The following is a 100,455-nucleotide window of genomic DNA, read 5'->3' on the forward strand; positions in this document are numbered from 1 at the left end:
GCTGGCGGAAGTGCCGGAGGTGGAGGTTCAGGCGGCGGAGCCGGCCTGCTCGGCGGCTTGACCGGCATGCTCAGCTTCATGCAGAAGGCGCTGCCGGTCATTCGCATGGGGATGGGCATGGTCAAAACGATTATGCCCTTGCTGGGAGGACTTAAAGGTTAAAGCAATTGGGAACGCAAGCAATGCGCCTGCCGCAATCCGGGCAGGCGCGTTGCTTGCGTTCGGTTAGCGGCGCGAATTCGCCGGCAACCGGCAGCGGACGAAGCTTCCGATGTTCTCGATCGCCCGCCGCGCTTCCGGGAGCCGGAAGGCCATCGTCTGGAACACGCTCCACATCCCTTCCCAGATCTCCAGCTTCGCCCGGAATCCGGATGCTTCGGCCTTGGCGGCCAGCCTGGCGGCGTCGTCGAGAAGCACCTCCCGGTCCCCGGCTTGTACGAGAAGCTCGGGCAAGCCGGACAGATCCATCCTCAGCGGTGACAGGATCGCGGGATAGTCGCCGGCGTTGTCGCCCCAATAGGCATCCAGCGCGGCTTGATTCCGGGCCCGGCTGCCCGTCGGATCGACGGCGGCCCGGGTGTCGTAGGATTCCCCGTCCAGATGGACCAGATCGGCGTGGGGAGACAGCAGGAAGGCTCCCGCCGGAAGTTCTTCGCCGTTATCCCGCAGGCTCAGAAGGGTCATCAGCGCCAGGGTGCCGCCGACCGAATCTCCGCCGAGTACGATGTTGTCGGCGGAATAGCCGTTGCCGAGCAGCCATCGATAAGCGCCCAGGCAATCCTCGTTCGCGGCCGGGTAACGGTGTTCGGGCGCGAGCCGGTAGTTCACGGCCAACACGGGTACATGGGCGGCCAGGGCGATTCGCCCGGTCAAGTCGCGGTAAACGTCGCTAGAGCCGGCGACGAAGCCGCCGCCGTGGAAGTACAGGATGGCGCAGCGACCGCGGGCCCCTTCCCGGATTTTCCGGACATTTCGAACATTCCGGACATTTCGGTCTTCTCGGTCTACTCGATTTTCCCGGTCTTCCCGGTCTCCCTTCCCTTCCGGCCCCTCCGGTTCGGCCCCGTCAACGCGAGACCATTCGCCCGTCAAAGAGCCGATCGCCGCCTTCTCCGTCCGGATTCCCTTCAGCTGGGGCAAGCCCGAGGCCGCCTTGGCCAGCCCGCTCCGGAGCCGTTCCGGCGTCTCGTCATCGCGAGGGGCCGTCTGCCTCAAATAATCGCGAATGGCCGCAAGCTCCCGTTCGTTCGTCTGGACCATCTCTTCCCACTCCTGTTCGTTGGAATGCTTCCAACTTACAGCCTGTAGCGGCTACAGAGTCAAGTTAACGATCCATCCGAAGAATCCGCAGCGTGGAATCGACGTCCGGATGACGGTCGGCGGATTCCAAATTCGCCTTTAAGCCGATCAGCATCGCCTTCGTCTTCTCCCGCTCGGCGATCTCCGCATCCAGAGCCGCGAGCTTGCCGTCGATGGCGCCCAGGAAGGCGGCCACGCCCCAAGACGGTTCGGCCGTCCCGGCCCCTTCCTCCGACTTGGCGAGCGCCTTCCGGATCTCCTTGGCCGTGAAGCCGCACGCCTTCGCGTTCCGGATGAACGCCAACCTCTCGAGCGTATCTTCCGAGTAAAGACGATATCCGGACTCCGAACGCTCCGGCCGGGGGATCAGCCCTTCATTCTCGTAATATCTCAGAGTCTCCGGATTCACGTTCGCCAGTCTGGCGATTTGTCCCCGCAAGTAAGCGGCCATGCGCATCCTCTTCTCTGCGATTGATACCCCGATTCTAGCCGATCTTGCGGATACCGGACAAGCCGTCGGCATCTCCTTTCTTCCGTTACACAGTCCAAGTCTCACGCGCCGCTCCTTCTAACTTACGTTTCTTCCGTTGCACAGACCAAGTCTCGCGCGCAGCTCACTCTTACTTATGTTTCTTCCGTTGCATGGCCCAAGCCTCCGCATGCCGCACCTACTACCGGCCAAGGCTTCAACCGCCATATTGGAGGTTTGAAAGGCGTGCGAACTAGAGTCGGTTATTGCAATCACCATTTTGGAGGTTAGAGGAGCACATGAACGAGAAGGGGGCACTGCAACCTCCCTTTTGGATGTTACAGCGCCCGAGGCGCCCTTTGCCTTCGCTGCAAAAACCTTTTTGGATGTTACAGCACCTGAGACGTCCTTTGCCTTCTCTGTAACCACTATTTTGGATGTTACAGCACCCAAGACGCCCTTTGCCTTCGCTGTAACCTCCATTTTGGCTGTTACGGCGACGCCTCCAAACCCTCCTAATCGAAAAGCATCGACTCCAGCTCCCGGCCCAGCCGCTCGGAGACCGGCGTCATCGGCAGCCGAAGCGCGTCCGACGCGATCGCGCCTTGCAGCGCGAGCAGGCGCTTCAGCGGAGCCGGGTTCGGCTCGCGGAACAGCAGCCGGATCGCGCCGAGCAGCCGGTCGAACGCTTCCTCCGCTTCCCGCCTCTCGCCGGCGAGGAACAGCCGCCAGACGGCGGCGAACTCGGCGGTCCGGACGTTCGCCGAGGCGAGAATGCCTCCGGCCGCGCCCGCTTCCAGCATGGAGAAGAAGGAAGCGTCGTCGCCGGCCAGGACGGGCTTGGAGCCGGGGCCGGCCAGCTCCCGGACGAGCTCCGTCCCGCCGGTGCTGTCCTTCATGCCGATGACGCCGTCCAGATCGAGTATCGCCTTGGCCGTCTCGACGCTTAAGCGAACCCCCGTGCGGGCGGGAATCTCGTACGCGATAACAGGCACGCCGACCTCGGCCGCCTTCCGGAAATGCTCGAGGATGCCTTCCTGCGAAGGCCGGCTGTAGTAAGGCACCACGACGAGCGCCGCGTCCGCCCCGAGCTCCCCGGCCCGCTCGGTCCGCTTCACGGTCGAACGGGTATCGTTCGTGCCCGTCCCCATCGCGATCGGCAGCCGCCTGCCCGCGAGCCGTTCCTTCGTGATCTCCATTAACCGCGCGGCTTCGTCCTGCTCTACCGTCGGGGCTTCCCCCGTCGTCCCGTTGACGACGACGCCTTGAATGTCTTCCCCGAGCAGCCGGTCCGCGTAACGCCTATAGCTGTCCGTATCCAATTCTCCGTCCGGCCGGAACGGAGCTACGACCGGCACGAAGATCCCTCTCAGCTCTCCCGCTTCCATCCTCGTTCATCCCCTCCGATAATCGTTGCTTCTAATCTACTGTAACAGCCCGCGAAGCCGGACCGTTATCGAACGTCTTCGATCGAGGCCATCGGAGATTTCGATAAGACCGATTGTCGGACCGGACGCGATGGTTTATTCTTGTAACAGCATACCGGTCTCGCCGCGGCGGGCCGTGAACGGGAGGCCATTATCTGTGAAAATCAAAGTGCTGATCGCGGACGACAATTCGTTCATCCGGGAAGGGATGAAGATCATCCTGTCCAGCTTCGACGAATTCGAAGTGGTCGCGACGGTCGGCGACGGCGCCGAAGCGGTCGACTATTGCCGCGCCAACGACGTCGACGTCGCGCTGCTCGACGTGCGGATGCCCAACATGAACGGCGTCGAGGCGACCCGCCTGCTGACGGAGCAGACGAAGGCCAAGCCGCTCATCCTGACCACGTTCGACGACGACGAGTACATCCTGGAGGCCGTCCGCTCGGGAGCGCGTGGCTACCTGCTCAAGAACAACGATCCCGAACGGATTCGCGACGCGATCAAAAGCGTATACAACAATCACCATGTCCTGCAGGACGTCGTGCTCGACAAGATTAGATCCAACCTGCTGCCGCCGGAAGGAACCGGACGTCCCGGAGAGTCTCCGCCGGCCGCCGCGCCCGCTCCGGCCCCCTCGGCCGTCCCTTCCGGTCCGGACCGGATCGACCGCAGCCTGTTCACCGAGAGAGAGCTCGACGTCATGGCGCACATCGCCAAGGGGCTGTCCAACAAGGAGATCTCGAAGAAGCTGTTCATCTCCGAGGGCACGACCGCCAACTACATCACGTCCATCCTGAACAAGACCGGCCTCGAGCACCGGACGCAGATCGCGATCTATTACCTGACCGGCCAAGCGAAGCAAGCGGAAGAATAGGAGTGCCCGATATGGATTTCTGGTTGATCGGCAACAAGGCCGTCCTGCTTTTCTACGCGATCGCGGCGATCTACTTCCAGGGCGACTCGGCGACCTCCTGGGACTTGTTCGCTTACATTCTGTATGTGTGCTTGAACGTCGCGATCCCGATCTTCAAGAAGAGCCGGCCGAAGCGGGCGCTCGCGATCGCCTCCGCCGCCTTCGTCGTCCTGCTCGCTTACCGGCTGGACCCGCTCTACTTCCTGCTGCTGCCCGTCAATCTATACGAGCTCACCCTGCTCGTTCCGGACAAGAGCCGCGCCTCTCTGGCGCCCGCGGCGCTCGCCCTGCTCCCCATGTTCGCGCTGCCCCGCTCCCTCCTCCCGCTGTATTTGACCGCGGCGCTTCTCAGCTACCTGCTGCACGCGAGCCTGCGCCGCCATTCGGACAAGCTGAAGCGTCTGGAGGACGAGCGGGAGAACCTGCGCGCCGATCTCGAGAGGCTGACCCGGTCGCTCAGCGAGAACAGGGAGTTCATCCGCCAGTCGGAATACACGTTCAAGCTGGAGGAGCGCAACCGGCTGTCCCAGCGAATCCACGACGAGATCGGCCATTCGATGGCCGGGGCGCTCATCCAGATGGAAGCCGCCCGGCGGCTTCTCGACGCGAACCGCGACAAGGCGGGCGAGCTGCTCGGCAACGCGATCGCGATCTCGAAGGAAGGGCTGGAGCGAATCCGGCTCACCTTGAAGGACATGAAGCCGAGGTCGGAGGAGCTCGGCCTTCATCGGCTGCGCCTGTTCGCCGACGAGCTGTCCGCCAAGCACGCCGTCGCCGCGACCGTCACCTACTCCGGCGACGTCGACGTCATCACGCCGATCCAGTGGAAGATCATCCAGGAGAACGCGACCGAGGCGGTCACCAATTCGCTCAAGTACGGCGGAGCGACCGCCATCGAGATCGAAGTGAGCGTGCTCAACCGCTTCATCAAAGCCGTCGTCGCGGACAACGGCAAGGGCGCGGAGAAGGTCGTCAAAGGCCTCGGCATCGTCGGGATGGAGGAGAGGGCCGCCTCCGCGGGCGGGACCGTCATCGTCGACGGGACGAGAGGCTTCAGCGTGACGACGCTTCTTCCGTATCGGCGCGACGACGCTCCCGCCCCGCCGGGTGAATGATTTCATAGCCTTGCCGGTCTCGTTCGCGCGAGACCGGCTTTTTTCATGCGGGAATGAGGTTCCTCACGGAGCGGAAGGTGAATTTTCTCAGGGGCAAGGAATGAACTTCTGCACTGACGGAGGAGCGCCTCCGCCGGTTAGAATGGAACCATAATCCACAACGACAAGCGGGAGTGATCCGGATGAACGTATTAGAGATCCGCAACCTGACGAAGAAATTCGACGATTTCATCGCCGTGGACAATATGAACCTGAGCGTGCGGGAAGGAGAGATCTTCGGCTTCCTCGGCGCGAACGGCGCGGGCAAGAGCACGACGATCAACATGGTGTCGTCCCTGCTTCGGACTACGAAGGGCGAGATCGAACTGCTGGGCAGGAACATCGCGAAGCATCCGAAGTTCGCCAAGTCGAACATCGGCATCGTGCCGCAGGACCTCGCGATCTACGAAGAGATGACCGCTTACGAGAACGTCAGCTTCTTCGCCGGCCTGTACGGCCTGCGGGGCTCCGAGCTGAAGGAACGGACGATCGAGGCGCTCGACTTCGTCGGGCTCGGCGACAAGCACAAGAGCCTGCCGAAGAACTTCTCCGGCGGCATGAAGCGCCGCCTCAACATCGCCTGCGCCATCGCCCACCGCCCGAAGCTGATCATCATGGACGAACCGACGGTCGGCATCGATCCGCAGTCGCGCAACTACATTCTGAATTCGGTCCGGAAGCTGAACCGGATGGGCTGCACGATCATCTACACGAGCCACTACATGGAGGAAGTCGAAGAGCTCTGCACGCGGATCGCGATCGTCGACCACGGCAAGATCATCGCGGAAGGATCGAAGGAGCAGCTCAAGTCGATCATCACCGACACGAAGGAGATCTGGATCGCGGTCAAGTCGGAAGGGGCCGTCGATCTCGAGTCCCTCAAGCGGCTGCAGGGAGTGACCGCGGTCCGCCTGGAGGACCAGACGATCAAGATCAACTCCAAGGCCGAGATCAACAACCTGAACTGGATTATCCAGCAGCTCATCAAGGACCAGGTGGAGATTCGCTCGGTCGAAGAGCAGGCGCCCAATCTGGAGACGGTGTTCCTGACCTTGACGGGCCGGAACCTGCGCGACTAAGGAGGACCCCGAAGTGAACGTGCTGCATATCGCGCTTCATGAGATCAAGCTTAGCCTGAGGGATAAACGCACTTTTATATTCATGATGGCCTTCCCCGTCGTCCTGATGCTCATTCTCGGCACGGCGCTGACGAACGCGTTCACGAGCGGCGCGACCGTGGAAGGGCTGAATCTGCTCGTCCGGAATACGGCGAGCGACGCCCGGTTGACCGCCGCCTGGAGCGGCTTCGAGCAAGCGATCGCCAAGGAAGGCGTCGTAGCGAAGCCGATCGAAGAAGGAATGGACGGGCGCGAGGCCGTGCAGGAAGATCTGTACACCGCCTACGCCGAGATCGGCGACGACGGCATCCGCTTCTACGGCAGCAGCAAGCATACGATCGAGAGCAACATTCTCCAAGGGATGCTGACGACGTTCGCGGACCGGTACAATCTGGCCGCGGCGGCGATCAAGGCGGCTCCTTCCGATGCCGAAGCCATTCTCGGGAGCGCCGGAGCGGCGGGGGGTATCGTCCGTGAGACGACGCTCGATCCCGACCGGAAGCCGAACTCCGTCGATTATTACGCCGTCGTCATGACGACGATGATCGGCCTCTACGCCTGCATGTCGGCCAGCTATCTGATCCGAGGCGAGAGGAAGCGCAATACGATGACGAGGCTGTCGGCCTCGCCGGTCTCCAAGGGCGAGATTTTCATGGGCAAGGTAATCGGCAGCTCGTTCATCAACTCCATGTGCGTCATCGTCGTCTTCCTGTTCAGCAAGCTGGCCTTCCAAGCCGATTGGGGCGATCATTACGGCATCGTCCTTCTCATCCTCGTCACCGAGGTTCTGCTCGCCGTCAGCCTCGGACTCGGCGTCAGCTACCTGTTCAAGGAGAATTCGGCCGGCGCCGTCATGAACGTCTTCGTCCAGATCGCTTCCTTCATCGGCGGCGCCTACTTCCCGCTCGAAGTGATGGGGACGTCGATGAGAGTCGTCTCGGAGCTGTCGCCTCTAAGGTGGGCGAACCGCGGGCTTATGAACGTGATTTATTTCGACGATTGGGGAGCCGCCTGGGGGGCGGTCGGGCTGAACCTGGCGTTCGCGGCCGCGTTCCTGGCCGTCTCGGTCATCTCCATGCGCAGACGGGAGGCGCTCTAACATGAAAAATATGCTGTGGCTCATACGCAACACGCTGCGGAGCACGTTCCGCAAGAAGTCGAGCTGGATCATCTACTTCGCCTTGCCGCTGGCGGGCGTCATTCTCTCCATGCTGATCTACGGCAACACGAACGGCGCGGACCTGCGGGTCGGCATCGTCAATCAGGACGGCGATCGCCCGGTTACGGCGGACGCGATCCGATTCGTCGAGGAGCTGGGCCACGTGAAGGTGACGATGACCGACGAAGCCTCCCTGAACAAGGAGATCGCGGCCGGGAATCTCGACAGCGGCATCGTCTTCGGGGCGGGCTACGAGGCTGCCGTCCGGGAAGGCCGGCAGCCCGACATCCGCATCGTCTCCGCGAAGGGGGCGCAAGTGACCGCCTACGCGAAGGCGATGCTCGACGGCTACGTCGGCAACGTAGCCGCCATCGGCCAGGCGGCGAAGGGGGACGCCGCGAAGTTCGACGCCGTGTACGCGGAATACAAGAAGAACGGCTTCAAGATGGATTCGGATTCGCTGAAGGATACGTCCAACGTGAAAAGCATGACCTACCAGTCGATCGGATTCCTCCTCATGTTCATGATGTTCTCGGCCTCCAACATGACCGAGCTCATCCTTAAGGAGAAGGAGAACCGCACGTTCCTGCGCCTGCTGGCCTCGCCGGTGTCGGCCCGGACGTACGTGCTGTCGAACGTGCTCTTCACCGCCTTCATCCTGCTTCTGCAGATCGTCTTCACGCTCGTCGTCATGCGATACGTACTCAAGATCGATTCGGGCGTTCCGTTCGCCGTGCTGCTGGCCTCGCTGTTCCTGTTCTCTCTGGCGGCCATCGGCCTCTCGCTTCTGCTCGTCGCCTTCTCCAAGAACAGCCGGAGCGCCGGCGCCCTGCAGACGCTGGTCGTCACGCCGACCTGCCTGCTGTCGGGCTGCACGTTCCCGCCGGAGATCATGCCCGACACCATCCAGAAGATCGCGAGCTTCCTGCCCCAGAGCTGGCTGCTCGACACCGTGACGGAGCTCCAGTCGGGCCGAACGTTCGGCAGCCTGTACCTGAACCTGGCGATCCTGGTCGGCTTCGCCGCCGCCTTCTCGCTGATCGCGGTGTACCGCTTCAGCCGCAACAACGACGTTCGGCAATTCATCTGACGCGAATCGGCGCCTTCTCTCGGGAAGGCGCCGATTTTGTCGCGACAGCGGAACGGCCTGATCGCCAAGGAGAGGGACGAGCGAGAAAACGTTACGGACACCGCGGACGTTGAACACGCCGAATTCGCCAGTTTGGAATTGGAACGGACAGGGCTGCGCCTATTTCGCAGAAGCCGCCTTTTTTAACCGTCTGTCGGGCCATTAAGAGCCGCGGTGTCCGTTGCCTTTCGGTAAAGGCTCAGTTTCGCGAAATAACGGCTGCAGCGTCCCCGTCCCTTGGAATGGCGGATTAGCGCCGAGCGAGGTTGAGGGGTTGCGGGGATTAGCGTGAATGGCGCAGTCGAGATTGGCCGAATGGTCCTATGAATCTGCATGAGGATCGGTTGGTACAAGTTTTGGAACCGACTTCCGGGAGCGCGGTGATTCGGAAGTTTAGTGATAGGCCCCGAACTCTAACGAATTCAGGAGTCGCTATTTAAGGGGGAAATCGGGCTTCCGGCACGAAATAGCGTCTCTACGATTCGTTAGAAACGAAAATCCTTCATTTTTGGGCGAAATAGAGTCTCCTCGATTCGTTAGCCGCCGCCCCCAATCGAAATTGGAATCAGGCACCAATAATGAAGCTCTACGCGACGCGATCTCCACCCCTAGCCCTCTTGATCGCCGGAATCGCCGGCGTCGAACGTCTGCGTCCAATGCAGATCCTGTTCTTGTCCGCCAGCCTGGCCGTATGGCTCTCTTATCGCCGCCGGTCCGTTCGCGGCAGCGCCGAGCCTGCCGTTATCGACGCCCGGAACTGACGATCCTTCGCCCTTAAGCTTTGCTCGTCCATACCGATCGAAGGCACGGACGCTTCGGCCAGCCCCGGCGGCGCTTCGGCCGAACAAGATGCCGCGCCCGCCCTCCGCACATACCCTGTAACAAAAAAAACGATGGGTGTGTGAAGCTTGATCCTGTATCCGAGACAGCTGCCTTCCGCCGCGAACGACGCGGACATCGCCGATATCGCGGCCGACCGGCCTTCGTCGAACCTGGAGTGGTGGTACGGCTACGCCTTCCTCACCGGAAGCTCCGGGCGCCGGTACGCGCTCGTCGCTTCGTTCTTCCGCGTCGGGGAGCTCCCGGTCGTCAAGGGGCACTACCTGATCCATTCCTTCGTCCGGCTGGACGAGGGGAGCTGCGAGCCGCGATCGTATCTGGACCGGACGCTCGTCTACCAGATGGTCGGCTTCTACCTTCCGGCCTACTTCGTGCTGAGGCCCGGCGACCGCAGGACCTGGAACCAATATATCCGCCTGCTGAGAGGGGAGCTGCCTCCTCCCCACCGAGCCATGCCAGGCGGGGCGACCGTAAGGTCCGATCCGGCTCGGCTGCGGTACGGCGACTGTTCCCTGTCGTTCGCGGGCGCGGATGCGGGCGGCGGCGGGGGCGGCGGAGGCGCGGGAGGCGCGGGGGCCCCCGGCTTCGACCTCAGGATCGCGGACGAGACGAAGGCGGCCGACCTGCGGTTCGTTCCGGCCAAGCCGCTCTCCGCGGTCGATGAGTCCGGCGACCTGAACGGCCTCAAATATTATTCCTTCCCCCGCTGCCGCGTATCGGGCTGGCTGCGCGCCGCCTCCGGCGAGACGGAGACGCTGGAAGGAGAAGGCTGGTTCGACCGCCAATGGGGGCAAAATTACGACCTGCTCCGAGGCCGCGGCTGGGACTGGTTCGGCCTGCAGCTGGAGGACGGCCGGGAGCTGCTCGTCAGCCGGCTGCGGAAGGCGGATTCCGCGGCGCAGGGCCTCGGGACCGCCAAGCTGATCGGCCGCGACGGGCGCATAGCCGCGTCCGCGAACGCCGTCCTGACGCCGCTGAGCCACTGGCGAAGCCCGGCGTCCGGTGCCCGCTATCCGGCGGAATGGCGCCTCTGGCTGCCGGAGCTCGGCATGGACCTGCGCGTCATGCCGCTGCTGAGAGAGCAGGAGATCCCGATCGCCGGGCCGATCCAGGCGATCTGGGAGGGGGCCTGCCTCGTCGTCGGCGAGGGGCGTTCGCCGGACGGAGCTCTGTCGCCGATAAGGAGCAAAGGCTTCGCCGAGCTCGTCGGGTACGCTTCGGGGTGAACCGAACGCGTATGGCGGGCCGCTTTTCCCACGTTCACCGTCCCTTCTCCCTCATCTCCCCCGTCTCGCCTTGCGGGCGCGCTGGCCGGCTTCCGGTTCACCGGACGTAACCGCCGGATTCCGGCTGCTCCGCCGCACTCGCCCCTCCGGCAGGCAGCTCGATCCGGAAGTCGTAGTGTCCGTCCGCATGCCGCAGACGAATATCGCCGCCGTGAAGACGCGCGATGCTTCTCGCGATGGACAGTCCCAATCCGGCTCCCCCGCGGGCCGAAGAGCTCTCCCGCGAATCGTCCGCCTTGTAGAACCGCTCGAAGAGCCGCTCCTCCTGCTCCCGCGTGATCGGCCGGCCGTCGTTCTCGATGCGGATCTCCGCCGTCCGCCGTCCCCCGCCGTCCCTCGCCGCCAGCGAGATCCGGACGACTCCCGGCTTGAGGGAGAACTTCAGGGCGTTCATGAGCAGATTGTCGATCGCCCGGCGGATCTTGTCCGGATCCAGCTTCATCGGCAGCGGCGTCCGCGGCAAGGAAGTCTCGACCGAGATTCCCCTCTCCCGGGCGAGCGGTTGGAATTCCGCTTCGATCTGCCCGAGCAGCTCGTTCAGGTCGACGGTCATCAGGCGAAGCTTCGCGTCATGGCTCGTCAACCGGGTATATTCGAACAGGTCGTCGATAAGCTCCTTCAATTGAAGAGCCTTGTTGTACGCGTTGCCGACGAACCGGTCGTATTCGCTCTCGTCCCGGTACCCCTTCGCCGTAAGCAGCTCGAGATAGCCGATCATGCTGGTCAGAGGGGTGCGAAGGTCGTGGGACACTCCCGTAATGAGCTCCATCTTCGACTGCTCCGAGCGGCGTTCCTTCTCGATCTGAAGCTCGAGCTTCTCCGCCATGGCGTTGATATTGCCCGCGATCCTGCCCAGCTCGTCCTCCCGGACGGCCGGGAAGCGGTAGCCGAGATCGCCGCCCGCGATCGCTTCCAGCCCCTCCGACAGGCGCAGCAGGTAGCCTATCGTCCGGCGCGTCAGGAAGAAGAAGGTCAGGATGAAGACGAGCGAGAAGGTGCCGAACGACATGAAAATGTTGTAGACGATGCGCCCGGGAATCTCCGGAACGTTCGGAACGGCGACGGACGCCCCGAATCCGACGAAGAAGCTGGCGACGAACGACCACAGCATGTGAGCCCGGATGCTCTTCCTCGCGGAGAGCCGGGCCAGCGGATTATTTCTCAATTTTGTATCCCACTCCCCACACCGTCTTGATATAGCGGGGCTCGCGCGGATTCGCCTCCAGCTTCTCCCGGAGGTTGCGGATATGGACCATCACGGTGTTGTCCGAATAGCCGGCCCGCTCCTTCCACACCTTCTCGTAGATTTGGTCGGCGTGCATCACCTGGCCGCGGTGGGTCGCCAGCAATTGCAAAATAGCGAACTCCCGCGGCGTAAGAGAGACCGGCTTCCCTCCGACGGTCACCTCGTGCTGCGCGATGTCGAGCGTCAGATCGTGGATGCAGATGACGGATTCGCCCGCCTGGCTCTCCTCCGCGTAGCTCTGCCTTCGCAGTTGCGCCTTGACCCTCGCCAGCAGCTCCAGCGGGCTGAACGGCTTCGTCACGTAATCGTCGGCGCCCGTGGACAAGCCGGTGATCTTGTCGATATCCTCTTCCTTGGCCGAGAGCATGATGATCGGAATCTTCGACGTCTCCCGGATCTTGAGGCACGTCCGGATTCCGTCCAGGTTCGGCATCATCACGTCCAGAATGACGAGCCGAACCGGCTCGCTGGAGACGAGGGCGAGCGCCTGGGCGCCGTCCTCCGCCTCCAGGACGCGGTAGCCTTCGTTGCGCAGATAGACGTGGATCACGTCGCGGATCTCGGAATCGTCGTCCACGACGAGAATGGTCGCAGGGTTCATCGGCAGCCCTTCCGTTTCATGGTCCTGGAATACAGTCGACTCCATTATAGCAAAAACTAGCAAAGCTCAGCCGCCGCTTCTCCCCTTCTCCCGGCGCGAGTAAAGAATCCAGGCCGCGCCCCCGATCGCGACGGCGAGCCAGAGGACGCGGAGCCCGCCCGAATAGACGGCATAGCCGAAGTCGCCGATCCATCCGATCCATTGGTCGATCAGCATGAGGACCCGCCCCTTTTGCGGCAGACGTACACGAAGGCCGGCGGAACGTTCAGCGGCGTGAACCCGATCCGCTCGATCTCGAACCTGCGCGACAGCTGCCCCCGCATCTGCAGGGAATATTGGAACGCGACGAACAGGCCTCCGGGCTTCAGCGCTTGCTCGACCTGCCCGAGAATCCGGTCGCGGAGCTCCTGGGGAAAGTTGAAGAACGGAAGCCCGCTCAGCACGCAGTCGAGACGGCCTTCTCCTCCGCTTACGCCTCCGCCGACGACGTCCAGGAGACACGCCGCGTTGGCCGCGCAGGTGAACCCGGGATAACGTTCGGCCAGTCTCCTTCTCATGTCGGCATCCTTCTCGAATAGATAAACGTCCGTTCCCGGACGAATCCGCTCCGCGAGAACGCGGGTAATCGCCCCGGTCCCCGCCCCGAGCTCCGCCGCCGCCCGGACTTCGTTCCACGGTACGGCCCCTGCCATCTTCTTCGCGAGATACCGCGAACTCGGCACCGCGCTTCCGACCTGCTTCGGATAACGGACGAACTTCCGGAGGAAGATTCGGCCGTCCGGACTTAACATCGACATTCCGCCGGCCCCCTTAAGGTGGATGGCTTCATCTTAAGCCGCAATTCTAAGGAGCGCCGTGGGGAAAATCTGAAGAAAAAATAAAGATTCCGCCGGGAGTCGCAGGCGGAATAAAATAACCCATCTAAAGAACACATGAAAAAACCGCCGTCCGGATTGTCCGAACGGCGGGATCAGCGCGTGTTATTGGTATATGGGGAACCGAATCGATCACGAATCGAGCTCCGCCGCCTTCGAAGCGGCCGGAAGCTTGGACCTGGTCGAGAAGCGAAGAACGGCGCTGATCGCGACGCCGGCCAGCACTCCGATCGCCAGGTTGTGCGTCGCCACGACGATCGCGACCGTGAGCGCCATCGTCGCGAAGTCGGCGGGCGGCACGCGGCGGAAGTTCCGCAAGGACTTCCAATCGAAGATCTCCACGCACACGTACACCATGACGCCGACGAGCGCGGCGATCGGAATGGCCGACACGACGTCCCCGAGCGCGAAGATAAGGACGAGAAGCGCGACGCCGGCGACCAGCGTGGAGAGGCGGGTCGTCCCCCCGTTTTTCACATTGATGACGGATTCGGCGACGAGCGCGCAGCCGGCCATGCCGCCCATGAGCCCGGTCGCGGCGTTGGCGATTCCCTGCCCGCGCAGCTCGCGGTCCTTGTCCGTCTTCGTGCCGGTCAGATCGTCGATCATCGTCTGGGTGAGCAGCGTCTCCGAATACCCGACGATGGCCAAGGAGATCGCCGTCGGGAGGATCTTCCACAGCGTGTCCAGGTTCAGCGGAATATCGGGCCAATGCGGGATCGGCAGCGTCGCCTGGATCGTCGCCAGATCTCCTACCGTCTGGAACGGATCGCCCGGCACCAGCACATAAGCGGCGGACATTAGCACGATCGCCACGAGCGGCGAAGGCACGGCTTTGAACCAGCGCGGCAGCGCGTAGATGATGGCGACGGTGACCGCCACCATCGCGTACATGAGCCAGGGCTGGCCTTCGAAATACCTAAGCTGGGAGAGGAAGATCAGAATCGCCAGCGAGTTCACGAACCCGGTGACGACCGAATGGGGCACGAATCGCATCAGCCTTCCCATTTTGAACACGCCCATCAGAAACTGAATGACGCCGGTCAGCAGAGTAGCCGCGAACAGATACTCGAGCCCCTGCTCGGCGACGAGCGCGGTCATGAGCACCGCCATCGAGCCGGCCGAAGACGACACCATGCCCGGCCTGCCTCCGAAGAACGAGATCAGCAGAAGAATGCAGATCGTGGAATAGATGCTCACCATCGGGTTCACGCCGGCGATGAAGGCGAACGCGAGGGAATCCGGGATAAGCGCCAGAACGGTCGTGATGCCGGCCAAGATGTCCAGACGGGGGTTCGACAGCCATTGTTGCTTCAGTCGCAGCCGCATGCAGGTAGGTTCTCTCCTTCGTTCTCTGTCTGAAAATGAAAATTAAAAAAAGCAACCCGCGAAGGTTGCTTGTCCAATTCGATATTGGTAGGCCCGGTGGGATTCGAACCCACGACCAATTGATTAAGAGTCAACTGCTCTGCCAGCTGAGCTACAGGCCTTCGAGGAACGATAATTAATATATCACATCCTCTGATCGCCTGCAACCCTTTTTCTCAAAAAAAATGAATTGCCTATTCATTTCGCCTTTACTTCGTGCCCGCGACGGAATTCGCTCCGATCCATCCGCCCGCTCCGAGCTGTCCCGCCCGGTTCGGCATCACGTTCTCTCCCGTTCCGCGCGCCCAGATTACGATCACCGCCGCCGCGACCAGGATCGCCAGCGTGCCGCGCGCCGCGCGGACAGCGAAGGCGGGAAGCGTCCAACTGAACTTGCCCAACGTGCGGCGGCGGGTGCGCTGGCGGCGCCACAGCAATACCGTCGCCAGAATCAGCAGCGGGACCGGCGCCGCCATATCGGCCCAGCCGATTCCGATCGGCCCGCTCCCCGCATAGCCTAAGTAACAAGCCAGCGCGGCCCCGACCGCCGATGCCTGGAACGGCACGATCGCGGTCGGATCGGCGACCTTCCTTCTGGCGGCGCCGTCCGGCGCGGCCTCTTCGTCCGGAGCCGGCATCTTCGCCGCTCTCCAGAGGCGCGGAACCGACAGGGCCAGGGCGGCCGCGAACGGCGCGGCGAGCAGAACCGCCTGAAGCGGCAGGTTGTCGGCTCCGAGGCTCCACACGTTAGGCGAGACAATCGCGGAATAGGCCAGCTTCGCGATCGAGAGCGCCCCCGCGGCCAGGGCGAAGCCGAGCGCTCCCTCGATCCGGCGCCTCATGAGCCGATAGCTAGGCGCGTAGCCGATGCGGCCGAGCCGATAGAGAGCGATCCCCCACGCGACGATCAAGAGCAGGGCGAGTCCGTCGTTCGTCCATTCGTACGCTCCCGTCATGTCGATTCCCCTTCCGTTCGTGATCTCGATTTAACTTCATTGTATAAGAGAGGCCTCCGAGCCGGAACGGTCCGAAGGCAGAGCCGGGACTGGACCGCGGTCCAGCTTGACGACGAGCCCGAGGTTCCTTGCCGGCGGATCGTCCGCCGGATGTCCGCTCCCGGCCGGCTCGTCCGATGTCCGGTCAGAAATATGATATGATAAGGGAGATCAACTATTCTAATCTTTAGCAAAGTAGGTCGGATTATGCATCTTCTATCCGTTGAACATATTACGAAAAGCCACGGAGACAAGCTTCTGTTCGAAGACGTTACCTTCGGGGTCGCGGAAGGCGACCGGATCGGGATTATCGGGGTGAACGGAACGGGGAAGTCGACGTTCCTGAAGGTGATCGCCGGTCTCGAGCCGGCCGATTCGGGCACGGTCAGCGTCGGCAGCCGGGTTCGCATCCGGATGCTGGCGCAGGATCCGGTGTTCGCGCCCGGCGAGACCGCGCTCGAGCACGTGCTCGGCGGCGAATCGCCGCAGCTGCAGGCGGTGCGCGCCTATTCGGCGGCGCTGGCCGAGCTGGAGCGGCGTCCGGACGACGTTAAGCTGCAGGAGCGCTTGATCGCCGCCAACCAGAAGATGGACGAGCTGGACGCCTGGAGAATGGAGAGCGAAGCGAAGACGGCGCTCTCCAAGCTCGGCATCGACGATTACGGCGCGAAGGTCGAGACGCTGTCCGGCGGGCAGCGCAAGCGGGTCGCCATGGCCGCCGCCCTGCTGCAGCCGTCCGACATTCTCATCCTGGACGAGCCGACGAACCATATCGACAACGAATCCGTCGCGTGGCTCGAAGGCATGCTTCAGAAGCGCCGCGGCGCCCTGCTCATGATTACGCACGACCGCTACTTCCTGGATCGCGTCAGCAACCGGGTCATCGAGCTGGACCGGGGGCGCGCCTACTTCTATGAAGCGAATTACAGCCGCTTCCTCGAGCTGAAGCTGGAGCGCGAGGAACGCGAAGCCGCTTCGGAGGCGAAGCGGCAGAACCTGCTGCGGAACGAGCTGGCCTGGATCCGCCGCGGCGCCCAGGCGCGCTCGACGAAGCAGAAGGCGCGCATCGACCGGTACGAGGCGCTGAAGGCGCAAGGCCCGAAGGCGTCCGCCGGCAAGCTGGACGTATCGGTCGCTTCGGCGCGGCTGGGCAAGAAGATCGTCGAGCTCGAAGGCGTCGGGAAGAGCTACGGGGACCGCGTCCTGATCCGCGGCTTCAGCTACATCGCCGTGCCGGAGGACCGCGTCGGCATCGTCGGGCGCAACGGCAGCGGCAAGTCGACGCTGCTTAAGCTGATCGCCGGCAAGCTCCAGCCGGACGAGGGAAGCGTGGAATTGGGGCCGACGGTCAAGATCGGCTGGTTCTCCCAAGAGCACGAAGAGATGGACGGCAATCTGCGCGTCATCGAGTACATCCGCGAGGGCGCGGAGCAAGTGCGCACGGCCGAAGGAGAGACGATCTCGGCCGGCCAGATGCTCGAGCGGTTCCTGTTCCCTCCCGCGATGCAGTGGACCCCGATCGCCAAGCTGTCCGGCGGGGAGAAGCGGCGGCTGCAGCTGCTGCGCGTGCTCATGGACGCTCCCAACGTGCTGCTGCTCGACGAGCCGACCAACGACCTCGACATCGCGACGCTGACGGTGCTCGAGGATTACCTCGACGATTTTCCCGGCGTCGTGTTCGTCGTCAGCCATGACCGGTACTTCCTCGACCGGACGGCGGAGCGGATCTTCGCGTTCGAAGGCGGAGGCGTCGTGACGAAGTATACGGGCAATTATTCCGAGTATGAGGAGCAGGCGGCCCGGAACGCGGCCGCGAGCTCCGCGCCGGACGCTTCCGCCAAGCCGAAGAGCGCCTCGCCGGCGGAGACGAGAACCTCCGAGCGGGAACGCCCGCTCAAGATGTCGTACAAGGACCAGAAAGACTTCGAGCAGATCGACGGCTGGATCGCCGAGGCGGAGATGAGCCTCAAGTCGGTCGCCGCCCGGATGGAAGCCGCGGGAAGCGACTCCGCCCTGCTCCAGGAGCTGATGGAAGAGCAGAGGAAGCTCGAGGAGAAGCTCGACGGGCTGCTGGAGCGGTGGACGGAGCTGAACGAGCTGGCGGAGAAGATCGCCACGCAGAAGAAGAACGGCTAGGCTTGAAGGGATCCCGCCGGGCGGCGGGTACGGGGCTTCGACGGCGAATCGGCGGAGCAGGCGGTGTAGGCGGTGTAGGCGGTGTGGACGGTGTAGGCGGTGTAGGCGGGGGGCCAACGGATCGTTCCGCTTCTCCTCCGCTTCACCTCCCTTTATGGCCTTTTGGTCGATAACACCCCCTCTACCGCGCCTTTCCTTCTGGAGACATGGAAGTCTCGTTTATGGTTGCAATCGGAATCCCATGCTTCCGGTTCATAGACCCTTGTTTTCTCTTACGAACCCAGGAGACGCTAGATAGCGTTTAGAAGCCCATTTTGACAATCTAACGAACTCCAGCGATCTTATTTAGGGTATTTGAGGGGAAAAAGGGACTTCCAGCACGAAATAGAGTCTATACGATTCGTTAGAATGGAAAATCCGTTGTTTTTGGCGAAATAGCGTCTCCTCGATTCGTTAGCCGCCTCCCTGCCGCCTCTCCGCCATCCGTTATGGCCTTTTGTACGATCACTCCAATGACCGTATTCGCAATGGGTCTTACTTGCAGGACAAGGCTATCCCCTAAGCCGCTCGGGCCTCTGGGATAGCCTTGTTCCGTTATAGCTTGTACTCGGGATAGATTCCGTTCAGGTGCCAGTTGCCCACGCGATGCAGCTTCAGCCTGGCGGGGTCGTGCAGCGTATGGATCCGGGCGTTGCGCCAATGCCGGTCGTAATTGTACTTGCGGTCCATCGAGGACGTTCCCGACACTTCGAACAACGCGTTCGTAATCTCGATCGAAGTCTCGGCGGCGAAATATTTGGCCGCATCGACGGCCAGCGTCGCTTGGCCCGCCGTCGTCTCGTCTAGCCGGGACTCCGCTTCGTCGATGGCCGCGGCCGCTCGGTCCAGCAGCGCCTCGGCCGCCTGCAGCCGGATGCCGAGCTCCCCGAACCTGCGGATCAGGTCGGGATCCTCGGACGCCCGCGCGTAGCCGCTCTTGAAGGGCGGCCGCGTCTTCTCCCGGACGAACCCGGCCGCATCCTCCAAGGCGGCCTTGGCGATGCCGACGTCGATGGCCGCGTGCAGAATCTGGCCGAACGCCCCGAACGTCTGCGGCTTCTCGAAGATGCGCCAATGCGCCACGACGCGATCGGCCGGCACGGCCACGTCGCGGAACACCGCGCTTCCGCTGGCCGTCGTCCGCTGGCCGATTCCGCTCCAGTCGTCGATGACGGCGACCCCCTCCGCGTCGCGGGGGACGAAGACGGTGACTCTTCTCTCTTCCTCGTCCAGGGCGGTCACCGGAATCCAGTGGGAATAGAGCGCGCCGGTCGTATAATATTTGCTTCCCGACAGCCGGTAGCTGCCGTCCCCCGCCTTCGTCAGCCGGGTCGTCATGTCCTTGAACCCCTTGATCCCCCTCTCCGCCAGCGCGTTGCCGAACTGGGCGCCGCGGAGCGCTTCGCCGAAGAAGAACCGCTTCTGCTCCTCGGTGCCCGCCAGCTCGAGCGAGCGGACGAAGAAGTGATGGTTCTGCGGAATTTGGCCGATCGCTCCGTCCGCCGCGGAGACGATCTTGAAGATCTCCGTCAGCGTCCGCACGGACACGCCCGGGCCTCCGTACGCCTTCGGCACGCACAGGCCGAGCAGCCCGCTCTCCCCGAGCCGCTTCAGCTCCTCGAACGGATGCCTCCGCTCGCGATCCCTCTCGGACGCCCCCTCCCGAATCCGTTCGGCGAATTCGCGGGCGGCCTCGATCGCCTCCTCGTCCGAACCGATCCGGCGGGCTTGCCGGCGCTCGGTGAAAAAGCGATCGGGCACCGGCGCCAGCGCGTAGGGCGATACCCTATCGGCGGACGGACGCTCGACGTTCCCGGACGCGAGCAGCTCCCGGGCCGCTTCCAGAGAATCCGGCGCCAGCCGCTCGGCGAGCGGACGAACTTCGCCAAGGAAGCCATACGCCGCCCACCGTTCGATCTCCCGGTCTACCATCTCAACAAGATCCGGGGAGAGCGTCGGTTCGAGCTCCTCGAGAAGACGGTCTCCATAGGCGGATTCCAGCGCCGATTCGGTCAGGCCGGCGTCCTTGGCGAGAAGCCTCCATGCCGCTTCCCGGTTGCTCTTCGCCCAGTCCGCGGCCGCGAGAACGTGCGCCAGTATGCGCTCTACCGTCGCCGGGTGCCGGCGGACGAGCCGTTCGGACGCCGTGACGACCAAAGGCGACGAAGCGACCCAGCTTCCGATCGGCCGCGCTCCGATCACCTCCCGCAAGCCGACGGCGAGCGCGCCGCCGGCGTGGACGGCATCCGCTTCCCCGGAGAGGAGCGCTTGGGACAGCGCTCTCGACAGTTCCCGGAACCCGTCGGTATCGGCGGCCGACGCCGGCTCCAAGCGGAGAGCGACCCGGCGAACGTCCGCTTCCTTCAAGCCCGCGAGGCGAAGGGCTTCCTCGAAGCCTCTCGTCGCTTCCGCCTCGGCCTCCGGGACCGCCGGCGAGCGCTCGGTCGGAATGCCGATGCGCGCCCCTGCCAGCTCTTCGATCGTTCGCAAGCTCGAATCCGACCGGACGAGAACGAACTCCCGTCGGCTCCGCGGGATCAGCGCGATCGCCTTGCGGCCCTGCTCCGGAGCGAGCGACGGCCACTCGCGAAGCGAAGACCCCCAGCGGATCGAATAGATCTCGCCCTCGATCCGAACCGTCCATTCGTTGTTCTCCGGCACGAACCCGAGCTCGATCCCTCTTCTGCGGAAGTCGACCGGCAGCTCTCCGAGCCGGTAAGCCAAGGAGGCCGCGGAAGGAATCCGCGAACGGATCCCCGCGGCGGCGGCACCGAGTCGAACGGACATGCCATCCCCTCCTACGCTTCTTCGCTCCGGTCGGTCGCGACCGGCGGCGCGGCCGAGAGAGCCGAGATCTCTCGGCGCCATTCCTCCGGAAGCTCGAAGTCGAGCGCGGCCAGCGACGGCTCCAATTGCTCCGGGCTTCGGGCTCCGATGATCGGAGCGGTAATAGCCGGATGGCCGAGCGCCCAGGCGACCGCGAGCGTAGCCGGATGGATGCCGCGCCGTTCGGCGTACGCCGCGAATCGCTCGGCCGTCTCGTAGTTCGCTTCTCCTTCGTAGCGCTTCGCGTAGCTGTCCACCTCGACGAGCCTTCCGCTCTCCGGACGCTTGCCGACCCCGTACTTGCCCGTCAGCAAGCCTCCACCGAGCGGGCTGTAGCTGATCGCTCCGAGCTGCTCCGATTGGACGAGCGGCAATATCTCGACTTCCGCCTGGCGCTTGACGAGGTTGTACATCGGCTGCACGAGCTCGAACCGCGCGAGCCCTTCCTTGGCGGAGAGGCCGAGCGCCTTCGCGATCTGCCAAGCCGCCCAGTTGCTGACGGCGGGATACAGAATTTTGCCCTGCCGCCGCAGATCGTCCAGCGCCCGCAGCGTCTCTTCCATCGGAGTGAGCGGATCGAAGCGGTGGATGAAGTAGAACTCGACGCGGTCGGTCCGAAGCCGCTTCAGGCTGCTCTCGACCGAGAGGAACAAGTGGCGGCGCGAAGCTCCCCTCGCGTTCGGGTCCTGTCCGGAAGGGAAGCCCGCCTTGGTCGTCAGGATCAGCCGGTCCCGTTCTCCCTGGATGAGCTCGCCGAGAATCTCCTCGGCGCGGCCCTCGTTGTAAATATCCGCCGTGTCGAAGAAGTTGATGCCCTTCTCCCGGGCGCGAAGGTACATCGCCTTCGAAGCCGCCTTGTCCGCGATGCCCCCGAACGACATCGTGCCGAAGCACAGCTTCGAGACTTGAATGCCCGTTCGGCCTACCGTACGATAAATCGCCATTGGAAATCCCTCCTCCTTTGCCATGATTGTACTCCCGCACGCGCGATTCCGATACCCGGACGATTCCAATCCATAGGCGGGAACCCGGCCCCGCCCGGGTACGCGTCCTCAGACCAGGACCCCGGCCCCCGACCGGGTACGCGTCCTCAGACCGGAAACCTGGCCTTGGGCCGGGAACCCGCCCTCAGACCGGGAACGTCCGAACCTTCGCTCCGGGATGATGATCGGGAAGATAGCGCTTGCCCGGCCCGAACAGCTTCTCCCGGAACGTCCCTTCCTCGTAGTCCGTCTTGTAGATTCCCCGCCTCTGAAGCTCGGGAACGACCAGCTCGACGAAGTCGACCAGGCTTCCCGGCGTGACGAAGTGGGCGAGGTTGAAGCCGTCCACGCCCGTCGCCTCGAAGTAGCTCTGAATGCCGTCCGCGACCTGGCGGGGATCCCCGACGATCGCGAACTTGCGGCTCAGACGGTCGAAGCTGCCCAGCACCTCGCGCACCGTCAGCTTCTTCGGGGCATCCTTCGTCAAGGAAGCGGCCCGCGATTGGCCGTGTTCCGTATGCTTGTACTCGAAGATCGCGTCGAGATCGGTATACCGCGAGAGGTCGTAGCCGCTCGATCCGCCGTATTGCGCTTTGGCCGCTTCCCCGCTCCATAAGCGCGAATATTCGGCGAATTTGAGCTCGGCCTCCTCCTCCGTCTCCGCGACGACGACGTTCAGGAACGTGAACGCCTTGATCTCCTCCGGGTCGCGCCCGTAGCGCTCCGCGCGGTTCTTGATGTCCTGGATCGACGACCGGGTCGCTTCCGGGGTCGGCCCGCCGACGAACAGGCACTCGGCGTGCTTGGCGGCGAAGTCGCGGCCCTTCGGGGACGAGCCCGCTTGGTAGATGACCGGCGTCCGCTGCGGCGACGGCTCGCTGAGGTGGGGGCCGGGCACTCTGAAAAACTTGCCGACATGGTTGATCTCGTGAACCTTGGACGGATCGGCGAACAGGTTCCTCCGAACGTCGTTGACGATCGCCCCGTCTTCCCAGCTGGCTTCCCAGAGCTTGTAGGCGACCTCGAGGAATTCGTCGGCCAGCTCGTAGCGGTCGTCGTGCTTCATCATCTCGTCATGGCCGAAGTTGCGGGCGGCGCTCGGCAAGTAGGAGGTGACGACGTTCCAGGCCAATCTCCCCTTGGTCAGATGATCCAGCGTCGACATTCTTCGGGCATGGGCGTACGGATGGTCATAGGTCGTGCTCACCGTCAAGGCGAACGACAGATGCTTCGTCGCTTGCGCCATGATCGGGATCGCGAAGGCCGGGTCGTTGAGCGGAACCTGCACCCCTTCGCGGATGGCAGGGTCCCGGCTTGCCTTGTAAACGTCGTAAATGCCGATGACGTCCGCGAAGAAGACCGCGTCGAACTTCCCCCTCTCGAGCAGCTGGGCCAACTCGGTATAGTAATCCAGATCCTTGTATCGCCTCGTTCGGACGTTGTCCGGATGCTTCCAGAGCCCATGGGAATTCAGCATCGCGCTGGTCATCTCGAACGCGTTCAGGCGAATTTGCTTGGCCATGCCTCTCACCGTTCCTTTCCCGACCCAAAACTCTATTTTTCTCATAGACAAACTCGGTTTAACGAATTGAGGCTATGCTAACACTGCCCAATTCCGGGTGTCAAGAGAAGGAAATTCCGGAAACTTTTTTTGCCGTGACCTATTGACATGTTCGATAACCGCGGTTTAAAGTAAGGCCAATCGCAAATCTCGGTGACTGATCCGTCAGAACTGTGACCAATTCCGGAGTCTTCCCCCGGCCCATAAGCGGCGGGAGGACGGGAGGGGCCGCTTTCGTATCGGATCGCGAAGCCTCTTCCGCGCCATGCCGGAAGAGGCTTTTCCGCGTTCGGGAATCCGCGAGGATGTTCTCTCGCCATTAATCCGAGTATTAAACTTAATTTTCTTGGTTATCAAGGTCCGCATTCGCGAAAGGAGCAGCCGGGTTGATCCAATTTCAAGGAGTCAGCAAAATTTTCAGATCGAAGAACAAGGAAGTCCGCGCGGTGGAGAACGTCACGCTGAACGTGAACAAAGGCGAGATCTACGGAGTCATCGGCTTCAGCGGAGCGGGCAAGAGCACCCTTCTTCGGCTGGTCAACCTGCTGGAGAAGCCCACCGAAGGCAAGGTCGTCGTGGGCGACCGGGATCTCACGGCGTTATCCGCCCGGGAGCTGCGCCAGCTGAGAAGGCGAATCGGCATGATCTTCCAGACGTTCAACCTGTTCAATTCGAGAACCGTCTACGGGAACGTCGCCTATCCGCTAAGACTCGCCCGAACGCCGAGAGCGCGGATCCGGGAACGGGTGACCGAGCTGCTTCGCTTCGTCGGGCTGGAGGACAAGGCGGACCAATACCCCGAGCAGCTGTCCGGAGGGCAGAAGCAGCGGGTCGGCATCGCCCGCGCGCTCGCCACCTCGCCCGACATCCTGATCTGCGACGAAGCGACTTCGGCGCTGGACCCGGAGACGACGGGAGAGATTCTGAAGCTGCTGAAGAAGGTCAACGAAGAATACGGCATCACCATTCTCCTGATCACCCACGAGATGCACGTCATCCGCAGCATCTGCGACCGCGTGGCGGTCATGGAGAACGGAGCCGTCATCGAGGAGGGGCCCGTATTCGATATTTTCGCCCACCCCAAGAAGCAGACGACCCGGAGCTTCATCAGCTCCGTCCAGAACGACAAGCTGTCGCCCAAGCTGCTCGCCCTTCTCAAGCAGCATCACTCCGGGCGCTTGTACCGCGTCGTCTTCAAGGGCGGGACGACCGGCGAACCGGTGCTGTCGCGCGCGGCCAAGAAATACGACATCGACTTCAGCATCATCTACGGCAGCATCAACGAGCTTCAGGGCCAACTGTTCGGCAGCTTGATCGTGGAGTTCGCGGGCGAGGACTCGGAGATCGCCCGGGTCGTGGAGGAGCTGGAGCGGACCGTCGAAATATGGGAGGTGATCGATCATGAAAGTTGACTGGAGCACGTTCTGGGTTCGGCTCGTCGAAGCGACCGGCCAGACGCTGACGATGGTGTTCTTCACCTTGATCTTCTCGAGCGTCCTCGGCCTGATCATCGGCTTGCTCCTCTTCGTCACCCGGCGGGGGAACATTCTCGAGAACCGGTTCGTCTTCTTCGTCCTCAATCTGGCGATCAACATCATCCGGCCGATTCCTTTCATCATTTTCCTCGTCACCATCAGTCCCTTCACCCGCCTCGTCATCGGGACGACGATCGGAACGTGGGCGGCCATCTTCCCCATGACGATCGTCGCGTCGTTCGTCGTCGCGCGGGTCGTGGAGAACAATCTCGTCTCCATCGATCCCGGCATCATCGAAGCCGCCAAGGCGATGGGCGCGGGCCCGTTCCAGATTATCTTCGGCGTGCTCATTCCCGAAGCGCTCGGCCCTCTCATCCTCGGGCTCACGTTCATGACGGTCGGCCTGATCGACTTCTCCGCGATGGCGGGAACGGTCGGCGGCGGCGGACTCGGAGACCTGTCGATGACGTACGGCTACCAACGGTTCGACGGCTCCGTCATGCTCGTCACCATCGTCATTCTCGTCCTTCTCGTGCAGATCGCCCAATTTATCGGCAACGCCGCTTCCCGCAAGTTCCTGCGCCGTTAATGAAGGGATCTCATATAGACCAAACCCAAAGGAGATGCGTAGAGTTGAAAAAGAAATGGATGCCCGGTATCGCCCTGATCCTCGCGTTCGGCGTTCTCGCCGCTTGCGGAGCCCGCAACGATAATTCAGAAGGAGGAGCGGCCGCCAGTCCGAGCCCGTCCAAGGCCGCATCCGAATCCGTCTCTGCATCCGCCTCCGCTTCGGCTCCCGCTTCCGAGTCGCCCAGCCCTTCCCCGTCGGACGAACCCAAGGAACCGGTCAAGGTCAAGATCGGCGTCACCGGCTCCGACGGCGAGACGTGGCCGCTCCTGAAGAAGAAGGCGAAGGAGCGAAACATCGAGATCGAGCTCATCGAATTCTCCGATTACACGCTGCCGAACCTGGCGCTGGCGAACAAGGAGGTCGACATCAACTCCTTCCAGCACCTGGCGTTCCTGAGCCAATTCAACGTCGAGCACAACCTCGACATCGTTCCGATCGGTTCCACGGTCGTCGCTCCGCTCGGCTTGTATTCCAAGAAGTACAAATCCGTCGACGAGATTCCGGACGGCGCCAAAATCGCCATTCCGAACGATCCGGCCAACCAGGGCCGCGGCCTGCTCGTGCTCCAGCAGGCGGGGCTGCTGAAGCTGAAGGACGACGTCGGCCTGTACGGCACGACGGACGATATCGTAGACAACCCCCGGAAGCTGAACATCGTCCCCGTCGTCGCCCAGCAGACGCCGCGCGTGCTTCCGGACGTCGCCGCCTCCATCATCAACGGCGGCATCGCCGGCCAAGCCGGACTGAAGCTGGAGGACGCTATTTTCCACGACGACCCGCAAGCCGAGTCCACCCGCCCGTACATTAACGTCTTCGCCGTCCGCGCCGAGGACAAGGACAACGAGACGTACCGGACCATCGCCAAGCTGTACCAGGAGCCGGACGTCGTCGAGACGGTCAAGAAGGATACGAACGGCGCCAGCTTCGTGACGGACATCCCGGTCGATCAGCTGCAGGCGACGCTGGATAAGCTGATCGCGGATATCAAGGCAGCCAAGAAGTAATAGAAAAGAATCGCGCACGGTACGGACGATAGGGCTGCCCGCCGTCATCCTGGATGACGAACGGGCAGCCCTTTGTCGGTCGGCGCCGATCCGGCTTACTTCGCTTTGCTCCTCGGAAGCTCGTTGTTCGCGATCATCTCGCCGAAGGGGCTGATGTAAGACCGCTGCTCCTTCTCCTTACTCCTATTGAGCGGCAGCAGCGGGAAGACGGACTCCGCGAACTGATACGCTTCCTCCAAGTGCGGGTAGCCGGACAAAATGAAGGTGTCGATGCCGAGCTCGGCGTATTCCAGCATCCGATCGGCGACCGTCCGCGGGTCGCCGACGAGCGCCGTCCCCGCCCCGCCGCGCACGAGGCCGACTCCGGCCCACAGGTTCGGGCCGATCTCGAGCTTGTCCCGGCTGCCGCCGTGCAGCTCCATCATCCGGCGCTGCCCGACCGAATCGAAGCGGCCGAGAATGCTCTGCGCTTCGGCGATCGTCTCGTCGTCCAGATAGCGGATGAGATCGTTCGCCGCCTCCCACGCCTTCTCTTCCGTCTCCCGGACGATGACGTGCAGCCGAATGCCGAACCGCACCGTCCGCCCTTGCTCGGCCGCCAGCTTACGGACGGTAGCCATCTTCTCGGCGACCTGCGCCGGAGGCTCGCCCCAGCTCAGATAGACGTCGATATGGTTCGCCGCCACCCGGTGCCCGGCGTCGGAGGAGCCTCCGAAGAACAGTGGCGGATACGGCTTCTGCACGGGAGGATACAGCACCTTGCCTCCGGTCACGCGCACGTAATCGCCTTCGAAGTCGACCTGTTCGCCTTGCAAGGTCCGGCGCCACACCGTCAGGAATTCGTCCGTCAGATCGTACCTGGCGTCATGGTCCAGATGCAGCCCTTCTCCCGCCAATTCCACCGCGTCGCCGCCGGTCACCACGTTGACCAGCAGCCGGCCCCCGGAGATCCGATCGAACGAGGAGGCCATGCGCGCGGCCGTCGTCGGCGACATCAAGCCGGGCCGGACCGCGACGAGGAACTTCAGGTGTTTCGTGGCGGGGATGAGGGCGGACGCCGCGATCCACGGGTCCTCGCACGATTTGCCCGTCGGCAGAAGAACGCCCCCGTAGCCGAGCGTGTCCGCCGCCTTGGCGATCTGCGTCATGTAATCGAAGTCGACCGCGCGGGCCCCGTGCGTCGTCCCCAAGTATTTGCCGTCCCCGTGCGTCGGGATAAACCAGAACACTTCCATGGCCGTTCGGCTCCTCTCCTTCTATTCTTCTTGCTTCTTTCTTCTACTAGTTTCGCCTTTTCGCCCATCTTCCGGACTCGAAGAGAACCGCAGGGAACCGGAAAGCGGCTAACGAATGTAAAAGCGTTATTTCGTTCAGCGCGACTTCTGCAGCAGCTGCCACACCCGGTTCGTCCACTGCGACTTGTCCGCGTTCAAATACTGGCTCGCCAGCCCGCGCACCGGATCGCCCGCGTAGAACCGCTCGTACAGCTCGTGGCGGGAGCCGAGCGGGCTGCCGATCAGGTCCCACGCCAGCTTGAACAGCCGCACCTTGTTCTCCGCGTCCAGGGACACTCCCTCGAAGTAGCGGCGGAGCAAGTCGCCGATCGGCCCGTCGAACGCTCCCACGCTCGAAGGCGTCTGGATGAAGCCGCCTCCTCCGACCTGCTGCAGGATCTCGATCGCCCTCGGGTACAGCTTCGTCCCGAGGCTTCTCGCCGTGTCGATGAACGACGGTTCCGGAACCCACACTCCCGTCGCCGGATCGGCCTTCGCCCGCGCCTCCGAAGCGATCAGCAGCGCCTTCATCGTATCGATCTGCGTGATCAGCTCCCCGAGCTTCTCCTGAACGTGGAGGAACCCGTTCACGCCGATCGAGTCGGCGATCGCGAAGGCGACGCCCGCGACGAACTCGAGCTTGGCGACGAAGCGGACGACCGTCTGGTGGAACGCCAGCGCGTTGGAGCTCTGGTGGGAACGCAGCTGCCAGACCGCGTCCGCGTCCCCGTACAGGAGGACCCGCTCCCAGGGGATAAGCACTTCGTCGAACAGAAGCACCGCGTCCATCTCGTCGTACCGGGCGCTGAGCGGATGATCCGCCCCGAGGTCGCTCGCGAACGATTCCCGGCACACGATATGAAGCCCCTTCGAGCCGGCCGGGACGATGAGCGCGTGGGCGTGCTTGCTGTGGCGGGAGTCGAGCCGGTAGAACGAGAAGATGAGAAAATCGTGCGTATAAGGAGCCCCCGTGGCGATCATCTTCGCCCCGCTGACGACGATCCCTTCCTCGGTCTCGCGCACGACGTGCAAATACCGCTCCGCGATCCGCTTGTCGTCCAGCCCCTTGGAGCGGTCGATCTGCGGATCGAGAATCGAGGTCGTGAGGAACCGGTCGTTGTCCCGCGCCAGCTCGTAATAAGCCGAGACCTTCGCCTCGAGTCCGGAATCCAGCTTGCCGAGATGCTTCCGCGCGCCGTACCAGCCCGCGACGAGCGAACGGGCGTAATCCGACAGCCGGCTCATGACCCCGTTCGTCTCCTGCGCCCAATAGTCGAACGCCCGGCTTCTCTTGGCGAGGTCTTCCGGCGTATACGGAACGAGGAACGAGCTGTGGGCGTACGCCTCGCGGCCCGGCACCGCGAACCCGACGTTCTCCCTTCTCTTCGGATCGTCCAGCAGATCGAACAGGCCGCGGATCGTGTCCAGCGTCCCCGAGAACGCCGGATGCCCGGACAGATTGTCCACCCGCCCGCCGTCGATCCACACGTTCCGGCCGTCCCGCAAGCTATCGATAAATCGTTGTCCTCTGGAAGCCATTCGCCGCTACCTCTCCCCCGCGCCAAGCCGGCTTCCGCGGAAGGCCGCCCCCGGGTGGCGGTCCGGCAGCCGGCTCCGTTCCCCGAACAGCTTCTCGCGCATCGTCCCTTTGGCGTATTCCGTCTTGTACAAGCCCCGTTCCTGCAAGATCGGCACGACAAGCTCGATCATGTCCTTCAAGGTGCCCGGCGTCATCAGATGCGCCAGGTTGAAGCCGTCGATGCCGGTATTCTCCATCCAGCCCTGCATCTGGTCCGCCACCTCCTCCGCCGATCCGAACAGAAGCGGACTGCGGCCGCCGATGCGGGCGTTCTCCTCCATGATCTCGCCGACGTTCATCCGCTTCTCCGACATCGTCGTATAGCGGGCGACGGAGGCTTGTCCCGCGTCGGAAGCGTAATACTCCAGGTAATCGGAGCGATCGTAGGCGGCCAGGTCGATGCCGCTGAAGCCGCCGTACAACGCTTGCGGCCCGTCGTAGCTCCGAAGCGCCGTGTATTCCCGCAGCTTCTCCTCCGCTTCGGCCCTCGTGCGTCCGACGATGGCGTTCGCCGCCATGAACACCTTGACGTCCTCCGGCCTGCGGCCGTAAGCGGCTGCCTTCGCCCGGATATCGTCGACGTAAAACCTCATGCTCTCGTAATTGTGGGCGTCGATGAACACGCATTCCGCGTGCTTCGCCGCGAACTCGCGCCCCCGCTTCGACGTCCCGGCCTGGTACAGAACCGGCGTCCGCTGCGGCGACGGCTCGCTGAGATGGGGCCCCGGCACCCGGTAATATTTGCCGACGTGATCGATCGGGCGGACCTTCGCCGGGTCCGTGTAGATGCCCCGCTCCGCGTCGCGGATAACCGCGTCGTCCTCCCAGCTCGCTTCCCACAGCTTGTAGACGACTTCCATGTATTCGTCGGCGACCTCGTAGCGGTCGTCGTGCTTCACGACGCCGTCGAGCCCGAAGTTCAGAGCCGCGCTGGGCAGAAAAGAAGTGACGATGTTCCAGCCGATCCGACCGTTCGTCAGGTGGTCGAGCGTGGACATCCGCCTCGCGTGGGCGTACGGCGGCTCGTACGTCGTCGGCACCGTGACCGCGAAGCTTAGGTGCTCGGTCGCGTAAGCCATCGTCGGAATGATGAGCGACGGGTCGTTGACCGGCGCCTGGATGCCGTCGCGGAGCGCCGCGTCCCGGCTCCCGCGGTAGATGTCGTAAAATCCGAGCACGTCGGCCAGGAACAGCGCCTCGAACTTGCCCCGCTCCAGAAGCTTCGCGAGGTCGACCCAATATTGCAGCTCCTTGTAGCGGTAACGCTCGTTCTCGGGATGCTTCCACAAGCCGTGAGCGCTGTGCATCGCGCAGTTCATGTCGAACGCGTTGAGTAAAATTTGCTTGGCCATGCTCCTGATCCCTCCTTGCTTATCGGCGATAGCCGGCCCCCGGATGACGCTCCGGCAGCCGGCTCCGTCCCGCTCCGAACAGCTTCTCGCGCATCGTGCCCGGGGCGTATTCCGTCTTGTAGACGCCTCGCTCCTGAAGAATCGGAACGACGAGGTCGACGAAGTCCTTCAGGCTCGACGGCGTCACCAGGTGCCCCAGGTTGAAGCCGTCGATGCCCGTCTTCTCCGCCCATTCCTGCATCCGGTCCGCCACCTCCTCGGCCGAACCGGTCAGCACGACGGCCCGGCCGCCGATCTTCTTCACCTTCTCGACGACTTCGCCGTAGGTGAGCGGCTTCTCCGCCATCGTCGTGAAGCGCGCCATCACGGTCTGGCCGTGATCGGTGTTCCGGTACGCGAGAACGTCGTCCGGCGCTCCCCGCGAGAGGTCGATTCCCGTGTAGCCGCCGTAGAGCGCCTGCGGCCCTTCCTCGCTGGCGAGCCGGGTCAGCTCGCGGAACTTCTCCTCCGCCTCCGCGGACGTCCGGCCCACGACCGTGCTCAGCGCCATGTATACTTGAACGTCGTCCGGCTGCCGGCCGTGCCGGACCGCCTGGGCGCGGATGTCGTCCACGTAGAACTTCATGCTCTCGAACGAGTGGCCGTCGATGAACACGCATTCCGCGTGCTTCGCCGCGAACGCCCGCCCCCGCGCCGACGCGCCGGCTTGATAGAGAACCGGCGTCCGCTGCGGCGACGGCTCGCTCAGATGCGGGCCTGGCAGCCGGCAGTGCCTTCCCCGGTGGTCGATCTCATGAACTTTGGCCGGATCCGTATAGACGCCGCGGGCGGCGTCGCGCACGACCGCCCCGTCCTCCCAGCTTCCCTCCCACAGCTTGTAGACGACTTCCATGTACTCGTCGGCGATGTCGTACCTCTCGTCGTGCCCGATCATCTTCTCCAGCCCGAAGTTGCGGGCCGCGCTTGGAAGAAAAGAAGTGACGACGTTCCAACCGATTCTTCCGCCGGTCAGATGGTCGAGCGTCGTCATTCGCCGCGCGTGGGCGTACGGGTGCTCGTACGTCGTCGGCACCGTTACCGCGAAGCAGAGATGCTCGGTCTCGTAGGCCATCGTCGGGATAAGTAGAGAAGGATCGTTGATCGGCACCTGGATGGCGTCCCGCAGCGCCGCGTCGCGGCTGCCCTTGTACACGTCGTAGAATCCGAACACGTCGGCGAGGAAGAGGGCATCGAACTTGCCCCGCTCGAGGAGCCGGGCCAGCTCGACCCAATACTTCAGGTCCTTGTAGCGATGCCGTTCGCTCTCCGGATGCTTCCACAGGCCGTGGGCGTTGTGCATCGCCGCGTTGATGTCGAAGGCGTTCAGCCGGATCTGCTTCCCCATCCCGCGTCACCCTGGCTCCTGAACGCCCAGCTCGTATTGCCCGACGAAGAGATGGCACAGCTCGCTCGAGTACGCCATGAGCCCGCCCGCCTGGGCGTCGCGGAAGTGTCTCTCGAACGGCAGCGCCTTCGTGTAGGCGAGCCCGCCGCCGACGCGGATGCCGAGCTCGGCGATGTCCTTGGCGATCTGGTTGGCGAGAATCTTCGCCTCCAGAGCGAGAATGTTCGTCTCGGCGGAGCCTTCGTCCGCGAGCGCCAGCGTATGCTCGGCGAGCAGCTTCGCCGCCGTCAGGCGGGCGTGCACGGCCGCCGTCTCGAACTGGATCCACTGGGCGTGGGACAGCGGCTTGCCGGTCGCGCCGAGCGTCTTGGTCCGCGCGTGTTCCTTGAGCGCGTCGTAGGCGGCCTGGGCGATTCCGAGCGACAGCCACGGAAGGCCGAGGCCGATCAGGTTCTGGCGGCCTTCGGGAGGGGGGCCAAGCCGGTTCTCCCGCTTCAGCCGGGCGCCGCGGAAGCCGATGAGCTGGCTTCTCGTGCCCCTCATGCCGAGAGCGTCCCAGATGTCGTGAATCTCGAGCGTGTCGTCCCGCTCGACGCCGAAGAACGCCGGGGCGCCGTCGATGCTGACGTTAATAAGGAAGTAGTCCGCCAGCTCGGCCCCGGACACGAACCGCTTCGCGCCTTCCAGCTTCCAATCTCCGCCCGGCAGCCGCTCCGCTTCCTGAACCGGGTTCAGGAACAGGTTGCCCGAGGTCGGCTCGCTCAGCGCGTTCGCGAAGCGCTTGCCTTGACGGAACTCGCGCACGTAGCGCGCGGACGTCTCGGGCGAGGAGAGCGCGATCAGCGTCTCGGCTGCCCCCGTGTTCATGAGCCAGATGCAAGCCGTCGCCGGGCAGCCCCGGGCGATCTCGAAGACGATTCGTCCGAACGCCCGGAACGAGAGACCCGCTCCTCCTTGTTCCTCCGGCAGAATGGCCGCGTCCAATCCCGCATCGAACAGCCGCCGGAGATTATCCTTCGGCAGCGCCGCTTCTTGGTCGGTCTGCGCGGCGGCGGGCGCGAATCCTGCCGCCAGCTCTTCCGCCTTCTCGACCCACGGCCGATCCTTCGCAGGGTATGCCATTGTACTCATCGCTCGATTCCTCCGTATGATCGTCTTTTGCTTTTCCCCGGCGGCTCTACTTCGGCAGGTACTCGGTCGTGAACGCCTCGTTCACGTCGACGTCCTTCTTCAGCAGCCCGGCTTCCAGCAGCTGCTTCTCGTTCTCCGTCCAGCGCTCTTCCTTCATGACGCCCCAGCCCTCCTTCTCGGCGTCGCCTCCGTAGACGTACGGCTTGTAGGCTTTGGCTTGCTCGTTCATGGCCGCGACCGGCAGGTCCTTGTTGTCTTGATGGATTCGCTCGTTGATCTCCTCGGCATGGTCGAAGTAGTAGGCCCAGCCTTTCTTGACCGCGCGCAGATACGCCTTCACGACTTCCGGATGGTCCTTCAGGAACGATTCCGACGTGATGATCGTGATCTCGTACGGGTCGTAGCCGGATTCGGAGAACAGGAGGGCTTCCGCTTCGACGCCCTGCTCCTTCAGCGTGATCGGCTCGGACGTGGCGAAGCCGTGAAGAAGGGAGGTCTCGTCTTCGAGGAACCGGACGAGCGTGCCGTCGGTCACCTGCTCCTTGAGCTTCAGGTTATATTTCTTCTTCACGTATTCGTATGCGGGTACCCCCGGTACGAAGAAGGCCGTTCGGCCGTTCAGATCCTCGAACGTCTTGATGTCCTGTCCCTTGTGGTAAATCAGCGCCTGCGGCGAGCTCTGCAGCACGCCCGCGACGGCCACGATCGGCAGGCCCTCCTCGCGGTTCTGGAGCACCGTGTCCGCTTTGGCGAAGCCGAAGTCGGCCTTGCCCGCGGCCACGATCTGGCGGCCGTTCACCTTGGGCCCGCCGGACTTGATCTCCACGTCCAGGCCCTCTTCGGCGAAGTAGCCCTTGACTAGAGCGGCGTAGTCGCCGCCGTATTCGGGCTCCGCGAACCAGCCCAATTGAACCGTCACCTTGCGCAGCTCTTTGGAAGCTTCGGAGGACGTCTCGGCGGAAGCGGAAGGGGACGCGCTTGCGGGTTCGGCGGCGGAAGCCGGCGGGGAAGCGGAGTTGTCCGCGCCCGGCGAAGCGCCGCCGCCGTTGCCGTTGCCGTTGCCGCTGCTGCCGCAGCCCGCCAGCAGCAGTACGAACAGGGAGGCCGCGACGGCCAGGTTCAACTTTTTTATTTTCATAGATGAATCCGTCCTCTCTTGAACGAGTTAAAATGATGACTTCGAACCGTCAGTCGTGGTCGCCCCGCATCTCGGATTCGTGCCAGGAGCCGAGCCACTTGCGCGACAGCCCGTTCACGATCTGGTAGAACGCGATTCCGAGAATGGAGGCCATGAGGCCGCAAGCGAACAGGTACGGGGTCTGGATGCGCATGGCCGCATACGTGATCGCGTACCCGAGACCGCCTTGGCCGCCGCCGACTCCCGCCACGTATTCGCCGACGATCGCCCCGATGACGCACAGGGAGCAGGAGATTTTGAGCCCGCCCACGATATAGGGGAGCGCCGCCGGAATTCGCAGCCTCCACATCGTCTGCCACTTGGTGGCGTTGTAGAGGGTGAACAGGTTGTTCAAGTTCTTGTCCGTCGAGTTCAGGCCGATCAGCGTATTCGATAACATAGGGCAGAATCCGATGAGAAAAGCGATCGTCACGATCGAGCGGATACCGGCGCCGAACCAGATCACGATGATGGGAGCGACCGCCACGATCGGAATCGTCTGCAGCACGATCGCGTACGGGTAGATGCTTCGCTCGACGATCTTCGAGCTGGCCAGCAGGATCGCCCCGAGCACGCCTCCGATCACGGAGAGCAGGAAGCCCAGAATCGTCTCGATCAGAGTCGTCGACACCGATCCGAGCAGATGCGTCCAGTTGTCCGCCGCGGCCGCGACGATGTCGGACGGCTTGGGCAGCAGGTAGGTCGGCAGCTCCGCGATCGCCACGACGGCCTGCCAGGCTCCGACGAAGAGGACGAAGGCGATCAACGGAGGTCCTATTCGGCTGAGCAGGTTGCTGAAGACCGGGTTCATATCGGCCCGATGCCTCCTTCCTAGTGCTTCAGGGATTCGTTCACGAGACCGACGAAGCGGCCGAATTCCGGACCGGTCCGGAACCGGTCGCCGCGAGGATACGGGACGTCGACCGCGATCTCGCGCGAGATTCGCCCCGGCCTCGGCGTCATGACGAGAATCCGGTTCGACAGATAGACCGCCTCGAAGGCGTTATGGGTCACGAACAGCACCGTCATTCCCGGGTTCCTCCGCCAGATCGACAGCAGCTCCTCCTGAAGGGTCTGTCTCGTGATCTCGTCCAAGGCGCCGAACGGCTCGTCCATGAGCAGGATTCTCGGATTCGCGATCAGCGCCCGGGCGATCGACACCCGCATTCTCATGCCGCCGGACAGCTGCCGGGGCAGCGCCTTCGCGTAATCCTGGAGCCCGACGAGCTCGAGCGCGCGCTCCGCTTCCTCGTCCTGCACCTTGCGGGGCGCCTGTCGAAGCTTAAGCGGCAGCGCGACGTTGTCCCGGACGGAGCTCCAGGGCATAAGAGTCGCTTCTTGGAAAACGAACGAGATTCCGTTAGACCTGCGGGCCTCCTCCGGCGTAGTACCGAGAACCTCGATCTTGCCGGCGGTCGGAGCGGACAACCCCGCCGCCATCCGGAAGATCGTCGATTTGCCGCAGCCGGACGGGCCGACGAACGAGATCAATTCCCCCTCTCCGACCTCCAGGTTCGCCTCTTGCACGGCCGCGGTTCCGTTGGGATAGACTTTCGACACGTCCTGAAGACGCAGAATCGGCTGCATGCGTTCCCCCCCTCTTGATGTTCGTTGCCGGGAAAAAGAAAAGCCGCCAAAAAGGCTCCGCGAACGGGAACGATTTTGGGCGGCACTTCCAGTTGGTCTGGTCAGTATCCTGCCTATCCGGGCTTGTCGCCTCGGACGGATTACCTTGAATCTTAATGATACAATTCCTACTTGTCAAGTTGGTATTGGAGTTGATAAATTGATAGAATAGAAGCGAACGACAGCCTTTCGACGCTTTCCCGAAACCCTATTTTGGACAAGCAAAGGAACGATGGAAGTATGGCCGAAGCCCGCAGAAGAAGATTCACGCCGAAGCAGAAAGCTCGCATCATCGCCAAGCTTCTCGAGGAGAACCGGACCATCGCCGAGCTCGCGGAAGAGTTCGACATCCACCCGATCCAGCTCCATCGCTGGAAGAATCAAGCCGTAGCGAACCTGCACCGGCTCTTCGAGAAGGACGACAAGCAAGCCGAGAAGCTGAGAAGCGCCTACGAAGAGAGGATCGGCGACATGCAGGAAGAGATCGAGCAGCTGAACCGTCAGCTGGAATGGCTCAAACGCGTCGCCGCCATGAACCTGCCGAAGGAGAACCGGAGCGGACTCGTGCAGCTCGAAGAGCCGGCTCTTCCGATCCGGACGCAGACCGAGCTGCTCGGATTAAGCCGCTCCACGCTGTACTACCAGCTCCGCCGCAAGTCCTCCGGCGGAATCTCCGCGAGACGCAGCGGCAGAATCGGCCGTCTGGACGACGTCAAGCCGGCCTTCCTCCCCGTCGGCCTGAACGTGGAGCAGATGCGGCAGATCGCCGAGATCGACCTCCCCAGGCTCAAGATCCAGAACGGTTGGATGGACGTGTTCGGCGGGTATCATTAACTTATTTTCGGCGGAACGGTGTTCAATTCGGCCGGATTGCGCGGCGAGATCCTTTGCCATCGGATAAAGGAAATCTATTATCAAGCTGTCCCGTTATAAAAAAGTTGATGCGTTCAGAGGCTCCAAAAAAGTAGAGACGGTTCCTTCGCCGACTAGGCAAGGGAACCGTCTTCTTCGTTATTTCGCGATCGCGTCCAGCATTCGGAGCAGCATCGCGGCCGCTTCCGCTCTCGACGCCCGCTCGTTCGGAGCGAACCGGTTGCCGTCCGCGCCGGTCACGATTCCGGCCTCCCGGACGGCCGCCGCCGCTTCCCGAACCCAGGCGGGCAGCGTCTCTTCGTCCGCGAACGGCTCGGAAGCCGCATCGACGGAGCGGAACTTCTGCGTGCGGGCGATCATGGCCGCCATCTCCGCGCGGTTGATCTTCTCGCCGGGACGGAAGGTGCCGTCGGCGAAGCCGGTCGCGAGCCCGGCTTGCGCGGCGGCGGCGATCGGGCCTCGTGCCCAGGCGCCTATGGCCGATGCGTCGGCGAAGGCCGGCTCGTTATCGGCGGGTGCCGCCAGTCCGAGCGCCCGGGCCAGCATGACCGTGAACTCGGCCCGGGTGATCGGCGCGTCCGGCTCGAACCGCCCGTCGGAATAGCCTTGGACGATGCCTTTGGCCGCGGCTTCCCGGATGGACGACTCCGCCCAGTGATTCCGGGTATCCTCAAAGATGGGCTTCTCGGGTTTCTCTGGTTTCTCGGGCGCCTCCTTCTTCTCCGCGGAGAAGACGGCGAACTTCGTGAAATGTCCGACCTTGGCGACGAACATAGCGTTCTCCGCCCGACCTTCGACTTCGACCCAACGCGCGTCCTTCTCGTCGTAATAGAAGAGAGCCGGCCTGCGAGCGTCCCCGATCTCGTCCGGATTGAACTTGAAGCGGAGCGTCACCGGTTGCTTGAAGTCGCCCGCGACGCTGGCGAGCAGTTCGAATACCGGACTGAGGAGACGAAGCTCTCCCGGAACCTGAACCGAGCCGGCTCCCAGCTTCCGGATCGTCAATTGGTAGGAGCCGTCGAATACCCCTTCGGGAACGTAGATCTCGACTTCGTCGCCGAAGCTGGCCGAGCAAGCTCCCGCGCCGCAAGATGTCGTTCGTTCGCTGACCTGAACCGGGGTCGCGGACGTCGAATCCGAGACGGTCGGCTTGGCGACGATGACCCGGACCGCGGCTTGAACGCCCGCCGGATTGGAGATGCCATCCGGCAATGCCAGCGTGCCGGCGAAAACGTACGTTCCAGCCTTGCGACCGTTATAAACCGGTTCCCCATCGTTCCATGTTAACATAACCGTTGCCTTATCCCCGCTGCTCAGGAGCGCCTCCGTCTGCGCGGGCAAGGGGATCGAGCTCAGCTTCGTTCCATAAGGCACTTTGATGTCGCTGAGCGACGGTACGCTTGCCACCGTTAACGGAATCGGATCGGGATCCGGCTCCGCGGTCTTCTCCTGCACGATGACCCGTACCGTCGCCTTCAGGCCTCCCGGATTCGTCGCGCCTTCCGGAGGCGTCAGTGTGCCGGTGAACGTATACGTTCCAGCCGCATTGCCGACGTACGCCGGGGCGCCCTCGTTCCAGGTTACGCTGGCCGTGCCATGATCCCCGTTGCTCAGTTTGACCGTCACCTGCGAAGGGAGAGGAACATCGGCCAACTTCGTCCCGTATGCTACCGTCAATTCAGACAGCGACTCCACTTCGGTTACCGTTACTGGGACGACGGGCTTCTCTTGCACGATCACCCGTACCGTCGCCTTCAAGCCGCCCGGATTCGTTACGCCTTCTGGCGGCGTCAATGTTCCGGTGAATGTATACGTGCCGGCAGCATCTCCGTCGTACGCTGGAACGCCCTCGTTCCAGGTTACGCCAGCCGTGCCATGATCCCCGTTGCTCAGTTTGACCGTTACTTGCGAAGGCAAAGGAACATCAGATAACTTCGTCCCGTACGCTACCGTCTGGTCAGACAGCGACTCCACTTCCGTTACCGTCACCGGTACGATTGGCTTCTCTTGTACGATGACCCGTACCGTCGCCTTCAGGCCGCCCGGATTCGTTACGCCTTCCGGCGGTGTCAGGGTGCCTATGAACGTATAGGCGCCGGCCGTATCGCCGTTGTACGCCGGGGCGCCCTCGTTCCAGGTTACGCTGGCCGTGCTACTATCCCCGCTGCTCAGTTTGACCGTTACCTGCGAAGGGAGCAGAACGTCGGCCAACTTCGTCCCGTACGCTACCGTCAGTTCAGACAGCGACGCCACTTCGGTTACCGTTACTGGGACGACGGGCTTCTCTTGCACGATGACCCGTACCGTCGCCTTCAGACCGTCCGGATTCGTTACGCCTTCTGGCGGCGTCAATGTTCCGGTGAATGTATACGTGCCGGCAGCATCTCCGTCGTACGCTGGAACGCCCTCGTTCCAGGTTACGCTGGCCGTGCTACTATCCCCGCTGCTCAGTTTGACCGTTACCTGCGAAGGGAGCAGAACGTCGGCCAACTTCGTCCCGTACGCTACCGTCAGGTCAGAAAGTGACTCCACTTCCGTTACCGTCACCGGTACGAGAGGCTTCTCTTGCACGATGACCCGCACCGTCGCCTTCAGACCGTCCGGGTTCGTCGTACCTTCAGGTGGCGTCAATGTTCCGGTGAACGTATACGTTCCAGCCGCATTGCCGTCATAAACCGGATCGCCCTCGTTCCAGGTTACGCCAGCCGTGCCATGATCCCCGTTGCTCAGCTTGACCGCCACTTGCGACGGGAGCGGAACATCGGCCAACTTCGTCCCGTATGCTACCGCCAGGTCAGAAGGTGACTCCACTTCCGTTACCGTCACCGGTACGACGGGCTTCTCTTGCACGATGACCCGTACCGTCGCCTTCAGACCGTCCGGGTTCGTCGTGCCTTCAGGTGGCGTCAATGTTCCGGTGAACGTATACGTTCCAGCCGCATTGCCGTCGTACGCCGGAGCGCCCTCGTTCCAGGTTACGCTGGCCGTGCTACTATCCCCGCTGCTCAGTTTGACCGTTACCTGCGAAGGGAGCAGAACGTCGGCCAACTTCGTCCCGTACGCTACCGTCAGGTCAGACAGCGACTCCACTTCCGTTACTGTTACTGGGACGACGGGCTTCTCTTGCACGATGACCCGTACCGTCGCCTTCAGACCGTCCGGGTTCGTCGTGCCTTCAGGTGGCGTCAATGTTCCGGTGAACGTATACGTTCCAGCCGCATTGCCGTCGTACGCCGGGGTGCCCTCGTTCCAGGTTACGCCAGCCGTGCCATGATCCCCGTTGCTCAGCTTGACCGCCACTTGCGACGGGAGCGGAACATCCGCCAACTTCGTCCCGTACGCTACCGTGATATCGGTCAGAGAAGCCGCTTCGTCGGCGGTCGGATTCGCGCGGAAGACGACCGCGATCGGATCCCCCGCCGCATAACCGGCCGCGTCGTCGCGCTTATAGCGCACGAGCACGTTCGCGTCCCCGTCGAACGTCGGTTCCGCAGCGCCGTCATAAGGAGTGTAGGAGGGCTCTCCTTCTTTTTTATACTCCATCTTCTCATTCAATCCGACGATCTTGTTATGGACGTCGTCGGCCGATACGGACGGCGCCCCGACTTTGACCCGGAACAGCATGCCTTGGCTGTACCCGCCTGCGGCCAGATAGCTGCCGTCGTCCGCCTGGCGGACGTATCCCAGATTGCCGCCGCCGTCCAGCCATTTGTCCCACTGCCGGACGCCGGTACCGTTTACTTTCACCAACAAGCCTTGGTCGACATTGTTGCCCCCCGCCACAATGAAGCCTCCATCTAGCGTGGGTGCCGTCCGGAATGACAAAGAGGTCGGACCCGAATAAGTCTGAACCCACTCCTTCTCAAGGTTGTCGTCGATCTTGAGCAGGAGCGCGTTCTGAGCGGAATTGTATACGGCCCCCATTATGAAGTATCCTCCGTGCCCGACAAGCCGATCGATTCTAAGGAACGCCGAACCGGCAACGCCGTAGGTCCGAAGTTCGCCGATGAGTATGCCGTTCTCGTCCAGCTTGGCGACGAAGCCTTCTTCGGTCGAGCTTCCGCTATCTCCGACGAGAAGGTAACCGCCTCCGTCAAGCGGCAAGACGTCGCGAACGTACTGAACTCCCGGCTGCTGGAAGTTTGTACCAGCCATTGTATTGCCGTTGGTATCCACTCGAACGATCGCGATATCCCGATTCTGGAGTCCATTAGAGGAATTGGAACCGATGACAAGATAACTCCCCGAATTCTCGAAAATCGCCGTCGCTTCTCCCTGATAGATCAGGTTCGAATTACGCCAAACTTGGTTCCCGTTCTTATCCAGCTTGCCGACGACCCATGCCGGAGACAAGTTCTGGCTTCCCGCGAAGAGAAATCCTCCGTCGGACGTCTCGCGAACGAACCGGAGGCTCGCTAGTTCCGTCTCTGCAGGCAGCGCGTCCGCCGCCCAGACCTTCTCGCCGGCCGCGTTCAGCTTCGTCATTCGGCCTCCCCCGACCGCGACGTAACCGCCGTCCCGCGTCGGCTGCATATCGCGAAAACCCGGGATCCCGGAATAGGCGGTCGGATCGACGACGAGCCGGCCGTCGTCGGCGGCCGCCCGTGCGGAAGGAGCGATGAAAGGCAGCAGCAGAATACTCGCCATGAACAAACCGAAGAAGCGCTTGAGTCCTGTTAGCGTAATCACCGGGCAACAACCTCCAACTCTATGGTTCGACCAATTTTCGTAGAACGATAGAACCATTTTAATGGATAGACCTCCGCCTTGAATCCCCCTCGAGGGGGATGGCGGCTGCCCCTTGCCCCCAATCTCGGTTCGACCTCTCCGTCGGAGACGGCCTCATCCCCGCGACGATCGACCCTCTCCGCCGATTCGCTCCGCGCGCTGCACGGCCTCTTCCCGGTTCTTCGCCCCCAGCTTATCGTAAATCCGGGCCCGGTGGGTCTTCACCGTCTCGTAGGAGATCCCCAATCTCGCCGCGATCTCCTTCCCGTTCAGCCCGTCCAGCAGCCCTTGATAGACGTCCATCTCCCGCGGGGTGAACAGCGTCTCGAACGGATGAACGGCCGGTCCGCCGGCCCCCGCTCCATCCATTCCGCTAAGCACGGTGCGAACGAAGGAGAGAGAAGCCGCCGCCGCTCCCCGGTAATACCCTTGCTGCTTCGCGGCCGCCAGATCGGCGAGCAGCCCTTGCAGGGGCGCTCCTTCGTCGACGAGCAGCCGGATGAAGTCGTTTTTCTCGGCGATTCGCAAAGCTTCTTCCAATTGGACCAGCGCCCGTTGCTTGTCCCCCTCTTCCAGATGGAGGCGGGCCTGCAGCGCCAGAACTTCGACGGCGTCGAGCAGCCTCATCTCCTGCTGGGCCAGATGCAGCAGCTTATGGAGGAGGACGGCCGCTTCCCCGCGGCTTCCTGTCGCAAGCAGCACGCGCGCGTAGAGCAGGTAATCGTACAGCGAATACGCGGAGACGAGATCGCGAGCCGTCAACCGGCAGCCGCTTCCCCATTCGACGGCCGGCCCCGGATCGCCGTGCAGCAGCCGAAGCCGCCGCAGCTCCAGGTCGAGCAGCTCGGCGCCGCGCGGAATCTTCATCCACTCCATCCTCCGCTTCCCGGCTTCCAATAACTCGCAGGCTTCGAACAGGCGGGCTTGGGCGGATCGGATGCGGGCCAGGACGATCCACCCCGGGACCAGCTCGTGCTCGGGACGGTCCGGCTTGCGTTCCGCCCAGGCCAATCCTTCCGTCGCATAGCGCTCCGCCGCCTCCAGGTCGTTCCAGCCATAGAGCATTTCCGCGTAATTGATAAATAGGCGAGCCTGGAAAAACGGGTTCACGGCTCTGTACAGCTCGGCCAGTTGAAGCGTGTACGGCTCCGCGACCGCCCTTGCGGCATGCCCGTTGCCGATCCGGTACGTCCGCGCCGTGACGGGCTGAAGCGGCGTCTCCGGCAGGCCGAACAGAATGCGGATGCCGTCCGGCGCGTACCGGACGACCTTCTCGTAATGCTTGCGCGCTTCCGCCAGATCGTTGCGGCCGAACACCATGATCGTGCCCCGCACGTAGTGGGACATCGCGAGGAATTGGCCGCGTTCCTCCGGCGGCATTCCCTCTTGAGCCGCGTCGAACCATGCTTCGGCCTCGGAGAGCAGCGTCTCCGCCTTCGCCGTGTCTCCCGCGTACTCCGCGACGAGCGAATTGGCATAGGAAAAAAACAAGACCGGATGAGCGAGCAGATGCTCGCTCGGAATCGCGGACAGCCATCGCCCGAGATGGGACCATTCCCACCCCACCACCCGCGAGGTCATCTCCTCCAGCACTCCCACGGCGCGATCGTAACAGCCTCCGAGCAGGAAGTGCTCGACCGCTTCCTCCCGAAGTTCCCGCTCCCGGAACCAGAGCCCCGCCGTCTCGTGCAGCGAAGCCGGCCGCTCCTCGGGGTCTTGCTCCAGCTGCCGGCGGAGGAATTCTTCGAACAGATGATGGAACCGATACCAGCTTCCCTTCGCGTCGAGCGGAACGACGAACAGCTGCAGCTTCTCGATCTCGCCGATGAGCGCCGCCGCGTCCTCGAACCCGGAGACGGTTCGGCAGAGCGGCGCGCACCAGCGCTTCAAGATCGAGGAACGAACGAGGAACTTCCGCAGCCGTGCGGGCAGCCTCGCGTACACTTCCTCCAATAGATATTGGCGGATCTGGCGGTTGTAGCCGGCGAATTCCCCGACGAAGGCAGCTTGATCCTCCCAGCTTCGCATCGAGAGAGCGGCCAGCTTCAGCCCCGTGACCCAGCCCTCCGTCTTGTTCACCAGCGCCGCTATGCCTTCGTCTCCAAGGCCGATCTGCTCCTGCCGGAAAAAACGCGCCCCCTCCTCGCGGTCGAACCGCAGATCGTCGGCGTTCAGCCGGAGCGCCGCTTGCCCGGCTTCCATCCGGGCCATCGAGAAGCCCGGCTCGGCGCGGCTTAACAGCATCAGATGCACGTGCGAAGGCAGATGCTCGGCCCAGTAGGAGATGCCGTTCAAGAGGCGGGGCTCCCGAATGACGTGGAAATCGTCCAGCACGAGAACCAGCCTGCCGTCGCCCGCCGTGCGGTTCAAGGCGTTGAGGCACACAATGAGCCCTTGCTCCGCGGCGTTCGAGTCCAGGGAGGACAGCACCGGCTTGATCTCCTCCAGATAGCCGGGCCGGACGCCGTCGATGGCGGCCGCGATATAACGCCACATTCGCCCGCCTTCGTTGTCTCCTTCGTCCAGGGACACCCAGGCCGCGTCAACCTCGGCTTCCGTGATCCACTGGCAAGCGAGGGTCGTCTTGCCGAACCCGGCCGGAGCGCAGATGAACGTCAGCGATGCGGCGGCGCCTTCGCCGAGCCGGTTCGTCAGGCGGGGGCGGCCGACGAGCGCGGTCCGGGCGCGCGGGACGGCCAGTTTGGCTTGAAGCAGAGCTTGCTCGAAGAGAAGTTCCCTATTGTCCGATCGGTTCATAGTCGTTGCGGGCTCCCTGTTTGCTATGTATATAACCAGTATAGTACATGTGACCGGATGGAGGGACGCGAATCGGGAAAATTCGACATGCAAAAAACCGCACGGAGCCGTCGCTCGCGTGCGGTCGCTTCGCGTATTCGATTATTGCGGCAGCTCGACCGACACTTCCCGGCGCTGCTCCGCCGAACGGAGGACGCCGTCGATGATGGCCTGCTGAATGAGAATCTGCTCTCCCGGAATCGGGGCCGGCCGGCCGTCGCGCACCGCTTCGGCGAAGTCGCGCACCTTCTCGTCGAACAGGTTGAGGGAATGCCCGATGAGCGGCACTTCCGTCGACGTATGCCCGCCGAAGTCGTCGTGGAACAGCGTCATCGAGCCGACCGCTCCGTCCCAGACGCCGGACCAGGGGCCCGTTCCCGCCGGCGTCACCTTCAGCCCGGCATCCGTGCCGAGGAAGATCGTCGCGCCGAGCGTATCCATGTGCATCGCCCAGGAAATCTTGAATTGCAGCACCAGGTCGTTCTCGAACCGGACCATCGCCACGCCGAAGTCCTCGACCTCGAACTTCGAGGCTTCCGGATGATAGAGGGGATTCGTGCCGAAATGGTTGGCCGTGAAGGCCGACACCGAGACGGGTCGCGGATAGCCGAGCGTGTTGAGCGCCATGTCGAGGGAATAGCAGCCGATGTCCGCCATCGCCCCCGCTCCGGCCAGCGTCTTGCTGATGAACGTGCCTCCCGGCATGCCGCGGCGGCGTCCGCCTCCCGTCTCGACATAGTAGACGTTGCCGAGCCGGCCGGATTGGACGATGTCCTGAAGCCGCTTCATGTTCGGGTCGTACCGGGGCTGGAAGCCGATGGACAGCATGCCCCCCGTCTCCTTCGCCGCCTGCACCATGTCGAGCGCCTCCGCCAGAGTCACCGACATCGGCTTCTCCAGCAGCACCTGCTTGCCGGCGCGCAGCGAATCGACCGCCGTGCGGTGATGGGATACGTTCGGCGTGCAGATGCTGACGGCGTCCAGGTCCGTCGCCAGCAGCTCGGTGTGGCTGTCGTAAGCCGCCGCTTCCGTCAGTCCTTCCCGTTCGGCGAACTCCTTGGCCTTGCCCGGAATGACGTCCGCGACGGCGACGATCTCCGCGAACGGCAGCTTGCGGTAAGCCGATACGTGCGCGCGGGCGATGCCGCCCGTGCCGATAATGCCTATTTTCACTTTTGCGCTCATGGTCGTTGAAATCCTCCCATTCGTCTATGCCTCGTTCCGGCATCGTTGTCTCGATCTCGTCCTCTTGCCCGCTTCGGTCTATCGTTCTACGATCTCTCGTTCCCGGCTCTCTCGCTTGCGCTTCGCGGCCGTCCGGTTCCGTGCAAGCGGCGATAGGCGGCGGGCGTCATCCCGAACTTGCGCTTGAACACCGGGTACAGGTAATTCGGGTTCGCGTATCCGTGGTCGAGGGCGATCTCTTCGATCGGCCGGTCCGTGCCCAGCAGCTCCTCTCGGATCCGCTGCAGCCGGACGTGCTCGACCCAATCGCGGAAGGAGGTGCCGCCCTCGCTTCGGAAAATCCTCTGCAGCTGCCGGGGGCTGACGCGCACCCGCTCCGCCACGTCCTCCAGCGTAATGGGGCGCGATTCGTTGTCCTCGATGAATTGGGTGGCCAGACGGAAGCGATGGTCCTTCATGTCCCTCTCGGGAATATTGCCTCCGTTGCCGGGAGAAGCATGGACGCGTGCCGCCCGCAGCAGAATCTGGACGATCGTCTGCTTAAGCGTCGCGTAGAACCCGATCGGCTGCTCCTCCCACGCCCGGTAAGCGTCGAGGAAGCAGCCCATCGCGTGATAGCGGTCGAACGCCGGTACGGCCGGCATCTCCCGGAGCACTCGAATGCACTCTTCCGCTTCCGCGGCTTCCAGCGAGTCGCCCCAGCCGTTGTCCGTATCCGCTTCCAAGGGAACGAATTCGCAGTGAAGGCACAGCTCGTACATCGGGTCCGCTTCGTCCGAGCGCTGCTCGTGAACGACGTCGGGTCCGGTCAAGTAGAACAGCCCTTCCCTCAGCTCGTGCAGGTCGTCCCCGATCCGGACGGAGCCCTTCCCCTTCGGGATGAAGTGGAATTCGAACTCCGAATGCTTATGCGAAGCGATGACATGGCCCGGCTCGAACGAAGCCAGGTGGCAGTGGAGGACCCGGATGCCGTACCGGCCCCAGCGGAACCGAAGGTCCAGCCGGTCGAGCGCGTCGCGCTTCTTCTCCATTCTCGCGAACGGGAACGGCGCGGCGCTCCCCGCCTTGCGCTCTCCCGTCTCCGGCTGTTGCCACGTCGTCTGCATCCGTACGCCTCTCCTCTCGCGCTTCCTCTTCACGTCTGGCCGGCGACCTCGCTAACGCCGTTCCGGCTAAGCTTACCCTTGCAAATCTCCGATCCGGATCGGCTTGCCTTCCGCGACCGAACGGTTCGCCGCTTCCATCAGCTTCGTCAGGTCGGCGGCCAGCCGCACGTTCTCCGTCGCTTCCGTGCCTTCCAGGATGTGCCCGACCCATTGATCGAACGCGAACGGCTTCCTCTCGCCGATCGGCACTTCCTGCCAGCCGTCTCCGAGGCTCTGGCTGCGAACGAGGATCTTCTCCTCCGGGAACCCGAACAGCAGCGTTCCGTCCGTGCCGTGAAGCTCGATGCAGAACGGCGAATGGCTGTTGACGAAGCCCGCCTCCGCGATGCCGATCGCCCCGTTCGCGTAGGACATCACCGCGACCGCGTTGTCCTCGACTTCCTTGCCTGTCACGTAGCCGTACGTAGCGCTAACGCTCTCCGGCAGTCCAAGGAACAGGCGGACGAGATAGACGGGATGGCAGCCGAGATCGATCAGGGCTCCCCCTCCGCATTGCTCCTTATTATAGAAATGCTCGGGCAGCCAATTCGCCGTCGCCCCGTTATGCGACAGACGCACGCGGGCGAGGGTGAGACGGCCGAGCGTTCCTTCCTCCACGATCTTCCGGATCGGTTGCGTATAAGCGTCGTAAACCCGCGGCAGCGAGACCGTCAGCTTCACGCCCGCCTTCCCGACTTCCTCCAGAATCTCGTTCACTTCCTTCAGCGTGGGGGCGACGACCTTCTCGGTGAAAATATGTTTGCCCGCCCGGGCCGCCTTCACCATGACGTCCCGGTGAATATTCGTCGGCGCGTCGACGACGACCGCGTCGATGTCGCTTCGCGACAGCAGCTCGTCCAGGGAGGCGATGAAGGGCACGCCGTACTTGGCCGCCTTCTCTTCGCCGCGCTCCGGGATCTCGTCCCAGATCGCCGCGATCTCCGTCTCCGGATGGTCGAGCACTTGCCGGGTATAGTCTTCCGCGTGTACATGCCAGTAGCTGATCATGCCGATCCTTATCATCCCGTCCGCTCCTTATCCACTTCAAATAGGCGACACATCCACAAGATAGCACACCCGAGCGCGGGGAAATAATAAACGATCGTGCCATTTTAACTATAATATTACGACATCCGCATGCCATTATCCCTTCCCGTCAGGGGGCTCGCGCCCAAAAAAAGAGCCCAATCGATTCCGCTTTGGCGGTCCTGCGGTCTCCGTTCATCCTGATCGCGTGGGATAATGTATGCCCCCGCTCATCCTGATCGCATGGGATAATGGAATGAATCCCGCTTATCCTGACAGAGTGGGATAATGGCATGCGCCCTGCTTCTCCTGACAGAGAAGGATAATGGCATGCGGCCTGCTTATCCTGACAAAGGGAGATAATGGCGTGCACCCCGCTCTTCCTGACAGAGAGGGATAATGGCATGCTCGCTTCAAAGAGGCAAGGCTCTGACGGGTTCGCAGACTACGAGGAGTTACGCAGACTGCCGCGAACAAAACGATAAATGAAATTTATCATATCGATACAAAATACAAGATTCTAATTATCATCCATTCTTGCTATTCTATCCGTAGAACCATTCTAGAGTCGGAGGAATGATGGAGATGGCACAAGGTTCCGGATTGGAAGGCGTCGTGGCGGCCGAGACGGAGATCGGTCACGTGGACGGCGAGAAGGGGTTGCTCATCTATCGCGGACATTGGGCGAAGGACTTGGCCGTGCGGCATACGTTCGAGGAAGCGGCCCACCTGCTCTGGCACGGCCGGCTTCCGGACGACGGGGAGTTGAACGAGTTCAAAAAGAAGCTTGTTGCCGCGCGTACGCTGACTCCCGAGCTTCGCCGGCTGCTGGACGCGATGCCCAAGCGCGCGCCGCTGATGAACGTGCTGGAAGCGGCGGTCGCCGCGCTCGCCGAGGAGGAACCCGCAGGCCCGCCTTCCGTCGACGCGGCGATCCGGATCGCCGGGATGCTGCCGGTCGCGATCGCGTACCGCCATCGGCAGGCGAACGGGCTTCCTTGGGTCGAAGAGGCGCGGGAGGAGGGGCACGTCGCCCATTACCTGCATCTGCTCTTCGGCCGTCCGGCCGAGCCCGCCGCCGTTCGGGCGATGAACGCCTATATGATTTTGACGATGGAACACGGGTTGAACGCTTCGACCTTCGCCTCCCGGGTGGTGACCTCCACGGGATCGGACCTGCATTCGGCCGTCGCCGCCGCGATCGGGGCGATGAAGGGCCCTCTCCACGGAGGCGCCCCGTCGGGCGTCCTCGAGCTGCTCGAGAAGATCGGCTCGAAGGAGCGGGCCGAGCCATGCCTGAGGGAGCTTCTCGGCCGCGGGGAGCGGCTGATGGGCTTCGGCCACCGCGTCTACAAGACGCGGGATCCGCGGGCGGAAGCGCTCCGCGAGGTGTCGGCGGCGCTGGCCGGAGACGATCCGTGGCTGGACCTGGCCCGGCACGCGGAGGAGGTCGCCGTCCGGCTGCTGGAGGAATTCAAGCCGGGACGGAAGCTGTACGCGAACGTGGAATTCTACGCCGCGGCCGTCATGCGGGCCGTGCGGATGCCGGCCGAGCTGTTCACGCCGACCTTCACCGCGGCCCGGGCCGTCGGCTGGACCGCCCACGCGATCGAGCAAGCGGCGAACAACCGGATCATCCGGCCCCAGTCCGTCTATACCGGACCTTGGCCCGCAAGCTCCGGAGAAGCCCCCGTTCGCTAAGCCAAGCCATGTCCATGTCCATGTCCGTCTTCCCCGCTTGTTGGCTAGCCCGGCGAGTCCGGTTTCCTGCGAAACCGCTCTTCGCCGGGCTTCTCGTGTCCGGGCAAGCGATCGGATTAATTCGCATGGTCCATTAGGACCATTTTGCGATTCGCACGCTCTACAAAAGCCGCGCTGCCGCCGATATAGTAAGATGATATAGATCCATTAGCCTTGGATTTTTTATCCAGGATCTATGCACATCTACCGGGGAGTGGACATCTATATGTACCGTTCGATCAAATTCCGATTAGCGCTTCTTCTTTTCATTCCCATTTTCTTCTTCGTGCTTACGGCCGTTACGCAGCAGAACACGATATCCTCCAATCTTCATAAAATGACGAATTCCCTTTACGAGACTTCCTTCAAAGCCAACGATCTCGTCCAGCAGGCGGACCGGGACATGTACCAGGCCTTGCGGGATTACGATCTTCTGCGGCTGGCCAAGCTGGACCAAGCCGCCTACGACCAGATCGCGAAGGACTTCCGCGACAACGCGCAGCAGGTCCGCGACCGTCTCGCGCAGGCTTCGGACATTCTGAAGAAGAGGAACCTGCTCGGCCTGCAAGATCCGGATTCGAAGAGAACGGCAGGCGACCTGCTGAACGAATTCCAAGCGGGAATCGAAGAGTGGCTGAAGGCGGCGGCGGCGAACGTCGAGTCCCGCTCTCCCGCCGACGGCGAGCAGGAGATCGCTCTCGCCCAGAAGTTCGAGAGCAGCCGCGCCGCGGTCGACGCCATGGGCAACATTCTGAGCCGGTATGCGGAGAGCGAGACCGCCGGCATGAAGAACGAGATGAATTCGACGCGTACGATTACCTGGTCCGCCCTGATCGTGGAATGGATCGCGATCATCGTCCTGGGCCTGCTTCTCATCCGTTATCTCGGCCGTTCGCTGAATCGCGCCGTGAACAAGACGAAGCTGGTCGCGGCCGGCAATCTCCAGTCGATCCCGGACGGCAAATACCGCAAGGACGAGCTGGGTCAGCTGAACGAAGCGGTCGATACGATGATCGAGAAGATGCGGGGGCTCGTCGGCAAAATCATCGACAACACGCAGACGGTATCCGCGTCGGCGGTGGAGCTGTCGGTCAGCGCCCAGGAGTCGGCCGCCGCGTCCAATCACGTCGCCGAGAACATTCAGGAGGTCACCTCCCAAGTCGAGCTTCAGGCGACGATCTCGGACGAGTCCAGCCGGGCCGTCGAGGAGATGGCCGTCGGCGTGCAGCGGATCGCGGAGAACACGTCGGCGATCTCCGATTACTCCGCGACCGCGTCCGAGCAGGTCGACCAAGGCAACGCCCGCGTTCAGACGCTGCGGGTGCAGATGCACGGCATCTACGAGACGATTCAATCGCTGTCCCAGATCGTGAAGCAGCTGACCGACAAGTCGGAGCAGATCGGTCAGATCACCGAGAACATCACCGGCTTCGCGAACCAGACGAACATTCTCTCGTTCAACGCCTCGATCGAAGCGGCGCGGGCGGGCGAACACGGCAAGGGCTTCGCGGTCGTCGCCCAGGAGATCCGCAAGCTGGCCGCGGGCTCGATCGAATCGGCCGAGGTGATCAGCAACCTGATCGCCGAGACGCGCGAAGAGATCTCGAACGCTTCGAAGTTTATGGACACGACGATGGAGCAGGCGGAGAAGGGACACCTCATGATGTCCGACGTCGAGCGGGACTTCGCCGCGATTCTTCAGGCGGTCAAGCAGGTGACCGTGCAGGTGCACGAGACGTCGGCGATCACGGAGCAGATGTCGGCGAGCTCCGAGGAAGTGTCCGCCAGCATGGAGCAATCGTCCAACACCGCACGCGAGGTGGCCGGCAAGGCGCAGACCGTCGCGGCGGCGACCGAGGAGCAGCTGGCGCTCATGGAGAACATCTCCCACGCGTCCGAGCAGCTTCAGCATATCGTGCGGAGCTTGAAGGAATCCGTCAGCCAGTTCAAGCTCTAACTTCGAGGGAGCAAGGCGTCGCCTGCTCGGCGCGCTTTGTCCTTCGATCGGCGGCATTAGGTCTCAAGCTCGATCGAGCGGCAGTCGGGGATGACCCGGCTGCCCTTTTTTTATTTTTTTTGCGAAAAGGGTATTGTATAGTGTGTATTAAGTGATATAATACACTTAACACGAACGAAACAATGAAAGGATGTTCCCGATGAACAACTCTCAACCTTATAGCTACGTCTTCATGATCGCCATCATTCTGCTCGTCTTCTGGCTGCGCAGCCGCCGCAGCGCCAATCCTCGCCCCGTCAAGCGCAACGGCTACGGCATGTTTATTCCCGTCGTCCTGCTCCTGGTCGCATTCTGCGGCACTCTCGCTTCGCTCTCGCATACTCCCGGTCAACCGTTCCACCTCCCCGCCGTCTGGGAGATTGTGTGCGCGTGCCTGATCGGCGTCGTCCTCGGCAGCGTCATGCTCTACCATACGGGATACGAGAAGCGCGAGGACGGTCTCGTCTACTCCCGCCCGAACAAGAACTTCAAATACGTCCTGCTCGCGGTGATCGTCATCCGCATCGGGCTGGCCCAATACTTCAAGAACCTCGACTATGTCGAGTTCACCTTCTTGACGATGTTGATGGCTTACGTCTACGTCTGCATCTGGAGAATCGGCAGCTTCGTGAAGTTCCGCCAGACGCTGGCGCGATAAACAAGAGGGTCTCTCCCGGCGTCAAGCCGACGAAGAGACCTCGAACGGCGCTTCGCCCTCGCGGCGGGGCGCCTTTCTTTTGCGTTTTTCCATCCCCCGTTCGCCCTCTATCTCTCCCCCTTCCATCCCGCCGTTCGCCATCGAACTCAAGCGCATAAACGCAAAAAGCTCCCCGAAGGGAGCTTATGCGTCGAGCCGTATGATCGGCCCGGTCGGCGGGGACAATTAGAATCCGCCCATGCCGCCCATGTCGCCCATGCCGCCAGGCATGCCGGCAGGAGCTTTGTCTTTCTCCGGCTTGTCGGCGATGACCGCTTCGGTCGTCAGGAACATAGCCGCTACGGATGCCGCGTTCTGCAGAGCGGAACGGGTTACCTTCACCGGATCGATGATGCCGGCTTCGAACATGTTGACCCACTCGCCGGAAGCGGCGTTGTAGCCGACGCCGACCGGTTCCTTCTTCAGGCGCTCGACGATGACGGAGCCTTCTTGGCCGGCGTTAGCCGCGATCGTGCGGATCGGCTCTTCCAGAGCGCGCAGGATGATGTTCACGCCCGTCTTCTCGTCGCCTTCCGCTTGAACGGCGGCAACGGCGTTGTATACGTTCACGAGCGCGGTACCGCCGCCGGAGACGATGCCTTCTTCTACCGCAGCGCGGGTAGCGTTCAGGGCGTCTTCGATGCGCAGTTTACGCTCCTTCAGTTCGGTCTCGGTAGCCGCGCCGACCTTGATGACGGCTACGCCGCCGGCCAGCTTGGCGAGACGCTCTTGCAGCTTCTCGCGATCGAAGTCGGAAGTCGTCTCTTCGATCTGAGCCTTGATCTGGTTGACGCGGGCTTGGATGTCGCTGGAGTCGCCTGCGCCGTCGACGATGATCGTGTTCTCTTTGTTGACGCGCACTTGGCGAGCCGTACCGAGCTGTTGCAGAGTCGTCGACTTGAGCTCGAGACCCAGCTCTTCGGTGATGACTTGGCCGCCCGTCAGAGCCGCGATGTCTTGCAGCATCGCCTTGCGGCGGTCGCCGAAGCCCGGAGCCTTAACGGCTACGCAAGTGAACGTGCCGCGCAGACGGTTGACGATCAGGGTCGCTTGCGCTTCGCCTTCGACGTCTTCCGCGATGATCAGCAGCTGCTTGCCGGATTGAACGACCTTCTCGAGCACCGGAAGGATCTCTTGGATGTTGGAGATCTTCTTGTCGGTGATCAGGATGTACGGGTTCTCGAGCAGAGCTTCCATCTTGTCCGTGTCGGTGATCATGTACGGGGAGACGTAGCCGCGGTCGAACTGCATCCCTTCGACGACTTCGAGCTCCGTGTTGAAGCCCTTGGATTCTTCGACGGTGATGACGCCGTCCTTGCCGACTTTGTCCATCGCGTCCGCGATCAGTTGGCCGACTTCTTCGTCCGCTGCCGAGATGGCGGCGACTTGGGCGATGTTGCTGCTGCCTTCGACTTGCTTGGAGATCTTCTTAAGCTCTTCGACGGCGGCCTTGACGGCCTTGTCGATGCCCTTGCGAACGACCATCGGGTTCGCGCCGGCGGTAACGTTCTTCAGGCCTTCGCGGATCATCGCTTGAGCCAGAACGGTAGCGGTCGTCGTGCCGTCGCCCGCTACGTCGTTCGTCTTCGTGGCGACTTCCTTGACGAGCTGAGCGCCCATGTTCTCGAACGCGTCTTCGAGTTCGATCTCCTTGGCGATCGTTACACCGTCGTTCGTGATCAGCGGGGATCCGAACTTCTTCTCCAGAACGACGTTGCGGCCCTTCGGTCCGAGCGTCACTTTAACGGCATTGGCAAGCGTATCTACGCCGCGAAGCATCGCGCGGCGGGCGTCTTCGCTGAATCTGATTTCCTTAGCCATTCTTCAATAACCCTCCTCGAAATATCGTTCGAACTTACGTATGGGAAAACCCGAAGCTTATGTCGTTCGCGAATCTCTCGTACGGCCGATTAGCCTACGATCGCGTGGATGTCGCTTTCCTTCATAATCAAATACTCTTTGCCCTCGTACTTGATCTCGGTGCCTGCGTATTTGGAGAACAGAACACGGTCGCCCACTTTGACTTCGAGCGCTACGCGCGCTCCGTCCTTGTTCAGCGATCCGCTGCCCACCGCTACGATGGTTCCCTCTTGCGGCTTCTCCTTGGCCGTGTCCGGCAGGACGATGCCGCTTGCGGTCTTCTCTTCCTTGGCACTCGCTTCGACAAGTACGCGATCACCCAAAGGTTTGATCATGAAAATAGCCTCCTTTGTAAATAGGTTAACGGTTAGATGTGAGGGCTGTTAGCACTCAATCATGAACAGTGCTAATAACCATCTCTTATGATACTGATTTTGCGATTGGTTTTCAAGCCCTTTTCCGTTAAAAAAAGCAGACCCGCTCCTCGCTTCGGGTCTGCTCCGTACGTGTATGCTTCACCCAGTCTCTCCAACGGCGGCCGCGTTCATTCACACGCGGAAGTGGCCGGCCATCGCCTTCAGGCGGGACGCCATGTCGCTCAGGCGGTCCGCCGTGAGCACCATCTCTTCCGTGGACGACGATTGCTTCTGCGTCATGGTGGACACCTGCTCCGTGAACGAAGCGGTCTCTTCGGTGACGCGGGCGATCTCCTGGATCGACTGCGAGACCGACTCGCTGCCCGCGGTCATCTCCTCGATCGCGGCAGCCGCTTCGACGATGTTGCTGCTCAGCGTCCCGACGTCCCCCGCGATGCCGCTGAACGATTCCTCCGCCCGGCGCATGCCGGCGACCGCGCCGAACACCTGCTCCGCGCTCTGCTCGAACATCGCCGCCGCCCCGCCGATATCCTTGGACATCGCCTGCAGCGTGTCCCCGATCTGCACGGCGGACTGCTGCGTCTGGTCGGCCAGCTTGCGGATCTCGCCGGCGACGACGGCGAAGCCGCGGCCGTGCTCGCCGGCGCGCGCCGCCTCGATGGCCGCGTTCAGCGCGAGCAGGTGCGTCTGGTTGGATACTTCGGATATGTAGCCGATAATCTCGAGCACCTGCTCCGACTTCTGGTTGAGCCCGCGGACGGAATCCTGAAGCGATCGGAACGACTGCTCGACTTGCACGATGTCCTCGGTCGCGGTCCGGAGCACGGAGGAGCCGTCCTCCGCCCGGCTGCGCGTCGAGAGCGCGGCGTCGGAGACGCCGGTCGTCGTGCTCGCGACCTGGCTAAGGCCCTGCAGCGTCTCCTGCATGACGGCCGTGATCTGCTGCGACTTGGCCACCTGCGTGACCGCGCCCGCGGCGACCCGCTCGACCGCCTTGGATACCTCGCTGCTGACGCGGGCGTTGTCGTCCGCGCCCTGCTTCAGCTGGATCGCGGCCGCGGCCAGCTCGGCCGTGCTCTCCCGCAGCTCCTTCATCATCTTCTGCAGCCCGTCGAGCATCCCGTTCGCGGCGATCGCCAGATCGCCGACCTCGTCCTTGGAAGGAACGGAGATGCGCCGGGTCAGGTCCCCGCCGGAGGAAGCGATGTTCTTGAGCGCGTTCGTCACGCTGCCGATCGATCCCAGCACGGAACGGTTGAAGTAGGCGATCCCGATGCCGCCGGCGACGATAACCGCGGCGGTGATGACGATCACCTCGACGATCAGGGCCGCGTTCGCCTTCATGTCGATGCCCGCGACGACAAGCGCCAGCGCCAGCAGCTGCAGCACGCTGATCCCGATGTAGCCGATCAGCGCCTTCCGTCCCAATCCCATTCCCGATTTGCTCATACGGACGTCCCCTCCGACAATAGGTTCCAAGGGCCCGGGAACGCTTGTCCAAATCCCCGGCGATCCCGGAATGGAACCGTTATCATAGTTTGTTTTACCTAGTTTACCACATTTTCCGGAAGAGGAATATCGGAAAATGACGAGAAAAAGCGGACCGGCCGAAGCCGCTCCGCTAGAGGTCAACCGACCGCCCCGGCAAGCGATGCCCAGGGGCCTATCCGCCTTCCTTCTTCAGCGCCGCCCTTCCGTTCAGCCGGCGCATGACGTCCCGGACGAGCTCCCTCTTGAAGCCCAGAATCAGTCCCGCGTACAGGACGATGCCGCACGACAGCTGCAGGACGAGGATGAGCCCGTCCGAATTCAAGCGGCTGGCGGCGATGCCGAGGGCGAAGACGCCGGCCGCCATGAGCAGGCTGTACAGCGTGCCCGGCAGCATGCTTCGGCAGTAGGCCGCGAAGCAGTTGCCGATGGCGATCCGGATCGACTGGTAGTAATTCACGAGGACGATCAGCGCCTGGGCGATCAGGTACGCGTACGCGACGCCGATCGCGCCGCCGGCCTCCGCGCCGATCCAGAGGCTGGGGAGGAGAATCGCGAAGCAGATGAGGGCGTAATAGAATCTCGTATTCGCCCTCCCGATCGCGAGCAGCAGGCTGTGCGTCGGAATGATGGCCGAGCGGACGAGAAGCATGATCGCCAGAATCTGGACCATGACGATGCTCTCCGTCCACTGCTCCCCGAACGCGAACGGCACGAGATAAGGAGCCGTCACCGCGAGCCCCAGATAGATCGGTCCGGCGACGTAGCTGATCATGGTCGTGATCTGCAGGTAGCCGCTGCGCAGCTGCTCCACGCGATCCTGGATCCTCGCGAGCAGCGGCAGCGAGATCTGGGAGATGAGCGGGCTCAGCTTCTGCATCGGCATCATGCAGAGCTGGTAGGCGAACGTGTAGTAGCCGAGCTTCTCCGCGCCGATCATCCGCCCCAGGATCAGATAGTCGATGTTGGTCATGAACGACTGGATCATCCCGGAGCCCATCTGGTAGAAGCCGAAGCTGAGATAGCCCTTCAAGTCCTTCCTGGAGAAGTAGAAGCTGGGCGCCCAGAGGCGCCAGCCCGCGAAGGCGAGGCACAGCGACTTGAACAGGGCGTTCGACAGATAGGAGGCGACGAGCGCGTAGACGCCGAAGCCCCAGAGCGCGCCGAAGAACACGGTCGCGAACCCGACGACGTAGGCGGCGATGTCCACCTTGGCCAGATATTCGAAGCGCAGCTCCTTCTGGAACAGCACCTGGAACTGCTGGCCGATCGCCGGGAAGAAGCAGAGCAGCGCCATCCACCGCATCGGCCCGAGAAGCTCCGGCTCTCTGTAATAGAGAGCGGCGAGGGGCGCGAGCAGCCACACGATCGCCGCCAGGCCGGCCCCCGCCGCCAGATTCAGAATATAGAGGCTGGACAGCTCGTTCTTCGTCACGTTCTGCCGGTGGATGATGGCGTTCGAGATGCCGAAGTCGCTCATCGCGATCGCGACCATGACGACGACCATGATCATGCTGATCAGGCCGTAATCCTCCGGGGAGAGCATCCGGGAGACGGTGACGACCTGCGCGAGCTGGACGATCGCGGAGACGGCGGTGGCCAGGGTCGACCACTTGGCCGCGTTGATTCCTTTGGTTTTCAGAGACATAAGCTTCCCTCATTCTTCGTCTGGTGTGCGCCGGGAGTCAGATGAACGTTCTCTTGAGGAAAAGGAATACCGGATGCGGAATCAAATCCACCAGCGCATGGAACCAACCGCGTTTCTTCTTGTACGACTGGAGATCGAGGCGTCCGAACCAATCGAAGAATTCCCGCGCTTCCTCGCGCAGCCTCTCGCGGTTGGCGACCGAACGGTTCCGGATCTCGTCCCAATACTCGACTCTCAGCTCGTTCCCCGGCAGCCACTTGGGCAGCTGCTCCTTCAGATGGCGGAACGTGTCCTCGTTCACGGGGAATCCGGCCTGCCGGGGGTCGACGCCTTCGGCGGACAGCGCCGCGATCGTCCGCAGGCACTTCTCGCAGCGGCAGCAATTGCCGTAGCTCTTGTTCGACCAGCAGACCCGGACGTTCAGCTTCTGGCCGGTGGCGTGGACGTAATCCGCGATGAGCGCGACCTTGTCCTGCCGGGTCAGCTCTTCCCCCTCGAGCTGCACCTTCGTGCCGGACCACCGCAGCCGGTTGTTGATGAGCGTGTTCGAGCCGTCGGGAATCGCCTTCGCCAGCTTGGGCGGGAGCGCCGAAGGGACGTACAGCCGGCCGATGCCGAGCGAGTAGGCGAGCGGCGCGCACAAGCCGACCATGCCGATGCCGTGCTGCACTCCCGGCCACCAGCCGTGCGTAAACCGGCCGAAGTTGAAGGCGATCAGCTCCTCGTTCAGGAACGTGCGCAGGCTCGACTTCACGAAGAGGCTCTCGATGCCGTTCGCCCGGCCGAACGCTTCGTTGTACCGCTTGACCTCGTGCCAGATATCCGGCTGCGAGAACCCGATGTCCCCGCCCCAGATCGTAATGAAGTACGGATTCTCCCCCCGCCTGCGGAGGAACGTGCCGAGCGAATCGACTCCCCCGCTGAAAAAAGCGGCGGTCCTCTCCGGCCTGGCGGGAAGCTCGGCCTCCGGCACCTCCGTCAGCTCCCGGGCGGTCAGGCTGCCTCTGAACTTGATGCGCGGATAGAGCGAGGCGAAGGCCGCCTTCGCCGTCTCCAGGCTGTCGTGGAAGGCCCGGTCGAGCTTCCCGACGAAGACGTCCGCGCCGATGACCCAGGCGACGGGGCACAGATTCGCGAGCAGCGGAACGACCAGCAGGCCTTCGGGCACGGAGCCGACGTCCCTGTCGTACTCGACGAAGAACGGCTCTCCCGAGAAGTAGGGACGAACCTTGGAACCATACTCGACCTCGTAATGAACGGCGTTGCCGTTCACGACCTTCGCTTGCCGGACGACGATCCGATACGCTTCATCCGCCATGCGTTTACTCCCCTCTCCTCCGTGTAAATCGACCTTGCTCTCTAACGGCTTAATGCAGCCTCGCCTCGTACCGCCGGCGGATGCGGATGCGGCGCCCGCGTCCCGCGCGGTTGCGGGCTCGCCCGGCTCCGGCTCTCTAGGCGCCCGCCGCCGGACGGCGCCTTCGCGTCATCGGACCCCCTCTTGAATCAGCTGCAGCGTCTCGCGGGCGCACGCGTCCCAGCTGAACGCGTCGGCCCGCCGGTAGCCCTTGTCGCGAAGCGTCGTCCGCAGCTCGGGATCGTCCATGACGCGGCCGATCTGCCTCGCGATGTCGTCCGGGTCGTGCGGGTCGAAGTACAGGCACGCTTCCCCGCACACCTCCGGGATGGAAGCGGCGCGCGAAGCGAGGATCGGCGTCCCGCAAGCCATCGCCTCGAGGGGCGGCAAGCCGAACCCTTCGTAGAAGGAGGGGAACACGAAGCAGGCGGCTCCTTCGAACAATGCCTTGAGCTCTTCGTCGCTCACGTAGCCGAGCCACTTGACCCGCTCCGAGCCGGACAGCTCCGCCCGCCCGAACACTTTGCTGTTGGAGGCGCCGGCGATGGCGATCTCGTAGTTGCGGTCCCCGAGCCGCTCCATCGCGCGCAGGAGACCCGCGAAGTTCTTGTACGGGTTGCGGCTGCTGACCGCCAGAATGTAATTCTTCGGCGTGAGCCCGTGCTTGGCGTACACGCCGGGGTCCGCCTGCACCTCGCCGATGTGCTCCTTGCCGAGGGGCACGACCTTGATTTTCCTCTCGTTCGCTCCGCAATGGCGCATGATCTGGGACTTGGAGAACTGCGAGACCGTCAGGATGGTCTTCGCCCGCCTGCCCAGCCCGCCTTGGATGACCTTGTATGCGCTGCGGAAGGAGAACGTGAACGATTCGGGGTATTCGAACACCGCGGTGTCGTGAATCGTCGCGATCTGGTTGCGCTTCGCCAGAGGGCCCGTGTTGCACAGGTTGACGAGAAGGCCGTCCCTCGCGTAATAAGGAAGCGCGAACTGCTCCCACGCGTGCCCGCGCAGCTTGCCGACCTTCTCCAGCCGAATGTGCTTAAGCTCCGGCTCGTAGAGAATGTCCGGGGGAGCGAGCAGCGTATACCGGTGTTCCCGGGCGCCGCCCCGTTCCCGGGAGCCCCCGCGTTCCGCCGGGCCGTTCCCCGCCTTCTCCTCTTGCCGGCCCGGCTTCTCTTCCCGCCGGCCCGCCGCCTGCCCTTCCGCGAGCATCCGGTCCCAGCGCTTGACCAGCTCGACCGCGTAACGTTGAACGCCCGTGATCGGCTGCGTCAGAAATCTGGCGTTAATATAAATGTTCATAACATCCCTCTCAATCGGCCTCTGAACGAGTTCCAATAATACTTCGACCTCGAGAATTGCCCGACGGTCCCGTAGACCATCGTTCCGGCCAGAGGCCTCGCCAGCATTCGGAGCTTGAACGCGATCGGATAATCGTGCTTCGAGACGACTCGGCCGAAGCCGCATCCGTACTTGTAGGCGCGGGCGATAATCTGCGGGGTGATCTGGCGCAGGGGATTGGCGTGATAGACGATGAATTCCGGGTAGTAGTATACTTTGAACCGCTTCAACGCCCGCAGCACGTAGTCCGTCTCCTCGCCGGACAAGTAGATGGAGCCGGCTCCGACCCCGATCTCTTCGTCGAAGTCGCCGATATCGTCGGCGACCTCCTTCTTCAGGAAGATCGTGAAGGAGATCGCCCGGTTCCAGACGTTCATCTTGTCGACGTAGCCTTCCTCCGGGTCGAAGCTGCCGGCGGCGTCCTCTCCCCGCTCGTCGACCGACCGGCCCGTGACGACGTCCGGGGCGGGCTCCCGCCGGAAGTAGCCGACGGCCTGCTCGAGGACGCCCGGGGCGTACCAGCAGTCGTCGTCGGGGAAGGCCACGAGGTCCCCCGTCGCCCTGCGCATCCCGACGTTCCGGGCCCGGGACAGTCCCCGCTCGGAGCGAAGATGGAGCAGCGGGAATCGATTCTTATACTTCTCGATCAGCGGACGGAGCGGATCGCCGTCGTTCTGATCGACCAGAATCAATTCGAAGTTCCGGTACGTCTGAAGATCCAGCTTCTCGAGGAACCTCTCCACTTCGGCGTACCTTTCCACCGTTGCCAAGATTAGAGATACTTTCATGGAACCACCTCCAATCTTCCGCGAGGACGAACCGGATCGCCCTGCCGTAGCCGGCGGCCCTGTGGCGCAGCCGGGGGACCGCCAGCGCCCTCGCGAGCAGGCCGGAGGCGGTCCACAGGAGGGCCGCCCGCCGCCAGGCTCCCGGCTTGCGAAGCCGAAGCAGATGGTAATGGTTGGCGATCTCCGTGTACGCGACCTGCTCCAGCTTATCCCTGGACGCCGCGGATTGGCGGTGCCGCACCTTGAGGCCCGGGTCGATCCACATCTCCCCGCTCCGCGAAGCCCAGTAGGAGAGGTAGAGATCCTCTCCGAGACTGTATCCGCCGAGCCAGTCGACGGGCTCGAGCCCGAGCAGCGCGTCCGTGCGGAACGACATGTTGCACCCGAGCAGGAATTCCGTGCGGAACGGCTCCCGCCGCTCGTTCCACCTCGTCATCGAGCCGCCGTACCCGCTCGGCGACAGCCGGCCCGGATCGCCCGAGTCGTACAGAATCGCGCGCGCGAACAGGTTCCACAGGAAGTTGCCGCGGATCGCGCCGTCCGTTCCGCCGATCGCGGCCGCTTCCGGATATCGGGCGTACAGCTCCCGGAGCCTTCGCAGGTAGCCCTCCTCCAGCTCGGCGTCGTCGTCGAGGAAGAGGATGCGGTTGAAGTCGGCCAGGCCGACGGCCTCGATTCGCGACAGCAGAAGCCCGGGCTGCCGCTTCTTGCGGTAGCGGAAGCGGCTAACGTTCCCGCCGAGCGCGTCGCTCAGCTCCGCGAGCTCGCTCTCCGAGAGCTCGCCGTCGTCGACGATCAGCACCTGCAGCGGATAGTCCGCCGACTGCCCGGCGACGGAAGCGACGCAGCGGCGAAGATCGTCAGGACGGTTGCGCGTGCAGATCGCGATAGTCAATCCCTGCCAATCGCTCACGGACGGCCTCCTCCTCCCCGCTCCCGGGCGGCCGGGGAAGAACGGCCGTCGCGCTTTCTACGTCGCGAGTCCACTCGCGGTAATACCGGCCGTTCTTCCCGTAGCTGTTGTCCAACAGAACGTTCGGCTTGTTCATCAGGCAGGCCAGGATGTGGCCGTGAAGCCGGCTCGTCACGACGCGGCCGCTCCCGGCGTACTTGCGGATCGCCTTGTCCGTCAGGCGCCGCGCGAAGCGGCGCCAGAGCGGCCAGACCGGGAGCGCGTTGCGCAGCCGCCGGTCGAGGGAGCTCATCGCGACGAGAAGCCGGACGGCCAGCCGGTCTCCTGCGGAGAGGAGAAGCGGCCAATCCGTCGTCTCGTCGATGCGTTCGCCCGCGATGGCGGAGCCCTCCGCGCCCGACGCCTCGCCGTCCGTCCGGAGCACGCCGAGCACCCGCGCGAACCCGGCCCCGCCCGCTTGACCGGCTTGGCCGGCTCGGCCCGCGTCGATCGGATAGAGCTGGTGCGCCATGTCCGGCGACAGATACAGATTGGCGATATGGCCCCGGGCCTTCTCGTAGGAGACCCGGTCGCGGACGAACAAGTGAAGATCCTGGTGGCTCCCGAGCAGCTCCATGGACCGCCTCTCGCTCTCCGCGTCCCGGAATTCGACCGTCTGGGGCAGGATGACGATCCGGTGATCCGGATAGCAGCGGACGATGTCCTCCCGCAGCCGCTGATACCAGGGGTACAGGTCTCCGAAGTTGCCGCCGCCGTGGCAGACGAGGATCCAGTCCCGGGGGATCTTGACGCCGGGGCGGAAGTTCACGCACGAATAGCGTCTCCGCACCCGGATCCGGTGTTCGGCGAAGAAGGCCTCCGTGCCCTGAAGGATCAGAAGATCCCCGATATTCTCGTGAAGGGGATAGTCTATGTAAGCGACCTGCGATCCGGGAGGAACCGCCTCCGCGATCGCGCCCAGCCTCCTCTTCAGTCGTTCCATGGGATGTCGCTCCCGAATGACGGCTTCCATTCGCTTCCTCCTTGCTCCCTCGAAGCTTCCCCTTAACCGGAGAAGCTCTTCTCCGCCGTCAAGGCGCGCGGCTCCCCTTGGAACGGCCTCGACCCGGACAGTCGCCCGCCGAAGTCGATGATCTGCTCCGCCTTCGTCCTCCACGACTGCTTGCGGGCCGCTTCGACGATTCGGCCTCTCGCGATCTCTCCGCGATCCAGCTTCCGCAGCACCTGACCCACCCGCTCCGCGAACGAGTCCGCGTCCTTGTAGAAGTAGAGGAAGTCCTCCCCTCTTCTTCTCAGCTCCGGAGTCTCCTTGACGACCGTCGGAAGTCCCGCGGCCGCGTATTCGTACAGCTTCATGGGGCTTCGGCCCAGATTCGCCTTGTGGTCGGAGAGAGGAAGCAGCGCGAGATCCGCGTGCTGCAAGTAGGCGGGAAGATCGTCGTAGGCTTTGGCCCCGAGGAAAAACACGTTGCCCGGGAAGCCCTGCGTCCGGACGAACGCCGGATCGCAAGGGCCGATGACGACGACGCTGAGGGAGGGGGAACGCTCGGCGAGGCGCTTGACCGCCGCCATGTCGAACCGTTCGTCGACGGCGCCGGCATAGATCGCCCGCGGGCCCGGGATCTCCTTCAGATCGTCCGGCTCGGGACGGGCCCGCTCGAAGTGCGCGAACTCCACTCCGTTCTCCAGCACGATGGCGGGCATGTCGCTCTTGTGTCTCCGGGCGTTCGCGAGAACGGGCTCGGACGTCGCCACCACGCCGTGGGCGCGGCTGATGATCTCCTTCTCGGCGATCTCCACGGTCCGGTCCCCGTGCATGTCCGCGTAATTGTCCGTCGGCCGGTAGATGACGACCTTGGCCTTTAGCTGCTTCTCGATGCCGGCGAAGTAGGGCTGGTCGATGAGCAGCAGATCGACCTCGGAGAACCGGTACATGCCGAGCAGCTTGCGAATCGACGGGAAGGCGATGGAACGGACGAACAGATTGATTCCCGTTCGGCGGTAGATGGCGCTCGCGAGCGGCCACGGAACGAGCGACATCGGAACGCCGTGGATCATGCGCCCGCTCTGCTTGCGGATGTTCCTCCATTGGGCGAGCCTATCCTTGATGGGCGGCTCCTTCATCTTCATCAAGTGGGCGGGCGTCACGGACGTGCTAAGATGGAGGACCCGGTGGCCCATCTTCGACATCTCGCGGGCCAGATGATGGGACCCGACCACGAAGGGGCCGCCGATATAGGTGTGGCTGACGAACAGGATATTGAGCGGTCTCGCCGGCGCTGTCATCGGACGAACCCTCGCCGATTCGGCCGATAGGGCCGGGAATGGTACGATCTCACTCCAACTCCTCCTTCATGCTTATCTTTGTCTCTATCGCCGTCTCCGGCTCTCGTCACGTCTTCCCTGCCTCGCTGCCTCTTATCTCGCTTCGTTCAGCGCGACTCCCAGAACGCGGGCGTTCACTTGCTCCAGCACGGACGCCGCCTTCCCGAGCGTCTTCTTCTTGACGGTTCCCTTCCCGGCGACCATCAGCACGCTGTCGCACTGGACCGCCATGATCTGCGCGTCGGCGAACGACAGGACCGCCGGCGTGTCGATCAGTATTACGTCGTACGAAGGCTTCGCTTCTTCCAGCAGTTGGGCCATCCTCTCGGATCCCAGCAGCTCCGCCGGGTTGGACGGAATCGGACCGGCCGGGAGAAGGGTCAGGTAAGGGATCGTGGTGGCGACGGCGACGTCGCCCAGCTCGTCTTGCCCTCCGAGCAGCGTGGACAAGCCGTGCCTGTTCGGGACGTCGAAGATCGATTGCTGGATCGGATCCCTCAGGTTGGCGTCCACGAGAAGAACCTTCTTCTTCGAATCGGCGAACGCCGCCGCCAGATTGGCGGCCGTCGCGCTTTTCCCTTCGCCTTGGGTCGACGAGGAGATCGCGATCGTCTTGATCCGCCGCTCCCCTTGGGCGTATTCGATGTTCGTTCGGAGGATCCGGTAGGCTTCGGATACGGCCGTGCCCGGACCTCCGTCGATGAACAGCTTGCTTCTAGGTATGGATCGTGGCACCTGTCCCACCCCTTATCGGATTATCCAGATTGGCGTTCTTGCTTCCCTTCGTTCTCCGGCTGCGCGACGCGTTCGGAATGTCCGCGATCGTCGCGAGACCGGCCCATTCCCGGACGTCCTCTTCGGACTTGACGGTATCGTCGAGGTAATCGAGCAGGAACGCGAGCCCGATCCCGACGACGAGCAGCAGGACGATCGAGAGCAGCACGTTCGTCAGAGGATTGGGAGAGCTCGGCTCCGCGTTCGCTCCGGGATCGGCTTCGAACAGAATGTTGACGTTGTCGACCTTCATCAGCTTCGGGATCTCCTCCTGGAACACGCGGGAGACCGCGTTCGCCATCTCGGCGGCCCGGCTGTAGGAGGAATCCTTCGCCGTCACCGACATGACCTGGGTGCCGTTCACGGTCGAGACCGACACCTTGTCGATCAGCTCGCCGACGCTCGTCTTCAGCCCCGGGTACTGCTGGATGACGACGTTCATGATGCGGGGCGTCCGGATGATCTCCTTGTAGGTCTTGATGATCTCGACGTTGAAGTCGATCGTTCGGACGTCCGGGAGCCCGGCCGTTCCGACCGCTCCCTCCTTCTGGTTCACGATGATTTTCGACGAGGCCTCGTACTGTTTGTCTATGAGATAGGCGGAGCAGACGCCCGTCGCCGTCGCCCCGATGACGACCAGCAAGGCAATGAGCCAGAGTCGCCGCTTCACGATAAGCCAGTATTGTTTTAATTCCATTTCTCTCCTCCGTCCTGATGGGTTCATGTTTCGATACATTTCGTATCTAACGATTAATCCTAATATAAGTTACATTTTGTATCATGTCAATGCCAAATCGGGAGGACCGGCAGCAGAAAACCGTTTTGAGAGCGCGCGGCGGAACCCCGGCGTTCGCGCGAAACAACAAAAGCCGCCCCCTTTCGGGAGCGGCTCTCCGGGCTCTCAGATCACATCGGATGGGTTCGGATGAACTCCTTCAGTCTCGAATAAGCGGGCTTCTTCGTCACGCCGTCGTCCTTCAGCAGCCCGTAATTGCCGTCGCCGCCGTACGCGGCGTCGTCGTAGAAGCTGTACACCATGACGCTTCGCAGGTCGTACTCTTTGGCCACCGACGCGTATTGGCCCAGCATCCGGTCGCTCACCAGGTGTTCGGCGATCCGATTGTCGTCGCCGAGCGTCGGCCGGACGCCGAATTCCGTCAGCCAGATCGGCTTGCCGAACCGGTCCTTCAGCTCCTGCAGAACGTTGTAGCACCCGCTCTCGCCGCAGGCGTTCGTAATATCTCCCATGTCGGAGTACCAATGCCAAGACGTGGTGTCCCAGCGAACGACGGGCTTGCCGGTCGCGCCGTCGGGCTGCGTTCCGTTCCAGAGCATGTCGACGAACGCCAGGTGCAGCCAGCTGCTGCCGCTGATGTTGATGCGGGAGGAGACATCGACCGAACGAATGCCGTCGATCATGCCGCGCAGCGCTCCTCTTGCCTTCGCGAACCGGGCGTTGTCGTAATCGCTCGGCCTGACGCCGTCCCGCCCTTTGAGGATCACCCAGTTCTCCAGCTCGTTGCCGACCTCGTAATAGGTGACCCGGCCCTCCAGCTGCAGCGCGGCCGCCCGGCCGACCTGGTAGCCTTTGTCATAAGCCTCGTTCTCGCCGTTCTCGGCCTGCGGGTTCGGCGTCAGGACGGGAACGATCTGAACGCCCGATCCGGCGAAGACGTCGGCCATCCTGGCCAGCTGGGCGGCGGTTCTCTCGTCCCAGATGTCGTTGCGGTAGATCGTCAGTCCGATATCCTTGAGCTGCTTCAGCTGCTCGGCGAAGCTCACCTTGGCGTAAGCTCCTCCTTGGCTCTGGTGCCCGTTCGTTCCGTAGAAGATCTTCTCGATCCCCCGGTAGCGGGGAGTGGCCCCGTTCGCCGCGAGCTTCTCGGCTCTCACCTTCAGCTCCTTCGCGTCGGGCTTGAGGGCGACGGCCCGCAGGAAGGTGACCGCCTCCGCGCGGGTCATCCCCCTGCCCGCCTCGTAGCCGAGCAGAGTCTTGCCCGACCGGCCTTTGGAGAAGCCCATCTCATATAGGAACGCGATCGATCCGAACGCGTCGTAATGGAAGCCGTAAGCTCCGGCGATCAGCTTGGCCGCCAGGCCCCGGTTCGCGGGGAGCGTTCGCTTGGCCGGCTCCTCGAGGCCGAGGAGCGGCATGTTGAACCGTCTCCCCGCTTCGTAGAACGGCTCCGTCCAGTTGACCCCGGGCCTGGCGGCCGCATGGACGACATTCATCGCGTTCGGGTATATGCGCAGAAGCATCGCCAGAAATTCCGCCTCGGTCACCGGATTGTCCGGCTTGAACGTTCCGTCCTTGTATCCGAGGACGAGGTTCGACTGGACCGCCCAACGTATATCCGCTTCCGCCCAATGCCCCTTCACGTCCGACAAGGATACCGGGGCCTTCGAAGCCGACGAGCCGGTCGCGAGGAACAGAATCGCCAAGCCGATGACGGAAGCCGCAAGCCAGCGCAAGCGTCGCATCTTTTCCCTCCATAAGGAAAATGAAATATTCTAACTATACGCTACCTATCGTATCGAGTCAATGGACGGGAGCCGCCCGGTTGCCGGATCGAACGGATGCGGAAGCGGAACCCCCGTCTCTTCTTGACACCAAAATGTTACTCAATGTATCATTTAACAAGAACCATGCCAAATCGTATCGTCCAGTTCGCGCCGACTGCCGGCAGGACCGCGCCCGAATGTCCGCGTATGACGCGTATGAAGCGTTACCTATTATTAAGATAGGAGTAGATCGATGCAACCGACTCTGAACCGTTTCTTCGCTCTCTGGGCCTTCCTTCTTCCCGTCACCTCGTTCCTGATCGTTCCTTCCGTTCCCGGGACCACGCCGGGGCTGATGCTGGGGCTCGCGTCCATCCCCTTCGTCCTGTTCCTCTACCTGGGGCCGCAATACCGAAGCCGCGCCTATCTGGCGGAGAAGGGCTTCTTCTTCCGCGACCTGCTCGGCTTCTGCCTGCTGTTCGGCGGGTTGACGGCGGCGGCCCAGCTGAGCCTCGCCTTGGCCGTGGACGGCGGAGCCTCCATCTCCTTCGAGAAGCTCACGCTCGTGTCCGACGAGGATTGGCGAACCTATCTGTTCCGTTCCTCCATGTTCACCCAGTCCCTCTACCTGTTCGCGGCGGTGGCGCTGGCCGTCTTCGTCAAAAACTATTATCGCCCGTCCTGGAACCGGTACATCCTCTACGGAGCCCTCGTTCTGTGCCTTTACGGGATCTACGAATTCGTCTACTTCCTGCTCTTCCACGAGAACGGCGACTTCGTGACGAACCGGGTGTTCAAGGGCGGCTCCGAGAACAACCCCCTCACCGGTTCGGGCAGCCTCTTCCAGACGATGAGCTTCTTCGGCATCGACATGATGCGGATCAAGAGCCTGACCGGCGAGCCGAGCATGTACAGCTTCACGGTCCTGCCCCTCTGGATCTACGCGATCCACCTTCGCAAGACGTTCGTCCATCTGCTGCTGCTGGCCAGCCTGCTCTTGACCTTCTCCACGACGGCCTTCATCGGCATCCTGCTGTATCTCGCCCTGCGGGTCGTGTTCTTCAAGCTGAGAGACCGTTACCTCCTCTCCGCTCTCGTCGTCTTCCTGTTCGCCTCGCCTTTCGCGCTCGGATACCTGCAACCCGTCTACGAGGCAGTGCTCGGGAACAAGTCGGATACCGACTCGGGTCTGCTCCGCCAGACGCTGATGGAGAGACATCTCGACTTCTTCGGCCAGCTTCCGCTCTTCAACCAGCTGTTCGGCGTCGGCTTCGGATACGTCCGTTCGGCCGATCTGTGGTCGACCTTCCTCTGCAACGTCGGAATCGTCGGCGTCGCCCTCTTCACGCTGCTGTTCCTAGTGCCGATTCTGAAGCTGAAGAACGACTACGAGAACGTCGGCATCAAATGCGCGCTTATCGTCATATACGCGACGGCCATGATCGCGGTTGCCGAATTCTCCTATCTGACGACCTGGCTGTTCGCGGGGATGGCCTACGCCCGGATGAGGACGGCGGAGAACCGCCTGCCGGCGGCCGCTCGGCCGGATCGGCGGGCCCGGCTCGGGAAGCGAATCCCCGCCGGGAACGGCGGCTGACGGAAGCTGCGTGCGTTAACTCTATGGTTATAGCAAAAGGGCCGTCCCGCGGACGGCCCCTTTTTTATGTCGATGTCCGATCTACTCCCGCATGCTCTTCCTCAAGCGCTCGCTTGCCCTTTGACAGTGGGCTGCCTCGAAGCGAACAGGACGTTATCCAACCGCAACCCCCTCGCGACGGCTTGAACGACGAGCGGGACCGCGATTCCCATTATCGTTCCGAGTACGATATGCACGGCCGGATCGCCGATATGCAATCCCTTGTCCAGCACGATTCTCGTCCCCGAAGCCGCGAGAATATGCACCAGGTAGATGGACATCGAAGAGAGCCCGAGGGACTTGAGCCACGTTGTTCCCTTGACGGCTTGAAGCCGGTAGGACAGCGCGATCACGAACGCGACGCCGGCCGCCGCCGCCGCAAGCCCCAGATATTGAAATCCGGGAGCGTCGTAGAACCGGTTCGCCGCCCACAGGTACAAGGCGTTCACGAGGATAAACGCGGCCGAGGACGCATACAGAGCCGCCGGCTTGAACAGGCGCGGAACGATCGACTTGTACCGGGCCAAGCAGGTTCCCGCGAGGAAGTAGACGAAGTGGCTGCCGAACTTCTCGACGATCCAATTGAGCTCCAGCAGCGGCATGGCCGCGAAGACGGCCAACCCGACGAGCAGGATAACGGGCTTCGGCAAAAATTTGTTCATGGCGTAATAGAGGATAAACATGAAGAACAAGGCGTAGAGGAACCAGAATTGGCCGATGGGACTCCACCCGATGTTCGCCGGAAGACCGCTCCAGGTCAGCGTCGAGCTGTTCGTCGTCCCCGAGAGCACGATCATGACGCTCCCTTGCAAGAGCGACCATATCAGATAGGGCAGCAGAAGCTGGTGGACCTTCTTGCCCGCCGCCGACGCGAACGGCTTGCTCTCCCAGCTGGAGACGAACAGGCCGGACAGCAGGAAAAACAGAGGCATATGGAATCCGTAAACGAACGTATCCGAATAGAAGAAAAAATTCTCGTTCAACCCGATGTCGGCATCGTGGATGCCTCTGAGCACATGACCGTAGACGACAAGCGCGATTCCGATTCCCCTCGCGATATCCGCCCAAGCGAGCCTCATTGGTTAACCTCCTTCGATTGTTCGGCGCGACGTTCTCCGCGGCAGACTCGCGTCTTTTCTTCATATTATGATACAATTTGTATCAGTGTCAATATAAAGAAGCCACGTCCGCTTCATCGGCGAACCCGGCTTCCGGCTTGCGTATGGGTATTCCCGCTCGCCCGCGTCTTCACGTCGTAGCGGCGTAAGAATCTTCTTCCTCGTCTTCAAGCTCCATTGCCCGAAGCCTCTCCGCCCGCTTCTTGAATGCGATAGTGGAGAGAAGCACGCTGAACTCGTACAGCGCGACGAGCGGAACGGCGACGAGCAGGTCGGACACGACGTCCGGAGGCGTGATCACCGTGCCGACGACGACCATGATCAGCCAGGCGATCCGGCGCAGCTTCCGCAGCACGATCGGATTGAGGATGCCGATCCGCGTCAGGAACAGAATGACGACCGGCAGCTCGAACAGCACCGCAAGCGGTACCACGATGTTGAACATGAACGAGAAGTACTGCCCCGCCCCGTACATCTGATTAAGTCCCATGTTTTGCGTGATGCCCTCCGTGAACCGGTAGGCCATGGGGAACACGATAAAGTAGGCGAAAGCCAGTCCGGCGAGGAACATGACGAGAGCTCCCGGCACGTACTTCAGCGTCGCCTTCTGCTCCTTCCTTCCGAGCGCGGGCCGGACGAACGCCCAGAGCTGGTACAGGGCGAACGGAATCGCGACGACGAAGGAGATGACGAAGGCGAACTTCATGTAGAGCCCGATGGCGTCCCAAGGAGAGAATGCGCTTAGCTCGATCCGTCCCGCGGGCGTCTTCTCGATCAGGTAATCGAACAGCGGGCCGGCCCCGAACAAGCCGCCGGCGACGCCGAGCACGAAGACGATCAGGACGTAAATGATTCTTTTCCTCAGTTCACCGATATGCTCCATCAGGGGCATCCAGCCGCCTCCCGGCTGCTTGGCCCCGGCGGAGTTCGAACGATCCGTCATGCCTGAACCCCTTACTCCGGAAGCCGGCGTTCCGCTTTGGGTTGTTCCGCTTCGGCGGCAGAGACCTCAACCCGGCGCGGAGCGGGTTCCGGCTGCTCTTCCAGAATGCCGTTCGCGCCTTTCTTGAATTCGCGCAGCGTGCGTCCGAACGCTTTGCCCAGCTCCGGAAGCTTGTTCGGTCCGAACAAGAGCAGAGCCACGATCACGATCAATAGAAAACCTGTAGCGCCGATGCCTGACATCGTAACGCCTCCTATTCGCTCATGGAATTATAGAACCTCAAATCGGTCAACAACGGTGCAAGCCGCCGTACCCCATCCGGGCGATCTCCTCGCGCTCGATCTTCTCTCCCGCGAGAACCCGCGGCAAGAGCACGTCGAAGGACGTGTACGGGTCGTGCATGACGCAGCCCGGCAGCCCGAAGATCGGCACTCCCCGCAGGTAGCCGAACAGCAGCATCGAGCCCGGCAGCATCGGCGTCCCGTAGCTGACGATATCGGCGCCGGCCGCGGCGATGGCTCCCGGCGTCCGGTCGTCCGGGTCGACGGACATCCCGCCGGACACAAGTATCATATCATACCCTTGATTCAGGAAATAGATAATTTCGTTGACAATTATTTGTCGGTCGTCCGGCGCGAACCGCTGCTCCGCGAGCTCCGACCCGAGCTCCTCCAGCTTGCGGGAGACGGCCGGCCCGAACTTGTCCTGGATGCGGCCGGAGAACACCTCGGTGCCCGTCGACAGCAGCGCGGCCCGCATCTTGCGAAGCGGCTTGACCGCGATCGGGTCAGAGCCTTCCCGGCTGCGGTATTCGGAGGCGATCCGCTCGACTTCGGCGACCTTGGCTTCCGGCACGATCAGCGGGATCGCCCGCGTGGCGGCCACATGGTCCCCTTCCCGGACGACCCGCCCGCTCGTTACGGTCGCCAGAGCGATCTCGCCGAGCGAATTGATCCGGTCGACGACTTCCTTGGAGATGGAAGCGAGCCCCGTAATCGTAGACTTCAGCGTCACCTTGCCCTCGTGCGGCTCGCCGCGGCTCAGGTTCTGCCCGCCGAGCGCGAGCGCCATCCTAAGCGCCGCGTCGTCCTCGTGGAGATCCGTCGGCGCGAGCTCCATCGCGTACAGATGCTCCTTGCCGATATCCTTCAGCTTCGGGATGTCCTCTTCCGTGACTTTGTGGCCTTTGCGGAACAGGCGTCCCTTGAACGTCCCCGGAAGAATCTGCGTCAGGTCGTGCGCGAGAATCAGGCCGACCGCGTCCTCGACCTTCACCTCCCGCAGCACCGAATCGCCGATCCGCTTCTCTTCCGCTCCGGAAGCGGACGGATTAGGCTTCGTCATCCGTCAATGTCCCTCCCTAATCCCTTAACCTGGAGCAACGCGGCCGGCAGCACGTCCAGGATCGCCATGAAGAGCTCGTGAACGCCCTTCGGATCCCCGGGCAGGTTGACGATTAGCGTCCGCCCCCGGATGGCGCATACGCCGCGGAACAGCATCGCCCTTCTCGTCCGTTGCAGAGCCTTCGCCCGCATCGCCTCCGCCATGCCGGGAACGGTCCGTTCGGCGACCATCAGCGTCGCCTCCGGCGTCACATCCCGGAAGCCGAGACCCGCGCCGCCGGTCGTCAGAATCAAGTCCGCCTGGAAGTAGTCGGCCATCTCGATGAGCGCGGCCCGAATCTCGTCTTGCTCGTCCGGGACGACGCGATAGTCGACGATCTCCCCTCCGAGCTCCTCTTCCACCAGCTCCCGAATGACCTGCGCGCTCGTGTCTTCTCTCTCTCCGCGCGACCCTTTGTCGCTGGCCGACAGCAAGGCTACCTTCCAATGCATATCCGTTCCCCCTTCGCTCCCATTTGGCATAACGCCTCCGTCATCCGCGAGCGTCCGCCGTCCGGTCAACCCGCCCCGGCGCCGTCCGCGGCTTTGTAATCCCCGCTTTTCCCCCCCGTTTTCGAGACTAGTCGCGTCGGGCCGATCTCCATGTCCTTCTGCAGCGCCTTGCACATATCGTAAACGGTCAAAGCGACGGCGGATACGGCGGTCAGCGCCTCCATCTCGACGCCCGTCTTGCCCGTCGTCTTCACTTCCGCCGTGATGTACAGCGTGTCCCGCCCGTTGTCCGAGAACCGGACGTTCACCCCGGTCAGCGGCAGCGGGTGGCACATCGGAATCCAATCCGACGTGCGCTTGGCGGCCTGAATGCCCGCCACTTGCGCCACCGCCAGCACGTCGCCCTTGGCGACCGTGCCTTCGCGGATGCGCGCGAGCGTATCCGGACGCATCGTCACCTTCGTCTCGGCGACGGCCGTGCGGGCGGTGACCGCCTTGTCCGACACGTCGACCATTACGGCCCGTCCCTGTTCGTTAAAATGAGTCAGACGATCCGGCTCGTTCCTCCCCGTCTCCATTCGCTTCCCTCCCGTCGAACCAGATGATGCCTTCCTCCGTAGCCAAGCCGCTCAGCGGCAAATCGTGCGGCTCCCGCGGCAGCTCTTCCTCCCCCGCGACTTGCCGCTCGTAGGCGAATCCGATCCACAGCGTTCGCCGGGACCGCTCCGGCGCGGCCGCGCGTCTCGCCGCGTACAGCCGATCGTAGTAGCCTCCGCCGTAGCCGAGCCTGCCTCCCTGTCGGTCGAAGGCGAGCCCCGGCACGAGCACGACGTCGATCTCTCCTCCGACCGGATACGGCTCGGTGGCGGCCGGGTTCGGCTCCGGCACTCCCCATCTTCCGGGCGTCCAGTCGGCGGGGGAATCGATTATTCGCAGCTCCATGCCGCTATCCCCTTCGCTCAGGCGTTCCCTGTTCGAGGACTGCGTGCTGCTATCCCCGCTGCTCAGGTTGCTCGAATCGGCAGATGCCGTACCGTTATCCCCTTGGTTCAGGGAGTGCCGGTCGAGGAAGGTGGTGCCACTATCCCCGCTGCTCAGGACGCTCGAATCGGCAAAGGCCGTACCATTATCCCTACCGCTCAGGGGGCCCTGACTCGAAGGGATAATGGTATGCCCCTTATCGTTCGACAACTCCTGAGCGAAGGGGATAGTGGCATGTTCCTCGCCGCTGGGCGAAGCCTGAATGGAGGGGATAATGGCATGTTCCCTGTCGTTTGGCAAATCCTGACTCGAAGGGATAGTGGCATGCCCCCTGTCGTTCGACGAATCCTGAACGGAGGGGATAGTGGCATGCCCCCCGCCATTCCGCGCTACCTGATCCGACGGGATAGCGGCACGCTCGCCGCTTCTCAGAACGCGGGGAGCGATAACGAGATGGCCTCGCCGGCGGCACCATTCCGCCAACCCGGCCGGATCGGCCTCCGAGCGAAAAGCCCCGTACACGCACACGACAAGCGGACGCGAGGCTCCCCGCTCGAGCGGAACGAGCGCCTCCCTCGCGACGACATCGCACAACAGCGAGGACTTCGCCTCGCGCTCGCGGGGAGCGAGCTCGTCGCGCCGCGCCGACAAGAGGGCCCGTCGCTCGCGCTTCAACGTCCCAACCGAAGGTCGCTCCATCTCCGCCTCCCCCGCACCCGGCTCCAAAAGTTAGTTCCAGTGTATCATTTTTTCCCCATTTTCGCCAAGAAGACCGAGCCTCCAACGCCCGCTCCGCTTGGACGAAGCCGCCAATTTGCGTTACACTTGGAGCAGCGCTCTTATTTATAGGAAGACATTATAAGGAAGTCGGAGGGATTCCTCTTGCTTTTGCAAGCATCGGGCATTACGAAGTACTACGGGGCAACGCCCGTACTCGAGGGCGTCTCGATTCAGATCAACGAACGCGACCGCATCGGCCTCGTCGGCGTGAACGGCGCGGGCAAATCGACCTTCCTGCGGATCCTCGCCGGAGAGCTGTCCGCGGATCATGGATCCGTGTCGAAGCCGCGCGAGCTGAAGGTCGGCTACCTGGCGCAGAACAGCAGCTTCGAAGGAAGCCTGTCTCTTCACGAGGTGATGATGAACGCGTTCGGCTCTCTTCTGGAACAGGAGAAGGAACTGCGAAGGCTGGAAGAGAGAATGGCCGACCCGCAGGAGCAGAAGGACGCTGCGAGGTACGAAGCGCTGCTGAGCCAATACGCGGACCGGAACGACAAGTTCCGCGAAGCGGGCGGTTTCGAGATGAACAACCGCATTCGCAGCGTGCTGCACGGCATGGGCTTCGGCGACTTCGCGCCGGAGACGCCCGTGTCCAGCCTTAGCGGCGGCCAGCGGACGCGTCTCGCGCTGGCTCGTCTGCTCGTCGTCCAGCCGGAGCTGCTGTTGCTCGACGAGCCGACCAACCATCTCGACATCGCCACGCTTACTTGGCTGGAGCAATATTTGCGAACGTATTCGGGAGCGATGGTCATCGTCTCCCACGACCGTTACTTCCTCGACGCCACGGTCACCTCGATCGTCGAGATCGAGCGCCACGCGGCGACCCGATACACGGGCAACTATTCCCGCTTCATGGACCAGAAGGCGGCGGACTTCGCGCAGCGCGTGAAGCTGTACGAGCAGCAGCGCAAGGAGATCATGCGCATGGAGGACTTCATCCAGCGCAATCTGGCGCGGGCCACGACGACCCGCCGGGCCCAGAGCCGGCGCAACGCGCTGGAGCGGATCGAGCGGCTGGAGAAGCCCGGCACGCTGAAACAGGCGAGCTTCTCGTTCACGACCGAGCGCCGGACGGGCAAGGACGTGCTGCAGGTGTCGGAGGCTTCGGCGGCTCCTTCGGCGGAGATGTCCCCCCTTTTTCGCGGCGTGTCCTTCGAGGTCAAGCGGGGAGAGAGAATCGCGATTCTCGGACCGAACGGCGTCGGCAAAACGACTCTTCTGCGAGCCCTCGTCGGAGCGCTCGAGCTTCGGGCCGGCACGATCCGCTGGGGGACCGGCGTCATGCTCGGGTACTACGACCAGGAGCAGCGCGGCTTGAACAAGGCGAATACGGTGCTGGAGGAAGTGTGGAGCGAGTACCCGATGCTCCCCGAAGCGGAGATCCGGACCGTTCTCGGCAACTTCCTGTTCAGCGGGGAAGACGTCAAGAAGACGGTCGGAAGCCTGAGCGGCGGGGAGAAGGCGCGCGTGGCACTGTCTAAGCTGATGCTGCGCAAGGCGAACGTACTCGTGCTCGACGAGCCGACCAACCATCTCGATCTGTGGAGCCGCGAAGTGCTCGAGGCGGCGCTGGAAGAGTATGAAGGCACGCTGCTTTTCGTCTCCCACGACCGCTACTTCCTGAACCGGCTGGCGGACCGCATCGTCGAGATTCATCCGGACGGCGCTCGACATTTCCTGGGAAATTACGACGAGATGATCGGCAAAAAGCAGGAGATGGAGCAGTGGGAATCGGAGCGTTCCTCCCAGACTGCGAAGGAAGCGCCGGCCCCGGTGCTCGACTACGAGGCGGAGAAGCAGGCCAAGCGCGAGGAGCGCGCGCGCCAGCGCAAGAAGGAGCAGGCCGAGGCCGATATCGCGCGTCTCGAGGAAGAGATCGCCGCCTTGGAGCAGGAGATGGCCTCGGAGGAAGTGTTCACCGACTACGTGCTGCTGCGCGAGAAGCAAGCCGAAGTCGACAAGCGCAAGCAAGCGTTGGATGAGGCTTACGCCCTCTGGGAGTCGCTGCTGGATTGATATCGGAGCGCTTGGGAAAAGGAAAATTGTTGTCCACAGCTTTATGCACAGCTCGGACGCGGCGGAAGAGGCTCCCAGGGAGTAATCCCTTTGGAGTAATCGGCCGCGCTCCGGCTGTTTTTTGTTAGGGGAGCGTAAATTATCAGACTTTTTCCACAGTTTTATCCACAATGTCCACAGATTCCACAGTCTCGCTATGAAAAAACCATCCCATTTTCATAAAATCCCCCGCCTTACTCTCCCAACGGCTTACCGGTTTTGCCCACAGTATGCACAAGGGATGTGGATATTTTTATCCACATCCCTTGAGATAACACGTTGGCCGGGAAGGGTGTGCACCCTTATCCGAGCCGCAATCGGGTACCAACGCGGTTGGACGTATTTAATGCCTATGGATCTCGACTGCCTTCTGCCGCCTCTCCCGGTGCGCGTTTATGGCGCCAAAGGCGCCGCGCGTCGGAGCGCAGCAGGATGGCTTTTTGAACACCAACTGCCTGTCTCTCCGAGATCGATCGGATGTAGCCCTTTTCGCAGGTCCTATCGTCGCTTCTCTCCTTCTCCTTACTCCTTCTCCTTACTTCTTCCCCAAACCATCGCCCCTCGAAACGGCCCCATACTGAGCGAAGGGGATAGCGGCACGCAACTCCATAAACCTCCCGTCCTGAACGAAGGGGATAGTGACACGTGACCCTGTAAACCGGCACTGAGCGAAAGGGATAATGGCACGCAATTCCGCATACCTCCCGTCCTGAACGAAGGGGATAGCGGCACGAGACCTGAAAAACCGAGTTGATCCGCAAGACGCCCCCCCTGCCGCCCCGTGGCATGACAGGTCATATGACCGAATTCATGACAGCGATCACTATTCGCCCACAACGATCCTCGATATTGTAAAAACTAGATACTTTCCCCCTCGAGGAGGCACTGCCATGATCGTCTACGAAAGAGAACACGACTACGTCATGGTCCGGCAGACGGATCAGAGCCTGGCCGCCGGCCGAATCGCGGAGCAGTGGAACGAAGCTTATTTCTACGATTCCCGCCGGTTCGGCGAAGTGGCCGCGGCTGCTCGCGTTCTATATTCGGGCTGGAGCAAAATCGACGTCCGTCCCAGCTGGGACGGGAGAAGGCAAGCCCCCCAGAGCATGGCGAACAGCCCGCTCCGCCAGAGGCTGCGGGCCGCCAAGCGTTCCGTCCATGCCGCGGAGAAGATCTCCCCGTACGTCGCGCTGCTCGCCAGCCTTCATCATACGCACGATCCGGTTCTAGAGAGCTTGAACGTCGGCGAGACCAATCGGTTCTTGAATAGCGAGCGCAAAAGACAGGCCCGCTATAAAGAGGAGTGCGGCATCCGCGACTCCGTGTCGGAGGAGAACTTGCGGATTCACCTGGGAATGCTGCACTTTTGCCACTACTTGTCGCTCTATATCGCCATGAACGAGCCGGGGTCTCTCCAAGAGAACGAGCTTCCCTGGTTCGCGGAGAGATTCTCTCGGTTCAGCGCTTTTCCGTTCATCAGCTTCCAGCCGATCCGGGCCCGCTGGCTAGGGAAGCAGAGCGTCGGCCTAAGCCACTATCCGCTTCGGAGCGACAGCGCCGTTACCCTGAAGTATAAGGCGGTCGGGAAGCTCTCCATCCGCGACTTCGGAGTCGGCGAAGCCTATGAGAGAGCCCCCATGCAGGAACGGGAGGTCTCCTTCTACCCGTTGAAGGCCCCGGTTCTCGTCCGATTCGCCAGATAACCCCCGCGGCTCTCATGGCCATTCCGCCAATCCTTTTACCAGAATCACAATTCCGAAAATCAACAGGACAACGCCCGAGAGCCGATTAATCCCTCTCAGCCAACGTTCGGGGAGTCGCCTTCTCGCTCCTCCGACGAGCAGCCAAGCGCTGCGACTGCCTTCGCCGACGTCGAATCCCGCGAACATTCCCGCGAACGAGACAATCGTCATCGGGTTCGCGAGAGTTAACAGCAGCGTCGTCGCGTACGCTCCCGGCAACCCGCCTTCGAGTCTGGCGCCGGCTTCGGCCGCCGGCGGGGCGGACGCGAACGTCCGATAGGCCAAATAGCAGAGGAATAAGCCGCCGACGAGCTGAATCCAGACGCTCTGGTCGATTAGAATCGTCATCAAGGCGGATAGTCCGAGCGCGGCGACGGCCCCGTAAATCGCATCGGCCGTGGCGGCCCCGAGCCCCGACATCAACCCGTGCAGCCTCCCCTGCAACAGCGTCCGCCGTATACACAGAACGCCGATAGGGCCGACTGGCGCAGCGATGGATATGCCCAGAAGCAACCCTTGCAAATAAATGGGCAATAGCCCCTCCTCCTTTTGATATCCACACTTCCTTATTCGGAAAAATATTGCAAATTCCTCCAATGGCTTCTTTCTCGCTCATCCTTTCTTCCTTTCCTTATTCATAGAAAAGAGACAGGCGATCGTTCGCCTGTCTCTCTTTTATCTATCCGACGATTAGGATGGATTCTCCAGCTTCTCCGCGATGCGGCGGAGAACCGTCGCCGCTTGGGCGCGGGTCGCGACGCCGTCCGGATCGAACCGCGATCCGCCGACGCCCTGCGCCAGTCCCGCCTTCAGCGCGGAAGCGACGTCCGCCGACGCCCAGCTCTTGATCTTGCCCTTGTCCGCGAACGGCTGGAGGAGGCTCTGAATCTCCTCTTCCCGCGCCGGGACGGCACCGGCAACGAGCAGCGAGTACGCCCGCCAGCTCATCGCCGTCATCTGCTCGCGGGTGACGAAGTCGTTCGGGCGGAACTTCCCGCGCCCGTCGCCTTCGATCAGCTTCGCGGCGGCCACCGTGCGGACCGCCTCGTAGTACCAGTCCTCCGCCTTCACGTCGTCGAACGGCGACGCTCCGGCGGCCTCGCTCTTCGCGCCGACGATGCGCGCGAGCATCGCGGCGAATTCCGCCCGCGTCACCTTGCGGTCGGGCTGGAACGCATCGGCCGTTATTCCGTTGACGTACAGACGGGCGGCCATCCATTCGATATGGCCCTTCGCCCAGTGCCCGCCGATGTCGGCGAACGGATTCGCGAAGGCGACGATGCCGTAGTAGCGCGGCTTCGCGTCGGCGCCCGCCCATTTGAGCCCCGCCGTGCCAGAGACGTCCGAGACGAAGCTCCACGCTTGCAAGCTCGGATCGTAGCCGTAGACGGCCGCGGATCCGGAGGACGTCGTCGTCCAATACCCGAGGGCCGCATCGGGCCGGGAAGCCGTCAGAGGAACGGTTCCGTCTCCTTCCGCCGCTTCCGCGGCGAACCGGTACAGTCCGCTTCCCCCCGTCAGCCCTCCGAACTTGGCCTTCAGGCCGTCCAGCCATGCCTTCTCCTCTTGCGCGGAAGCGCGGTCGACCTTGAAATGTACCGCGGAAGCCTTGTCGCCGAAGCCGGACGTCCAGGCTTCCGGGTCTATGACAACCGACGCCGGATCGCCCTTCAGCCGGAGCTTCGCCTTGGCCTCCGCCAGAGCGCGGAACGCCTCCGCCGGCAAGACGAGGTCATATGAATCGGCGGCGGACGGAACTTGAACGAACAGCTCTTCGCCGTTCTTCGCGTTCTTGATCGCATTAAGCACCGTCTCGGTCTTGAGAGAGATCGCCGCTAACTTGCGGCCTCCGTCGCCGTCCTTGACGCTAACCTCCGCATCCTTGCCGATGTCGGCGATATTGCCTTCGGCCGGATTCGGATCGGCTCCGCCTCCCGAGCCTCCGCTGCCTCCCGTTCCCGGACCCGGGTCGGACGAACGAACAACCGTCAGCGTATACGTCTTGGTCGCGTCCGGATGATTAGCCGCTTCGACCAAGATGGGGATGACGCCATCGCTCGGTATCTCGATTTCTTTAAAGGCGGCGTTATCCAGCTTCACTCCCCGGATGGACAGCTTGCCGCCCGCTTCCGCCAGCGTCGCTTTGATCTTGACCGTCGCGGCGGAAGAGCGGACTTTGACCGTATAGTCGGTTCGATCCGCGGAGAACGCCTCCGCCAGCGTGCCGCCCTCGACGGCCAGGCCGCTTAACGTTGCGTTAGGTCCGCTTAACGTCAGCGTCTTCTCTTCCGAAGGATTGCCCAGAACGTCGGTCACGGCGCCGGCAGCTGCGCCTACCGTCACGTTCGCCCCTTCGGGGAACGGCGCGCTCAGCGTCAGCACGACCGCGCTCGGCGGCCCTTCGCCTTCCGGAACCTCGACGACCGCCGACGATACGGCGACGCCGGCTCCGCTAACGTTGAACGCTTCGGGCGCCAGAATCGCTCCCGCCTTCAACGGTTCGTCGAAGACGAGCCGGACCGCGGACCGGCTTCCGGCCGCCTCGGCTTTGACCGGTACCGGGCCTTCGGCATCGCGGCGGACCGCTTTGACAACCCGATCGTCGCCCGCCAACAGACTCGTTCCCGCGTAGCTGACGAACGAACCGGCCTCGACTTTGACCTCGTAGTCTTCCCCTTCCTTCAACCCTTCGCCGCTAGGCGCGAACCTCACCTTGCGAGCCAACTTCCCGCCTTCGCCGTCCTGCAGCTCGACGAAGACCGCGTTGCCTTCGACGGCGGCTCCGCCCGGCCCGCTAACCGTCACCGCGGAAGCCGGAATCGCTTCGCCCGCCTTCAAATACTTGCTGAACGAGACGTCGACGTAGCTGCCATCCGCCCCGACGACGGCTTCGATGCCGTCAACCAGCGGCGGAGCCTTCGAGACGAGTCCGGCGTTGACGTCGAAGTGAGGAGGCGGAACAGTCAATTCCGCGCTGCTCGCCGTCTCGTATCCGCTTTTCTCCCAGACGACCTTCCAGATGCCTTCGGGGACATCCCAGCCATACCGTCCTTCCTTGTCGGTCAGCTGCGGGTTGATCTGATCGTAGGAGGGAGCGTCTGTCCATACCTTCCATTCTCCCTTGGCCGATTCCTTGTACAGCACCGTCGCTCGGACGCCTTCCAGCCGGTTGGCCGGAACCGCTTCGTATACGTAGCCGCTCGGATCGTAGATCCATTTCAGGCGAGCGACTCTCTTCAGCCTTTTCTTATAAATGTTCTCGGTTTCGAAATCGTCGTAATTCTCATCTTCCTCGCAGCTCTGCGGGTTCGTCGGACCTGCCGTCGCGACCTTGTTGATCTCGCCGTCGACGTATTTGTCGATCCTGTAGGAGATGTACTTGGAAGCGAGGCCGCCGATCGCTCCCGCGGGCCCTTCCAGCATCATCGCTCCAGTCCAGGCTCCGATCGCCGTCTTGGCGATCTCTCCGCCGACCGTAACGAGCAGCGCCTTGCTCGCTTGCTGGCTTGTCGCTTCAATGTTCTCCGGACAGATCGTCGCCGCCTCGATGCTGTCCATGATCTTGGTAATCCGTCCCGAATACTTCTTGTACTTCGAATACTGCGATTTGACTTTGTCGAGAGGAGCCTTCACCTCTTGCACTACGACGTTATACTCGGTCGCCACCTTGATCATGCCCCGATACTTGCCCGGATCGATTCCGTATTCGTCCAGAACCTCCAACGGATCGAAGGCTAGCGCGGCAACCGCTGATTCCCCCTCCGATTTCGCCGATGGGAACAACTCCGCCTTCGGCATGTACGCGCTCATTTTCACAACGACTCCGTCTTCCGTCTCCTTCACGTCGAAGGTCATGTTGTATAAGGGAAGACCGATCGCCTCGGCTTCGACGATCTCCTCGACCGTCGGCCGGTAAGTCGTCGGCGACAGATCGATCTGTTCGCTGGCCTTGATCTTGAAGTCCGGCAATTCGGGGAATTCGATGACCGCGCTGCCCGAGTAGACGTTGCCTTCCAGCTTGAACGGCGTCTTCTCGACGATCTTGAAGTCCTTCATCTGCGGAGGCAGCGAGTCTCTCGTCTCCTGCTCGGTCGGGGCCTCCCGGCTGATGACGATCTTCGGCTTCACCGTGTCGTAGTCGACGTACAGGCCCCCGAGCGTCCCGTTCGTGGTCGGGACCGTCGCCCGGAACAAGCCGTCGGGGCCCTTCTCGGCCGTTACCGGGCCTCCGATCTGGCCTCCCAGATACAGCTTGACGTTCTTGACTTTGTCCGGCTCGTCGAACTTCAGGACGAACGCGAACGGATTGCCGGGAAGAACCGTATAAGGCAACTGGGCGATGCCGTTCTCAACGTCGAGCTGCAGCCACTTGCCGTTCGGATACTGAGCCATGGCGATCTGCTGCAGAACCGGCTCGTTCTCGCGGTAAGTCACGACGTGGCGCTCCGAGCGAAGCTTCTTGTTGCCGGTCTCCGCCTGGGCCCACAGAAGATGGACGTTGTCGCCGTCCACGTTGGTTAGCTCGACCTCGCCGTTCCACGTTCCGGCGGAAGAAGCCGTGACCGTCTCGAGAAGCAAGTCGTCGTCGAAAATCTTGACGAGGCTTCCGGCGGGAGCCAAGCCGGCGACCTTCACCTTCGCGGACGAGACGAGCTCGGGCGCCTCGAGAGTCACCTTCGGAACGTCGAGCTGCACGTAGCCGAGCGACTCGCCGATTGGCTCCCCGCCGGCCGTTCCCTCGATCCGGGCGGACAGTTGCGCTTGACCAAGCGAGAAGTCCGCGTCGAGCTTCGCTTGCAGCGCGACCGTTCCTTGCGCTCTCCGATCGATATCGCCGAGCGCGACTTCGAGCGTCCGGCCTTTAAGCGCGGCCGTCGCGTCGGCTCCGTTCAACTTGACCGGAATGCGGACGCCGCCCGGTTGCGTTACGGGGGTTATCCCGTCCGGAAGGTCGATCTTCAGCTTCGCGCCGGTCACCGCGTTGTCTCCGGCATTGCGATAGAACGCGCGAAGGTTAAGAGTACCTCCCGGAGACACTTCGTTCGGCTGGGCCAGGAACCCGTTGGCCGTTACTTGGAAAAAGTATTTTTTATCCTGAAGGTCGATCGTCCCGACGTCCACCGTCTCCTGCTCTCGGATAGACATTTGTTTGTAGGAGATCGACAGCCGGTTCGTCTTCGAATCGCTGCGGTTGAACTCCAGCCGATAGGCGCCCGCTTTCGGAGCGTGCAGCTCGAACCGCCCCGTTCGGAAGCTCGTCGACTTGACGTACGTCAGCTTGTCGCCGTCGACTTCGTACAGATTCAAGTTCGTCCAGGAGCTTCCTTCCGTCGGAACGGCGCCCTTGAAAATTCCGCCCGTCTCCTCGACCCACAGCTCCACGGTTCCATTCGCTTCGGAATCGAGTCGGACCGTCTTGCACTGTTCGAACGGGGAGTTCAGCACGCCCGATATGCATGCCTCGACGTCTTCCCCGGGCTGCCCTTGGAACTGGATCGCGTTCTGATAATAGCCGACGCGTCCCCCGAATTTGCTCCGAAGCGTCGCCTTGAAGCGAAGCTGTTCCATGTCGACGGGACCTTGCCACTCGCCGCCGACCATTTTGACGTGAACCTTGAACGTTACCATTCCTTGCGCGGCCATGCGGACCGGAATATCCAAGGTGGTCGACTTGCCTTTCTCCACGACCGCCTTCAAGCCTTCATCCGAAAAGTAATGATAGCCGGTTTGGGCGGCTTGAACGGAGACCTCGCCTGCAAGTACCGTCAATTGATAGGTTCCGTTCAGGTCGGTGTACACCTTTTGGACGAACGGCTTGCCTTTGTAAATCTGCGTCGCCGTGACCAGAGCGTTGAATACCGGTTTGCCTTCCGGGTTCGTCACTTTGCCTTGAAGCTTGCCCTCGGCCGAGCGTTGGATGGTAATCGGGATGATATTGTCCCCCGGCTTCAAAGTGAACGGAATATCGGGAACCGGATCGTACTTCGTTCCGTTATAGTCGAATTTGGCCGTGAATTTCAGACCGGAGCCTTCGACCTCCGCCCACCCCGTCTGGCCGTCCGTGAGCGTCTGGTAGCCGGCCAAATAGTCGGTTGCCGCTTCGTTCCAGACCTCGATGCGGATGCCGTTTACGGGTTTGCTATTCTCGTCGGTCACTTTGAACCGGTATCTGGAGGACTGGGCGACATGCACGGCCAGCGACGTTTCCAGCCCGGCGGAGACGCTTACTCCCGACTGCGCGAACAATGGCTTGCCGGTAGCGGAGTACAGCGCGACCGAATACTTGTCGGACGGCGTCAGCCCTTCGAGGAGGATCGGTTCGCCACCCTTCAGAACCGCCGACGACGAGCCGCTTCCGTCCAGACTTGCCGCCGTCAGATAGGCCCCGTTCAGATCGACCCCGCCGGGATTGTCGAACGTCGCCTTAAGAGTGCCGGAGACGGCCAGCGGCAACCCCGCCGCTTTCTTTTCGACCGGACCTCCCGCAGCGCCTGTCATGACCGCGGTTACCGAAGTCAGCTCGGCCACCCCAGCCTTCACCGGGAACGAGGCTTCGTACGCGCCCGAGCCGGGAATCTTCTCGACCAGATTCGCCGTCGTCTCCGCGGCTCGAGGCGCGGGCAGTTTGCCGCCCGCTTCGTCGAGCCAGGTGGCGTACGCGATCTTCGCCGTAATCGCTCGGCCGGTCTTGGCTCTCGCCATGATCGTCATCGTTCCGTTCGGGAGCGGAAGCCGCATGGGCGATAGCCGGTCGAATTCCAGCTTCACATCCAAGGTGCGGTCATCCGCCTCCGTCGTGACGATCACCCGCGGCCCCCCGCTCGTCGCGGCTCCGGCCGCGTTGACCGCCTCGACGCGGAACGTATACTCCGTCGCGGGCGTAAGTTCCGTCGCCGTGTACGACAACGTGTTCCCGTCCACCACGGCGATCCGTTCGGTGTTCGCGTACAAGCGATATTCCTTGATGCCGGCCGCATCGGACGCCGGCGTCCAGGTTAGCGTCACCCGGTCCGGCTTCACCTCCGTCGCTTCCAGCTTGCTGCCGTCCGGCCACGTCGGTCCTTCCCCTTCGCCTTTGTCGTTCGAGGCGATGAACAGCCCGACCATCGGGATCTCTTCTCCCGTGGACGGATCCTTGACGAGATAGCCCGCATTGAAGGCGGCGACGGCCGCTTCGTTACTGAGAGCCAACTCCGTCAACGGCAAGCTCAGCTTCTCCTCGGACTCCGGCACGGTTACTTCCTTCGTGCTATGGGCCTCCAGATCCGCCACCATCGCTTGCGCGAAATCCGATGTATTCGGTGATGTCTCGTAGGAGACGAAACGTCCGTCCGCGCTTATAAGAGGCTTATAGCTCTCGAAGTCGTTCTGCGAGCCGTCCGTGGCGACGGAGACGCGTTCGACCTTATTTTCCGCCTTGCGGTATACGTAGACGTCCAACTGGTCATTCGTATCGTTCGCCGCCAATCCGGCATACGTCTCGAACGCGACGACTTCCCCGTCCGCGCTGATCGAAGCGCCGCCGCTGGCTTCCTCCGATTGGCCTTCCGTCTCGGGAATGCTGATCAGGCGCGCCTGATTCTCCTCGCGGTCGAAGACGAAAACGTCGTTATTCCCGTTCTCGTCCCCTTCGACAAGGAAGGGAGAGCTGGACTCGAACGCCACGTAGCGGCCGTCGCCGCTGATCGACGGCTTCTCGCTGTTGCCGGACGCGATCTCTTCCGGATCCTCGGTTGTTTTGGCCCGACTGACGAGCTCGTTCGTTCCGGAGTCGCGGTCGAAGACGAAAACGTCGAAATTATCGACGTCATCTTCCACGAGATCTGGAGCCGAAGAGTCGTACGCCACGAAACGCCCGTCGTCGCTGATGGACGGATAATCGCTCAGTCCCGAGGCCGGGACCCCGCTCGGCTGGCGGCTGACAAGCAGAAGCTCCTCCTCCTGCCGGTCGTATAGGTAGACCTGCGAGTCCGTCAAGTCCGAGTAGCTCGGCTTGCCCGAGAAGGCGAACCACCGGGCGTCCGGCGTCATCGAGAACCGGACCGGCTCCGGCGACGTATCTTCCGGCAGCACCTTCTCCAGAGTACCCGTCTCGCGGTCGTACAGCTCGAGAGAGGAATGCAATTCCCCGCCGGATGGCCCCGTCTCGTACTTATATTGGATAAAGGAGACGTATCTTCCGTCCGGTGACAAACGCACATTATCCGCCACGATCGGATAGAGTTTGTCGAAAACCCGTTCGAGATGCTTCCACATCGGCTCGTCTCCCACGGCCGCGGCGGAGAGAGAGCTGCCGACCGCTTCCGGGCTAAGCAACCTATCCAGAATTTCGCCTTGGGTAAGTCCCTCGGCTCGCGCTTGCGTTTGCCCCCACCCAACAAATAATCCGCTGCCAAACAAAGCAACGGATAATAGGATCGCTATAATACGTAAACCCGGTCGGTAGTTCGGCTGCGATCTCATTAAGAGCCTCCTCGGTTATAATAAGATACCGTGCGTGTATCATTCTACCGATTCCAGGAAGCCCAACAAGTGACTGCCGTCGTCGAAAGGGTCAGCATTATCCGGTGACCGCCGTCATATGACCGACGCGTCTCTCTCCTTCCGAACGACTACCCTCATCCCCGCGGACAAGAACTCGAAGCATAGGAGCACGATATCGATATCGCACCTGGATAATCTCCCCCTAACCGCCAGCCCCTTTTCCTAACCTTCCGCCGTTTACTCTTAGCCTAATGCCATCCCCCCCAACCCGAAGACTGTTCTCTCTCCAATTACGACCGATCTCTTTTAACTTTGAGGTCATTCTCACTTAAATTGGTTGTGGCCCTCTCCTAACCACCTGGCCGAAGCTCCTACCGTATTGACAGATTCGCTTTTTCCCCGGCCGTTCCATTATCCCTTCGCCTCAGGACCGCGGCGTTCTTCATCTAATTTTCGGTCTTCGTACCATTATCCCTTCGGCTCAGTCCTGCCCGTCCTCTGTCTTTGACTTTATCTCTGCCTATATCTCTACCTTTATCCCTGCTTCTGTCTCTGCCTGTAACTCTATCTCTGCTTCTGTCTCTGCCTCTGCTTCCGAAACTGTCTCCGCTGTTTCCGTCCCAGCATCTGCTTCTGAAACTGTCTCTGCTGTTTCTGTCCCAGCATCTGCTTCTGCCTCCGTCTCCCTATTCCTCGCAATACCACTATCCCCATCGCTCAGTCCCCCTCCCCACCGGCTCAGCCACTCCTGTCCCTACCGCCAATTTCGAATTCGCCCTCCATACCGTTCGGTGCCATTATCCCTTTCATTCAGGTTGTCGTTTGGTGCTATTATCCCTTCGTTCAGGTTATCGCATCCGGTACGCCGATCTCCTTATCCCCTCCGATCAGGCCCTCAAATCTTCCATTCATTTATAAATTTCTCCTTGAAAAGCGAACGTTTGTTCGATATAATAAGAGTAGAAAACGATGCATTGGAGGGGTCGAGAATGGAGGACATCTGCCAGGATTTCGCAGATTTTTGCCGGCGGTTCGATACCGAGCAAGCCTGCGCCGACGCGCTGTTCCAGGCCCGGTGGCCCGACGGCTTCCGCTGCCCCTCCTGCGCCGACTCCCGTTACTATCGGATCTCGACCCGCCGATTGCCTCTATATGAATGCGCCCATTGCGGCCTCCAGACGTCGATCATCGCCGGCACCGCCATGGAAGGAAGCTCGACCTCCCTTACCCGCTGGTTTCAGGCTCTTTTCTTGCTCTCTCAGCCCTCCGGAATCAGCTCTCTTCGCCTGTCCAAGATCATCGGCGTCACGTACAAGACCGCCTGGCTCATCTCCCACAAGCTCCGCCACGCCATGCAGCGGGCCGATGCAAGCGAGTCGCTCACGGGGACTGTACGCGTTCAACCCTTTCATTACGGATCGCTCTTCTTCCTCGACAGCCGCCAGCCTCTGATCCTGGGAGCTTCGGTCAACGAGCAGAACGAACCCACCCATGTGAAAATCAAACAACCCCACCCGAACCACGTCGACAACGAGCAAAGATCGGTTCTTAGGTTCGGACTGGACGCGTTCGAGAAGGATCATACCGACGGGCAACAGGTGACGCACCACACGCGCGCGGACAAATCCCTCCCCGTGTTCAAGCGGCTTCAATGGTTCGTCGGGGCTTGGCTGAACGACACGTTCAACGGCATCGGCGCCAAGCACCTGCAGGCGTATTTGGACGAGTTCGCCTTCCGGGTCAATCTGAAGCTTCGCAGCGTTCCAGCGTTCGACGCCTTGCTCGGTTGGTGCGCCTCGACGCCGACGATTATTTATAAGGAACTGACCAAGGACCGGCCGGTTCTCCCCGTTCCGTGGCGGATGTGGGGCAGCCGTTCGAAGTGGAGAGGAAGGCATCTAAGTCTCTGGACGGCTTAATCTAGCTGGACTTCACGCAGAAGATCCCCTTTATTTTCGTGATACATCCTCTACTCGGTTAATCCGACACTTCCACGCTGCCTATCTCTTCTTGGCGAGACAAGGAAATGAGCGGCATAACGATCAAAACCTGAGCCGAGGGGATAGTGGTCTGATTACGGGGAAAGAGATGCACACCTTCGGGGCGCGAGAGCGAGAACGGGAACAAGAGGAAGAACGAGAGGGAGTACGGAGAGGGAGTACGGGAGCGAGAGGGAACGGATTTAAGAAGCTAATAGGAGCGAAGATGGAAGTGAGGACTATAGAGACAACAGGAGCGTAGATGCGAGCTAAAGCCAGAGAGAGAAGGGAGAGCGAATACGTCGAGAGGAGCGAGCAAAAAGAGGACCGAAAAAACCGAAAGCCCGGGGGCTTTCGGTTAGGTTGAACGGACGCTCCAGTCCTCGAGAGAAAGCTGAGGCTCCGCCTTCATATCGAGAGAGTCGAACTCCCCGCGCCTCCACTTCAAATCGGCGGCGGCCGCGATCATGGCGGCGTTGTCGGTGCAGAGCGACATCGGCGGGACGAGGAGCGGAAGATTCGCCGCCTCGCACAGCGAAGCGAGGCGTTCGCGCAGCCCGCGGTTCGCGGCGACCCCGCCGCAGAGCAGCAATTGGCGGACGCCGAACTCGGACGCGGCGCGCATCGCCTTGGCCGTCACGACGTCGATGACGGACTCCTGGAAGCCTCGGGCGAGAGCGGCCGCGTCGATGGGCTTGCCCTTCATGTTCGAGCGGTTGATCTCGGCGAGGACGGCCGACTTCAAGCCGCTGAAGCTGAAGTCGTACGAGTCGGGCTCGAGCCAGGCCCGGGGCAGCTCGATCGCTTCCGCCGCCTCCTGGGCCAACCGGTCGACGTGGGGGCCTCCCGGATACGGAAGCGAGAGGGCGCGGGCGACCTTGTCGTAGGCTTCGCCGACGGCGTCGTCCCTCGTTCTTCCGATGATGTTGAACGACCCTTCGCTCTCCAGGAGGACGAGCTCGGTATGCCCGCCGGACACGACGAGGGCCAAAGCCGGATATTCGATCCGGCCGATCAGCCGGTTGGCATAAATATGCCCGGCGATATGATGGGTGCCGATCAGCGGGACGTCCAGCGCCAGCGCGAGGCTCTTGGCCGCCACCACGCCGACGAGCAAGGCGCCGACGAGTCCGGGGCCTTGGGTCACTGCCACGGCGTCGATGTCGCTTAAGGTTACTCCCGCGGCCGCGACGGCTTCTTCGAGGATAACGGTCATGCTCTCGACATGCTTGCGGGATGCGATCTCCGGCACGACTCCGCCGAAGCGCCGGTGCGTCTCGATCTGGCTGGAGACGACGTTGGACAGCACCTCGGTTCCGTCGCGGACGATCGCCACGGAAGTCTCGTCGCAGCTCGTCTCGATCGCGAGGAGATGATAAGGCCGATTCATGGTTGTTCCCGTTCTCCTTCCGAAGTTCCGGCTGTCTCCGCTTGCGTCCAGACTTCCGGGTTCAAATCCGCCCACATGATAAGAGCGTCTTCCCGGTTATCGGAATAATAACCGGGGCGAAGGCCCGACGGAGCGAAGCCGAACCTTCGGTACAGCCGTTGGGCCCGCTCGTTGGAGACGCGAACTTCGAGCGTCATCCGGCGGGCGCCCAGCCAGTGGGCGGTCTTCATCATCTCGCCGAGCAGCCGTCTGCCGAGGCCTTGGCCTTGGTACGGCTCCCGGATCGCGATGTTCGTAACGTGGGCCTCGTCTACGATCAGCCACATCCCGCCGTAGCCGAGGATGACCCCGTCCATCTCCATCACCATATATTTGGCGAACATGTTCTGCTTGAGTTCGTTCTGGAAGGCTTCCGCCGTCCACGGCGCGGCGAAGACTTCCTGCTCGATCCCGACGATCGCGTCGACGTCGTCCAGCGTCATGCTCCTGAATTCCAGTTGCCCCATATCCGGTCTCCGCTGCCGCATCAGTTCGCTCTCTCCGTCTTCGCCTTCATGAGGTTGACCTCCGCTTCGGTCAACTGGGTATAGTTCGGGACGAAGCCGTGAACGTCGTCCCTCTCCCCCCGCCGGAATCGTCTCTCCGCGAGTAGACCGACCGCGCCCGCGTCCAGAACCGAAGGCTCCAGCAGGAACGGAACCGGGGACTCGGCCGGCGGATTCCACTTGCCCTCCAGGAACCCGATCTCGCCGACGAAGTAGACGGCAGCGGGACGGTCCGACGCCTGCAACGCGCGAAGCCGGTCGCTCAGCGATCGCTCCCAATCCGCGAGAAGCCGAATGCCGTCTTCCTCCAGTCTTGTCCATTCGCCATGCCGGTTCCCGCGGAAAAGCGAAGTATACGCCTGTCCGCGTCTCGCATCCATGAGCGGCACGATCCAGGCTTCGTCGCCCGTATCCGGGCGGGCGGCGAGGCTCGCCCACGTTCCGCTGGCGATCGCCTCCAGGCTGGACACGCCGACCAGCGGCTTCCCCCAAGCCCAAGCGAGCGTCTTCGCCGCGGATACCGCGATCCGGACCCCCGTATACGAACCGGGGCCTTGACCGACCGCGATGACGTCGACGTCTTCCCGGCGTACGCCGGCCCGTTCCATCAAGTCGCGAAGATCGGAGACGATCCGGACGGAGTGGTTCCGTTCCGTGAAGGAACGCGAGCTGCCCAGCGTCTCTCCGTTGCGGGTAAGAGCGGCCGCCAGCACCGAAGTGGACGTATCGAAAGCGAGCGCCGTGCAGCCGCTCTTCGGATCCGCTTGTATCGCTTCGTTCATTCGCCCTTCCCCTCCTCGTCCGTCTCTTCCATGCCCAGTTCCGCGCACCATTCCGAATAGCGTTCGCCTATCGGACGGCATTCCAGCAGACGCGAGGTCGGCCCCGTCACGCGCAGCCGAACGTGCAGCCGTTCCTCGGGGAGCAGCGGCTCGATGAGCGAAGCCCACTCCACGAGGGAGACTCCTTCGCCTTCGAAATATTCCTCCAGCCCGAGCTCGTCCGCTTCCGCTTCGGACAACCGATACACATCCATATGATAGAAAGGGAGCCTTCCTCCCTCGTACTCTTTGATGATCGTAAACGTCGGGCTGTTCACGATTCCCGGCACTCCGAGCCCGCTCGCGAACGCTTGCGCGAACCGCGTCTTGCCGGCGCCCAGATCGCCGTCCAGCGCCAGCACCGTTCCGGGCACCGCCAGAGCGGCCAATCGGGAAGCGAAGCCGACGGTGGCGGCTTCGTCGGAAGCCCGGTAGACGAACGTTCTCCCGGCGCGGCCGCCGTTCCCGGTATTCATAGCCTGTCCCATCCTTTGTCAGTCCTCCGTCGCGGAAGTTGGCCTTCGAAGTCCGTCTGGAAGTCCGTCCGCCCAAATACAGAAAATCCGCGGACGGACGATCATTCGTCCAAGCGCGGATAAGCGCGTGAAGCCGAAAAAATGAAGCCATCCAACCACGCGGTTCGCTTCGGAAGCCGCAAGTTGATCTTATTATATCGGCACGGGCGCGAAGTTGCAAAAAGGCGCCCCCAGGCGCCCGCCTCCTTCGGACGGCTAAGGCAGAACGATCCGGACCGCATCCCCGGCCGCGATCGTACCCGGCAGCTCGACGGAGCATACGATCCCCCGAAGCTGCTTCGCCGCCTTCACGAACCGGCGCGCCAGCTCATCGCGGCCGTAGAAGGCCGCGATCTCTTCGCCCGGTCCCAGGCAGGGCATGTTCTCGCCCTCGCAGATGAGCGCCGCGCCGGAAGCGAACAGCAGGCGCGCCCCCTGGGGCAGCAACGTCAGCCGCTCGTACCCGCTCAGCAGGACGTTGGCTCCGAGCCACTCGGGCTCGATGCGCTCCACTCCCAGCCCCCGGGCGATCTCCGCGTTGTCCTCGACGGACAGAATGCTGATCTGCCTCCGGTTGGCGATCATCGTCCCCCGCCGGTACAGCTTCTGCCGGGAATCCGCCGGACGGAGCAGGCCGTAATGCCGGTCTCCCGGAATTCCTCCCAAATCCACTTCGATCGAATCGAGTCTCTTCGTTACGAACGAGTCGGGATCCGGGGTCGACAGCACCGCTTCCGTGTAAGCATCGTTATCTTTCATCGCGTCGTTCCTCTCGATAAGGGGTTGCGCGGCCGTTCCGCGAACGGCGCGCTTCTTTATTCCTTCATCCCTTTTTCGACGGGCCGATCCGAATTCCCTTCATGCGCGTATCCCGGATATTCTTCCTCCGCACGCGCCAAAAAGACGCCGGCTTGCCCGCTTCCAGGCAAACCGGCGCCTTCGCTCCGTCCGTTATCTTCAATTAAGCTCCCGAACGAGATGCTTCTCCCGGCGAATGACCGGCCTTCCCACCGGATAATACGAGAACCCGGTGCTCCCGATTCTCTCGCCGCCGAACACGTTGCGCCCGTCGACGAGTATCGGGCGGTTCATCGCCTCTTCGAGCGCGAGCAGGTCCGCTTCCGCGAATTCCCGCCATTCCGTGAGCAAGCAGAGCGCTTCGCAGCCGCGCGCCGCTTCCAGTGCGGAACCGCACCACGTAATGGCAGGGTGGTCGTGGCCCCGGCGGAAGGCGTCCATGGCCACCGGGTCGTACACCCGGGGCTTCGCGCCCCGCTCGATCAGCTTCCCGACGATCTCGATCGCGGGCGACTCCCGGACGTCGTCCGTGTCCGGCTTGAAGGCCAGCCCCCAGACGCCGATCGACATCCCGTCCAGCGAACCGAGCGCGTCCTCCAGCTTGTCGATGACGCTGAAGCGCTGGTGCCGGTTGACCTCCACGACGGCCTTCAGCAGCTTGAAATCGTACTTGACGTTGCCGGCGATCTGAATGAGCGCCTTCGTGTCCTTCGGGAAGCAGGAGCCTCCGTAGCCGATCCCCGCGCGCAGGAAGGAAGGGCCGATCCGGCGATCCATTCCGATCCCCTTCGCCACGTCGTCGACGTCCGCTCCGACCTTCTCGCAGATGTTCGCGATCTCGTTGATGAACGAGATTTTGGTCGCCAGAAAAGCGTTGGAAGCGTACTTGATCATCTCCGAGCTGCGGATGTCGGTGACGAAGAGATTCGGCGTCAGCGGAGCGTGAAGCTCCTTCAGCAAGGCGATCGCCCTCTCGCTGTCGGAGCCGATGACGACCCGGTCCGGGTTCATCGTGTCGTGCACCGCCGTGCCTTCCCGAAGGAATTCCGGCAGCGACGCGACATCGAACGGCCCGAAGTACCGGGCGGCGATCAATTCTCTCACCCGTTCGTTCGTGCCGACGGGGACGGTGCTTTTGACGCAGACGACCTTGTACCCGTTCATATGGTCTCCGAGCTCGGCGGCGACCGCCTCGATGTACCGCATGTCCGCTTCCCCGTTCTCCTTCGGCGGCGTGCCCACCGCGATCACGACCAGCTCGGCTTCTTCGACCGCGTCTTGAAGCGACTCGGAGAACGCCAGGCGGCCGTCCAGGACCAGGTTCGCGCACATCTCCTCCAGGCCCGGCTCGTAGATCGGGATGATGCCGCGCCGCAGCTTCTCGATCTTGGCCGAATCGTTGTCCACGCAGACGACCTCGTGCCCCAGCTCCGCATAGCAAACTCCGGATACCAACCCGACATATCCCGTACCGATAACGGCAATCTTCATTCTATGTCTCTCTCTCCTCTCCCGCGGCCTTCGCCGCTCCTGCCTTATGGCCGTCAACGCGAAGCTTAAGCTCGCACCAGTTCCCCGACCCGATGGCCGGCCTTCACCTGCTCCAGCAAATCCCCCATCCGGTTCAAGAACACCTCTCTGGAGAATTGCTCGGCCTGCCTGCGGCAATGGACGGGCATAATATCCATCTCCCGCAGCTCGAACGTCCGGACCGCTTCCCGGATCGCCGGCGCGCTCTGCTCGCGGAAGAAGACGCCTGTCGGACGGTCTTCGGACAAGCCGCGCACAGTCTCCACGGCTCCTCCCTTCCCGAAGGCGATGACGGGAGTGCCGCACGCCTGCGCCTCGACGACCGCGATGCCGAAGTCCTCTTCGGCCGCGAAGACGAACGCTCTGGCCTTCTGCATATACCGCTTCAGCACGTGGAAGGGCTGATAGCCGAGCAGGACGACGTTCGGGCCCGCCTTGCTCTTGATCTTCTTGAAGTCCGGACCGTCGCCGATGACGATCAGCTTCTTGTCCGGCATCTCGGCGAACGCCTCGACGATGAGGTCGATTTTCTTATAGGGAACCATTCTCGAAGCCGTCATGTAATAGTCCCCTTTGTCCGTCTCCAATTCGAAGGCGTCCACGTCGACGGGAGGATAGATCACTTCGGCCTCCCTTCGGTACACCCGCCAGATGCGGTCGGCGATGTAACGGGAGTTGGCGACGAAGTAATCGACCCCGTTCGCGGTCCGGCTGTCCCACATGCGCATCCGGCTCAGCATCGCCTTGATCACCATGGCCTTGGCTCCGCGGGTCAAATTGGATTCCCTCAAATACTGGTGCTGGAGCTCCCAGGCGTAACGAATCGGCGTATGGACGTAAGAGACGTGCACCTGCTGCGATCCGACGATGACTCCCTTCGCCACCGCATGCGAGCTGGAGACGATCAAGTCGTAGGAGGACAGGTCGAATTGCTCGATCGCCAAGGGCATCAGGGCGAGGTAATTCCGATAGTGCTTCCGGGCTAGCGGCAGCTTCTGAATAAACGAAGTGTGGACCGGGCGGCCCTGGAGGAACCCTCTGTCCTTCTCCGGCAAATAATCGACGACGGTGTATACGTCGGCATCGGGGAACAACCTCAGCAATTGTTCCAGAACGCGTTCCGCGCCGGCGTACGTGACGAGCCAATCATGAACGATGGCAATCTTCATCCATTCCTTCCTTCCTTGCCCCGCTTCTCTTCGTCCGCCGTAAGAGGCAGCCCTCGTAATTCCCGGCGTCGTGGCGGTTATTTGTGGTGGTGGCGATTCGGATTCGAGACGGATCCGCATGAATCAAGCTTCGAACGAGACGTTAGAGTCCCCCCTTACCCGGCTGATCTTGGATTCGGAAAGCCCCGAACGGGGCGTGCGGAACGAGGAGCGAGGCTCGATAATCGGAGTCCGGTAATCGGCCCGATTAATTCCGAGGTATAACTTTATGTAACGTATTTTGCTTTATTATAGGATACAAATTGTATCATTGTCAACATTCCGGGACTTTAGAAATAAAGGCCCTTCCGATACTCGGAATGGCCTTCGACTTCTTCTTTTGCCGATATGACGCGGTTTACCCCGCCTAATGACGGTCATTCCGCCCGTCGTCCGCACCGAACGGCAGCCGGAATCCGATGGCCGCCCCTTTGCTCCAAGACGTATCCAACCAGATTTGCCCGCCCATCAGCTCGACGAGGTTCTTGCAGATGGCGAGCCCGAGGCCTGCGCCGTCGTAACGCCGGTTCATCGCGGAATCGAGCTGCGTGAACGGAAGGAACAGCATATGCGCCTTGTCGGGATCGATGCCGATGCCGGTATCGGAGACGAGGAAGCGAACGACCATCCGCTTCCGTCCGAAGGCCGGCAAGCCGTCCGGGTTCGACGTCCCCTCTTCCGCGCCTGACGCCGGCCGCGCCTCTTCTTGCCCCATGCCGCCTTCGTCTTCGACCTCCGCTTCCACCTGGACGGTTCCGGTATCGGTGAATTTGACCGCGTTGCCGATCAGGTTGATCGCGATCTGGCGCAGCCGGAGCTGGTCCCCGTACAGCGCCGCCGGCATGCCGGGAGACACCTTCAGCTCCAGTTCGATGCCCCTCTGCCGGGCGTTGACCGAGAACAGGTCCAGACATTCCCGGAGGCATCGGCGAAGGTCGAACCTCTCTTCGATCAGGTCGATCCGGCCGGATTCGATGCGGGAGAAGTCCAGAATATCGTTGAGAATTCGGAGCAGGGCTTGGCTGCTTTTCTCCTGAAGCAGCAGCAGTTCGCGTTGGCTCTCGGTCGGGGAGGAAGCCAGCAGCAGCTCGGTGATGCCGACGATTCCGTTCAGAGGAGTGCGGATCTCGTGGCTCATCGTCGCCAGGAACCGGCTCTTCACCCGGTCGGCGCTCTCCGCGGCTTCCTTCGCCCGGATCAACTCCAGCTCCGCCCGCTTCTGCTCGGTAATATCTCTCGCGACAAGATAAAGATACTGCTTCTCGTCCACGAACAGGGGGAACATCGTCGCGCTGATGAGCATGCGGGACCGGTCCTTACTGAACACGTGGAATTCGAGATGGCGCGCCGCCGACAGCCCGACGACCTGGTCGAAGCATTCCTCGACCGCGGCCAGTTCTTCGGGGAAGCAGACGAGCTCGGACATGTTCGTGCCGGGCAAATCCGCTTCGGTGTAGCCCGTATTCCGGAGCACGGAAGGGTTCATGCTGATAACCCGATGCTGATGCGGATCGTAACAGACGACCATGTCGGGACTGTGCTCGAACAGGGAGAAGTAGCGCCGCTCGTTGAACCGGGCGGACCGCAGGGCGTTCTGTCGGTCCAGGAACAGGACGGTCCAGATCGTCGCCACGATGAACAGGGTGGCGCCCCCGACGAACGCCGCCAAATAAGGAGGATCGATGCCGTCCACGCGGGTCCGTCCGTCCGGACCGTAAGGTTCGATCGTCGTCCCGGCCATCGCCGCGTAATGCATGCCGGACGTAGCCAAGCCGAGCATCGCGGCGCAGGCCGCGCGCAGCCGGACCGGCAGCCGCTCCATCCCTTGGGCCCGGCGCGTAAGCGGAAGCAGGAAGGCCAGACACGGAATGAGAAAAGCGATGAGGGCGGATGCCGCGTTCCACCACGGGGAGTAATGCAGCCTCCCGTCCAGCCTCATCGACTTCATGCCGGTGATGTGCATGGCGACGATCGCGACGCCGACGAGAAGGCCGGCCGAGACGGCCCGCTTCCGGCTCGGCTTCGGGGACGCGATCAGAAGCATCGCTCCGTAGGAGGCCAGCACGGGAAGCACGACGGACAAGAACAAGAGGGAGAGATTGTAACACGTCGCGGCGTCCATGTGCATCGCCAGGATGCCGATGAAGTGCATGGACCAGATGCCCATTCCCATCACGATCGCGCCGAGCAGACGCAGCATGCCCGCCGCCTTGGCGGACGACCGCCCGGCGCGCCCGACGAGATCGATGGCCGCGTAAGAGGAGACGATGGAGACGAGAACGGAGAAGAACACGAGAAGCCAATTGAATTGTCCGGTATCCGGGTGCATGAAGGAAGCTCCTTATAGCAATGGCTGCCTGCGGAACGCATCGTTCCGAGACAGCCAAGGTTGACTCGATATGGTTATCCGATGGCGAGCGGCTTACCCGTTCTTGAGCACGTCGTGATCCACGTAACGTTCCCCGTTCAGTTCGCTGATGACGTTGATCGCGACCTTCGCGCCGTCGCCGGCCGTGATGATCGTGTGCATGCTGACGCCGGCTACCGTTCCCGCCGCCCAGACGCCCGCGATGTTCGTCTTGCCCTCGGGCGTGGCGTCGATGACCGTCTTGATCCGGGGCTCGGTTCCCGGCTTCGTCCGAATGCCGCTCGATTCGGCGAAGTCGACGAACATGCCGGTCGCGACGATGACATGCTTGGCCTCGTACGTTCCGCCTTCCGTCTCGATTCGCAGGCTGTCGCCGTTCGCCTCGAGCTTGGTCGCCTTGGCTTGAACGAATTCCGCGCCGAACTTCTCGGCCTGCTTGCGGCCGATGTCGACCAAGTCCGGGCCGGACAGGGCCGGGGCTCCGTAATGATTCTCCAGCCATGCCCTTCTCGTCACGCTCTGGTCGCTGTCCAGAACCAGCGTCTTCTTCCCGGCCTTGGCCGTGAAGATGGCGGCGCTCGCTCCCGCGGGGCCTCCCCCGATAATCGCAACTTCGTACACGTCTCCCAGCTCCCCTCATCGGTTTTTCCTTCCATTTCCGATTGTACCATCTCCCCCTTCCCCCGATCAAAAAGAAAACGGACAAGGCGGCGAGCCCCGTCCGTTCCTCCGCCTTACCGGCCTTCCTTCAGCCGTTCCACGGACACGGTCTGCGTATTGAGCGGATCGGACCCGATCTGCACGGTCGCCATCCCGTTCGCCGCGTCGACTTCCTCGATCCAGACGGACTGGCCTTCGAGCTGCACCGCGATCGTATCCTTCGAATCGAAAATCTGCTTCGCGCGATCTACGTTCATTCCGGATCCCCTTCCCTCATCGAATCGGTCGTCGTCTCTTCGATCAGCCCGTTGTGAATCGTCACCTGGCCGCCGCCGAGCCCTTCGTTGATCATTCGGTCGATATCCATGTCGTATTCGTCCTTGCCCTCATTCAAGGAATCCGTGTCGCTCGGTCTGTCCATGCGTGCCCGTCTCCTCCGCCCCATAGATTTGTTCACCCGTCAATATGCCCGGATCGGGATGCCCCCATGCATTCGGGGAACCCTAAACCGAAGCTTGCCGCGGCGGGCGCCGATCGGGCGGCCCGCTTCACGTCAACTCAAGGAAGGAGCCCTTCAGGCATGCATACCGTATGGAAAGGCGCCATCAGCTTCGGTCTCGTGCACGTCCCGGTCAAAATGTTCACGGCCACCGAGGACAAAGACGTGCACCTCAGGTACATCCACAAGCCGTGCGGGACGCCGATCTCGTACGTCCGGAGCTGTCCGCACTGCGACAGGCCGGCGGAGTGGGAAGAGATTACCCGTGGCTACGAGTACGAGAAAGGCCGCTTCGTCCTGTTCGACGACGAGGAGCTGGAAGCCATCAAGCCGGAGACGGCGCGCACGATCCAAATCATCGATTTCGTCTCCCTGGAGGAGATCGACCCGCTGTATTATCAGAAAACGTACTATTTGTCGCCGGATCAGGCGGGGGGCGGCGCGTACAGCCTGCTTCTCGAAGCGATGCGGCAATCCGGGCGCATCGGCATCGCCAAGGTCGCCATCCGCAGCAAAAGCAGCCTGGCGGCCATCCGCGTGAAGGACAATTGCATCTGCATGGAGACGATGTTCTACCCGGACGAGATCCGCTCGCTGCAAGGGGTGCCGAATCTGCCCGAGCAGATCAACGTGAACGAAAGGGAGCTGTCGATGGCGAGGCTTCTCATCGACCAGCTCACGGCCCCGTTCGATCCGTCCAAGTATACGGACGATTACCGGGTCGCCCTGCTCGACGCGATCGGGCGCAAGGTGGCGGGCGAGAGCGCGGACGTGGTGACGGCTCCGGCCGCGGAACGGACGAACGTCATCGACCTCATGGCCGCGCTGCAGGCTAGCCTGGAGGCGGTCAAGCCGACGCCGGCCGACAGGGGCGCGGCCGGAGGGGCCGGCCGGCCCGCCGCGGCAGGCGCTGCAGGCACGGCGGGAGCTGGTGCGGCAGGCACGGCTGGCG

The 100,455-nt window shown here is 62.4% G+C and carries 76 protein-coding genes, 1 tRNA gene and 2 pseudogenes; 20 read left to right on the top strand and 59 right to left on the bottom strand.

The features are described from left to right. Positions 1-225 precede the first annotated feature (225 nt). The 3 genes from H7B90_RS13880 to dapA all read right to left on the bottom strand — a co-directional run bounded on the left by H7B90_RS13880 (position 226) and on the right by dapA (position 3,156). Entirely contained in the window at positions 226-1,260 is a 1,035-nt protein-coding gene (locus tag H7B90_RS13880; RefSeq protein ID WP_185136486.1) for an alpha/beta hydrolase, read from the bottom strand. Between the two features lie 64 nt (positions 1,261-1,324). Then, the gene (locus tag H7B90_RS13885; RefSeq protein ID WP_185136487.1) at positions 1,325-1,750 is read right to left on the bottom strand and encodes a MerR family transcriptional regulator; all 426 of its coding nucleotides are present in this window, start codon (positions 1,748-1,750) and stop codon (positions 1,325-1,327) included. Positions 1,751-2,283: 533 nt separating this feature from the next. After that, on the bottom strand, positions 2,284-3,156 hold the full coding sequence (gene dapA, locus H7B90_RS13890) for a 4-hydroxy-tetrahydrodipicolinate synthase (protein WP_185136488.1): 873 nt from the start codon (positions 3,154-3,156) through the stop codon (positions 2,284-2,286). A gap of 196 nt (positions 3,157-3,352) precedes the next feature. Here dapA and H7B90_RS33700 point away from each other — a divergent pair. The 7 genes and pseudogenes from H7B90_RS33700 to H7B90_RS13920 all read left to right on the top strand — a co-directional run. Further along, positions 3,353-3,766, top strand: a pseudogene (locus H7B90_RS33700) (response regulator); the annotation flags it as partial. A gap of 90 nt (positions 3,767-3,856) precedes the next feature. Beyond that, positions 3,857-4,069 (top strand): annotated as a pseudogene (locus H7B90_RS33705) (response regulator transcription factor); the annotation flags it as partial. Between the two features lie 11 nt (positions 4,070-4,080). Next, positions 4,081-5,223 carry a sensor histidine kinase gene (locus H7B90_RS13900; RefSeq protein ID WP_185136490.1) on the top strand — a complete coding sequence of 381 codons (1,143 nt, stop codon included), beginning with the start codon at positions 4,081-4,083 and terminating at the stop codon, positions 5,221-5,223. A gap of 182 nt (positions 5,224-5,405) precedes the next feature. Continuing rightward, entirely contained in the window at positions 5,406-6,341 is a 936-nt protein-coding gene (locus H7B90_RS13905) for an ABC transporter ATP-binding protein (RefSeq protein WP_185136491.1), read from the top strand. 13 nt (positions 6,342-6,354) lie between these two features. Further along, the gene (locus tag H7B90_RS13910) at positions 6,355-7,479 is read left to right on the top strand and encodes an ABC transporter permease (protein ID WP_185136492.1); all 1,125 of its coding nucleotides are present in this window, start codon (positions 6,355-6,357) and stop codon (positions 7,477-7,479) included. A gap of 1 nt (position 7,480) precedes the next feature. Next, on the top strand, positions 7,481-8,629 hold the full coding sequence (locus H7B90_RS13915; RefSeq protein ID WP_185136493.1) for an ABC transporter permease: 1,149 nt from the start codon (positions 7,481-7,483) through the stop codon (positions 8,627-8,629). A gap of 947 nt (positions 8,630-9,576) precedes the next feature. Then, positions 9,577-10,734, top strand: a complete 1,158-nt coding sequence (locus tag H7B90_RS13920; protein ID WP_185136494.1) for a lipocalin-like domain-containing protein — start codon at positions 9,577-9,579, stop codon at positions 10,732-10,734. Positions 10,735-10,831: 97 nt separating this feature from the next. Here the strand turns inward: H7B90_RS13920 and H7B90_RS13925 are convergent, their stop codons facing one another. From H7B90_RS13925 to H7B90_RS13955, 7 genes are all read right to left on the bottom strand, one after another. Then, a complete protein-coding gene (locus tag H7B90_RS13925; RefSeq protein WP_246578401.1) occupies positions 10,832-11,959 on the bottom strand; it encodes a sensor histidine kinase in 1,128 nt (375 codons plus the stop codon). Beyond that, positions 11,949-12,641 carry a response regulator transcription factor gene (locus H7B90_RS13930; RefSeq protein WP_185136495.1) on the bottom strand — a complete coding sequence of 231 codons (693 nt, stop codon included), beginning with the start codon at positions 12,639-12,641 and terminating at the stop codon, positions 11,949-11,951. Before H7B90_RS13930 ends, H7B90_RS13925 begins: the two co-directional genes overlap by 11 nt. Positions 12,642-12,707: 66 nt before the next feature. Then, positions 12,708-12,857 carry a hypothetical protein gene (locus H7B90_RS13935; RefSeq protein WP_185136496.1) on the bottom strand — a complete coding sequence of 50 codons (150 nt, stop codon included), beginning with the start codon at positions 12,855-12,857 and terminating at the stop codon, positions 12,708-12,710. Further along, entirely contained in the window at positions 12,851-13,432 is a 582-nt protein-coding gene (locus H7B90_RS13940; protein WP_185136559.1) for a class I SAM-dependent methyltransferase, read from the bottom strand. The genes H7B90_RS13935 and H7B90_RS13940 overlap by 7 nt, the downstream gene beginning before the upstream one ends. A gap of 216 nt (positions 13,433-13,648) precedes the next feature. After that, complete coding sequence (locus tag H7B90_RS13945; RefSeq protein ID WP_185136497.1) at positions 13,649-14,845, bottom strand: SulP family inorganic anion transporter; 1,197 nt, start codon at positions 14,843-14,845, stop codon at positions 13,649-13,651. 85 nt (positions 14,846-14,930) lie between these two features. Then, positions 14,931-15,006, bottom strand: a tRNA-Lys gene (locus H7B90_RS13950). 87 nt (positions 15,007-15,093) lie between these two features. Then, entirely contained in the window at positions 15,094-15,840 is a 747-nt protein-coding gene (locus H7B90_RS13955; protein WP_185136498.1) for a hypothetical protein, read from the bottom strand. 246 nt (positions 15,841-16,086) lie between these two features. Between H7B90_RS13955 and H7B90_RS13960 the strand changes: the two genes are divergently transcribed. Continuing rightward, entirely contained in the window at positions 16,087-18,015 is a 1,929-nt protein-coding gene (locus tag H7B90_RS13960; RefSeq protein WP_185136499.1) for an ABC-F family ATP-binding cassette domain-containing protein, read from the top strand. A 594-nt stretch (positions 18,016-18,609) separates the two neighbouring features. Here the strand turns inward: H7B90_RS13960 and H7B90_RS32555 are convergent. From H7B90_RS32555 to H7B90_RS13975, 3 genes are all read right to left on the bottom strand, one after another. Continuing rightward, positions 18,610-20,841, bottom strand: a complete 2,232-nt coding sequence (locus tag H7B90_RS32555) for an SfnB family sulfur acquisition oxidoreductase (protein ID WP_221482043.1) — start codon at positions 20,839-20,841, stop codon at positions 18,610-18,612. 11 nt (positions 20,842-20,852) lie between these two features. After that, positions 20,853-21,824, bottom strand: a complete 972-nt coding sequence (locus H7B90_RS13970; RefSeq protein ID WP_185136500.1) for an aldo/keto reductase — start codon at positions 21,822-21,824, stop codon at positions 20,853-20,855. Between the two features lie 184 nt (positions 21,825-22,008). After that, complete coding sequence (locus H7B90_RS13975; protein ID WP_185136501.1) at positions 22,009-23,385, bottom strand: LLM class flavin-dependent oxidoreductase; 1,377 nt, start codon at positions 23,383-23,385, stop codon at positions 22,009-22,011. Positions 23,386-23,810: 425 nt separating this feature from the next. Between H7B90_RS13975 and H7B90_RS13980 the strand changes: the two genes are divergently transcribed. The 3 genes from H7B90_RS13980 to H7B90_RS13990 are packed head-to-tail and all read left to right on the top strand — an operon-like array spanning position 23,811 to position 26,534. Continuing rightward, positions 23,811-24,836, top strand: a complete 1,026-nt coding sequence (locus H7B90_RS13980; RefSeq protein WP_185136502.1) for a methionine ABC transporter ATP-binding protein — start codon at positions 23,811-23,813, stop codon at positions 24,834-24,836. Beyond that, positions 24,826-25,488, top strand: a complete 663-nt coding sequence (locus tag H7B90_RS13985; RefSeq protein WP_185136503.1) for a methionine ABC transporter permease — start codon at positions 24,826-24,828, stop codon at positions 25,486-25,488. The genes H7B90_RS13980 and H7B90_RS13985 overlap by 11 nt, the downstream gene beginning before the upstream one ends. Positions 25,489-25,532: 44 nt before the next feature. Next, a complete protein-coding gene (locus H7B90_RS13990) occupies positions 25,533-26,534 on the top strand; it encodes a MetQ/NlpA family ABC transporter substrate-binding protein (RefSeq protein WP_260411031.1) in 1,002 nt (333 codons plus the stop codon). Between the two features lie 95 nt (positions 26,535-26,629). Here the strand turns inward: H7B90_RS13990 and ssuD are convergent, their stop codons facing one another. The 8 genes from ssuD to H7B90_RS14030 form a co-directional block, all read right to left on the bottom strand. After that, positions 26,630-27,769, bottom strand: a complete 1,140-nt coding sequence (gene ssuD, locus H7B90_RS13995; protein WP_185136504.1) for an FMNH2-dependent alkanesulfonate monooxygenase — start codon at positions 27,767-27,769, stop codon at positions 26,630-26,632. Between the two features lie 135 nt (positions 27,770-27,904). Then, entirely contained in the window at positions 27,905-29,347 is a 1,443-nt protein-coding gene (locus H7B90_RS14000; RefSeq protein ID WP_185136505.1) for a 4-hydroxyphenylacetate 3-hydroxylase family protein, read from the bottom strand. Between the two features lie 6 nt (positions 29,348-29,353). Further along, positions 29,354-30,739, bottom strand: a complete 1,386-nt coding sequence (locus tag H7B90_RS14005; protein ID WP_185136506.1) for an LLM class flavin-dependent oxidoreductase — start codon at positions 30,737-30,739, stop codon at positions 29,354-29,356. A gap of 19 nt (positions 30,740-30,758) precedes the next feature. Next, the gene (locus H7B90_RS14010) at positions 30,759-32,123 is read right to left on the bottom strand and encodes an LLM class flavin-dependent oxidoreductase (protein WP_185136507.1); all 1,365 of its coding nucleotides are present in this window, start codon (positions 32,121-32,123) and stop codon (positions 30,759-30,761) included. 6 nt (positions 32,124-32,129) lie between these two features. Beyond that, entirely contained in the window at positions 32,130-33,254 is a 1,125-nt protein-coding gene (locus tag H7B90_RS14015; RefSeq protein WP_185136508.1) for an acyl-CoA dehydrogenase family protein, read from the bottom strand. A 46-nt stretch (positions 33,255-33,300) separates the two neighbouring features. Continuing rightward, entirely contained in the window at positions 33,301-34,392 is a 1,092-nt protein-coding gene (locus tag H7B90_RS14020) for an ABC transporter substrate-binding protein (RefSeq protein WP_185136509.1), read from the bottom strand. A 49-nt stretch (positions 34,393-34,441) separates the two neighbouring features. Further along, positions 34,442-35,242, bottom strand: coding sequence for an ABC transporter permease (locus H7B90_RS14025; RefSeq protein WP_185136510.1), 801 nt, complete (start codon positions 35,240-35,242; stop codon positions 34,442-34,444). Positions 35,243-35,262: 20 nt separating this feature from the next. Continuing rightward, entirely contained in the window at positions 35,263-36,018 is a 756-nt protein-coding gene (locus tag H7B90_RS14030; RefSeq protein ID WP_185136511.1) for an ABC transporter ATP-binding protein, read from the bottom strand. Positions 36,019-36,297: 279 nt separating this feature from the next. Here H7B90_RS14030 and H7B90_RS14035 point away from each other — a divergent pair, with 279 nt between their 5' ends. Beyond that, entirely contained in the window at positions 36,298-36,891 is a 594-nt protein-coding gene (locus H7B90_RS14035; protein WP_185136512.1) for a transposase, read from the top strand. A 177-nt stretch (positions 36,892-37,068) separates the two neighbouring features. Here H7B90_RS14035 and H7B90_RS14040 read toward each other — a convergent pair whose 3' ends face one another. The 5 genes from H7B90_RS14040 to H7B90_RS14060 form a co-directional block, all read right to left on the bottom strand. Beyond that, complete coding sequence (locus H7B90_RS14040) at positions 37,069-41,619, bottom strand: DUF4073 domain-containing protein (RefSeq protein WP_185136513.1); 4,551 nt, start codon at positions 41,617-41,619, stop codon at positions 37,069-37,071. A 153-nt stretch (positions 41,620-41,772) separates the two neighbouring features. Then, positions 41,773-44,415, bottom strand: a complete 2,643-nt coding sequence (locus tag H7B90_RS14045) for a winged helix-turn-helix domain-containing protein (RefSeq protein ID WP_185136514.1) — start codon at positions 44,413-44,415, stop codon at positions 41,773-41,775. Between the two features lie 141 nt (positions 44,416-44,556). Then, positions 44,557-45,639, bottom strand: a complete 1,083-nt coding sequence (locus tag H7B90_RS14050) for a Gfo/Idh/MocA family protein (RefSeq protein WP_185136515.1) — start codon at positions 45,637-45,639, stop codon at positions 44,557-44,559. Between the two features lie 86 nt (positions 45,640-45,725). After that, the gene (locus H7B90_RS14055) at positions 45,726-46,745 is read right to left on the bottom strand and encodes an AraC family transcriptional regulator (protein WP_185136516.1); all 1,020 of its coding nucleotides are present in this window, start codon (positions 46,743-46,745) and stop codon (positions 45,726-45,728) included. A 72-nt stretch (positions 46,746-46,817) separates the two neighbouring features. Then, positions 46,818-47,807, bottom strand: coding sequence for a Gfo/Idh/MocA family protein (locus H7B90_RS14060; protein WP_185136517.1), 990 nt, complete (start codon positions 47,805-47,807; stop codon positions 46,818-46,820). Between the two features lie 588 nt (positions 47,808-48,395). Between H7B90_RS14060 and H7B90_RS14065 the strand changes: the two genes are divergently transcribed. The 3 genes from H7B90_RS14065 to H7B90_RS14075 all read left to right on the top strand — a co-directional run bounded on the left by H7B90_RS14065 (position 48,396) and on the right by H7B90_RS14075 (position 52,204). Next, positions 48,396-49,511 (top strand): citrate/2-methylcitrate synthase, encoded by a 1,116-nt coding sequence (locus tag H7B90_RS14065; RefSeq protein WP_185136518.1) that lies wholly within the window; start codon positions 48,396-48,398, stop codon positions 49,509-49,511. A gap of 265 nt (positions 49,512-49,776) precedes the next feature. Further along, complete coding sequence (locus H7B90_RS14070) at positions 49,777-51,507, top strand: methyl-accepting chemotaxis protein (protein WP_185136519.1); 1,731 nt, start codon at positions 49,777-49,779, stop codon at positions 51,505-51,507. Positions 51,508-51,706: 199 nt separating this feature from the next. Then, the gene (locus tag H7B90_RS14075; protein ID WP_185136520.1) at positions 51,707-52,204 is read left to right on the top strand and encodes a CcdC protein domain-containing protein; all 498 of its coding nucleotides are present in this window, start codon (positions 51,707-51,709) and stop codon (positions 52,202-52,204) included. A 225-nt stretch (positions 52,205-52,429) separates the two neighbouring features. Here H7B90_RS14075 and groL read toward each other — a convergent pair whose 3' ends face one another. The 13 genes from groL to H7B90_RS14140 form a co-directional block, all read right to left on the bottom strand. Beyond that, on the bottom strand, positions 52,430-54,064 hold the full coding sequence (gene groL / locus H7B90_RS14080; RefSeq protein ID WP_185136521.1) for a chaperonin GroEL: 1,635 nt from the start codon (positions 54,062-54,064) through the stop codon (positions 52,430-52,432). Positions 54,065-54,153: 89 nt separating this feature from the next. Beyond that, on the bottom strand, positions 54,154-54,438 hold the full coding sequence (gene groES, locus H7B90_RS14085; protein WP_126961006.1) for a co-chaperone GroES: 285 nt from the start codon (positions 54,436-54,438) through the stop codon (positions 54,154-54,156). 213 nt (positions 54,439-54,651) lie between these two features. Then, entirely contained in the window at positions 54,652-55,929 is a 1,278-nt protein-coding gene (locus tag H7B90_RS14090; protein ID WP_185136522.1) for a methyl-accepting chemotaxis protein, read from the bottom strand. Positions 55,930-56,143: 214 nt separating this feature from the next. Then, the gene (locus H7B90_RS14095) at positions 56,144-57,616 is read right to left on the bottom strand and encodes an MOP flippase family protein (RefSeq protein WP_185136523.1); all 1,473 of its coding nucleotides are present in this window, start codon (positions 57,614-57,616) and stop codon (positions 56,144-56,146) included. Positions 57,617-57,653: 37 nt separating this feature from the next. Continuing rightward, positions 57,654-58,934: a hypothetical protein gene (locus H7B90_RS14100; RefSeq protein ID WP_185136524.1), complete on the bottom strand. Its 1,281-nt coding sequence runs from the start codon at positions 58,932-58,934 to the stop codon at positions 57,654-57,656. A gap of 168 nt (positions 58,935-59,102) precedes the next feature. Further along, positions 59,103-60,275 (bottom strand): glycosyltransferase family 4 protein, encoded by a 1,173-nt coding sequence (locus tag H7B90_RS14105; RefSeq protein WP_185136525.1) that lies wholly within the window; start codon positions 60,273-60,275, stop codon positions 59,103-59,105. Continuing rightward, positions 60,272-61,057 (bottom strand): glycosyltransferase family 2 protein, encoded by a 786-nt coding sequence (locus H7B90_RS14110; protein WP_185136526.1) that lies wholly within the window; start codon positions 61,055-61,057, stop codon positions 60,272-60,274. The genes H7B90_RS14105 and H7B90_RS14110 overlap by 4 nt, the downstream gene beginning before the upstream one ends. Next, positions 60,948-62,015, bottom strand: a complete 1,068-nt coding sequence (locus H7B90_RS14115) for a glycosyltransferase family 2 protein (RefSeq protein WP_185136527.1) — start codon at positions 62,013-62,015, stop codon at positions 60,948-60,950. Before H7B90_RS14115 ends, H7B90_RS14110 begins: the two co-directional genes overlap by 110 nt. Next, the gene (locus H7B90_RS14120; RefSeq protein ID WP_185136528.1) at positions 61,963-62,997 is read right to left on the bottom strand and encodes a polysaccharide pyruvyl transferase family protein; all 1,035 of its coding nucleotides are present in this window, start codon (positions 62,995-62,997) and stop codon (positions 61,963-61,965) included. The genes H7B90_RS14115 and H7B90_RS14120 overlap by 53 nt, the downstream gene beginning before the upstream one ends. A gap of 62 nt (positions 62,998-63,059) precedes the next feature. Continuing rightward, positions 63,060-64,301, bottom strand: coding sequence for a glycosyltransferase (locus H7B90_RS14125; protein ID WP_185136529.1), 1,242 nt, complete (start codon positions 64,299-64,301; stop codon positions 63,060-63,062). Between the two features lie 132 nt (positions 64,302-64,433). Next, positions 64,434-65,075: a CpsD/CapB family tyrosine-protein kinase gene (locus H7B90_RS14130; protein WP_185136530.1), complete on the bottom strand. Its 642-nt coding sequence runs from the start codon at positions 65,073-65,075 to the stop codon at positions 64,434-64,436. Then, a complete protein-coding gene (locus H7B90_RS14135) occupies positions 65,056-65,811 on the bottom strand; it encodes a YveK family protein (protein WP_185136531.1) in 756 nt (251 codons plus the stop codon). The genes H7B90_RS14130 and H7B90_RS14135 overlap by 20 nt, the downstream gene beginning before the upstream one ends. Before the next feature lie 209 nt (positions 65,812-66,020). Next, the gene (locus H7B90_RS14140; RefSeq protein ID WP_185136532.1) at positions 66,021-67,595 is read right to left on the bottom strand and encodes an S-layer homology domain-containing protein; all 1,575 of its coding nucleotides are present in this window, start codon (positions 67,593-67,595) and stop codon (positions 66,021-66,023) included. A gap of 274 nt (positions 67,596-67,869) precedes the next feature. Here H7B90_RS14140 and H7B90_RS14145 point away from each other — a divergent pair, with 274 nt between their 5' ends. Beyond that, complete coding sequence (locus H7B90_RS14145; protein ID WP_185136533.1) at positions 67,870-69,213, top strand: hypothetical protein; 1,344 nt, start codon at positions 67,870-67,872, stop codon at positions 69,211-69,213. Positions 69,214-69,314: 101 nt separating this feature from the next. Here the strand turns inward: H7B90_RS14145 and H7B90_RS14150 are convergent, their stop codons facing one another. The 7 genes from H7B90_RS14150 to H7B90_RS14180 form a co-directional block, all read right to left on the bottom strand. Then, a complete protein-coding gene (locus tag H7B90_RS14150) occupies positions 69,315-70,331 on the bottom strand; it encodes an acyltransferase family protein (RefSeq protein ID WP_185136534.1) in 1,017 nt (338 codons plus the stop codon). Between the two features lie 169 nt (positions 70,332-70,500). Further along, positions 70,501-71,313 carry a twin-arginine translocase subunit TatC gene (gene tatC / locus H7B90_RS14155; protein WP_185136535.1) on the bottom strand — a complete coding sequence of 271 codons (813 nt, stop codon included), beginning with the start codon at positions 71,311-71,313 and terminating at the stop codon, positions 70,501-70,503. An 11-nt stretch (positions 71,314-71,324) separates the two neighbouring features. Continuing rightward, complete coding sequence (gene tatA, locus H7B90_RS14160) at positions 71,325-71,555, bottom strand: twin-arginine translocase TatA/TatE family subunit (RefSeq protein ID WP_185136536.1); 231 nt, start codon at positions 71,553-71,555, stop codon at positions 71,325-71,327. A 46-nt stretch (positions 71,556-71,601) separates the two neighbouring features. Then, positions 71,602-72,657 carry a molybdopterin-binding protein gene (locus H7B90_RS14165; RefSeq protein ID WP_185136537.1) on the bottom strand — a complete coding sequence of 352 codons (1,056 nt, stop codon included), beginning with the start codon at positions 72,655-72,657 and terminating at the stop codon, positions 71,602-71,604. Further along, complete coding sequence (locus tag H7B90_RS14170; RefSeq protein WP_185136538.1) at positions 72,654-73,148, bottom strand: MogA/MoaB family molybdenum cofactor biosynthesis protein; 495 nt, start codon at positions 73,146-73,148, stop codon at positions 72,654-72,656. The genes H7B90_RS14165 and H7B90_RS14170 overlap by 4 nt, the downstream gene beginning before the upstream one ends. A gap of 65 nt (positions 73,149-73,213) precedes the next feature. Continuing rightward, on the bottom strand, positions 73,214-73,726 hold the full coding sequence (gene moaC / locus H7B90_RS14175) for a cyclic pyranopterin monophosphate synthase MoaC (protein WP_185136539.1): 513 nt from the start codon (positions 73,724-73,726) through the stop codon (positions 73,214-73,216). Next, positions 73,683-74,090: a 5-formyltetrahydrofolate cyclo-ligase gene (locus tag H7B90_RS14180; protein WP_185136540.1), complete on the bottom strand. Its 408-nt coding sequence runs from the start codon at positions 74,088-74,090 to the stop codon at positions 73,683-73,685. The genes moaC and H7B90_RS14180 overlap by 44 nt, the downstream gene beginning before the upstream one ends. A gap of 921 nt (positions 74,091-75,011) precedes the next feature. On the opposite strand from H7B90_RS14180, the gene H7B90_RS14185 reads away from it, so the two are divergent. Both H7B90_RS14185 and H7B90_RS14190 read left to right on the top strand, forming a co-directional pair. After that, positions 75,012-76,925, top strand: coding sequence for an ABC-F family ATP-binding cassette domain-containing protein (locus tag H7B90_RS14185; RefSeq protein WP_185136541.1), 1,914 nt, complete (start codon positions 75,012-75,014; stop codon positions 76,923-76,925). A 929-nt stretch (positions 76,926-77,854) separates the two neighbouring features. Next, entirely contained in the window at positions 77,855-78,667 is an 813-nt protein-coding gene (locus H7B90_RS14190; protein ID WP_185136542.1) for a DUF3891 family protein, read from the top strand. A 12-nt stretch (positions 78,668-78,679) separates the two neighbouring features. On the opposite strand, the gene H7B90_RS14195 is transcribed toward H7B90_RS14190, so the two are convergent. Next, a complete protein-coding gene (locus tag H7B90_RS14195; protein ID WP_185136543.1) occupies positions 78,680-79,240 on the bottom strand; it encodes a LysE family translocator in 561 nt (186 codons plus the stop codon). 156 nt (positions 79,241-79,396) lie between these two features. Then, positions 79,397-86,962 carry an S-layer homology domain-containing protein gene (locus H7B90_RS14200; protein WP_185136544.1) on the bottom strand — a complete coding sequence of 2,522 codons (7,566 nt, stop codon included), beginning with the start codon at positions 86,960-86,962 and terminating at the stop codon, positions 79,397-79,399. A gap of 1,217 nt (positions 86,963-88,179) precedes the next feature. On the opposite strand from H7B90_RS14200, the gene H7B90_RS14205 reads away from it, so the two are divergent. Next, positions 88,180-89,109 carry a transposase gene (locus tag H7B90_RS14205; protein ID WP_185136545.1) on the top strand — a complete coding sequence of 310 codons (930 nt, stop codon included), beginning with the start codon at positions 88,180-88,182 and terminating at the stop codon, positions 89,107-89,109. A gap of 418 nt (positions 89,110-89,527) precedes the next feature. Here H7B90_RS14205 and tsaD read toward each other — a convergent pair whose 3' ends face one another. From tsaD to H7B90_RS14260, 11 genes are all read right to left on the bottom strand, one after another. After that, positions 89,528-90,559, bottom strand: a complete 1,032-nt coding sequence (gene tsaD, locus H7B90_RS14210; RefSeq protein WP_185136546.1) for a tRNA (adenosine(37)-N6)-threonylcarbamoyltransferase complex transferase subunit TsaD — start codon at positions 90,557-90,559, stop codon at positions 89,528-89,530. After that, complete coding sequence (gene rimI, locus H7B90_RS14215; protein ID WP_246578398.1) at positions 90,556-91,065, bottom strand: ribosomal protein S18-alanine N-acetyltransferase; 510 nt, start codon at positions 91,063-91,065, stop codon at positions 90,556-90,558. Before rimI ends, tsaD begins: the two co-directional genes overlap by 4 nt. A 20-nt stretch (positions 91,066-91,085) precedes the next feature. Further along, positions 91,086-91,886 carry a tRNA (adenosine(37)-N6)-threonylcarbamoyltransferase complex dimerization subunit type 1 TsaB gene (tsaB, locus tag H7B90_RS14220; RefSeq protein ID WP_185136548.1) on the bottom strand — a complete coding sequence of 267 codons (801 nt, stop codon included), beginning with the start codon at positions 91,884-91,886 and terminating at the stop codon, positions 91,086-91,088. Further along, on the bottom strand, positions 91,883-92,401 hold the full coding sequence (gene tsaE / locus H7B90_RS14225; RefSeq protein WP_185136549.1) for a tRNA (adenosine(37)-N6)-threonylcarbamoyltransferase complex ATPase subunit type 1 TsaE: 519 nt from the start codon (positions 92,399-92,401) through the stop codon (positions 91,883-91,885). Before tsaE ends, tsaB begins: the two co-directional genes overlap by 4 nt. Before the next feature lie 255 nt (positions 92,402-92,656). After that, the gene (locus H7B90_RS14230; protein WP_185136550.1) at positions 92,657-93,199 is read right to left on the bottom strand and encodes an MOSC domain-containing protein; all 543 of its coding nucleotides are present in this window, start codon (positions 93,197-93,199) and stop codon (positions 92,657-92,659) included. A gap of 198 nt (positions 93,200-93,397) precedes the next feature. Further along, on the bottom strand, positions 93,398-94,729 hold the full coding sequence (locus tag H7B90_RS14235) for a UDP-glucose dehydrogenase family protein (protein ID WP_185136551.1): 1,332 nt from the start codon (positions 94,727-94,729) through the stop codon (positions 93,398-93,400). A 65-nt stretch (positions 94,730-94,794) separates the two neighbouring features. After that, a complete protein-coding gene (locus tag H7B90_RS14240) occupies positions 94,795-95,937 on the bottom strand; it encodes a glycosyltransferase family 4 protein (protein ID WP_185136552.1) in 1,143 nt (380 codons plus the stop codon). 406 nt (positions 95,938-96,343) lie between these two features. After that, positions 96,344-98,305, bottom strand: a complete 1,962-nt coding sequence (locus H7B90_RS14245) for an MHYT domain-containing protein (protein WP_185136553.1) — start codon at positions 98,303-98,305, stop codon at positions 96,344-96,346. 93 nt (positions 98,306-98,398) lie between these two features. Beyond that, positions 98,399-98,965, bottom strand: a complete 567-nt coding sequence (locus tag H7B90_RS14250; RefSeq protein ID WP_185136554.1) for an FAD-dependent oxidoreductase — start codon at positions 98,963-98,965, stop codon at positions 98,399-98,401. Positions 98,966-99,078: 113 nt separating this feature from the next. Further along, positions 99,079-99,261 (bottom strand): H-type small acid-soluble spore protein, encoded by a 183-nt coding sequence (locus H7B90_RS14255; protein WP_185136555.1) that lies wholly within the window; start codon positions 99,259-99,261, stop codon positions 99,079-99,081. Continuing rightward, positions 99,258-99,425, bottom strand: a complete 168-nt coding sequence (locus H7B90_RS14260) for a hypothetical protein (protein ID WP_185136556.1) — start codon at positions 99,423-99,425, stop codon at positions 99,258-99,260. Before H7B90_RS14260 ends, H7B90_RS14255 begins: the two co-directional genes overlap by 4 nt. 159 nt (positions 99,426-99,584) lie before the next feature. Between H7B90_RS14260 and ku the strand changes: the two genes are divergently transcribed. Next, positions 99,585-100,455, top strand: an 871-nt coding sequence (ku, locus tag H7B90_RS14265; protein ID WP_185136557.1) for a non-homologous end joining protein Ku, incomplete at its 3' end; no start/stop codon positions are given.

The sequence above is a fragment of the Cohnella xylanilytica genome (assembly GCF_014212175.1).
GTDB classification, from domain to species: Bacteria; Bacillota; Bacilli; order Paenibacillales; family Paenibacillaceae; genus Cohnella; species Cohnella xylanilytica.

Bases quoted from the DNA above. Each gene is read 5' to 3' on its own strand.
- H7B90_RS14065 (WP_185136518.1), top strand. From the start codon at position 48,396: ATGGCACAAGGTTCCGGATTGGAAGGCGTCGTGGCGGCCGAGACGGAG.
- H7B90_RS14030 (WP_185136511.1), bottom strand. From the start codon at position 36,018: ATGCAGCCGATTCTGCGTCTTCAGGACGTGTCGAAAGTCTATCCCAAC.
- H7B90_RS14230 (WP_185136550.1), bottom strand. From the start codon at position 93,199: ATGAAAGATAACGATGCTTACACGGAAGCGGTGCTGTCGACCCCGGAT.
- H7B90_RS14075 (WP_185136520.1), top strand. From the start codon at position 51,707: ATGAACAACTCTCAACCTTATAGCTACGTCTTCATGATCGCCATCATT.
- H7B90_RS13955 (WP_185136498.1), bottom strand. From the start codon at position 15,840: ATGACGGGAGCGTACGAATGGACGAACGACGGACTCGCCCTGCTCTTG.
- H7B90_RS14045 (WP_185136514.1), bottom strand. From the start codon at position 44,415: ATGAACCGATCGGACAATAGGGAACTTCTCTTCGAGCAAGCTCTGCTT.
- H7B90_RS14180 (WP_185136540.1), bottom strand. From the start codon at position 74,090: ATGGAGCTGCGAATAATCGATTCCCCCGCCGACTGGACGCCCGGAAGA.
- H7B90_RS13880 (WP_185136486.1), bottom strand. From the start codon at position 1,260: ATGGTCCAGACGAACGAACGGGAGCTTGCGGCCATTCGCGATTATTTG.
- H7B90_RS14000 (WP_185136505.1), bottom strand. From the start codon at position 29,347: ATGGCTTCCAGAGGACAACGATTTATCGATAGCTTGCGGGACGGCCGG.
- H7B90_RS13915 (WP_185136493.1), top strand. From the start codon at position 7,481: ATGAAAAATATGCTGTGGCTCATACGCAACACGCTGCGGAGCACGTTC.
- H7B90_RS14245 (WP_185136553.1), bottom strand. From the start codon at position 98,305: ATGCACCCGGATACCGGACAATTCAATTGGCTTCTCGTGTTCTTCTCC.
- H7B90_RS14095 (WP_185136523.1), bottom strand. From the start codon at position 57,616: ATGTCTCTGAAAACCAAAGGAATCAACGCGGCCAAGTGGTCGACCCTG.
- H7B90_RS14020 (WP_185136509.1), bottom strand. From the start codon at position 34,392: ATGAAAATAAAAAAGTTGAACCTGGCCGTCGCGGCCTCCCTGTTCGTA.
- H7B90_RS14100 (WP_185136524.1), bottom strand. From the start codon at position 58,934: ATGGCGGATGAAGCGTATCGGATCGTCGTCCGGCAAGCGAAGGTCGTG.
- H7B90_RS14060 (WP_185136517.1), bottom strand. From the start codon at position 47,807: ATGATAAGGATCGGCATGATCAGCTACTGGCATGTACACGCGGAAGAC.
- dapA (WP_185136488.1), bottom strand. From the start codon at position 3,156: ATGGAAGCGGGAGAGCTGAGAGGGATCTTCGTGCCGGTCGTAGCTCCG.
- H7B90_RS14255 (WP_185136555.1), bottom strand. From the start codon at position 99,261: ATGAACGTAGATCGCGCGAAGCAGATTTTCGATTCGAAGGATACGATC.
- H7B90_RS14090 (WP_185136522.1), bottom strand. From the start codon at position 55,929: ATGAGCAAATCGGGAATGGGATTGGGACGGAAGGCGCTGATCGGCTAC.
- H7B90_RS14200 (WP_185136544.1), bottom strand. From the start codon at position 86,962: ATGTGGAAGCATCTCGAACGGGTTTTCGACAAACTCTATCCGATCGTG.
- H7B90_RS14120 (WP_185136528.1), bottom strand. From the start codon at position 62,997: ATGGAACGACTGAAGAGGAGGCTGGGCGCGATCGCGGAGGCGGTTCCT.
- moaC (WP_185136539.1), bottom strand. From the start codon at position 73,726: ATGGAGACGGGGAGGAACGAGCCGGATCGTCTGACTCATTTTAACGAA.
- H7B90_RS14140 (WP_185136532.1), bottom strand. From the start codon at position 67,595: ATGCGACGCTTGCGCTGGCTTGCGGCTTCCGTCATCGGCTTGGCGATT.
- tsaE (WP_185136549.1), bottom strand. From the start codon at position 92,401: ATGAATACCGGGAACGGCGGCCGCGCCGGGAGAACGTTCGTCTACCGG.
- H7B90_RS13930 (WP_185136495.1), bottom strand. From the start codon at position 12,641: ATGAACCCTGCGACCATTCTCGTCGTGGACGACGATTCCGAGATCCGC.
- H7B90_RS14260 (WP_185136556.1), bottom strand. From the start codon at position 99,425: ATGGACAGACCGAGCGACACGGATTCCTTGAATGAGGGCAAGGACGAA.
- H7B90_RS14105 (WP_185136525.1), bottom strand. From the start codon at position 60,275: ATGAACATTTATATTAACGCCAGATTTCTGACGCAGCCGATCACGGGC.
- rimI (WP_246578398.1), bottom strand. From the start codon at position 91,065: ATGGGGCAACTGGAATTCAGGAGCATGACGCTGGACGACGTCGACGCG.
- H7B90_RS14240 (WP_185136552.1), bottom strand. From the start codon at position 95,937: ATGAAGATTGCCATCGTTCATGATTGGCTCGTCACGTACGCCGGCGCG.
- H7B90_RS13900 (WP_185136490.1), top strand. From the start codon at position 4,081: ATGGATTTCTGGTTGATCGGCAACAAGGCCGTCCTGCTTTTCTACGCG.
- H7B90_RS14150 (WP_185136534.1), bottom strand. From the start codon at position 70,331: ATGAGGCTCGCTTGGGCGGATATCGCGAGGGGAATCGGAATCGCGCTT.
- H7B90_RS13985 (WP_185136503.1), top strand. From the start codon at position 24,826: ATGAAAGTTGACTGGAGCACGTTCTGGGTTCGGCTCGTCGAAGCGACC.
- H7B90_RS14070 (WP_185136519.1), top strand. From the start codon at position 49,777: ATGTACCGTTCGATCAAATTCCGATTAGCGCTTCTTCTTTTCATTCCC.
- H7B90_RS13970 (WP_185136500.1), bottom strand. From the start codon at position 21,824: ATGGCGATTTATCGTACGGTAGGCCGAACGGGCATTCAAGTCTCGAAG.
- H7B90_RS13975 (WP_185136501.1), bottom strand. From the start codon at position 23,385: ATGGCCAAGCAAATTCGCCTGAACGCGTTCGAGATGACCAGCGCGATG.
- H7B90_RS14135 (WP_185136531.1), bottom strand. From the start codon at position 65,811: ATGGAATTAAAACAATACTGGCTTATCGTGAAGCGGCGACTCTGGCTC.
- groL (WP_185136521.1), bottom strand. From the start codon at position 54,064: ATGGCTAAGGAAATCAGATTCAGCGAAGACGCCCGCCGCGCGATGCTT.
- H7B90_RS14170 (WP_185136538.1), bottom strand. From the start codon at position 73,148: ATGCATTGGAAGGTAGCCTTGCTGTCGGCCAGCGACAAAGGGTCGCGC.
- H7B90_RS14190 (WP_185136542.1), top strand. From the start codon at position 77,855: ATGATCGTCTACGAAAGAGAACACGACTACGTCATGGTCCGGCAGACG.
- H7B90_RS14205 (WP_185136545.1), top strand. From the start codon at position 88,180: ATGGAGGACATCTGCCAGGATTTCGCAGATTTTTGCCGGCGGTTCGAT.
- H7B90_RS13905 (WP_185136491.1), top strand. From the start codon at position 5,406: ATGAACGTATTAGAGATCCGCAACCTGACGAAGAAATTCGACGATTTC.
- H7B90_RS14235 (WP_185136551.1), bottom strand. From the start codon at position 94,729: ATGAAGATTGCCGTTATCGGTACGGGATATGTCGGGTTGGTATCCGGA.
- H7B90_RS14005 (WP_185136506.1), bottom strand. From the start codon at position 30,739: ATGGCCAAGCAAATTTTACTCAACGCGTTCGACATGAACTGCGCGATG.
- groES (WP_126961006.1), bottom strand. From the start codon at position 54,438: ATGATCAAACCTTTGGGTGATCGCGTACTTGTCGAAGCGAGTGCCAAG.
- H7B90_RS14055 (WP_185136516.1), bottom strand. From the start codon at position 46,745: ATGCAGACGACGTGGCAACAGCCGGAGACGGGAGAGCGCAAGGCGGGG.
- H7B90_RS14035 (WP_185136512.1), top strand. From the start codon at position 36,298: ATGGCCGAAGCCCGCAGAAGAAGATTCACGCCGAAGCAGAAAGCTCGC.
- H7B90_RS13935 (WP_185136496.1), bottom strand. From the start codon at position 12,857: ATGCTGATCGACCAATGGATCGGATGGATCGGCGACTTCGGCTATGCC.
- H7B90_RS14050 (WP_185136515.1), bottom strand. From the start codon at position 45,639: ATGAGCGCAAAAGTGAAAATAGGCATTATCGGCACGGGCGGCATCGCC.
- H7B90_RS13885 (WP_185136487.1), bottom strand. From the start codon at position 1,750: ATGGCCGCTTACTTGCGGGGACAAATCGCCAGACTGGCGAACGTGAAT.
- H7B90_RS32555 (WP_221482043.1), bottom strand. From the start codon at position 20,841: ATGTCCGTTCGACTCGGTGCCGCCGCCGCGGGGATCCGTTCGCGGATT.
- H7B90_RS14125 (WP_185136529.1), bottom strand. From the start codon at position 64,301: ATGACAGCGCCGGCGAGACCGCTCAATATCCTGTTCGTCAGCCACACC.
- tsaB (WP_185136548.1), bottom strand. From the start codon at position 91,886: ATGAACGAAGCGATACAAGCGGATCCGAAGAGCGGCTGCACGGCGCTC.
- tatA (WP_185136536.1), bottom strand. From the start codon at position 71,555: ATGTCAGGCATCGGCGCTACAGGTTTTCTATTGATCGTGATCGTGGCT.
- H7B90_RS14165 (WP_185136537.1), bottom strand. From the start codon at position 72,657: ATGACGAAGCCTAATCCGTCCGCTTCCGGAGCGGAAGAGAAGCGGATC.
- tsaD (WP_185136546.1), bottom strand. From the start codon at position 90,559: ATGAATCGGCCTTATCATCTCCTCGCGATCGAGACGAGCTGCGACGAG.
- ssuD (WP_185136504.1), bottom strand. From the start codon at position 27,769: ATGGAAGTGTTCTGGTTTATCCCGACGCACGGGGACGGCAAATACTTG.
- tatC (WP_185136535.1), bottom strand. From the start codon at position 71,313: ATGACGGATCGTTCGAACTCCGCCGGGGCCAAGCAGCCGGGAGGCGGC.
- H7B90_RS13960 (WP_185136499.1), top strand. From the start codon at position 16,087: ATGCATCTTCTATCCGTTGAACATATTACGAAAAGCCACGGAGACAAG.
- H7B90_RS14025 (WP_185136510.1), bottom strand. From the start codon at position 35,242: ATGAACCCGGTCTTCAGCAACCTGCTCAGCCGAATAGGACCTCCGTTG.
- H7B90_RS14145 (WP_185136533.1), top strand. From the start codon at position 67,870: ATGCAACCGACTCTGAACCGTTTCTTCGCTCTCTGGGCCTTCCTTCTT.
- H7B90_RS13945 (WP_185136497.1), bottom strand. From the start codon at position 14,845: ATGCGGCTGCGACTGAAGCAACAATGGCTGTCGAACCCCCGTCTGGAC.
- H7B90_RS14010 (WP_185136507.1), bottom strand. From the start codon at position 32,123: ATGGGGAAGCAGATCCGGCTGAACGCCTTCGACATCAACGCGGCGATG.
- H7B90_RS13940 (WP_185136559.1), bottom strand. From the start codon at position 13,432: ATGTTAAGTCCGGACGGCCGAATCTTCCTCCGGAAGTTCGTCCGTTAT.
- H7B90_RS14015 (WP_185136508.1), bottom strand. From the start codon at position 33,254: ATGAGTACAATGGCATACCCTGCGAAGGATCGGCCGTGGGTCGAGAAG.